Genomic DNA, 115,343 nt, shown 5'->3' with positions numbered 1-115,343 from the left:
CTGTTGATGGATCTCCTCTTTGGATTAATGTATTTTTAGCTCCTTCAAATAATTCAGAATTATGATAAGGTGAAATTAAGTTTGAAGGATATAATCCGTATAAATGTGATACATGACGATGCTTATCTTCTGGATCATCTAAATCATCCATCCATTCTTGGATTTGATTGTATTGACCAATTTGCATTGGTGGCAATTTAGATAATGTCTCATCTATCTTGTTTATTAATTCTGAATCTACATTTAATAATTTAGCTGCATTTTTGGTTTTCGTTAAAATATCAAAAACCAACTGATTATCCATAGTTGTACCAGATTCTATATTTACACTTTTTGGACGTCCTTTTGGTCCGTGTTCAGGAGAAATTGTAGGAGTTATTACCAACCAACCTTTATTTGGATCTTTAGTTAAAAAACTTAAACAAAATTCTGATGCTCCTTTCATTGCTGGATAAACGGATTTCAAATAATCTAAATCGCCATTAAACATAAATTTTTCCCATAAATGCTGACTTAACCAAGTTCCTCCTGTTGGCCACATTCCCCATGTAGCACCATCTACAGGACCTGTAATACGCCAAATATCAGTATTATGATGTGTTACCCATCCATCAGCTCCATACATTACTTTTGCTGTTTCTTTTCCTGTAACTGAAAGGTCTTTTACTAATTGAATTAAAGGTTCATGCATTTCTGATAAATTGGTTACTTCAGCTGGCCAATAATTCATTTGTGTATTTATATTTACGGTATATGCGCTTTTCCAAGGTGGTGTTAAGTCATTACACCACAAACCTTGTAAATTAGCAGCTTGTCCTCCTGGTTGAGAAGAAGAAATTAATAGATATCTACCATATTGAAAATATAACGCTGCTAAAGATGGATCATTTACTTTACTGAATTCTTTAATTCTAACATCTGTTGGTCTTTTTTCTAACTCAGATACTCCTAGATTTAATGAGACTCTCTTAAAATAATTTTGATAAATAGTAGTATGATTCTTTAATAATTCATCAAATTCTTTCTTTTCTGCATTCGCAATAAAATCTGTTGCTTTTTTATGTGGATCAGCACTTACATCTTTATAATTCACAAAATTAGTACCAATAGAAATGTAAAGTAAAACACTATTTGCCTTAGAAACTGTTAAACTATTTCCAGAAGAAATTATTTTACCTCCTTCTGGAACAATTTTTACACGAGCATCAAACTCAACTTTACCTTCAATAGCAGGGGTTTCTTTTGGTAATCGTTTATTTTTATTATCACTACCAAAACCTGTCATTACTAAAACATTGTTATTTTCAGTAAACACAGAAACTTTTGCTGGCTTTGGACGATCCATATTTGCAGAAAAACTAATTGCCCCTTTTTTATCTGCAGATAATTTCATCACAATAACATCGTCTGAAAAAGAAGTAAATATTTCACGTTTATACGTAACATCATCTACAGAATATTTGGTCGTATTTATAGCATTTTCAATATCTAGTTCTCTGTAATAATTGGTAACCTTATTTTCATTTAAAAAATTTAATCTTAAATTCCCAACAGTTTCATAAGGCATTCCGTGAGAAATTTTTGATAAAAATTTTTCATTAGCCAAATGATGTGCTTCATTATACTTTTCTTGAAACAGTAATTCTCTAACCTCAGAAAGAGTGTTCTTAGCATTTGGATTATCATTTCGATGTGGTCCTCCAGCCCAAAGTGTGTTTTCATTTAACTGAATATTTTCTTGCAATGGATTACCAAAAACCATAGCTCCTAAACGTCCATTTCCTAATGGAAGTGCTTCATTCCAATCAGTTGCAGGAGCATCGTACCAAAGTTTTAAATCTTTACTATCAGAAGAACAACTAACAAAAAAGCTTACAGTTATTAAACTTAAAAAAATAACTAAATATTTATTAAATATTTTTTTACAATTCATCTGAATTATTTTTTTGTTTTAACTTGTTATAATTTTATTTTATCTCATTTAAATGAGATAGAATAAAATTGGTTGCATATTCATTTAACTCCTCCATACTGGGTGATATGTTTGCCCCATTAAAACTATGTCCTGCATTTTTAATAATTAACAGTTCAACATCAGCATTTTTTTGTTTTGCAACCTCTATCATATATGTAGAATTTATTATAGGAAGTACCTTGTCATCCTCACCATGTAACAATAGTATTGGTGGACTATTTTTATTTAAAAGTTCGGTTGGACTCAATAATCTAGCTAATTTTGGTTTATTTCTCAAACTATCACCTAAAATTCTAGTATAAGATTGTTGTTTTTCAAAAAGAGATCCAGGTACTAAATCTGGGTTTATGAGAGATGTAGCAGGAAAATAAGATGCTATACATTTAAATTTAAGAGAAATATTAGACAATTCTTTGTCTCCAAGAAAATCTAAATCTTTTCCTAAAGCAGTAACCAAACTTAAGTGTCCGCCAGCAGAACCTCCCCAAATACCATATTTCACTTTATCTAACTTAAATTTTTCTGCGTTTTTTAACAAGAACCTTGCAGCATCTTTTGCATCTATAACAGCCTCATAAGCAGTTGAACCTCCTCTAGTACGCCTGTATTCTATAGTAGCGCATACAACGCCTTTATTAACGAGTGATTTTAAGGTTCCAAAAAACGACTTTCTAAACACCTTATATTTATCTCCTCCAGCCCAACCACCTCCGTGAACATGTAACATCCATGGGTTTTCACTCTTAATAATAGAATCATCTGGGTAAAAAATAATCATATCTAATTCTACACCATTTATTGTTTTATAAACTACACGCTCTTTATTTTTAAATGAATCAAGAATAGCTTGATTTTTTTTACTTTGTCCTAATACATTTGATTGACAACATAGTAATGTCATAAACAATATAAATAAGGTATATTTTTTATTTAATTTTTTTTTATCCATTTTGTATCTATTTTATTGTTAATTCTCTAAACTAAAAAATTCTATAGGTAGTTTACTAACAGACCTAATTTCAATATCCTTGTAATACACTTCTGCTCCTTCACTTTGAAGTTGAATTTTTCCTTTAGTTAAAGAAGTAGCAACATCATCTTTATCATAAACAACAGATCTTTCCAACACCATTGCCACATTTCCATTTACTATATGATAAGACTTATCTCCTATACAAACAAGATCAAGCTGATTCCATACTCCTGGGTTTTCATAATTAGTGTTTTTTCTACATCTGCCATCTTCACCTGATTTGAATCTTTTGTACTCACCTTTAGGATCGTAAATATAAATATTAAACTTAGCTCCAGGTTTCACTACTTTCCTAGAACGAATATCCATTCCTGTACCAGCAATAGTGTAATAATCACCACTATCTCCATTTTGAACTTGAAATTCTTGAGATTGCATCCAGCAGTTCCAAAAGGCTCCTTGTGGTTCTTGACAATGATATAAAATACCACTATCACTAGGAGCATCCGCTCGAGGTTCATATTTACCAGATCCCCATTTATACATCATCCGTAAGTGGTAATTTTCATATTCTTTTTTGGTACTGACTGCTCCATAAATCTGACCAGAAATTTTTAACACTGTTTCTCCATCCATCTCTACTGTTGAAAAAACGTTTAACGGATCATTATTTAAACCAAGTGGGGTTCCATTCGTACCATCACCTTTTTCATAACCATCTAGTTTAACGGAATAATGAGGTACACCTACGAATTTGTCCCATTTACTCAAATTCATATCTAATAGAGATTCCCATTTTTTACTCTTTGATGTTTTCGATCCGCAGGAAGTTAATATCGAAATGATTGCAATCAATACAACTAGAGTTAAGGTGTGTGCTTTTAGTTTCATTTATTTCTATTTAACAATCATTATTTATTTACTCAATTAATGAGCTTGACAGTTGCTTTTATCTCTTTAAGGTTATTTTACAATAAATACCTTTTAAATAAGCTTAAAATAAAACCCTGTTTTATCATCATTAATTCTCTATTCCTTTATAATTTTTATTAATAAAATTTTGGTCTAGTTCATGAGAGTCTTTATACTTTATTCTCAATTCTTTTAATTCCTTTCTTAATTTTACAACGGTCTCTGCATAAGCTGGATCGTTATAAACATTCTTCATTTCTTGTGGGTCTTTTTTAATATCATACAACTCCCACTCATCAACATCATAATAAAAATGAATTAATTTAAATTCTTTTGTCATCATTCCATAATGGCGTTTCACCATATGTACAGATGGATATTCATAAAAATGATAATAGACTGCTTCTCTATTCCATTCCTTGTCATTCTCTGTTAACAATGGCATTAAACTTTCTCCTTGCATATCGTTTGGAGCAACTACTTGTGCAGCTTCTAAGAATGTTTGTGCAAAGTCAAGGTTTTGAACCAATTCTTCATTGGTTGTTCCAGAATTAACTTTATTTGGCCAACGAATTAATAAAGGAGTTTTAAAAGATTCTGCATACATAAAACGCTTATCAAACCAACCATGTTCTCCAAGATAAAATCCTTGATCAGATGTATATACTACAATCGTATTATCTGCTAAACCACTTTCATTTAAATAATCTAATACTCTACCAACATTATCATCTACAGATGAAATACAAGCAAGATAATCTTGCATATATCTTTGATATTTCCATTGTATTTTTTCTTTATCATTCATCTTAGGCCAATGTGCTTCAAAATAATCTGATATTGAATCTAACACCTCTCCATATTCAGCTCTCTGCTCATCACTACCACGTGCCATCGTTTTATATCCCCAAGTTGTATTTCCAGGAACTACTGGTAAAACCTCTCCCATTCTATCCATTGTTTCAGGTCGTATTTTAGAATCACTACTATATTTCATATGATATAAAATATTCATTTCAGCAGTTTTTGCAGCTGTACCCCTACCTTCATAATCATCATATAAAGTTGCAGGTTCTGGAAAAGTTTTTTTCGAAAATTCCTTAAATTTATCCGGACGTGGCCACCAGTTTCTATGTGGAGCTTTATGCAAATACATCATCATAAATGGTTTTTCTGGATTTCGTTTTTCTTTGAACCAATTAAGCGTTAAATCTGTAATAATATCTGTAACATAACCTGTAATTGTAGTATCTCCTTTTTTGGTTATAAAATCAGGATTTAAATAATCTCCTTGTCCTGGTAAGATCATAAAATCATCTACACCTTTTGGACTATTTCCAAAATGTAATTTTCCGAACATTGCTGTTTGGTACCCTGCTTTCTTTAATAATTGAGGAAATGTTACCTGTGTTGTATCAAAATGAGATAAATTATCAATCTTACCATTGATATGTGTATGTTTTCCTGTTAATATTGTTGCTCTAGATGGTGCACAAATAGAATTTGTTACAGATGCATTATTAAAAAGCATTCCTTCATTTGCTATTCTATCTATATTTGGAGTTTTAATTAAAGTACTATCATATGCGCTTATTGCCTGATAAGCATGATCATCAGACATTATAAATAATATGTTTGGGCGTTTAGATTTTGACTTGTCTTTCTTTTCTGTATTACATGCAAAAAGCATTACGAAAACCACGATAAAAACTACCGATTGACTTAATTTATTCATTTTTATAAAATTTATATTTATTAAAAGGTCTTTACTTACCTTTTTACTATTTTAATATTCGTTCCTTTATTTCCTACAACCTCTCCATTAGTTTCAATCTCACAATCTCTTGCCATTTCTCCAATTTTGATGGGCATTCCTGTTTCGTTCTTAAATTGTAAACCAATCGTTTCTCCTTCACCATAAGGAGACATTGATTCTCCATGTTTGGGATGTGTATATCCTATAAGGATTGGAAGGTTCTTTTTCCTTTTTTTCCCTTCGAGAGATTTTAGTACTACTTTATTATTCTTTCCTTGAATAGTAATTAAAGCGTGTACCAAACGATCAGATTCTGCTGGATTTACAATTAATTCTACATTCACATTACTACCTTCTACGAATAATAATGGTCCATAATTGGCATCTCCCACACAGTTTTTAACAATAGCGTCATCTCCAACCCAATAAGCTCTTTCTGTACCAATGGTTCTACAGTTTTCAAGTCGTACACCGTTTGTACGAAGTTCAAAACCTGCTCTCGTATTTTTAGCTGTACAGTTTTTAAAGAATATATTTTTTGATGCACCATAAGTACGAAAACCATCCTCAGATAAGGATTTCATATAACCAGGAGTAACAACATACTCTCCTTCACGATTCTGAGTCCAGGTTCTAAAATTCACATCAAAAGCAGGTCCAGATGTTTCTGCAAGAATATCGTCTGTAGTTCGGATAGCTCCTTCCGCATAACAATCTTCAAAATATACATTTTCTGGATTTTTTTGAATAAAATAACAATGTCCAAAAGAGCTATTATATAATTTACATCTATACAGTTTAGTATTGCTTCCTGTAACTAACAATCCACTATGCTTTTTATGCTTAATAACTGTTTCCCTAGCTTTTCCTTTTCCAAATAAATCTCCATAACCATAAGGATACGAACCTGCAACATAGAGTGTCATTTCTTTAAGCACATTCCCTTCTCCTGCTACTTGCAACACAGTTCCTCCAGGTGAAATTCCTTCTCCTTTACATCTAATAGTAAGTCCTATAAAAGTATTTCCGCTTCCAGTTATCAGAAATTCATCACTATGAATTGGAGGATTTAAAGCTGTACGTAATTTAGTATCTACTGCAATTTCAACACCCTTTAGGTTAAATACATTATTATTTCCACTGAAAGTGATAAACTGAAACTCTTTACTTTCATGACGCTTAATCATTGAGTCAATAGAAAAATAATCTGTTAATTGATATACGCCTGGAGACATTGTAATTACATTTCCACTTTGTGATGCGTATTCTGCTAATTCTTTTATGCTGTTAATTTTCACCTCTTCAGCATTCAAACAGCTAACTACACCAATTAATAATATTACTAAAACAGACTGAAACAGATTCCTTTTCCTATTTCCCATTATTTTTTTATTTTAATATTTGTACCTGCATTACTTATAACATCTCCATTAGTTTTAACTGAACAACTATCAGCCATTTCACCTATAAGAATAGGTAAAGAAGTCTTGTTATTTATTTTTATATTTTCTGCCCTTTTTTCTGGAATTATTGCAGATATTTCTCCAGAACTAGACATACCATAACCTAACATTATCGGAATTACTTTTTTTCTTTTTTGTTTATCAAAGTTCTTGATAAAAACTTTATGACCTTTACCACAAATTGTTGCAACGGCATGAACTTTCATATTTGTTTCTCCTGGCATAAGCGTTAAATCTATCTTGGAAGGAGCATCTCCAACAAGATAAAGTAAGGGTCCGTATTTTGCATCTCCTCTACAATTTTTAGTAACCGCTTTATTTAAATAGTAACCACGTTCACAGTTAATCGCTTCACAATTCTTTAATGAAACCTTTGCTAAAGCAAATCCAACTCTCATGTTTTTTGCTACACAGTTAATTGCAGTGACTTTACCTGTACTGTAAGTTCTAAAACCACATTCATTTAACGATTTCATATAGTTCGATGGAATCTTCTTTTCACCATCATAATTCCTATATATAGAAGCAAAATTATTATCAAAAGCAGGACCTGATGTTTCTGCAAGCATCTCGTTAGTAGCTCTAATTTGTCCTTCTGCATAACAATCTTTAAAATAAGTATTGTCTCCTCCTTGAATAAAAAAAGCATGCCCCAATGATTTCATAAAAACTTTACATCCATACAATTTTGTATTTATTCCAGTAATTAAAATTCCACTATGCTTTTTATGTTTTACGATACTTTTTTTTCCTTTTCCAAGGTAATCTCCATAACCATAAGGGAAAGACCCATTAACATGAAGTTCTATATTTTTTAGTATATTATCTTCTCCTCCTGCTACAAATGCTGCTGCCCCTAATGCAATTCCATTACCTTTATACCTTATTGTAAGACCTTTTAAAACATTCTTATTACCTGTTATTAAAAATTCACTGTTGTGAAGAGGTGCATTTAATGACTCACGTAAACTATTATCAACTTCTAATTCTACACCTTCTAGGTTAAACACATTATTACTTCCACTGAATGTGATAAATTGAAATTCTTTACGTTCATGACGTTTTATCATTGAATCAAAAGACAAATAATCTGTTAATTGATAAACGCCTGGAGACATCGTAATTACATTTCCACTTTGTGATGCGTATTCTGCTAATTCTTTTACGCTGTTAATTTTTACCTCTGTCGCATTGATGAAGTTTGAAATAAATATCAAACCAAAAATCATTATTTTTTGAACTATTTGCATATTCCGTTTTTGTAGTATTATTTTGAATTTTGATTTGCGTTTACATAATTATAATACACAGATCCTTCCATTTCTCCCTTGGAATTATAAAACCAAGTCTGAATAAAAGCAGGGCCTTTTGGTAAGTTTTTTAAAGTAAAACGAACTCCATCTGCATTTGGATTAGCATCTTTTTTAGTATCAACATACACTTTGTCTCCATTCCATATTTTTATTCGGGCACTAGCTATCTTCAATGCTACTCCAGATCCAGCAGAAGTTAGCGTTGTTTCACCTTCAAGTTCTTTAGGCCAACGGCGTAGGTCGAAATTATAAGTTCCTTTTTTTTCAAATTCAATAGCGATGAAACCACTACCAGAAACTCCTTTTTTAACAGCAGCTTGTTCCCAAATTACGGTACCGTGAAAATCCATAGCATAAAGTTCTGATTCAGGTTCTTGTTCACTTCCTAGAACAATACGTGTATATTCATTAGAACGCTCATCAACTAATTGCCACCAAAGCTCATATTCTTCCTTAAGATCAGCAATAATACTATTGTTAGCAGCATTCCCAATAACATCATTTTGTTGTAATTCATCTACAAGCACATCGTAAAGTTCCCAATCAGATTCACTATTAGTACGAATTAAACGCCATTTATTAGTAATTATATCACCTTTCCATATATCTTTTCTTACGGAAAGTTTTTTATATTTCTGAGGCATTTCAGTCCACATATCGTTAATGGTAACCGATCTTTTTTTATAATCAATAGGATCGTTAGAGGTGTCTTCATCTAAAAAAGGCTTAAAACTTCTTCCTCTAATTTTTAATTTCTTAGACCTGTTTTCTACATCTTGAAAATCTAAAACATCCATAAAAGTAGGTAGCCAGTCGATGTGTGCAGTCAATGGTAAAACATCTCTACTTTTTCCTTTGCCTCCAAGATTTCCATTTGGCCAACGAATAAAACACGGTACTTTAGTTCCTCCATCGTAATTAGAACCTTTTCCACCTCGCAAATAAGTACCACCTCCATTATCAGTCGTAAATACAAGTATGGTATTATCGGCAATACCTTTATCATCTAGATATTTTAGTAATCGCCCCATATTCTTATCAATATTTTCAATTGTACCTGTCTTTGCATTTACTCCTTCGCGAGCATCTGGCGGCGAAACATGTGGTGCATGTGCGGTTCCTAAAGGAATGTAAGCGAAAAATGGTTTTTCTTTTTTGATGTTATCATCCATAAATTCGAATGCGCGATTGAAAAAGAAATTGGTGGTAAAAGCACCTTCAATTCCATCATCTTCATCAGTCATATCTATTAAAACATCATTCACCAAAATTTTTGCATGATTGTTCGTATTATCCCAATAATCTGGTAATTGACCTGTACCTCCACCTTTTATCCATGCTACATATTCGAAACCTCTATCTTTAGGACGAAATGGGTAGTTGTCTCCCAAGTGCCATTTAAAGAAAAGTCCTGTTGCATAGCCATTATCTTTAAAAACATCAGCCATGGTAATTTCATCAGCACGCATCATATTTCTACCATTAATAGTATGCCAAACTCCCACAACATCACTTGGTCTCCCTGTTAGTAAGGCTGCTCTTGTTGGAGAACAACTGGGTGAGACATGAAAATCTGTTAATCGAACACTCTCTTCTGCTAGTTCATTAATATTAGGGGTTTGTGGTCCATTTTTTTTGTAATAAGAAAAGGCATTATGGCTTATATCATCAGGCATCACAAAAATAACATTTGGTCGATCCTGTGAAAAAACAGGCAACATCATTAAGAATATTAATGATGCTACGGAAGTTTTTATAAAATTTCTATTTTTCATTTTTTATCAATTAAGCAGTAATCAATTATTTTTTATAGGGTTTTCCATAAAATTTTTAAGTAATTCCGGATTGGTTTTTTCAACTCCAGTTAACATATATAAAACCATTCCTGCATCCGAAGCATCAAAACTCCCTTTTTTTACACAGGTTTCCATTCTTGAATACAACCAACTCCAAGCACCTTTTTTATACGCTTTATTCTTTCGAGATTTTGAAGTTTTCATCCAATCGAACTTTGCCTTTGGAGCCTTTAACCCTAGATAATCTTTACCTCCATTTTGACTCGTTATTTTAATCGTTTTTAGAAGCCCTCCTTCTTTACTTGAAAATTCTTTTTTTATCTCTTTAAAAGTCCATCCTGAATGAATGTCCCAATATTGTTTGTGAGGTTTATCACTATGATTATCATTCCACCCAGAGTGAGAAACAAGCGTTACATATTGTCGTTTAGAGATATCTGATCTATTAATTGCTTCTCCAACAACCTGCATCGGACCAGCGGCAATTATAATTAACGGATCCTCAGCGGAAGACGCATTTATTACTTTGCATAAACTATTGTATGCAACTTCTGCGTTGTCTACAGCACAAATAAAATTCGTCTTATCAAACCCAAACCATTCTTTTCCTGCCAAAGCACTTTCTCGCATTTGCTCATATGCGGTTAAACCCGATTCTGATGTAGGATGATCTTGGTTACTCCCCCAAATATGGTCGCTATAAGTATAAATAACTAATTTATCTTGAAGCTTAGCAGCAGAAAGTAATGCTAGAGAAAGTGGTGTTGCTGCCCAATCATCATGATCATGTTCATTACCATCAGAACTAATAGCTATTCGTCCTCTTCCTTCCCAAACAGGTTTTTGTGCAAACATTCCATTTACACATACTATAAGCGTAAGAATACTACTCAGAAAAATAGACTTCATATTTTTCATAATCTTTTTATTTATCAAAACTAAAAGCTTCAATTGATGTTAATTCTGTACTTCCTCCACGTTTGCTACATCCCGAAGCTATGTATAACTTCTTTTTATGCCAAATTAGTTGTGTTCCGTGACGACCTTGAACAAGAGAAGGTAATTTACTCCAGGCACCCGTTTTTGTATCTAAAACATCTAATTCTCCGTTTGCTTTTTTCTCTTTTGATGTTTCTCCTCCAGTAAAAATTATTTTATTATCGATACATATAGAAGTACAACCTGCTCGTTGTCTAGGAATTGAAGTATCTAACGTACTCCAGGTTTCTGTTTTAAAATCATAAACATCAATCTCTGCAATTGTTAAATGAAAGACTTTTTTAATTTTTCCTGATGAAATTCGTCCACCCAATAAATACAATTTATCATTACAAATTACTGATGTAGCATGGTCTCTTGCTCGTGGAGCATCTGGAAGTTTTTTCCATTTACCAGTTTTAAAATCATATACATCAAACCATTTTACATGACCATCCCAATGACCATCTATAATACCACCTGCTATGTAAAGTTTATCTTTATATACATTGGCTGTTGTTGATGCTCGAACTCTATCCTTTGGTATTGCAAATCCTTTCATCCATAAATCTTTAGCGGGATCATAAACATAAGCTTGTGGCAATGGTGTTTCATAAGGATATTTTCCTGTATGAGCACCCACTATATAAATCTTCTTTTTATATGAAACTCCCTGAAAATGATGTATTTCTATTGGTGGTTTTGCTCCTGAAGTCCACAAATTATTATTTGGATCAAATACAGAAACCTCTTGAATACGACGACCTCCAAGAAGGTAGAACTTACTATCAACTTCTACAAAAGCTGCTTCATGCCTTGCTACTGGTTCTCCATTACAACTTAAAGTTTCCCATTTATAATCTTTAAAAGATTGAGAGAATATTTGTTGAACAGCAAAAAACAAGAAAACGAGAAAACTTTTTTTAATCATAATAACGAGTTTTTAACAATTTTGATCAATTCTTTTTTTATAATATTATACGGATATACAGCATTATCCGATTGTCTTTCTAAAACATAAAAACCTAAGCAAAGACTTGAAGTATCCATTTGATTATCCTTACCCTTGATCTTTTTTTATAATAATTATTTTATGTTCTTTTTTTTTGAATACAAAACGAAATTAATTCAATTTCAAATTAAAGTATATAATTTATAGTTCACTTCGTATAACTCATAGTTTTCTACTCATACTTGACACTCATTAACAATTCATTATATGCATTATTTTAATCTCAACAAGATTTCACAATAAAAAAGACGACACATATCTGTATCGCCTTTTTTGTATTAAAATGTAATTCGTTTATGATTCTACCAAAAATCATTATCTTTTTTAACCTGCATATTCTTATAGATATATTTAGGATTGTTAAAAACAATATTTAATTAGTTCATATTTTAATGAATTTTCTTTTAGAATTAATCGATCACAAAGTAAAACAACAATATCCAATAACTTAATCACAAAAACGGTTCAAAAGGATAAAGTAGATTAGATGCAACTATACTAATGAATTCTATATAATTACTAAACGAAAAAAAGTGCCTAAGAATATCTTAAGCACTTCTATTTTTCTTTTTACATTAATACAACTTTAATAAAATTGTATTTTATTATTTCTTTACAATTTTCTTTGTAAATTCTCCTGTTTGTGTTTTTATTTTTAAAAAATAAACACCTGTTGCCAAGGTAGAAATATTAACTTCAGGAGATATTTCAGTAATATTAGAACTCAATAACATCTTACCTCTAAAGTCATAAACACTAATATTAGCGTTATCCACGTCTTCACCTTTTATAAAAATAACATCATTTACAGGATTAGGGTAAACATTAAAGTTTAAATTTTGCTTAACATTACTTACACTTAATACATCTAGGCTTGCAAAATCTTCCCATACAGCAGCAGATCCATAAGCAGTTTCGGCCCCACTTGGAACCAATAATGGTATCGTAGTATAACCTGAACTTAAAAAAGCATTTGCATCTACTGTAGGAGGCGTTGGATTTAAGGAAGTTACCGTTTTAAATCCGGCATTTCTAAATGCCCATTTACCTATTGTAGTTACTTTACTAGGAATTGTAATTGATTCTAAACTTGTATTTTCATCAAACATACCTAAAGGTATATCTGTTAAAGATGGAGAAAGGGTTACATATGTCATATTAGTACACTTAACAAATGAATAATCTGATACAGATGTTAATACAGGAAGATTTAAAGATTTAAAACCATTACATCTATCAAAAGCACTTGGTCCAGTAGTAGTTAGGTTCGCTAAATTTGTATCTGTAGGTACTAAAACCTGACATTCTCTAAAACCTCTTTTATCAATTTGAACTAGGTTTTCTAAATTTGCAGAAGCTAAAATAGTACATCCGTGAAAAGCTGACTCTTTAATATGAGTAACTGAACTTGGTAGTATTACCTCAGTAATATTCACATTAGCTTGAAAAGCACTTTTACCGATAGCAGTAACATCATAAGTTACTCCATCAACAACCGTAGAAGGTATTGTTACACTACCACTCACAGTTCCATCATTAGAGACCTCCACTGTATTTGATGTTCCTAACTCCGTGATTTTATAGGTTAAGCCTTCAATTACAAATGTGTCTCCTACAGATTGAGCACTTAATAAAGAGAATGACAAAAAAGTAATAATAAAAAATAATTTTGTTTTCATAAGAAATAGTTTAAATAATTAATAATTATATACAAATTTATATTTTTAATAAAAAATCAACTATAATCTATAACTCAAAACCTATAAAATAATACCTTATTCATATAAATCAACGATATAACAAGCTTTATAAAAATAGATTATGAAGAAAACTTTATTTACTAACAATAATAATATTTCACAATTCTAAACCTAACTTCACAAACTAATAAGTTCTAATTAAATACCGCGGAGAATAATTTTTATATAGAAAATCTAATTTTAGATTTCTTTTTTTTATTTATACATCTTATGAAAAACCGTATTTTAATTTACAAATTCACAATGCTTTCTTAATAGCCTTTTGAACTAAAGGTTCCATAATATCATAACCTGCTGCATTAGGGTGTACTGTATCTCTCCCTAAATGTTTTATCAGCCCTTTATCTTCATTTACCATTGGTGTGTAGTAATCTAAATAAATAATATTATTGTCTTTTGCATATTTTTTAAGAAGCTTGTTCAGTTCAATAATCTTATCAGCTGGTTCTATAGATGGACACCAAGAATAACTAATTACTGGCAATACGGATGCTAAAACAACTTTAATTTTATTTTTTTTAGCTAATTCTACCATAGAAAATATATTTCCTGCAATACGTTTGATACTTATTGGACCTCTATTTTCTGCGATATCATTTGTTCCTGCAGAAATAATAACCACTTTAGGATTTAACTCAATAACATCTGGTCTAAAACGCAATAACATTTGAGCTGATGTTTGTCCGCTAATTCCTCTATTTACAAATGATGGATTTTTCTCGAAGAAAATACCATGATCTCTTGTCCAGTTATCTGTAATTGAATTACCAATAAATACTACTCTATTTTCTTTTTTAGAAGGTGCTTTTAGTGCTGCATTTGCTTTTCTATATCTTTTTAGATTTGCCCAATCTTCTGTAGGAATTAATTGTATTCTTACAACTGAAATTTGAGCATCGTCAACCTTTTTAGGTAATAATACCGTTAACTTACCATTAATTAATTTTATTTTTATTTTTTTACTTGGATTAGAAAGCAACCTTGCTTCTCTTGGTTTAATAGCTCTATCTATTACCAATTTACCATCCTCTGGCCAATGAATAACATGCGCTAACAAGAAACCATCTTCTACTTGAGTATACGCTCCCCATTCTGGTTTTTCAGAAGGAATTGTTTGAGAAAACCCAACACTAACATTTAAAATAATAGCAACTGCAACAATTATTATTTTCTTATAAATATTCATCTTGTTTTTATTTAATAATTTCTGATCAGTATAAACAGATATTTTGAAATAGAATTCTGTATTTTGAAAAGAATCTACAAATATCTTTTTAGATGTTTGTAGATTCTTTTCTTTTAAAATTTTATTAAAATTATTTTTTTAACTCAATTTTAATTACTGTTACAGTAGCATCTGGTGCTAACATTGGCACATCTACTAATACATTTCTTGAAGTTGCAGTTGTTGTTAATTTTGTTTTTGGGTTTGTTAAAACAGTTGCCTTTTTTACTTTAATTTCTTTATTTATTTTTAACAATCCGTCTTTAGGCCAATCAAAAACATGTGCATAAATCACATTATCTTTTTTAGTATAACGTCCCCATTTTGGTTTTTTATATGGACTTGCAGAAGCTCCGTAAACAGCTTCACCATTCTTTTTAGTCCATTCTCCCATTGCTTTTAAACGTCTAATACTTTCTGAAGGGAATCTTCCAAAACCATCAGGACCAATGTTTAATAAAAAGTTACCTCCTTTAGAAACAATATCAACCAATTTCTGAATTAAATCTTTACTACTTTTCCAATTATTATCAGATGGCTTATATCCCCATGAACCATTCATTGTCATACATGCTTCCCAATCAGTATCAATTCCTGTATCTGGAATTTCTTGTTCTGGTGTTCCAAAATCTCCAGCAAAGTTTCCTACTGCATCCATTCCTTCCATTCCTTTTCTTCCTTTATCAACTCTATTATTTACAATTGTATTTGGTTGAATATCACGAATGTATTTATAAAGATCTTTCCCCATTTCTGTTGTATAATCAGAAATCCAATCACCATCAAACCAAACTACACCAATATCTCCGTAATTCTTTAACAATTCACCTACTTGAGGTTTCATATATTTTTCATAATACTCAGGAAATTCTGGGTTTACTACAGATGGATCATCATGTTGAGAAATGTTATAATTTGGATATAAATTACCTTGTGCTTGTGGGTGATGCCAGTCTACGATAGAATAGTAAAAACAAAATACAATTCCTTGTTTTTTACAAGCTTCTGATAATTCTTTAATAATATCACGTTTAAACGGAGAAGTATCCATAACATCATAATCTGATACTTTAGAATCCCATAATCCAAAACCTTCGTGATGTTTAGAAGTAAGTACAATATACTTCATACCTGCATCTTTAGCCATTGTTACCCATGCATCTGCATCAAACATTGTTGGGTTAAACATTTTAGGAAATTTTTCATAATCTTCTATGGTATAATCTAATTTATCCATTGCCCATTCTGCACCACCTCCAGCAATTTTAGTTCCACGTTCTCCACCTATAATTGAATACGCTCCCCAATGAATAAACATTCCGAATTTAGAATCTCTCCACCATTCCATACGTTCATCATCAGACAAACGTTTTTTTGTTGATCTCTTTTGCCCAAAACTTGTTTGAAGCGTAAGTATTGCTACCAATACAACTAAAATAATTTTCTTGTAATCTTTCATTCTTTTCTTTATTTATATTATTTAGAAACTAATATTGTATTAATTGAAGTTGCTTTTAGTTTTGCTAAAACTGTTTTATTTCCAACTTTAATCTTAATTGTTTTATTTTCTTTATTAGGATTATTTACCAAAATAACTGTATTTCCATCTTTAGATTTATAAGCAAGATGGTTTTTACCTTTTGATGATTTTAATAAATTATCTCCTGGTTTTACAAAATGAGACAAGTGTTTAAACAGGTAAAACTCATCATTATAAATTACTTCTTTTGTGTTTTTATCAATAACAATCATTGAGTTTTGTGGCCATCCCCAAGAACTCATACCTGTTTCATCTAAAATCATATTCCAATACATATACGATCCACTACCACTATTTGTATAATGCACTAAAGTTTCCCATGAAACTTGTAATGACGACCAATTATTTTCTTGATTCCCACATTTATTCTCAGTTTGCATTAACTTATAAGATGGATATTCTTTTGTTATTGTTGGTATAGATTTTGAACCTCCCCATTGAAACCCTACTCCACTAAGGTATTTTGAAGCATCTTTATTATCTAATACTGTTCTTACATAATCTGGATTTCCTGCATTTATAGTTCCTAACCAAATTTCAGTTGATAATTTATCTTCTTTAAATTTAGGCCCCAAAAACTTCCCTATAAAATAAGCCATATCTTCTGGTCTCCAAGTGCAAGCTGGCCAGTTAGGTGCATAAGCAACTTCATTTTGTGGCATAATAGCCCATAATGGCACACCTGCTTCTTTGTATTGTTGTACAAATTTAGAGAAATACAAAGCATATGCTTTTAAGTATCTTTCTTGCATTTTAAAACCAGTTGCATTGTTAAAAATTTCTGCACCAGGGGTCATTCTATTTCCTTGAGGACGCCCATTCCAATCTCCACTTCGTGCTGAATAATGTTCATTTACTTTCATCCAAGCTGGAGGTGACCAAGGAGAAGCCCAAAGTTTTAAACTAGGTTGAATATTTAATGCTTGTTTGATATAAGGAATCATAATAAAGCGATCTCTATCAATATTAAAATCACGCATTCCAAAATCTTCAGGAACATCATTACTAGAATAGTAACTTAATGCATAATCACTAGCTCCCAATGGTAAACGACACATTGTAAAATCACATCCATCTTCAGAAAACAACGCTTCCATTACTTCTTTTCTACCCTTTTCTGGTAAAACTTGTAAAGCTGTATAACCTAATTCATTAAAAGAACCCCCAAAACCATCAACAACTTGTAAAATACTATCTGAATAAACAACAATATCTGCCTCTGCATTAGATTCAATAATTTTAATATCTCTTTTTGATTTCACCCATCGCTCTGTTTCTGTTGTAGAAACCATTTTAACTTTTTGAGCCATCATTACTTTACTTACAAAGAACATTAGTAAAGTAAAACTAAAGAGTAAGCTTTTGTTATTAATTTTCATATTCAGGTGTTTATATTTTAATTACTTAAATCTAATTTTAAGTGGTAGCTCAGACTGATTACGCATTACTACAATATCTATCAATTCAAGTTTGTTATTATTTCTTAAAACTGTAAAGAAATCTTTTACATTTTTAAGTTTTACACTATTTGCTTCTAGAATTACATCTCCTTTTTTAATTCCATTATTTTGTACTGCAGGACTAGGTTTCCATATTTTTAATACAATAACTCCTTCTGCTGTATTTAACCCATAAGCAGATTGCTCTTGCTCAGAAGATACACTTTTTAATGTATTTCTTAACCAAGCTACTTTAACATTTCTTTCTTTAGCACCAATTTTTGATACATCTCTTAATACTGGAATTTCAGGTGTTTTAGCTAACTTTTTTAAATTTGCTTTTTGAACTCCAAATTTATTCATTGGAAAATTTTTAAAACCGACTTTTAAAGCTGGTGAATTTTCTTTAACACTAAAATCTAAATGCTTCGGGTCTTTAAACATTGGATCTCCATAAAAACTATTCAAGTCTCTATTATACATTTGTGATTTCATCATTGCTTCTTCAGTAGGAAAAAAGTTATAATCTAATTCTTTTCCCCAACCTAATAAGCCAACATCTTGATAGGTATCACCCACAATGTTATGCTTAAATACATCTCTACTATTTGCGAACCATACATGTGGATGTAGCGAATTATTAACCATAATGTTATTTTCTGCTACTCGATTAAAGCCTTCTCTTAATTTTAATCCGTTATTTAATAACAGGTTATTGTAAATATGATAATTAGAAGAACCATCGTCTAAATCAATATCCCAACCATGATCACAACGAAAACGATTATTTCTAATGACAGTCGTTTTTACAGCATCCCAAGTATACATATCTGGTTTTTGAGTTGTTAACTCGTTCATCTTATTTCTCTTTGGAAGCCAAAAACGATCTCTTCCCCAAGAATTAAACGAACCATGATCACTAGTTTCTAAAACAGTATTAAATACATCATTAAATTCTAAAACATGACCTCCCCAAGTTCCATCACCAATATTAATTCCTGCTCTAGGCACGTCATAAATACTATTATGACTTATTTTAATGCTCATAGCCATCGCAATTTGAACTCCTGCTGTTTGCTTTTCTATACATCCAATTCTATGAATTAAATTATCTTTTACTAAACAAGCTCTAGGATATAATTCATTTTTAGGTCCAGAAATCGTATCCATTTCTGATAACGCTACAAATTGTCCGTAATTAAATGATGGGGAACGTACTGCAGAAGGATCTCCAATAAAAGAAATAGCACTTGCTCCATTATTATGAATATGGTTTCCCTTAATTTCTAAACCTTTATTATACTTGCTTGCCATCAAAACATTTCCTCCTAAGTAAGCAAATTCACTATCTTTTACCTCACAATTTTCTGTACCTTCAAAAAAGACAACACTTCCTCTATAAATAGACCAATCGCTTCGTAATAAAGGTTCAAACTTCTCTAAAAATGTACGTTTTGTGTATTTAAAAGAAATACCACTAATCGTTACATTTTTTACTGGTTTTTCTAAGGTACCAACTACCTGAATCAAATCTTTCAATACAGCAACTTCTACTTTAGAGTTTTCAATATTTACATTTTTAGTAGGCCAATAATACAATTGATGCGTTTCTTTATCTAAATACCATTCTCCTGGACCGTCTAATTCTTCAAACACATTTTCTACCATTCGATATTCTTTATGTGGTTTAGAACCTCTATTATTTTGCTGTCCTCCTTTTAAAATAGCATTTCCCTCTTTATCTACTCCCGTAATTTCAAAATGAAAACCTCCCCATTTACCACCATGTAAAGCGTTAAAATAAGCTACTTTAGGATTTTTCCATGTTGCAATACGTTCTTTTGATATTGCATCTGATGCAAATCCTTGCCAATAATGAGCTTTCTCATCATAATTTGGATAACGAGCTAAAATTTGAGGTGTATCATTCACTATAAGTTGATCAAAATCTAAATTTGAAGCAACCTTAGTTACATAAATATCATTATTGAATTTTTTCCAATTTGTGTTTAAGATTTTAGAACCTTTAATAGTTACATCTGAAGAATTTGTTCCTTTTATTGTTAATCCATTTAATAAAGGTGAAATAATAATTGGTTTCTCTAAATGATAATCTCCTGGAAGTACATTGATAATTACCTTTGCATTTTCTCTTTTTGATTTTATTGCTGTTGCCTTTTTTACAGCAGATTCTAATTTCAAAAATGGAGACTCTTTAGTCCCTTCATTTTTTACAGCACCTTTTTTTGATACAAAAAGCTCTATTGTTTTTGGTTTATTAAATGTTGGTTTTCCTTTTAAATATCCAAGAGACTCTAAAAAAATATCAGCCTCGTAAGTAGTTTTTAAATAATGTTCTACTCCTCCTTTTTTCCATTGATTAAAAAATCCATGAGGTTGGTTTTTATACACAAACAAATCACATCTACTTCCAACAGCTTCCATTTTAGCCTTGTAGTTTTTAGCAGTTGCAACAGGAATAAGTTTGTCTTTATCTCCTAAAAAAAAGATTGTTGGAGGAACTCCTTTTTTAATATTATGAAGTGGCGATATTTCTTTATACCGTTCACCAACTCTTTTATAACCATATCCGTTTTTACTATTGTCTATTACAGGATTATAAAGAATTAATGCATTGGCTTTAACGCTAATAGACAAATCTTCCTTTGGTTCATTTAATCCTTCTAAAGTAGCAGTTGCAGCAGCTAAATGACCTCCTGCAGAACCACCAGAAACAGCAATTTTCTTTGGATTTACATGTAATTCTTTTGCATGTTTTCTTATATATCTAATAGCAGATTTTGCATCTCTTACAGCATCAAAAGGAGTTGTTTTATGTCTATTTTTAACTCTATAATCTACCAAAATAGAAATCATACCTCTAGACGCAAAATATTTAGATTGATCTTCAAATTGTGTAATACTTCCTCCATTCCATCCTCCTCCAAAAAAGAAAACTATTGTTGGTGTTTTTCTTTTGATTTTCTTCGGATAAAAAAGCGTTAATTTTAACGTATCTCCATCTATAACTTTATAAATAAGTTCTTGTGGATTCGTTTGATTTCCATCAATTTTATGTTGACTATTAACCTTTGTAATTGTTAATAAGAAAAGTAAGGTTGCAATTAAATACTTTGTCATTATTTTTATTGTTTTAGTAAACGATTACTACTTTTTCATATCCTTTAGATAATCTAAATTCTAACTGCTCTGGATTATATCTATTGATTTGTCCTTTTCTTGTTGCTATTAATTTTCCATTTTCATAGACTCTTAATTCTGCTGATTTTTTTCCATTTAAAAAAGGAGCTTTTATCAATACAGGAGCATTATTTTCTATCACAAATGTATCTCCAGAACGTTCTATTGAAATGGTTACAGGCAAACTAGAAGCGATAACTCCCCATCCGTTTTTTTCGTATTTATACATTCCTGATAAAAACAAATAAGATAAAGATTCATTATTTTCTTCTTTTCTAGTGACAGATAATAATCCTTTTTGATAAAATCCTTTTTGTTCTACAACTTCTTCTTCACTACTATTTAGTACAATTTTATCAATTGTTTTTTTATCACTTAATAAAACATCAATTACTTGAGTGCTTGGATTTTCTTTAATTGTAGAATATTCTACATCCAAAATTGGATTTTCTTCTCCATTTATATAAGGATTGAATACGATTGCAAAAGGATTATCCCAAGCTGCACTTTCTCTTTTAATAACCAAAGTTTGAATAGGATCTCCAATAACATTTTTAGGAGCTGTACCAGAACCTTTTTTAAAGGAGTTCGCTTTTGGAGCCAATGCTGTGTATATACTTTGGTTTTTACTTCCTTTAATCCAAAGTTTCATTAAATTATCTGATACACCTTCACTTTTTAAAGTAAATAATGCCTGTACATCTTTGTTTGTAGTTACTTTCTTTTTATTCTTTAAATAATCATACCCTTTTATATCTCCATATTCACTTCCAAAATCTGTTGTCTCGTTTAAGTTTATTTCTTTAGCATTTGAATCTAAAATTTGAAGTGATTGTCCTAAATTATGATAAAAGTAATCGTGTCGTTGGGCGCCTTCTTCTTGTTTTTTTGATCTAAATACATCAACTATATATCCTTTTGATGTATTTGATTTTATCAATGCTGTAAATCTTTGTTGATTTGATTTTGTTTTAGGTTCAAAAAAAGAAACATCAGAAAATGTTAACTTATTAAAATTTGGCGTTTTATTTACTTCCGGAAAATTATTTTCTAATTTAAACGGATGATAACTACGCATTGCTTTATAATCTGACTTTCCATCAACAATAACAGTATTATGCGCAGGTAATTTAGAATAGTATTCATTATGATTTTCATGCCAATAACTAGATCCTTTTCCCATATCTGGACCCAAAACATATTTGTTTGCAAACAATTCTATAGAAACACCATTTGCATGTGCATGATTTCCAAAAGAACCTGTGGTAGAAACCATCATAGCATCATCTCCTTCTCCTATCCTTTGGTTAAACATACTTACGTTTGATGCATAAAATGTTGGAGACGTTAACTCCTTTAAAGCATTCGGATTCTTTTCTGTAGGTTTTAATGCATCAACATAAAAAAACAATTGAAACAAATTTTTTACTTTTCTTTTGTACTCACCTTTATCAATCATTTGCTGTAATAATCCAGAAATAATTGCTTCTTTTTCACCATTGTTATATTTACTATAATTCGAAATTAATAATTCGAAATTTTCTGGTGGAAGTGGTTTATGATTAGAATCTCCAAAACCAACAGTATAACCACTAGGAAACAAATATTGAAAAGAAGCTAATGCTGCTTTTTCAATAATAGGAAAACTAGAAAGTTCGTTGTTATTGGTCGCATTATCTAATAAGGTAAAAATATCTAACAAAGTTGTAATAACATGAACAGAATAAGAGGCACACTCTGGCCACATTCCTGTTTCATAATCATAAACCAATAAAGATTCTTTGATAGATAATTGTCTTTCTGTTGATGTGTTAAAAGTATAGTCTAAAAAATATTCTCTTCCTTTTCCATTCGCATAATTAGCATTACTATCTAACGTTAAAGCAACATAGGTTAAAAATCTTGCTTGAAAAAGATTCCAGTTATTATCTGGAATTCCTTTATTAATAATTTGATCTCCCCATTTTTGAAAAACAGCAACACTATTTTCTAAATTAACATTTTTTCTTTGAAAATAATTGTAGAGAAAATCATACGTAGTTAAAAGATTTAATAACACTTTTTCGTGAATCACTTCAAAAGTTGCTAAACCAGAAATACCTGCTTGATTCGAATTTAATAAATCAATTGGTGCATCTCTATAAAACATACCATCTATATATTTAAGATATATAGGTGCAGCAAATTCTGCATATTTTTTTTCACCTGTAAGCCAATATAAAAGAGCGGCATCTTCAACAAGACTCATAATATTTCTATTTATGCCTTCAATTGTATGTCCTATTTTAGATGGGGGGATCCACTCTTTTTTTCCTGTTTTTTTATGTTTAAGATAAAAACCTCTTTCATCATCAAAATAAGGTATAACATCTTCTAACTTCGGTTTTTTATAATCAGTAGCCCAATCTCTGGTTCCAGAAAAACGAACTGTTGCCACTGGTGCTTCACCAGTTGAATGAGAAAATTCGCCACCTTTTAAAAAGACTTTAGTATGTTTGGTTTTCCAATTCATTTGTAAACGAGAAACCATCCAAGTAGGATCTTCTTTACAATAATTAAGATACTTTTCTAGATTCTTAATTTTCTTATCAATCAAGCCTCTTTTCCATTCTAAATGCTCAATGCTTTTAAAAAATTTCTTCCCTGATTGTTGGTTTGTATAAATTCTAGGATGTGACTCTCTTTGTGCAATAACTGCAAAAGGAAGAATTAACAATCCATAAATTAGAATTTTCTTAAACATAAATACTAGTATTATCTTTTAAACTATTTTCAGTGTTATTTGCAACTTTAATGTGTTGCTTATTTAATTTCAACATTATAACCAGCAGGATATTGTTTGGACTTTCCTTTATTAATTGAAATTAAAATTGGTTTATCAGAAGAATAGTAATATGTACCATTTTCTAATTTTAATTCTGCTGTTACATTTTCATTTACAGCTTCAATTTTAATGCCGTTTTTTTGCAATAATTTCCCTTTACCTAAATACAAATACTCAAATTCTTTATTTTTTTCTGAAGCAATACCAAAAGTTCCTTGAAACTTAAAACCTCTCATTGGTTTATATATTTCATCATCGATTGCATTACAGATAAATTGTGTACTTTTTGTAGACTTTACAGCAATACTTACAAAATTATCTGAAGTTTTTATTTTAGATATTTTTTGAATAGATTTTTCTCCTTTTTCATAGGATTCAAAAACAGCTACAAAAGGTTTTTTTGCCCCATTAATGTTATTCTGACGAACAATTAAAGTTGGAGTAGTTTCTGGACTTCTATTTACTTGCCCTGGAGTAATATCGTTTCTAAGTGTAGTTGGTGGTGCATCTACAACATATAATTCTCTATGATCTTGTCCCATCATCCACATGTGTACATTTAATGATGGAGAAACATTTTTAATCATCCAAATTGAATTAAAATCGCACGTGTATTTTACTTTTCTTTGATTTTTAAAGAATTTATAATTTTTATCATATGCAACACCTAAATCATTCACACTTTCTAAATCTAAAGCTTTATATGAATCACTAGTAAGTTGCATTGTATTTCCTAAATTATGATGGATATAATCGTTATTTAATTGATTAGATCTAAACACATCTACATAATACCCAGTATTTTCTGAAGTACGAATCATAGCTACTACACGTCTTTTTTCATCTGCAGAAACATCAGAAAAAGAAACATTTTTTGATGTTTCAGTAGCATTATACAATCCAACTTTTGTATCCACTGAAGGATCCATCGCATTTATGGTAATATCACCATTTCTATACCCTGGCACAATTGTGTTGGAACCTGTTATTCCTCTGTGATAACCTGAATCTGCAGACCAATATGATTCATATCCAGAAGCATCTGGTGCTAAAGACCAACCTTTACCGTAAAATTGCATTGCCAATCCATTTTTACCTAAATGAGATCGGTGTTTACCTCCATATAACGTAAACATTAATCCATTCGTTTCATCATTTCCATTTTTCATAATGATATGTTTATGAAATGGTGAATATGCGGTTCTATGAAATGGTAAATTATTTCCTGACTTTGGTAATACTTGATTTAAAATGATTCCTTGCCAATTTGATTTATTTCTATCATACTGACCCGATGAAATATTTTTACGAATTACAGTCGCCATTTTTTTTGCAGTTTCTTTATCTCCTTCCCAAGTTGCATAGGTTAATAAAGATTCAAAACAAGAAATATTTGCAGGTCCTCCACGCATATCTCCAAAAAGCACTAAATTACCACGTGCATCTAACCAACCTAAATTGGCTAATGCTGCTTTGGTTATAATTGGATTTCCGGCTAAAGTATTTACACCAGATTTATACAATTTTACCCCCATATCTAATACCAAAGGAATCATACCAGAAGCATACCCTGGAGATTCTGGCCATAACCCCGTTGTTTTATTATAAAAATCCATTATTTCTGGTAAAGCAGAACAATAATCTGAAGATTTCTCTGTGTAAAGAGGAATATAATATTCTCTACCTTTTCCGTCTTTATAAAAATCGTTAGACTCTAAAACAAGCATACTGTTTAGAACATTTTTGTAACGATTTACATTCCAATTTCCTCTTCTACCACCTCTTATAAGTCCAATATCAATAAATCTTTTAAATACAACTCCAGCAACTTCTGTTGTTGTCTTATTGATTGTTTTTAAATGTTGATGTGGATGGGCATTCAAATAATTATGAAGAAAATCATATGCAACAGCCATAGGTATTTGGCGATCATCATGAATTACTTCATAATCATAATATCCTAAAATTCCTCCAGGAGCATAACCTCCAGGTCCTTTAGATGATTTCTCTGGATCTAAAGGTGGTTCCATATAATAGGTTCCTAATAACCAAGTCCATAAAATATCCGCAGAAAATTTAGCATATTTTTCATCTTGTGTAATATAATATGCAAAAGCAGCTTTTTCTGCCAACTTTAATATTTCCATATTATTCTGACGAACCATATGTCCTGTTTTTTTATAAGGAATTAAAACAGGTGTTTTGTCTGCACTAGATTTACTGACTCCTAACAAATCCCCAGATTCATTAAAAGGAATTCTATCTTTTAAAGGCACATTTTTAAAATCGTTCCAAGTACGCATACCTGGTAAACGAACAGTTGGTATAGGTGCATTTCCTTCACCATAATCCCAATTTTGTTTTTTGATATAGCATTGAGTAAAATGTTCTCCTTTTTTCCAATACATAGCCAACCTTGAAACAATCCACTCAGGGTCATTTACATGACGATTTACATAAGGATTTATTTCTTCTAATATAGAATTCCATGAATTATTAGCCCATTCCTGATTCTTTATTTTAATCAACAACTCCTGTCTATCTCCATTATCAGCAAATAACCTTGGATGTTTTTCAATATTTTGAGAAAACACATTAGCTGTTGCAAAAAAAGCTATCAATGAAAACAGTATTAATTTCTGAAAACTCATTTTTATTGTGCTATTTTAATTTTTAAAAAATTCATTAAAAAATTCATTAAAAAATACCATCTGATATTTTATAGAATTTTTCCAATACTTTTTTGTGTGTCCTCCTGGACGTTCTATATAATCATGTGGAATATTACGTTCTAATAATTTTTTATGAAGCCTAACATTTGCATCATAAAAAAAATCATCTACACCACAATCAAAAATAAATTTTAAGTTTTTACCTGTCAATAAATGAACAAGGTTAATAACTGTATTATTTTCCCAATTTTCAGGATATTCTGAATAAGAACCTAACCTTTCTGCAATGCTCCATCTTAATGGAAATGGTCTAATATCTACTCCACCACTCATACTACCAGCTGCACCAAAAACATCTGAATGTTTAAAAGCTAAAAATAATGCTCCATGACCTCCCATACTTAAACCAGAAATAGCTCTATGTTCTTTATTTGCAGATGTTTTATATGTGTTATCAATTTTAGAAACTAATTCTTTTGACACATATGTTTCATATTTCATTGTAGCATCTATAGGACTATCAAAATACCAACTTGTTTTAGATCCATCTGGGCAAACAATAATAATGTTGTAATCATCAGCATATTTTTTAATATCTGGCATTTTTTTAAGACAATCCTTAAAATTACCACCAGCACCATGCAATAAGTAAACTACAGAATAAGAATTTGCATTACTTAAATAAGAATCTGGTGTAATAACCAGATTCTTAATATTCTTTTTCATTGAAGGACTATAAACCTCTAATGTATCTATTTTTGATGCAAATGAAGTATATGATAAACTTATAAATACAAGAAAGAAACCTATAAATTTATTCATTTTATTTATTTATTTTTTAAAATAATATCTTCAAGTTCATCTAATGTTTTCCCTTTTGTTTCTGGCATCATAAACGCAACAAACAATAATTGAAGAACCATCATTCCTGCAAATACCATAAATATGATTCCACCACCTAATAAATCTAATAAATAAGGAAATATTGATGGGATAATTGCTGCCAATACCCAATGTGTAGAACTACCAAAAGCCTGACCTGATGCTCTTAAGTGATTTGGAAATATCTCTGAAATAAACACCCAAATTACTGCTCCTTGACCTATTGCATGTGCTGCAATAAATAAGAATATAAAAAAAGGAACTGCCATACCAGACCATTCTAATAAAAAAGCAGCAGACAGTAACCCTAATGCAATTATATACCCTATAGAACCATAATACATTAATGTTTTTCTACCTAATTTATCGATTAAGAAAACACCTAATAAAGTAAATATTAAATTAGTTACACCAATACCAATACTATTTAATAAAGCTGAACTTTCTCCTAAACCTGCAGATTCAAAAATACGAGGCGCATAAAATAAAACGGCATTAATACCTGAACATTGGTTAAAAAATGCGATTAAAAAAGCTAACATTAAAGGAAATCTATATTTCTTAATAAAGATTGTTTCAGATTTATTACTCTTTTCATTATGTGAATTAAACGCTTCAATTTCTGCTTCAACATCCGCATCAATATCAATAAGTTTTAAAACCTCTCTTGCTTCTGTTTCTCTAGATTTAGATAATAACCAAATTGGACTTTTAGGAAGTTTTAAAGCAAATAATATATACAAAACTGCAGGAATAGCTTCAACTCCCAACATCCATCTCCATGCGTTTTCACCAATACCACTTAATAGGTAATTAGAGAAAAATGCAATTAAAATACCAAAAACAATATTAAATTGATACATTGCCACCAATCTTCCTCTATGTTTAGCAGGTGCAATTTCAGAAATATAAGCAGGTGCAGCTATTGTAGATGCTCCAACTCCAACTCCTCCAATAAAACGAGCAAAAGCAAAGAAATATGGGTCATTTGCAAATGCAGAACCTATAGCGGAAACTGCAAATAAAACTCCAATGACTAATAATGTATTTTTTCTTCCGTATTTATTTGTTGGAAAACCTCCAAATATTGCTCCAAGAACTGTTCCCCATAAAGCCATTCCCATAACAACAGAACCATGAAAAGAATCTGAAGAACCCCATAAAACTTGTAACTTTTGATCTGCACCAGAAATAACTACTACATCAAAACCGAATAAAAACCCTGCCAAAGCAGCGGTAATTGACCACATTAATATTTTTTTATTACCCATAATACTTTATTAATTTAATTATTTGTCTTTATTATTATTTTATAGGAATCACCATATTCCATGTTTTTGTTCCATTTCCAAATCCTCCAGGACCGTTCATTGTTGCAAAAAACAAATGTGTTGGTTTTCCATTTTCAATTAAAACAAAAGGACGTTCTAACTGGCCTTGTTTAATTGTTTTTCCATTATTCCATTTTACAGTTTTGGTATATGCCTTTGGGTTATCGTCTATAGTCCAATTTATACCATCCGCAGAATGCGCTAATAATCCATCTCCAGCAAATCCTGTAATTTTACCACGTTGATCTTTTGCAATCATATGATATCCATTTTTGTCACTCCACATATGTGGGTCTTCAACTTCACCAAAATGTTCCATTGAAAATAATGGTTTATCGCCTACAACAGTATATTCGCCATCATATGAAGGCGCAGTAGCAACTCCTATACTCATATCACTATGCTTTATTCCATCTTCTTTATACTGCCTACCTTTAAAAAGTAAAACTACAGAACCATCTTTTTTAATTAATGGTGAAGGATTTGAAGTTAAAAAGCTATAATATGAATTCGGTTTCACATCAATAATGGGTTTATCTAACCTTTTCCAAGGTCCGTTTGGACTTTTAGAAGTTGCAATTCCAATTCGTTTTCCCCAACGAGCAGCAATACACCATTTACTAGATAAATCAAATGCTTTCACATTCTCTTTTGTAATATCTTCAAATGGATGAGTAGATCCCATATAATAAAGTATATAAGTGTCTTTGTATTTTACTATTTTAGGATTATGGCATGATTTACCATCCCAGAACTGTGTTCCTCTTGCTCCTAAAGCAACGTCTTTAAATTTATAAGGACCTTCTGGCGTTTTAGAAGTGGCATGCACAATTTCTGAACCCACCATCCAACCAGGATGAAATGGCAAAATTTTTGGCCAACGAGATGCGTACATATGATAAGTACCATCATCTCCTTTAATTACAGAACTTCCCCAAACCCAGTAATCTTCCATTTCTAAACCTCCATTAATTGGAGCTTCTTTTAAATTACTGATTATTGAATTTTGAGCAATAATACTTGTGCTAAATCCTATTAAAAAAAGAAAAAGATATCTCATTATTTTAAAGGAATCGTTTAATTCTTATTAACTTATTAAATCTTTTGATTTTAAAATGATCGCTATTTATTCTTTGCTTCCATTTTTTTCAATCTCAACAATGCTTCCATGTAATAGTAATCTGCGTAAATAATTGGAATATCTATTTCTGAATTATTAGGTAAGTGACCTGTTGAATGTAATAAAAGGGCTTTATTTTTATCCCCACTAAAATACTCTTTACTAGATAAAATCTCTAAAGATTTTTTCGCCGCATTAAAATACTTTTCTTTCAATACTTTATCTTCAACTAAACTAGATAACTCTAACAAACCACATGCTGCAACTCCTGCTGCAGATGCATCTTTTGGTGCATTAGGTATTTTAGGATCATCAAAATCCCAATATGGAACTCCATCTTCTGGCAATCTCTCTAAGAAATGATCTGCCAACCTAATAGATGTATTTAAAAAATCTTTATTACCTGTTTCTCTATAAGACATAGCAAAACCATAAATACCCCAGGTTTGACCACGAGCCCACATAGACTCATCTGACAACCCTTGGTGTGTGTGACCTTTTACAAATTCACCTGTTTCTTGATTAAAATCTGCTACGTGAAAAACAGCATTATCAGAACGTACAATATATTTCATTGTTACTTTCGCATGACTCTCTGCAATATTATACAATTCTTTATTCCCTCCATTTTTCGAAGCCCAAAAAAGCAACTCTAAATTCATCATATTATCAATAATTGTATTATGCCCCATTTCTTCTACCATAATAGGCCAAGATAAAATAGAACCAACTTTAGGATTGTAAAGCGTTGCCAAAGTATCTGCAGCTGCTAAAATTATTGTTTTATATTCTTCATTTCCTGTTAACCTGTAACCATTTCCATAACTACAAAAAACTTGAAATCCAATATCATGATCTAACGCAGGTGTATATGCTATTTCTTTAACAGGAGTTGTAAATCTTTCTGCCTCTGCTTTTAACTCTATATCTCCAGAAGCTTCATATGCATACCATAAAACTCCTGGCCAAAAACCACTACACCAATCTTTAACACCTACTACCTTCCAATCAACACTGTCTTTTGGAATATTTCTTAAAAATTCTTCAGAATTTGTTAACTCTAAAGAGGTTTTCTTAATTTTTTTTGCACTTATATCCAACATTTTTGATGGATTAAAAACGGTTTCTTTTTTTTGAGTCGAAGTACATGCAAACATTAATAATGAGATTGCAATAAGGAATAATCTTGTCATTTATTTTTTTTATATAGTTTTGATAATTGACTAAAAACCTAAAGAAAACATATATTTTACATCAAGTTTAAAGTTTCTTAATCATGACGCAATTTAACCAGACCATAAAAGAGCAAACATAAATTATGACTCAAAAACTATAAAATATTACCCTTTACCTCAACCATAACTATACTTCACTAATTATAAAACAACATCAACATTAATAACTTCTAAAAAACAGAAGTTAAAACCTTGTTTTTAAAAAATTGAATTAATTTTATACAATCAATAAAAAAACATTATAAATATTAATAAAACACTAATTCACACTACCATAATTCATACATATAATAAATATTAAAATTTTCAAACAAAACTCTTAACCTTTTAAAAACTTAAAAAGCTTCTCTTTTTCAGCTAAAAAAGACACAAAAAAAATCACAATTTTCTGTTTCACCTTAAAAAGACCCAAATAAATAGAGAAAAGAATCATAATTTATCATCATAAAACAATAATTTATAAAAACCAACTCCCAATCTTCTTAACATTGTCTTAACAATTTAACTATAACTAATAGTTTTTTAAAATTAACTTCATGAAAAAAATTAAACAAGATCAGTTTAGACTGAAAATTTTTGCAAGCCTTTTCTGGGTATTAGGTATTATGCTTTGTGGGTCACCAACCTCATTGTATGCAGCAGACCCTATTCCAAATTTAGGGCTTCAACAAACAAAAACAATTACTGGAACAGTTGTAAGTTCAGATGATAGCATGCCTATTCCTGGAGTATCAGTAATATTAAAGGGAACTTCAATAGGAGTTGCAACAGACTTTGACGGTAATTACTCAATTAAAGTACCTTCAAACGAAGCTGTATTAGTATTCTCTTACTTAGGATACGCTAGTCAAGAAATTACAGTAGGAACCAAAACAAATGTTAATGTTTCTTTAAAACCAGATGCTACAACATTAGATGAAATTGTAGTAGTAGGTTACGGAACACAAAAGAAAGCTGTAATAACAGGTTCAATAGATGTTGTAAAAAGTGAAGTTTTCGAAAACAGAGCGGTTACCAATCCTGTTTTAGCTTTACAAGGATCTACACCAGGCCTAATTGTAAGTAGAAGTAGCTCTAGACCAGGTGAGCAAGATGCTGGTTTTTTAATTAGGGGAAGTACATCTGTAAATGGTGGTTCTGCTTTAATTGTAGTTGATGGTATTCCTGGCGCAGATTTTAATCAAATTAACCCTGATGATATAGAAAGCATTTCTATTCTTAAAGATGCGTCTGCTGCTATATATGGTTCAAGAGGAGCGAATGGTGTTGTTTTAGTAACAACAAAGAAAGGAAAAGGAAAAATGAGTATTGAAATCAATTCTCAAGTTAGAATAAATACTATTGGTATAAAACCACAAAGCACTTCTGCTAAAGAATATTTTGATGTATACATTGACGCAATGGAATCAGATGATGCTGTAATGGGAGATTTTACAGCAAACCCATTTGGATGGATTAGTATAGACAATGCAAAATCTATTAGAGACATGCTTGCTGCTGGTGAAGAAGGATACGTAAATTCTTTTTGGGGTGCTCCTGCTAATAACCCAACTGATCTTTATATTACAAATAATAATATTTGGGATCAAGTATATGGTACTTCAATATCAAATCAACACAATTTAAGTATTTCTGGTTCTACTGATAAAATAAGTTATCGTTTATCAGGAATGTATCTAGAGGATGTTGGTGCTGTAACTGCAACTTATGATGGTGAGGTACAGTATAATTTTAGATCTGTAGTAAATGTTCAAGTAAGTGATCGTTTAAATATAGGAACTAACTTGGCATTAACTCAATTAAAAAGATCTCAGCCATCGGCTGGTTTAACAGGAAGTGTTTTTACTAATGACCCTGCTATCTACCCAACAGTAAACCCTTATGGCCAATGGGTATCTAACTTCAATTATTCTGGAGGAGCAAGACAACCTCTAGCCAACCTTGTTGATGGGGGTAGAAATTTTGAAGAAAGAGATAGACACAGTTTTGTATTTGATGCTACTTATAAAATAACAGATCATTTAGATTTTAAGGCTTCAGCTGCTTTTAAAACAACAAGTTTAGCTCAAAATACATATGTTTTAGAAGTACCTATTTATACATTTGACGGAATTAAACAAGTAAACACTGTAAACCAAGGTTCATCTTCTTTTTACACCAATCATGGTACTGGAAGAACTGATACATATGGGGCTTATTTAAATTATAAAAATACATTTAATGAAGATCATAACATTGGTTTTACAACAGGTATAAACACTGAAGCAAGTAGAACAAAAAGTGTAAACGCATTCAGACAAGGGTTTGAAGACCAAGGAGTTTACGACATAACATCGGCATCAGATGAAATTTTAGTTGAAAATGGCGGTAGTAATAGTCATGAAGGTCTATACGGTGTTTTAGCTAATTTAACCTATGATTATCAAGAAAAGTATTTAGTACAGGCAGCATTTAGAAGAGATGGTTCTTCTCGGTTTGCACCAGAAGAAAGATGGGATAATTTCTTATCAGGTTCTTTAGGGTGGATAATTACTAAAGAAAAATTTATGGAAAATCTAGGTTTTTTAAACTACCTAAAAGTAAGAACTAGTTATGGTGAAACTGCAAATGGTTTTCCTAACAATGGCCCTTTACAACTTTATGATTATATTTCTGGGGTAACTGAGGGTAATACATTATTTGGTTCAACACCTTCACTGCAAACCACTGGTTATTTATCTAGACTTACTAGTCGTGATAGAAATTGGGAACGTGTAGTACAATCTAATATTGGTTTAGATTTTAGAGCATTAAACAGCAGATTATCTGGTAGTTTTGATGTTTACAAAAAGCAAAATGTAGGTATGTTTATTAATGTACTTTTCCCAAGTCAATTAGGAGGTACAGCTCCTTTATCAAATGGAGGTGATTTTGAAAGTACAGGATGGGAAGCTTCTCTTACTTGGCAAGACAACGTAAATGACAATTTCAAATACAGTGTAAATGCGTTTGTATCAGACAATAATAGTCTTGTTGTAAACAAAGGAGGTATTGAAACTCCAAGTAATGGGTATAATACTAGTCTTCAAGGTTATTCACTAAATTCACTGTGGGTATATAAAACAGATGGTCTTTTTCAAACACAAGAAGAAGTAGATCAATATTATGCTGCTCATACAGAAATTCTTAATAGTAGTAATGCATCAATGGCAGATGGAGGTAACACTACTAAACTAACTCCTGGTGATGTAAGAAAAGTTGATGTAAATGAAGATGGAAGAATAGATTCAAATGATTTAGTACATGTTGGAAATGGTCAAACACATTATAATTTTGGTCTAAATTTATCTGCGAGTTATAAAGGTTTTGACTTTGGAGCATTGTTTCAAGGTGTTGGTAAACAAGACATTTTAAGAACAGGTGTTTTTGCATACCCTATCGTTGGGCGTTTTTCAAACCAAACAGATCAATTTCTTGGAGAAACTTGGACACCAACAAATACTGATGCGTCATTACCTAGAACTACTACACACACAACCAGATCTAACTGGAACTGGGCTTATAATGATTTTAGAGTACAAAATAACAGGTATGTACGTTTAAAAACCTTAACAGTAGGGTACACACTTCCAAAAATAAAATTAGGAGAAACTGAATTTAATAAAATTAGAGTGTACTTTAGTGGTAATGATCTATGGGAACATACTAGTTTAGATGACGGATATGACCCAGAGTATGGTTTTGAAACAGAAAAAACCTATCCTTATGCACGTAGTTGGGCATTTGGTGTTAATGTTAATTTTTAAAAAATTTGATAATGAAAAATAATAAATTTATATACATATTATTCTTAGCACTTATAATTAGTTCTTGCGTTGATGAAATTTTAGATAAAGAACCTATTTCAGGTGTTACAGAAGCTGAATATTTTGACTCACCAACAGAATTCAGACGAGCTACAAATACTTTATACACAGCATTAAACACTCCTAGAAACCCTGGAACTAGTGAAATGTTGGATCATGGTAGTGATTTACATGCAAATTTTTTAGCAGATAGTTATGGACGAGGTATTGTTTCTTTTCCTATTACAGATAGCCAATGGTCATCTCCATATAGTACAATAAGACAGGCTAATATAATACTTGAAAAAGCAGATGAGTATGAAGGTAATGCTACAGAAATAGCTGAATATGTGGCTGCAGCAAAGTTTTTTAGAGCTACACAATACTTCGAACTATTGCAACGCTATGGAGGTGTCCCAATAACTCTTGAGGTTTTAGATTTAACATCTGAAAATGTTTTTGCAGCACGAAGTAGTAGATATGAAGTTGTTGATGTTATTTTAGAAGACCTTACTGATGCAATTCCTAATTTACCAACACAAAACAATCTTCTTTCTGAGGATTATGGTAAAATTACCACAGAAGCAGCAAAAGCTTATAAAGCATGGGTTTTATTATATGCCGCTACATGGGAGAAGTATGTAGGTACAACTACAGATGGAGATGGTACATCTACTGGAGCTGGTTCTGCAGGAGCAAAAGATAATCAAACAGCTTATTTAACAGAAGCTATTTCTTTAAATAGAGAAGTTATAAGTTCTGGCGCTTTTGAACTATGGAATTATAATAGTGAACCAGATATGAGAAATAGAAGTAATTACTATCTATTTAATATAGAAGGATCGGCATCTAATCCATTAGGTTTAGATAAAACGTCTAATAAAGAGTTTATAATGTATAAAGTTTTTGATGAATTATTAGGAACTATTAATACAAGCCAAAATTCAGTAGGTAGAGTTGCGCCAAGTAGAAAAATGATGGACTTGTTTTTAGCTACAGATGGTTTACCAATAGCACAATCTGGTTCTTTTGCTGGATATGAAAGCCCACAAGATGAGTATCAAAACAGAGATTATAGAATGGAATGCTATTTTAGAAATATCAATACAAATGAAATACCTGTTGATGGAGAATTAACTCTAGAAGGAGTTATTGATAATACTGGAGGTACCGCTTACAGAAACAATAAGTTTGTTTCTACTGGATATTTACAAGATATAGAGAACCCAACAGATGGTCATAATTGGCCTATAATTAGATTAGCAACTGTTTATCTTAATTTAGCAGAGTCTTTATATGAACTTAATAGTTCTATTACAGACGCAGAATTAAATGAAACAATTAATTTAACTAAGGCAAGAGCAGGTTTACCAGCTCTTACAAATGCATTTGCTTCAACAAATAGCTTAGATATTTTAGATGAAATTAGAAGAGAACGTGCTGTAGAGCTTTTTGCAGAAAATTCTAGATTTCACGATTTAAAACGTTGGGGTATTGCAGAAGATACTTTAAACAAAAGTATTCTTGGACCAGTAGTTGAAGGTACAGATTATGAAGGTAATACTAATCTTTACAATTCAGCAGCATATCCAAATGGAGAGGAAGAAGTTACAACAGGAAAAGGAATATTAAAAGCAGTAGTACTAGACGCTTCAACATCTAGAAATTTTTCAAGAACTACTTATTTAAGACCAATTCCTTCACAAGAGATTGTACAGAATTCTAATATCCTTCAAAATCCTGGCTATTAAAATTAATAACCTAATTTAAATTATAAAATAGATGAAAAAATTTAATATAATAAAAAACATTGCATTGTTTAGTGTACTTATTAGTACACTATTAGTAGCATGTTATCCAGAACAATCAATAGATTATAACCCAGAGTTAACAACTTTTCCGAAAGCTACATTTACAAGTTTCAGTCCTTCTACAGGATATCCTGGTACACCAATTACTATAACAGGAACAAACTTTGGTGAGATTAAACAAGCCGCTAAAATTTCATTTAGTGAAGCAGATGTAGATATTGACACAGAAATAGTAAGCTATACAGATACTGAAATGGTGGTATTAGTACCACAATATGCTGGTAACGGCCCAATTAACCTTAGTGTTTGGACGAATGATGCACAAAGTGCTTCAAGTTTTACATACATCCCTGGTGTAGAAATTAGCGGTTTAAGTAATGATGAATCTATTATTGGAAATATAATATCAATTTTAGGTACTAACTTTGGTACGGATGCCAGTGCTATTTCTGTACTTTTTAATGGTGTTGAAGCAACCATTTTAAACATATCAAATACAGAAATTGAAGTTGAAGTACCAGATAGTACTTCAGGTAATGTTTCAATTCGTTATGATAATGGGAATAGAGAAACTGTAGGACCTTTATTTGTATACTTAAATCCATCTATAGTTTTCGATGATTTTCTTGAAGCTACAGATCAATTTGGAGGACCTTTTGATACAACTGGATCACAACCTAGTGGTTTTTGGCCATCAACACAACCTGTAAATGCTATTGGAGATAGAGAATGGAGATGTATTGGTGATGCAAGATCAAGTAGTGCTTATGGTGTAGTTGCATCAAATTCTGGAGAATTAACTATAGGAGCAGCTAGATTTTTTCTTTACGATATCTCTGACGAATCAAGTGTTGGTTATACCAAACCTACAGAAATAACACTAGAAGCTAATGTTAATTTAGGTTCATTCAATAATAACGCCACTCCAAGATGGCATAGAGGTATAGCACTTGGATTTCACGGATCAAGTCCTACTTTTGACGCAAATAGTAACCAACTTACAAATTTTAGAGGTATAATTTTAACTCCAGATAGTAATGAGATTTTCTTATGGGATGGTGCTGCTTCAAACAACAACTCTTTTGCAGGTTTAGAAAGGCAAGCAATAGCTGATTTTATTCCAGATTATGATAGAGATGCTAATCATCACTTAAAACTAATAATAAACACAGCAACAAGTAAATTAGTTGGTGTTGAGTTAGATGGAACACCGATCATTTTTAATTTATCAGCCAATTTTTCAGATGCTAACACACAATATATGGTTATTGGTGGAGGATCTAACGGAGGAGGATCTAGAGGAACTGTTTTTGATGTAAGTTTATATTAATAGAATAACTTAATTTAAATAGAAACTCCATGCATAATAATGCATGGAGTTTTTTGTATTAAAAATTTTGATATGAAATATTGTTATTCATAACAACTTTTTGTTTAAAACTAAAAGTTTAAAAATTATTTATACAAAAGTTACAAAATGAAATTTTTAACCGCTTTATCTAAAACGTAATAATAATAAATACAGATAAAAACAAACAATTATGTGTTATTTATAATAGTTCACTTATTACTGTCTCCTAAATAAGGTGCAATTAAAAAATATAATACCCCTAATTTAATAAAAAACATCTAAATCTCTAATTGTATTAGAATTAAGAAACATATTTTATATCAAATGAATATTATTTTATAGCCTTATAAGCATAATATTCTTTTATTTGTATAATACAGTAAACATAAATATATTATAAATTCAAATTATGAATAAAATAAAAATAACTAAATACTTCTTTATATTCTTATTAAGTTTTGGTGCTTTAAGTTGTGGTAGTGATGATCCAGTAATTGATGAACCAGTTATTGTTGATCCTGTTGATCCTGTTGATCCTATTGATCCTATTGAAGATATAATATATACAACAGTAAATACTATTGCCGAATTTAATACTTCATTAAATCAAAATGATGTTAATATAAAATTAGCAGCCGGCACCTACAGATTTGGTCCTGATGACGTGACTTCTGGTTTGATTCCACATTATGAAATGTTTGTCTTTAGAGGAAACAACTCAAATTATGACTTTACAGATGTAACATTTGAATTTGAAACGGAACTTTGGAGTTCTTACGGTAGTGAAGAAGTTGTTCAATTAAGACTTTATGGAGAAAATATTACAGTAAAAAACTTAACGGTAAAAGACATAGGTGATTCCGCCCCAACTTTTAGAGCTAGAAATATGCATTTAGATGGAGTAAACAATACGGTAGATGGATTTAATTTTTCTACTAGTGGATCGTACCCTTATGGATATGGCGATTTATTTGGTAAGGGGGGTACATACACAATTAAACATCGTAAACATTCTGGAATACTAATAAGAGGTGAAGGAAATACATTACAAAACACTAATATACAATCAAGAAGTTATGGACATGTTGTCTTTATACAAGGTGGTAAAGATGTGTTAATTGATAATGTATATGTTGAAGGAGATGCTATGCGTACAACAGATGATATATTAGCTGAAGAAGGTACAGGTACTCCTGCTGATAATGTAAACTTTCTAACTGTTTGGGGCTTCAAAGTTCCTGCTGGTTATATGATAAGCTCACAAGAAGCTGGTTTTAGATCTTATGCATCTGCAGAACATTATTCAGGTAATGGAACAACAAGTACTACAGAAAATGTAACAATAAAAAACTGTACAGCAAAGCATGTAAGATCTGGTTTTAATTTAGTTTTTGGAGGTGGTACAATGATCATGGAAAATTGCACTTCTATTGAAAATGAAAGTGGTTTTGCTATCCAAAAAGGAGGAAGTATTATAAATTGTAAAAGTGATGCTAAATATGGTTCTGTATATACAAATGCCTATGACAGTGATAGTAATATAACAGCAGATATTACAATAACAAATAGTGACGATAGTTATGGAACCCATCCTATAGCTTATATAGGAAGTGGTAATCAAAAAATTACATTTAATAGTGACGAAACAAGTGTTTCACAAGAAAGATCTATTCAATTAGGAGGAGACCAAGGAGATTTACGACATTTGGAAGGAGTTAATTCTGGTCAAAACAATCAATCTGCCACAACTTCTGTAATAATAAATAGAACAAAATATTCTGTAGAACTAACTGAACTTGCTTCTGGTAACGTCATTCATTCTTGTGGAACCGTAACAGATAATGGTTCTGGTAATAGTATATCAGAATTAAGTTGTGATTAATTTAACCTTTTTTATAAGTTGATCATTTTTATTAAAAATTACAAACTAAAAATAAAATCATGAAAAAAATAACTAGACTATTATCATTAGTTTTAATATGCTTTACTATTATTAATTGTAGTTCACCTGATAATGTAAAAGAAGAAGAAATCGAAATAATTATAGAAGAAGAAGAAGAAGTTGATATAATAGAATATACAACTGTAAATACCATAACTGATTTTATAGCAACACTTAGACAAAATGATATTAATATAAAACTAGCACCCGGAACATATAAATTTGGTCCAGATGATGTTACTTCTGGACTAATTCCAAATCATGAAATGTTTGTGTTTAGGGGGAATGATACCAATTATGATTTTACTGGAGTTACTTTTGAATTTGACACAGAATTACTTAGGTCATATGGTAGTGAAGATATTGTGCAAATAAGGTTATATGGTAATAATATTACAGTTAAAAATTTAACCATGATAGATACTGGTGATGCGTATCCTCTTTATAGAGCGACTAATATAAATCTTGATGGTTTAGACAATACAATAGAAGGTTTTAACCTAACTACAAGAGGCTCTTACCCTTATGGGTATGGTGATATATTTGGTAAGGGTGGAACATACGTAATAAAACACTTTAAGCACTCTTCAATTCTAATTAGAGGAGAAAGAAATCATCTTAAAGATTGTACTATAACTCAAAAATCTTATGGTCATGGAATTTTTGTTCAAGGTGGTATTGACACAGTTATTGAAGGCTGTGAATTATATGGTGAAGTTCGAACAAGTAATGATATGCTAGCAGAAGAAGGTACGGGTTCTCCTGCCGATAATGTGAATTTTATGAGTGTATGGGGGTACAAGCTTACTGCTGGTCATATGTTTAGTTTACAAGAAGATGGAATTAGAGCCTATAATACTGGAAATCACTACATTACAGGTGAATCTATAAACACATCTGGTATAAAGGTAATAGACTGTAAAGTTAATAAATTTAGAAGTGGTGTAACTATTGGTTGGGCAGATGGTGAAAAACTAATTCAAAACTGTGAAGCTACTGGTACTGAAACCGCTTTTTGGGTAGGCTCTTCTGGTACAATTAGAGACTCTAGAGGAGATTTTGCTTATGGAGCACTTTATGGTACTGACAGAGATAATGATGGAGATAGTCAAATAGAGCTAACTATTATTGACAGTGGTTATGAAAAACATGGATCCCATCAAGCATTATACCTCGGTGGAAAAAATCAACGTATAACCTTAAATACTACTGAAAATCAACCACAAGATAATATCGACATTGCAATATCAGGAGTTAAAGGGGGATTTCGTTTCTTAGATGGGATTAATTATGACGCACTATCTGTAACTTTAATAAATAACACAGGTTATAACGTTATATTAGGTGAAAAAAGCGCAGGTTGTGTAGTACAATCTTGTGGAACGATAACTGATAATGGATCCTCAAATTCTGTTACTGAAATTAAATGTGATTAGTCTAATCTCATTAAATATTCTCTTTGAATAACTGTTAATAGTCTATAGTCTATAGTTTATCGTTTTCGGACCATAAATTATAGACTATTTTTTTATTGTTATATATTTTTGAACACGTTCTTTAACTAAACGAAAACAAAATAATTAATTTTATATATCCGTAATTAATCATGTAATACTGGCAATAACAAGCCTGTCAAATATTTTCTCTCCAAAATACCTGCGATTTAGCTTGTAAACAAATTCATTAAGATATAACTGCAAGTATTTTCTCTTAATTTTATGGTAATTACCTGTAAAATTTCGTTTTGCATTACTAATTGCTATATGCACCCATTTCAGGGTTTCTTTAGTGGTTTTTTCATTAGATATTTCACTAATATGTAATTCTACATAGTCAGCTATATTAACATATGATGTGCTTTTTAGAACTTAGCCTAAAACAATAATCGCTTTAAAATAATTATATTAAATACTTTGTATTGTAAGAATAATACAGTATATTCTTATGAAAATTAAAAAACAGCACCAAGAATTTTCTTGATGCTATTTTTTTTTATACGTTAAACTAAATAAGATATTTAAGGAGATCATGGATCTTAACCTTTATTCATAAATGTTTTTTAAGGAAAAAAAAACAAAAATTGACAAAACTTTTGCTTAATTACAGAAAACATTTGAATTTAAGAATTATTATTTGAATCCTTAAACTCCGTTGGAGTTACTTTAAACAATTCTTTAAACGTTTTACTAAAATAAGCTGTAGAATTAAACCCAGTAAGGTAGGTTACCTCCTTAATAGAGTTGCTACTTTGCTTTAGCAACTGAGAAGCATACTTTAATCTTATTGATCTAATAAAATAACTTGGGTTTTGACCAGTAAGAGACGTTATTTTTCTATATAATTGTGATTTACCTATACCCATTTCTTCTAACAAGTTTTCTTGCTTAAAGTCAACATTACTAATATTATCCATTATAATTTTGGTTGCTTTATCTAAGAAAACCTCATCTATATTATTCGAAGTAACTTCACGTGAAGGTAAAACCCCTCCAATCTCTGAGAACTTTTTTCTAAGCCTAATCTTAGCTTCTAATAAGTTTCTAATTCGAGATTTTAAGACACTTGTAACAAATGGTTTTGAAATATAGCCGTCTGCTCCACTATCGTAGCCTAATATTTTATCATCTTCTAATGTTCTTGCTGTTAATAAAATAATAGGTATATGACAAGATTCAAATTCTGATTTCAACATTTTACACATGTCAAACCCATCCATAATTGGCATCATTACATCACTTACTATAATGTCTGGATAGTGCTTTTTAACCATTTTTAACCCCTCACTCCCATTTACAGCCTCCTTAACAATATAAGAATCTTTTAAATCGTTTTTAAGATGTAATCTTAACTCTTTATTATCTTCAACTAACAAGATCGTTGGCTTTTTAACATTGTCTCCAGACTCGTTATCAGAATCAGATTCATGGGTACTACTACCTATATCATCATTTGATGTTAACATATCATACTCAACAGATTTCATTGAGTTAATTAAAAATTCATTTTTAACATTCTCAACCACCTCAGGTTCTGCCTTTACATCTAATGGCAGTCTTACAACAAATTTACTTCCCCTAAGATGTTCACTCTCTACAAAAATTTCACCACCATGTAAATCTACTAATGCTTGTGTAAAGTTAAGCCCAATCCCTGTACCAGTTTTAGTAGAATCTACATTATAAAAACGAGAAAAAACATTTTTTATTTGTTCCTTACTTAATCCAATACCAGTATCTTCGACAATTATTTCAACATAATTCCCTAACTTTTGTTTCTTAAAAAAGAAAAATTTAGATTTATTTTTTTCTTCTAAAACCTTATTAACAGAAACAGTTATTTCTCCATCACTGTTGGTATATTTTATAGCGTTTGAAATTAAATTTGTTATAATCTTTTCTACTTTATCAAAATCAAATAAAAGGTTTATATTTTTATGATTCGTTTTAAATTGATAAATAATTTCCTTTTTTGCTGCCACCCCTTTAAAAAGTGAAAAAATATCTTCACTGAATTTTACAACATTTCCTTTTTCTAGTCTTAATGGTGCCATACCAGCATCCATTTTTCTATAATCTAATAATTGATTTACTAAATGTAATAGTCTTCTAGCACTTCTTTGTATAGATAATGCTGACTTTTTTGTGGTTTCTGGATCACCATTAAAATTCTTTAATATCTTATCTACAGGGTTTAATATAAGCGTTAAAGGTGTTCTAAACTCATGAGAAACGTTTACAAAAAATTGAAGTTTCATTTGATCTAAATCGCGTAACTGAACCTGCTTTATTTTTAATGTATAAAATCTAAGAATTAGATAAGAAAGCAATAAACCAGAAATAGTGTATAATAAATATGCCCACCAAGTTTTCCAAGGTGGTGGTAAAATTGTAAATTTTATACTAGTTGATTTTGCATTTTCTAATTGTCTATCTGTTGATGCTTTTACTTTAAAAACATAATCTCCAGGTAACATATTTGAATAGTTTACATCTCTTCTAGATGCTACTTCTATAAAATCTTGATCTAAGCCTTCCATTTTATAGGTGTATTGAACTTGGTCAGGATTTTCAAAATACAACGCCAAAAACTCAAAAGAAATATAATTCTCATCATGCTTGAAAATAATATTTTTATTATTTTCTATTGAATTCTTTAATAAAACTCTACCGTTAATTGTATCTCCAACAAATATCTTTTTGTTATTTAATTTAAGACTAGTTATTTTAGGAAATACAGAGTCTGGTTTTTTTAATAAAATATCATTCGGGTTAAAGATATTGAACCCATTTAATCCTCCAATGAGTATTTCTCCTTCTTTTGTTTTTTCGATTGATTTTCTATTATATTCTGTTCCTTGTAATCCATCATAAGTATTAAAGTTTTTAATTTTATGTGTCTTTGGATCAAGTAAAGAAAGACCTCCTTTAGAAGTTATCCATAAATTATTATTATTATCAGCCTTAACTCCAACTACAAGATCGTTAGGTAAACCATCTTGTAAGGTATAAGTCTTTACAAGATTTAATTCTTTATCTAATTTATACAATCCACTATCGGCACCTACCCAAATATTTCCAAAAGAATCTTCAGTTATATAATTAATTCCATAACCTTGAATCCCTATTTCTTTAACTTCATAAAAATCTATATTTTTTGGAATAAAAGCATCTAATTTATTTAACTCAACAAAATTTAATCCTAATGAAGTACCAATTAACAATCGTTGTTTAGAATCAATATATGTATAGATAATATCATTACTTACTAAACTATTTTCTTTTTTAAAATCACTCTTATAATTATAGAAGTTTTGAATTTTTCTATCAAAAAGACTTATTCCTTCTGTTCTTAAACCAAACCACAATCTATTTTTAGAATCTTCGACGCCAGTCCAAACTGAATTTTGACCAATAGAATTAGGGTCATTTACATCATGTAAATATCTTTTATTTTTTTTGGTCTCTGGATTAAATTTATTTACACCTCCATCTAGCGTACATACCCAAATATTACCATCCTTGGTTTCAAAAGTATACAACATCCTATTTGAACTCAGAGAATTATTGTCTTTATAGTTATGACTAAAATGTTGGAAAGTATTATTTTCTTTATTTAAAAGGTTAAGTCCTCCATCATAAGTACCAATCCAAATTCTTTGATTACTATCTTCTAAAATCGATTGCACTATTGTTTCACTCAACCCTTTTGGGTTATCTGGCTGATAATAATAATGACTAAAAGAATACTTAGGAGGATCTAATTTACTAATTCCTTTATCATAACTTCCTATCCAAAAAATACCATTTTCCCCTTCAAATATGTCTGTAGGCTTATTATTTGCTATTGAAAAAGGATCTGAATGATTTTTTACAATATGTTGCTGAATAATATTCCCTCCTTTTTTAAATATAAAAATACCATGACCATCTGTAGACACCCATAACAAACCTTTTTTATCTTGATAAAGGCTCCTAATAGGAACACTATAATCAACAATAGAAATATGTTTGAAACTATCTTCCTTTTTATCCCATAAAATTAGATTAGAAAGATCATTACCTATCCAAAAATCATTATCATTATCAATTAAAATCTGTTTAGGAATATGATCTAATTCATAAGGTTTTTTATTTGCAATAATTTTTCGCTCAAAAACATCTAACTTTGAATTGTATCTATTAAGATTAAGTCCACTTGTACCAATCCATATTGTGTTTTCTCGATCTCTTACAATAACACTTGCACTATTATTATCAATTGTAGATAAATTAGATTCACTATGTAAATAATATGAATAATTTAATTTATCAATATTATTATAAAAATCTTCTAGAACAATTTTTACAACTCCACTATTAGTAGCTACCCAAAGCGTATTATTAATTTCGTCATATAATAAATCGTTAATAATTTGTTTGTAATTGCTTAATAACGAAATTTTATTGTGAAGATTTATGTGTTTGAAAGCATTGTTTTTCTTATTAAATAAATTCAACCCATTATTAGTACCTATCCAAAGATTTCCGTTATTATCTTGGTCTATAGCGTTAATTCTATTATTACTAATTGAAGTATCATCATTTAATACTGACTTATAAACTTCAAATTCATAACCATTGTATTTATTTAATCCATCAATTGTTCCAAACCACAGAAACCCTTCTTTGTCTTGAAATATTTCTAAAATAGTACTGCTAGATAATCCATCAACAGTATCTAAATTTTCAAATTTTAAGCTATTAGATTGTCCCAAAATTGTAATTGACAAAAAACAACTAATAATTATTATTATACTTCTTTTAAAACTCATATTTATTCTTTGAAAAATTATTCAAAATAAACTCTTAGACCATTTCACTCTAAAAAAAATGAACATTAAAAAATAACGAACAATTGACATGCAAATTACGAAAGAAAATTGAAATGCAAGTTATAAAATATAGCATTGTAATATATACTTCTCTACATAAAAATCAACTTATTTATTTAAATACATCGTTACTAGATCGTCAAAACAAATGATGCCTGCTTTTTTTTGATGTAATCTTGGTTTACTGTATTTGTGTATTACATCGTAACCTTCTTTTATGAATTCGAAACTTATTTCTAATTTAAGTTAATTCAGACAAACATCTTAGAGGTGAAATCTTCATGAATAGTGTTTTTACTAGAAATTCAAGCTTACCACGTTTACCAAAACCTTATCACTAAAATAATCGCTGTAACGCCTATTATTGTTGAGTTTTACCAGCTTTACCACATTTACCATCCACTATAAGTATAAGTTTTTATTTGATTCAAAAAAGTTTGAACAAAAGTATTTTATGAGGAATAAAAAAAAATATAACAGGCAGTTAGAGTTATCATAAATCATTGCTCCATTAGTCATACCAGCTCTATCTTCAATAAATTTAGTTTTTTCTTTAACATTAATAATCTCGAAAAAAAAACCTTACAGCGACTCTCTGCGAATGACCTTATGTATACAAAATTGAGTGTACCATTATTAGACAACTCCTTGTTTTATAAATAATCAAGCGTCTTCTAGTATTGGTACATTAAGAAATATCATTTAATCAAATGATTCATTAAAAACAATATTAAATAATGTGTAAGAGTCACTATTACTTTTCAACTCACACAACTAATCTATCGATTTACAAACGGTTAGAAGCTTACAAGGAATCTAAAAATTTAAGCGAAGAAGGCTTAGAACTTCTCGGCCTATTTTTAAAAGAGTACCCAACAAGAAACAAAAATTTAAGTGTAAAAGATTTCTGTTCAACCTTCATAATGAAGTATAAAGAACAATTAAACGAACATGTAGTCCCTAAGGTACCCATCTTAAAAGATTTTCTATATAATTACTTAGGGTACTCTGAAAAATGGGGAGCTAGCACTAAATCTTATGGAAAAAACTCAAAAATACTTGCAGATCAAATCAATGAACAGGATCTTATTAAAGAGATGACAGACTCAAAGAAATCTCTTAAAAAGCTACTAAATGCTTCTGGAGGAGATCTTTCCGCTGTAAAACTTTTCTTACCCGCACTTATGATATCTCTAAAAACAAACACTAGAGATAAAAGTAAGATGAGATATAAACATACAGGTGAATTCTGTTTTGATTTCGACAAGTTTAAAGATACTGAAGAAGCAATATATTGGATGAAAAAAGTTTGGAAAGACTCCAGCTTAAATCCATATCTAAGCTTCATTTCTCCTAGAGGGAAGGGTTTTAAAATGTTCTGTAAAATAGATATTTCTGATACAGATTTTATAAATGACTTTCATTCAGAAGATCCTGATGTTGTAAAACAGCATCATAAAGTTTTTTATGAGGGAGCAGTAAAAGAATTGTTATCTAAATTCCCTGAACTAAAGAAAAAAATTGATACCTCTACAAATGACCCAACACGTTTAACTTACATACCTTTTGTTGCTGATAAAGATAATGGGTTTATATATGACCCAAATAGAATTTCTAACTATTCAAAAATTGTAAAGCAACAAAGAAAATTAATCCGTAAAGAGCTTTATAAAAATATTGCCAAACACCAAGTTGAGGTAAATCGAATTATGAAAGAGCAAGGTATTACCTCTCAAGAAGAAGCCTATTATATCTTTCAAAAAAAGAAAACCATTCCTTTTGATCTAGAATCAGAAACTGAAAAGTTTGAAAAAGTAATTGAATTTTTAGAGGAGCTTTCAAATAAAGATTCGGTTGTAGAACAATTTGTTTCTGAACATTTTGATAATTATGGAACACTTCAGAAATTGAGTTGGGTCTTATTCGGAGTTTTAGGAGAGCTAGCTGTTGAAAATTTGCTGAGACTAGTTCCTGAAGGTTCCAACAAAAAAGATGAAAATCATGGAGATTACAGATGGACTGTTCGTTCAAAAGACGACTATAGTAATGAAGTATTAAAATCATTGAAACCTGCTCCATTTTATGCTTTAGTCCGTAAGTTAGAAGAGGTTGATGATTTTATATATGAAAACTTCGGAATTTCCAATACTGATAAGACTGAAATAAAGCTCTTGAATGACTATTATGATACTTATGTAAGAAATATAAATCTCGAGGCTGAAGGAAATAATCAAGCGGATACTATGGAATTTCTAGATGATATAACGCAATATATGGATAAGAAAAAAATACGTCTTCCTCTTATTGAAGAACTTGAGAGTATCACTCCAGAATTTACATTAGAACCTAATGAGTATTTAGATAAAAATGTAATGCATGATCTATTTCAAAATAAATACCCTGATAAAAGAATATTCTTTTTGAGGAGCCAGTGCGGTAAGTAATAGTGCCGTCTTAAGGTGGAAACCTTAAGTAATAAAACCTTTGAATTCAGAGAAGGCTAAGGATGTAAATCTATGCTAATTCTGAGCTAAGTAAATCTTACAAAAACAGTTGTACCATTATTAGACAACCCCTTGTTTTATATATAATCAAGCGTCTTCTAATATCGGTACACGATAAAAAGATTAAAAAGTGCAGAGACTATCCCATTTTGGGAGTACGCCAGAAGTCTGGTGGAAGCGGAGGTTACCTATAGAAAAGGTAAAGATATAGTCCGATCTTACAGGAAACTGTAAGCAGAAAGTTATTTAATAATAATCTTTCGGAAATGAACTAACGACTCATTTTGAACATACATGACTGGCAAAAACAGTATTACAGGAAATCATCAATATAAAATGCCTGGAAGAATTTTACTTTGCTCACCTTATACAAGTATTATTAATCAGGCTGCATATGACGCTTGGCATTCAAATCATAAAGGACCTAAATTATTTTCACATTCTGACATAGGGTCTGTTATAGGAAATTTAAAAAAGTCAGACGACGAAACGATTCGTTTTGATTATGAGAAAACACTTAAAGGCAAAGACCTACCTATAGACGAGGAACTTGTTGTGTACACAACCTATAATCAAATACTAAACACACCATTTGAAGAACTTGCAACTCAAAAGTACATAGTAATTGATGAATCTCATTCATTATCTGATGGACTAGGTTATAGAGCAGATATTATTGCTGAGGTTATTCTTTATCTTATTGAATTTGTGAGAAGGAAAGCTAAAGCTAAAACAAAAATCATCTTTATGTCTGGTACTCCTAATGTTGAGACTCATGTGGTACAGGATCTCATGCAGGAATATAAATTAAATCACCTTTATCAACGTGTAATTATAAATAAGAAATATAAATTCAAACCTACCATACATTTAACACATCTTGATACTAATAATGGTGAACAAAGATCAACTGCTGTGATACGTCAAATACACAAGTATTACAAACAAGGAAGAAAAGTTGTTCATATTTTTAATTTTAAGGATAAAATGGACAATTACACTAAAGAAATCCAATCCAAGTTATCTTCAGATATTAAAGTAGGACTGTTTTATTCTGGTTCAAATGGAGAATGCACAAATAATATTTTGGAGGGGAAATTCGGAGATTATGATGTCATTTTAACAACCACCTATTTTATAAATGGAATTAACATCAACAGAGATGGAATAACTGAGGATGATTTTTTAGCAGAAAAATCTTCAACTCAAAAATACGGAGTTGTAATAGATTTAGGAAAAAGGCATACTACTATTAATGCAAGTGATGCAGTGCAAGCAATGAATAGATTCAGAAATCGAAAATGCCATACCACAGTTTTCTTTCCTAAGATGTTTAGAACTGATCAAAATAATATCTCTAGAAAGTTTGATTGTAATTACTCAGGAAGAGTGCTTTTAGGCATTAACAAATACAACAATCACCTTCTTTCTCAAGACAAAAGTTTAACAGCGGTTATAAAAAAGGACAAAGAAATTGAAGAACAAATGTGTCATTTAGATGAAATTAGAAATAATCCAGATGAAGTCAGATACAATGATATTGTTGAATATCGGAAAAAAAGTGAAAACAAACAGGATATTGTAAATCGTTTAGAAAAGAAAAAATGCATATACGAAGATTGGTTGTGTTCTTTAGATGGCTATCATTTTATGGCTAAAGATGCAGGTTTCTTATCTATAATTAAAAATTCTCATATATCAGAGCCTTTACCTGAAATGACAGAAGACCAAATAAGCTTAGAGAATGAAGTCATTAGAAGTTTTTTGAATAACGAAAAAGCATTGATGTATTTGCACAATCATTTAGATATAGATAAAAGATTTATTATGAAGGCATCAGGTGTAATTAAAAATCCTTTTAGCTCTAAGACAGAAAACTTTATAGTAACTGAATTTAAAAATAATAAATTCATTCTTGGTGGTGATTTTCACGTATCATACGAAAGAGCAATTAACAATTTAATTACGCATCACTTACAATTTACCTATTGGTATGGACCAGATAAGGCAATAGAAATTTTAAGGTACCTGATAAATCCTGAAGTGAAGCTTCTACCAATAAACACAAATAGTTATCTTAAGAAAATTACAAGTTATCTCAAATCATACAAGGCTTTTCAAAACTTTAATCGTTTAGATGGATTGAACTACCTGAAATTTTATGACTTTTTGGCGGATAAAAATTTGGGAATCAAGAAAGAAGTATTTCCTACTTATATCTCTTACACAAATACAAATCCTGAAATAGATATAAAAGAGATTTGGGCTTTAATGCTGAAGGAAAAGACATCGTACTTATTAGACAACTCATATAATTCAGACAAAGATAATCTTAAAGAACATACCAAAAATGAGGTACTGATGAAAAAAATAGATTTAGAAAATTTAGATAGTCAATTAGATCGATTATCAATCTACAAGCCTTTAAAATATTCTAAATCTGGAGATGTCAAATCCTATGAAAGTATTAAAATTCCAAGAATTCTAAGGAGTGATAAAATGATGTTGGCGCTAAATGATCATGAGTATAATAACAAAGAACCAGAGAATTGTACCTATGAGGAGAGTATGATAGAATTTGAGAGTGTTTGGAGTAAATTGAACGTAAAACTTAAAACCCACATCAATCCAAAATTACGTCTTAAGCATACTCACTTAATTGAAATCTATAACAATTTAAAGGAAGCTATAGATCAAAAAAAATTTCAAAAATTAAACGACTGTATCAATAGTTTATTAAATGATCCTAAAAAGAAATCTCTTCCGAAAGTAGCAGAGGTAATTCTAAAACTAAAGAAGGATCTAAAAACTATAAATACTTTTTTATTAGCTGCATGTAAAGCAGTTGATAACAATACCTATAAAAAATTAAATCAAAAAATACCTATGGAATTTATAACTCAAACCTTATTTTGTGAGGAAGATTTTCAATTAGCAACTATAAACAAAAGGTTTAAAGCTAATTTAAAAGAAATAAACCAATATGATGTTTATAACATCTTATTTAAAACATCTGAAATGTATAAAAAATCAATAAGATTAAGTGTTAACACTCCTAAAGGAAGAATTACAATTAATTCTTCTAATCCTGAAGCTGCAAAAATAACTAAACCTGCTTATTTGATTTTTGATCATGAAGTTAAACTTCTTTATGCTGATTTTTCTTCAGTAGAAACTTGTAGTTTTTTATGCACTTATGCGTATAGTAACAATAGTTTTGTGATGAAGGATGGTAGCATCCCTCCTAGGATTTACAACAAAGGAATATATAATCCTGGTACATTTCTGAATGACTATTTTGCAAATAGCTCTGATAGTAAAACTGTAAGCAATTATAGCATCAAAATTTATAATATAAACCTTCTAGATTATAGAAATTTTGCTGATGCTAAAAAGAGAAAAAAGAAGTAAGAAATTAACTTACTTGTAAACAAACCAACCCATATTGGGTTGGTTTCTCTTTTTGATGCTAAATGTTTTTCTTCTTAATCCAAAGAATAATTAAATTGCAACTATCCTTAATAATTTTAATAATTAAATCATTTGCATCCTTTTTTTGATCCATAATTTACAGGTTTTATGTTATATAAATAAGGAGTTTAGGATTAGAAAAAGATCTGTGCCATTTTCAATTATTAAGATCTAGAATTTAAAAGAAATAATAAATTTTAGTGTATACCATCTTCACCATTTGAGATACCATTCACAAAATCTTTAATGATATTCAATTCTCCTGCTAATTCTGATCCTTCAAAACCAGTTATATCATCATAAGAAATCTTTAAATTATAATATGATAAATATTCCTTCGCCAAAGGGATATAAGACCAATGCCACATCTCCATATTATAGCCAGTTCTTCCATTTTCTTTAGAAGTATAAACCTGATAAAACCCATACTTTTTAGCATTTTCTTTTAACCATTGATATTCTTTGGCACCCATCCCTCTTTGAAAATACGAATTGTTGAGGTTGTTTAAATCCATATCTGTTCCCCAATGGTGTCGTGAAGTTGATGGCATTGAGCTATATTCTAAAATCTTTAGTGCTCTTTTAATCGGTGATAAATCTTTGTACCTCTTCCACTTTCTCTCCCAGATCCTTTTCTGCTCATAAAAATTACGAGTACCAGAAATGATCTTTAAATTGATGTTTTCAGCTTTAGCTGCTTCGTGCATTTTGATAAACGCTATATAAACCTCTTTTTGTAAGTAAATTGTTTTTGAGGCATGTATAGCATCAACTTTAACAAAAGAAGTATCTTTTTGGTAGTTGAATTTTCCTAACACAAAATTCTTATCAATAGCTTTAACCTCAACAATTTCTTTAGCTTTCTTAATGGTGTCTATAGAAATTATTGGGTTTACCTTTTTGCTTGACTCTTTCGTCTTTTGATCTTTTTTACAAGATATAATCGTAAAGCTTATCAATACATATAGAAAGTACCTCATCTTACTTTTCTTCAAAGCAACAACCATGTATCCAACCAATATTTCCTGAGGGTGTTTTAATCTGATACCAATATTCATTAATCTCTTCTCCTTTAATAGTTACTTCAGTCTTATTGTCTGACTTTTTATTTAAAAACTCAACAACTGTATTCAAAGGTAAGTTTTCTATTTTTTCTGCATCCAAATCAGGGCTTGTTCTTACTCTTAAATTATCGACCGTAATTAATAATTTTTTAGAATTCGTTGTTTCTTCAATAGCTTCATCTTTAATTTTTTCTTCCTTTACAGTGACTTTTACTTTTTGAAAGTCTTCAATCGTTTTGATGTTTAAAATATTTGAGGATTTAATAAGGTCAGAAGTAGCATTAATATATTCATTCTCAAACTTTGCATCTTTATCTTTTTTTCTTCCTATAAAATCTCTATAGTAATTAGGTTTAGTAAAAGTTTTTATGGCTTTATTTAAAACACTTTTATCATCTAATCCTGGTGTATAGCTTAACGTCTTTTTAAAGTACTTACTGCTGTTATAATAATCTAAAAAGGGGTTAGTTTGACTTCTCTCGTAAGTCTGCGAAATGAAATCTACATCTTTTATTTGTTTTCCATTAAATAATAATTTGAGCTTAATCTTACTTACTGATAATTCAGCATACATTGAATTCATGTATCCATCCTTTCCTTTATCTGAATTAGAACTACTTGATATTACTTTCGTTTTACCTAAAGGTTTAGTTTCAAGAATTTCTATCCTGTATTCATAATTAAGAGGTAATCCATTTTCATCTGTAAGAGTTTGTGAAGATTTATTAAAATGATCTAAGACAAATGCAACCTCTTGATCCCTGACATTAGTCACCTTCTTTACTTTATTCTCTGTTTTATTCTTATTTACTTCTTCTACAACTTCTTTGGTAATCGCATTCAAAGCAGCATATTGTGAGTAGGCAATTCCACCTCCTAACAATGAACAAATCAGAGCTCCGATAATTAATCCTTTTTCATGATTGTGTTTTAAAGCAATTACAAGCCCTATTAGTGAAATAGAAACAGCGATGATTCCAAAGAAAATCGCAAACAAACCAAATAAAGGAATAAATGAAATTAACAAGGTAAGTATTCCTAGAACTAGTCCTGTGATGCCCAAGCCATTTGAAATGGATTGATACTTTTTTTTTGTATGTTTTCTGTTTTCATAGTATTTATAATAAGATTGTTTTAAATTTTTTCTTTTTCATTTTTTTTGACCTCAAAGTACAAAAATAATAAAATAGTTATGATATATCATAACCTTATCAAACTCTTTATTCAAGTAATTTACTTTATATGAATTATGATGATAAGGAATACTTAAAAAAGTTAGGAAAAAATATATCTAAAATTCGAAGAACTAATAAATTTAGTCAATTAGATATTTGCGCTATTATTTCTATGGAAAAGTCCAATTTGTCGGCTATAGAAAATGGAAGACAAAATCCTACAACTTTAACTTTAAAGAAAATTGCTGATGCAGTGGGAGTGGAGGTTCATGATTTTTTCAAATTTGATTAGTTTGATAAAAAAGGAGCAAACCTCAATTTGTTGTACCTATGTTGTACCTAATAAAAAACCTCAACTGTAAAAAGTTGAGGTTTTCCTTGAGTACTCAAGGAGGGAATCGAACCCTCACTCTCGAAAGAACTGGATTTTGAATCCAGCGCGTCTACCAATTCCGCCACTTGAGCAAGTAATAAATAGGATTGCAAATGTATTAAATTATTTTATTTTAAAGTCTATAAATAAATCTCAAAGTCAATAAATAATTTCTACTTTTGCTATCTAACAACAACACAACAAAAAATACATCTAAATGCCTACAAATCAATTAGCACCAAAACTTTTTGCTTGCAGACAAAGCACAGTTTTGGCAGAAAAAATTGCAAAAGAATACAACACTACTTTAGGAAAAGTTAAAACAACGTATTTTAGTGACGGAGAATTTCAGCCTGCCTTTGAAGAATCTGTAAGAGGTAGAAGAGTTTTTATTATTGGCTCTACATTTCCTAATGCAGATAACTTAATGGAAATGTTATTAATGTGTGATGCAGCAAAAAGAGCATCTGCAAGACATATTACAGCTGTAATGCCATATTTTGGTTGGGCAAGACAAGATAGAAAAGACCAACCAAGAGTTGCTATTGGAGCAAAATTAGTTGCAAAACTTTTAGAGTCTGCAGGGGCAACAAGAATTATGACGATGGACTTACATGCAGATCAAATTCAAGGTTTTTTCGAAAAACCAGTAGATCATCTGTTCGCTTCTACTATTTTTATGCCATATATTAATAGTTTAAAGTTAGACAACTTAACTATTGCCTCTCCAGATATGGGAGGTTCTAAAAGAGCTTATGCATATTCTAAACACTTACATTCTGATGTTGTAATTTGTTATAAACAACGTATAAAAGCGAATCAAATTGGCCATATGGAATTGATTGGAGATGTTCAAGGTAAGAATGTAATTTTAGTTGATGATATGATTGATACTGGAGGAACCCTAGCACATGCAGCAGATTTAATGATGGAAAGAGGAGCATTAAGTGTACGTGCAATTTGTACACATCCAATACTTTCTGGAGGTGCTTATGAAAAAATAGAAAATTCTGGTTTAACAGAGTTAATTGTTTCAGACACAATTCCTTTAAAAAAGACTACATCTAAAATAAAAGTAGTATCTTGCGCGCCATTATTTGCGGATGTTATGCATAAAGTACAAGATAATACCTCAATTAGTGGAAAATTTTTAATGTAAATAATTAATAAAAAAGTAATGAAATCAATTACAATTAAAGGATCAAAAAGAGAAAGCGTGGGTAAAGTAGCAACTAAAGCCTTACGTAATGCTGGTATGGTTCCTTGCGTTATATACGGAGGAGAAAACCCAATACACTTTTCAGCAGAAGAAAAAGCGTTTAAAAACTTGGTATACACTCCAAACGTTTATACAGCAAGTATTGATGTTGATGGACAAAAAATACCAGCAATTTTACAAGACATTCAGTTTCACCCTGTAACAGACAGAATTATTCACGTAGATTTTTATCAGTTATTTGATGATAAAGAAATTACAATGAAAATTCCTGTGAGATTAGTAGGTACATCTCCTGGAGTATTAAATGGTGGTTCTTTACGTTTTACAAATCGTAAATTAAGAGTAAAAGCATTACCAGCTAATTTGCCAGATTTTGTAACAGCAGATATTTCTGAATTAAAAATAGGTAGTAAATTAGTTGTAACATCATTATTTAATGATGATTATACATTTATGCACCCAGACAATACTGTAGTTGTTCAAGTAAGAACTTCTCGTAACGCAACTGAAGATGTTGAAGAAGAGGAAGGTACAGAAGAAGCAACTCCAGAAGCAGCAGCAGAATAAATTTTGCAAACATAATTTACAAAAAGCGTTACTTAACTGTAACGCTTTTTTCTTGTCTTGAATTTATTTCAGGAACTTATAGTATTTTTACCAAATGAATTTAAGAAGCTTTTTCTCTAAAATATTTGGTACAAAAGTTGAATCTAAAGAAGAATTGATGAAGAAATTTTTAATTGTTGGTTTAGGAAATATTGGTGATAAGTATACAAATACGCGCCATAATATTGGTTTTAAAATTCTTGATGAAGTTGCAGAAGAAAATAAGGTGACTTTTGAAACTGAAAAGCTTGGTGATGTTGCTAATTTTCGTTTTAAAGGAAGAACTTTTGTATTGTTAAAGCCAAGTACATTTATGAATTTAAGTGGAAAATCAGTTAAATATTGGATGGATAAAGAGAAAATATCCGTAGAAAATATTTTAATAGTTACAGATGATGTAAATATTGATTTTGGTACAATTCGTTTAAAAGCAAAAGGTTCTGCCGGTGGGCATAATGGATTAAAAGATATTCAAGAAAAACTAAATACCCAAAAATACGCACGTTTTAGATTTGGTGTTGGAGGAAATTATTCTAGAGGAAGACAAGTAGATTTTGTACTTGGAGAATGGAATAAAGAAGAAACAAGCCAATTAATTGAACGTTTACCAACATCAGCAAAAGTTATTACCAGTTTTGGAACTGCTGGATTAGCAAATACAATGAATACTTTTAATGGTAAATAAAAGTATTATCTACTTTAAAATATAAAAAAAAGCTGTCTTTTTAAAGACAGCTTTTTTTGTAATAATATTTTTTAATTCAATTATTGTCTTGCAAGAGTAAAGTTTCCAGAAGCATCAATTGTATTATTGCCTTCAATTACTTCTTCTTCTTTTTCTAAAACTATAGTTGTTTCATTAAAAGTAGCAACATTAAGTTTTCCTTCTAATAAATCTTCAGTTCCTGAGAAAGTAATACTACTGTCTGTTGCGTTAATAGTATAGTTTCCAGACCCATTAAGATTAATTATTTCTATATCTTCAAATTGATCTCCACTTATTAATTTAGTTTTAGTGATTACTCTATAAGCTCCAGAAGAAGTAAATGTTCCGTTAGAGTTCATTACCAAATCAACTTGAAAAGTATCTCCAACAACATCAATAGTTCCTACATCAAATGTAACACCATTTGTAGTTGTACTAATTGTAGAGTTTATGGTTAATTTACTAATATTATAAGTGCCAGCAATATTAGCGTTTGATAATGTAATTGTTGGTTCTTCAGAATCACTACTACAACTTGTAATTGAAACTGTAATAAATAGGATTAAAATAAATTTAAAGAATTTCATAATGATTATTTTTTGTCAAATATAACTTATAATTATAGATGATATTATTCTGTATTTCAATTTTTAAAAGAGAAATTAATTTTCACTTGCAAACCATTCTGCAAAACTAGAGTCTGTTTCTTGTAATTTTATAGAATGTAATTTAATTTTTTTTGGTAGTCTTTTTTTAATTTTTTCAGCAAAATCTATCACCATCATTTCACTTGTTGGTTGATAATCTACCAATAAAACATGATGACCTCTGTCTATTAATTCTTTTGCTAATTCAACATGAGGTGTATTTTTGTTAAATACAGTTGCATGATCAAAAATATCTACAATTTCTTCGTTTACTATTTTTTTTAAATCACCAAAATCAATCACCATACCAAATTTTACATTGGTACTGTCATTAATTGGTTTTCCAGAAACAGTTACAGAAAGCTTGTACGAATGTCCGTGAACGTTTTTACATTTTCCATCATAACCATATAAAGCATGACCTGTTTCAAAATTGAATTGTTTTGTAATTCTAATTGTACTCATTAACGTCTGTTTCTAAATTTGTTATAAAAATATACAATAACTAAAGCTATTGCCAATCCTATAAATAAAAAATCTCCTCCCATTTTGTTTGTATTTTGTTATTTTTCAACTAAAAAATTATGTAAAACATCAGCAATTTTTCTGTTATCAGATAATTGCGGAATCTTATTCTGTCCTCCAAATTTACCAATAGATTTCATATATTCATGAAAACCACCTTTTTTAACTTTTTTAATGATTAATGGGCGTAATACTTTTCCTTCAATTAAATCTAAATAGTAAATATTTTGAGCTTGCATAGAAGCATCTATTTTTGTTGCAAATTCTTCTAAGTTTTCTGGTTCATTTTCAAATTCTATAAACCATTCATGATAAGGTAAGCCACTTGTAGGGTTTACTTGTGGCGCCACAGTAAACTCACTTATATTTATGTTTGTTCCTAAAATTGAATCATTCAGTGCTTTTTCTACTTCTTTACCTATAACATGTTCGCCAAAGGCGGATATAAAATGTTTGATTCTTCCAGTAACTTTAATTCTACAGGGTTTTGTTGATGTAAATTCTACAGTATCTCCAATATTATAACCCCAAAGTCCTGCGGTTGTGTTTAAAATGATGGCATAATTCACACCAATTTTCACATCTTTTAAAGAAATTCTTGTCGGATTTTCATCAAAGAACTCAGTTGCAGGAATAAATTCATAGAAAATACCAGAATTTAATTGCAATAACATTCCTTTTTCTGTTTGAGAATCTTGATAGGCAATAAAACCTTCTGAAGCAGGATATAATTCGATGTAATCTATTTTTTTACCAATTAAACTTTCGAACTTATTTTTATAAGGTTCAAAATTTACACCTCCATAAATAAAGAAATTAAAATTAGGGAACAATTCTGAAACCGATTTTCCTGTTTTTTCAATCAATTTTTCAAAATACATTTGTACCCAAGAAGGAATTCCGCTAATTACAGACATATCTTCATTAATGGTTTCTTCTACAATGGCGTTTACTTTTGTGTCCCAATCTTCAATGCAGTTGGTTTCCCAACTTGGTAATCTGTTTTTTAATAAATATTGTGGCACGTAATGCGCTACAATTCCACTTAAACGACCCAATTTTACTCCGTTTTTATCACTCAAAACAGGACTTCCTTGTAAAAAAATCATTTTACCATTTACAAAACTTGCATCGTTTTTTTCTGCGATATAAAACAATAAAGCATTTCTTGCTGCTTTAATATGTGTTGGCATAGAATCTTTGGTGATGGGTATGTATTTTGCACCCGAAGTTGTACCCGAAGTTTTTGCAAAATAAAGTGGTTTTCCTGTCCAAAGAACATCAGATTCTCCTGCTACAATTCTATCTACATAAGGTCTTAAACCTTCGTAATCTGTAACTTTTACTTGTTTTTTAAAATCTTCATAAGTAGAAATAGTTGAAAAATTATGATCTTTTCCAAAAGCAGTTTTCTTCCCTTTAAAAATTAATTTTTTAAAAACTCTGTCTTGAGTTTTATGTGGGTTTTTAGCCCATTTTTTTACTTTTTTAGTTGCAATTTTAGCAAACGGAATTGCAAAAATAGATTTGATACTCATTATTTAAAATCTATAAAATTAGCTGGGTTTACAGGATATCCACCACTCCAAAGTTCAAAATGTAAATGCGGGCCAGTTGTTAACTCTCCTGTAGAGCCTACAGTAGCAATTACTTCACCAGATTTTACAAAATCTCCTTGTTCTTTTAGTAAATTTCCATTGTGTTTGTATACAGAAATATATTCTTTTGCATGCTTTAAAATGATTACATAACCTGTTTCTGTAGTCCATCCAGAAAAAATTACAGTACCATCTGCAGTTGCTTTTATTGGGTCGCCAGTTTTTGCAGCAATGTCTATTGCAAAGTGCTTAGATGTAGCGTCAAAATTTTGAGAAATGGTTCCGTTTAAAGGTGCAAAAAAGACAATTTTAACAGTGCTTTGGGCGTTGTTTTGTAAAGAAAAACGAGTTTCTCTTTCTACTTTTTCTCTAAAAATAGAATCTTCTTTTGTAGCATCTAATTTACTTTCATCAATTAAACGTTGTCTAGCTTCAGTTTGAATAGAGTCTATACTTTCTGGTTCAATTTCGCCAGTTAAAACAGGTTTTAAGGCTTTTGTGTAGTTTTCTAAAACTGCTAATTTTATTTTTAAAGAATCTGCTTCGAAAGTTAATTTTGCAGCTTTTCTTTTTAATGCTGAAGAAGAATAACCAGGAATATATTCTTTAATTGGTGTAAAAGCAATTAAAACAGTGGTAGCAGCAACAAGTAGAATAGAGAAAATCCCTCCAAAAACAAATACATTTAATCTTGATAGTTTTAATGAAAAACGCTCTTCAAAAGTGTTTTCATTTAAAACAACCAACCTGTATTTATCGGTTAGTTTTTGTTTAAGTTTCCCTTTTTTTTATCCTTTTTAGCCACTAAAGTTTATTTGATGTTTAACAAATATACAACGATTTTTAAGTGAAATTATTTTCTGTAAAAATTCATTTCATCTACATATTCCCAAACTTCTTTAGATAAGAGCGGTTGTATGTTTTTTTTGTATTTAATTCCGTTTCTAATCATGGTAGAAGAAATTTGCACAATTGGCGCATCTACTTTATGAATTTTAGAATGATTTTTAAATTGATGATCAATAGTACCTTCAGCAATTCTAGGGTATACATAAATGTGATGATGTTCTAAAATAGTTTCATAATTCTTCCATTTATGTAAACTTTTTAGATTGTCTTCACCCATAATTAAACAAAATTCTTTGTCTGGATACACTTCAGAAATATGTGCTAATGTGTAAACAGTATAATTTGGTTGCGGTAATTTAAATTCAATATCTGATGGTTTTATCTTCGGATAATTTTCTGTTGCTCTATAAACCATTTCAAAACGATGATAATTATCTAGCAAAGAACTTTTCTTTTTAAATGGATTATGAGGCGTAACAACCATCCATATTTCATCTAAATCAGAATATTCAACCATATGATTGGCAATAATTAAATGCCCAATATGAATAGGATTGAAAGTTCCAAAATATAATCCTACTTTCATTTTTATGCTTTATCTAATTCTAAAAAATTACTAACTAAATTTTCTGCTTCTTTTAGCGCAACTTCTAATTCGTAATTTTTAATAATTTTATCAAACTGTGGTGCTGTTGCTAATTCTACAGAAGCTTTTGCAATACGCATGTTTATTTTGTCTTCACTTTCTGTAGATCGTTTTTTTAAACGAATTTTTAGTTCATCTACACTTGGTGGTTTTACAAAAACAGCTAATGTTTGTTCTGGGTATTTCTTTTTAATTCTTAATCCTCCAACAACATCAATATCAAAAATAACATGTTTTTTTAAAGCCCAAATTCGCTCAACCTCACTTTTTAAAGTTCCGTAAAAGTTATCTCTATAAACTTCTTCCCACTCTAAAAAAGCATCACTCTTAATTTTATCTTTAAATTCTCTTAAATTGATAAAATAATAATCTTCTCCATCTTTTTCAAAACCTCTTGGTTCTCTAGAAGTTGCAGAGATAGAAAACTCTAGATTAAACCTTTCTTGCTTTAATAAATGACGAACAATTGTAGTTTTACCTGAACCAGAAGGCGCAGAAAAGACAAATAATTTTCCTTTAAAATCTGACATAAATTTTCTAATTTTTGTCATTCTGAATTTATTTCAGAATTTTTTATATTAATATTGAGAAGCTAAAACAAGTTCAGCTTGCTTTAAGTTTTATTTAAAGTACGTTTAAAATTTGTTCTTTAATTTGTTCTAATTCGTTTTTCATTTGAATAACAGCTTTTTGCATCGGTGCAAAATTGGCTTTAGAACCTGTGGTGTTTATTTCTCTTCCCATTTCTTGAATTACAAATCCTAATTTTTTACCATTAGAATCTGGTGTGGCAAGTGTTTCTAAGAAATAATCTAAATGATTAGCCAAACGAACTTTTTCTTCATTAATATCTAATTTTTCTAGATAATAAATCAATTCTTGTTCAAAACGATTTTCATCAGTATCAACTTTTAAATCATCAATAGCCTTTTTTAAACGGATTTTTACGTTTTCTACTCTATCTCCATCTAAAGCTTTTACTTCCTCAAGATATCTTTTAATATTTGCAATTCTTTCTTTAAAATCAATTTCTAAAGAAGCGGCTTCATCAATTCTATATTGTACAATTTCTTTTATAGCTTCATCTACGTTTTCGTTGATAAGATTCCACTCGTTTTCATCTAATTCTTCACGTTCCGTTTTTAATGCATCAGGCATTCTTACAGCCATTTTTAGCAATTCAACATCATCAGAACTTCCTGTTTGAACTACATTTCTAAGTTGTTGCATATATTCTTTTACAACTCCATGATTAATAGTTGTAGAAGTTTCATCAGCAGTCATTTCAACAAAAATTGAAAAATCTACTTTACCACGAACTAAAGCACTCGCTAACTTTTTACGAACAGCTAATTCTTTTCCTTTGTAATAAGAAGGAATACGAACGTTTAAATCGAGGTTTTTACTGTTTAAAGATTTAATTTCTATGGTTACTTTTTTTGTAGGTAATTGTAATACAGACTTCCCATAACCAGTCATAGATTGAATCATAAAATCAACATTTTAGATGAAAGGCAAATATAGTTTTTATTTAACAGAAACTTTTACTTGTTTTGTAACTAAATACACACCTAAAAAGATAATAATAGTAGCCAAAATTTTAACTAAGTTTAAAGAATCACTCCCTACAATTAAAGCATAAATTGTAGCAATTACAGGTTGTAAATAAATAAAAACACCTACCGAGGTTGGTTTTAGTTTTGTTAAGCCATAAAGATTAAAAAGATAAGTGATACAGGTTGTAAATACTACTACAAAACCTATTTTTAGATAAATTGAATTAGGCATTGTAGACCAAGAAATTTGATTAAACTCAAATATGCTAAATGGTAATACAAATAATAAACCAAATAAATAGAACCATTTAATGAAAACAAAAGGGTTGTATTTTGAAATTAAATTTTTAACTATAACTAAATACAATCCATAAGAAGTTGCATTAACAAAGACTAAAAAATTTCCTAAAGCTCTATTTCCTGAATCTTGTTCTGAACTATTTCCGTAAACAATAAGAATTACTGCGCCAAGTAATCCAATAAATATACCTAGAATTTTTCTTTTAATTATTTTTTCTTTTAGTAATAAACTTGAAAAAATTAACACCATAATTGGTGAAATTACCATAACAACAGAGGCGCTAATAGGAGTTGTTAAGCTTAATCCTTTAAAAAAAGAAAGCATGTTTAATGCAATTCCAAAAAATGAAGCTAAGATTATTTTTTTGTAATCTTCTTTTTCAATTTTTTGCGATTTCATAAAAAAACCTAAAATCCAAAAAACGATTGTTGCCCCAGCAACTCTTAATAAAATAAAAGCATATGGTTTAACAAAAATTGGCATTACATCTTTTGCTATCGTGTAGTTTAATCCATAAATTAAAGTTGCAATAGAAACTGCTATTAAGGCTAATGTTCTTTGATTCATCAGAAAAATAATGCTAAAAAATGAAATGCAAAGTTGATGATAAATTTTAAATTTATGGCACAAAAAAAGAGCTTCAATAAATTGAAACTCTTTTTACTTTGGTTGATTAACTTTTGATTAGTCCACTAAAGGTGGTATTCTTAAAACCTGACCAGGATAAATTTTATCTGGATGCGATAACATAGGCTTGTTTGCTTCGAAAATTACAGGATACTTCATTGCGTTACCATAATAGTTTTTTGCAATTTTACCTAAAGTATCTCCTCTTTCTACTGTATGAAATTGAGCCATTGCAGCTTCTTCAATTACTTCTACTTCTGCTACAGTTAAATTGTCTTCTACAGATGCAACACCATTTGTGTTACCAACAACTAAAACAACTTTTTCTTTTGTTGCTAAATCTGCAGCTTCTCCCCAAACTTTTACAGCATCATCATCTACTTCAATAGATAAGTCAGCAACTTCAAGTTCTAAAGCAGTAATTGCATTTCTTAATTGTCCAGATTTCTCTGCATTTTCTTCTTCTGTTGTTTTCCCAATGCCGAAAACTGATGCTCCAGCATTTTTAATGAATGAAAAAATTCCCATTTTTTTTAATTTTTGTTAATATTTTGATTTTTTGTACTTATGCAATATACAAATTTTAAGCAATTGCTTTACATTTGTTGATATAATTTATTCAAAAATGATAATTCACCACATACAAGAAAAGAATTCTATTCTTAATAAATTCATCTCAGAAATTAGAGATGTAAAGATTCAAAAAGACTCACTTCGATTTAGAAGAAATATAGAAAGAATTGGAGAAATTCTTGGTTATGAGTTAAGTAAGGAGTTATCGTATTCTAGTATTTCTGTAGAAACACCTTTAGGGAAAAAGAAAGAACAATTATCTAAGAATGATATTGTCTTATGTTCTATTTTAAGAGCAGGTTTGCCTTTACATCAAGGAATGTTGAACTATTTTGATGATGCAGAGAATGCTTTTATTTCTGCATATCGTCATCACCCAAATAATGATGCAAAATTTGAAATAGTTGTAGAGTATTTTGCAGCTCCTTCAATAGAAAACAAAACCTTGCTATTGGCAGACCCAATGTTAGCAACAGGGCAATCTTTAATTGCTGTTTTAGAGGCGATAAAAAAATACGGAACTCCAAAGGAAATTCATATTGCAGTAGTAATAGGTTCTAAAGATGGAATTGAATTTATAAAAGATAAGTTTCCAGAAAACACTCATTTATGGATAGCCGCAATTGATGATGAATTAAACAGTAAAGGATATATAGTTCCTGGTTTAGGAGATGCTGGTGATTTAGCTTTCGGTACTAAATTATAGCCAGAAAAAAGCTGTAATAGCACCTATAAACAATAATCCAAAAAGTATATTTTTCAGATAGTTTTTTTGAATAACTTCAAATCCGTTTGCAATAATTATGGATGCAGGTATTAGTAGAAAAATAATTTCGGATCCATTTTTTTTGGTAATAAACAAAGCAAAAACAATTGCAATAACTGAGTTTATTATTAAGAGAATCCAACTTTTCTTAAAAGAGTTATTTACAGAAAGTGCTTTTGGAGATTTTAAAATAGTGGAAAATAACGTTAAAAGTGAAACTAAACCAAAGATCCAAAGAATATATTTTTCTTCATAAAGAAAAATATTCTCTGCTATATTTAGGTCTAAAAGTTGTGTAAACACTTCCGTGGAATCATTCCACAATAAATAGGCGAAATAGATAATTAAAGGAGTAACGAACCCTATTACAGGAGTTATTAATGTATGAATTGTTATTTTTTGCTGCAATAAAATAGAAGCATAGATAATAACACTAAAAAGTATAGAAAAAGGTTCTAAAATACATAAAACACCTAGCCAAAAACCACTGTCAAATATTTTTTGAATTACTTTTTTAGAGGATCGTAAACTGTATATTTTTCTTAAAAAGAGAAGATGTATTAAGAGTAATGTCAATATTTTAAAATCAAGAATAATTGAAATAAGAGGTATTATTGCCAAAATAAAAAGAAAGAAAGCATAAGAATTATCAAATGTTAGCTTGTTTTTTGAAACAACAAAATTGTAAAAGAAAAAGATCGTTATAAAAATAAAAAAATAAGAAAAGCTTTCAAATACCTTGTACCACGTGAATTCATCTATAAAGATGGCAGAGAAATAAGTAATTAAAAAGAAACAAAAAAACAAGCCTAAATAGACTATAAAATTGATTGGTTTAGATTTCTCTAAAAAATTGGCTAGCATTGTTTCTTTTGTTATTTTTGCAGCGTAAAGATAATTAAGTTATGATAGCAAGCAATATTTTTAGACTGATTGGTAGTTTATTTACTGATTTATTATTCCTTCCTTTTAATTGGTTACGCACAAGTGTAGCACATGCAGATTTTGGTTGGTGGATTTCTAACACAGTAAATTGGGGGTTTCTAGTAGTTTTACTAGTTTTATTCGCATATTGGATGGGTCAATCTAGAAAGTTTGTAAAAGAGGGTACAGAAGACAGAGCTTAATTTTACACATTGGGAAGCAAAAACAAACTAAAACGTTTCAAAGAAAATGAAACGTTCAAAAATGTCATTCAGCCAACAAGAGAAGAAGTTGTAACTAACTTTTCTCATAAAGGTAAGTGGCATTCTTTTTTTGGGAACAACAATCCTATTGTTGTAGAACTTGGTTGTGGTAAAGGAGAATATACTATTGCTTTAGCCAGAAAGAATCCAAATAAAAACTATATTGGTATCGATATAAAAGGCGCTCGTTTTTGGAGAGGAGCAAAAACTGCCTTAGAAGAAAACTTAACAAATGTAGCTTTTGTAAGAACTCAAATAGAATTGGTAGATTTTATTTTTGCAGAGAATGAAGTTTCAGAAATCTGGATTACTTTCCCAGATCCACAAATAAAATTTCAGCGTACCAAGCATAGAATGACAAATTCTAGTTTTATGAAAAAATACCATCATATTTTAAATGATGAAGGTATTATGAATCTTAAAACAGATTCAGAATTTATGCATGGTTATACCTTAGGTTTGTTGCATGGAGAAGGTCATGAGATTTTATATGCAAACCATACTGTATATAAAAACGAAGGTGCACCTAAAGAAGTTACAGAAACACAAACTTTTTACGAAAACCAATATTTAGAGGTTGATAAACCTATTACTTATATAAAATTTAGATTAAAATATTAGAGGGTTTTTTATTGTTAAAAGAGTGATTGTTATTCTACTTTACTTTTTTAAAACTTCCAATTCTAGTTTTATTATTTAAAATGCAAGAGTAGAAATATTCATTTCCTTGTACTTTTACAATTCTAGAAGTAAGTTTGCTACCAATTTTTAAAGGAACTCCTCTTTTCTCTAAATCAACTATAGTAAGTTTATATTTATACTCTGTTAACCAGTCAATTTTTGCTTTAATATATTCTTTTTCTGAGTGATATTCGTAATAGTAACCATCTTTAATTTCTACTAACACCTTTTTTTCTTTAAAATCGTAGGTGTATTTTCCATCTTCTAATATGCCATTTTCTACAACAACTTTATTATATATTGCATAAGATTTAGTAGAAGGTTTTGCTATAATAGTTTGTGCTATACCTTGAGAAAATACTGTTTGATAATTAAAAAAAATTAATAAAAAGAATACTGTATAAATTAGGTGTGATGTGTATATCATGACTATAATAGTTTAAATTCACTGTAAAAATAAAACTAGAATCTCAGGCAATTTGTTGATTCTTGTTGAAAAGCAATTTTCTGTTGATGAGCTGTAAGGAGTTAGAGATTAACTATTTATCGATATTGAATATTATTGATATAAAGTAGTTGAAATCTTAGGAGGTAATTTTATTTTATAATTCGAAATTTTCTATCTTCACTTCGTGAAAGAAACCGACAATTTTTTTGATAAAGTATACATAGTAACACGTTTAATACCTTTTGGACGAGTTACTAGTTATGGAGCTATTGCAACTTATTTAGGTGCAGCAAGATCTGCAAGAATGGTGGGTTGGGCAATGAATAAAGCTCATAACTTAGAAGATGTTCCTGCTCATAGAGTTGTAAATAGAAAAGGTATTCTTACAGGAAAACATCATTTTGATGGTACTAACTTAATGCAACAACTACTAGAAAGTGAAGGCATTGTAGTTATTGAAAATCAAATTCAAGATTTAGAAAAAGTATTTTGGAATCCTTCCGAAGAATTATAGAAAAGTTTTATCAAAATTTTCTCCTTTCCAATAGTTAAAGCTCTTTTTATTAATAGCAACTTTCTTTAAAAATCTTTTTTCAACCAATTCTTCAATATCTGTTCTTGCAGTTTGATTTGTTACTGAATATGTGTTTTCAATCTCTTTAATTGTAAAATATTTTGATGAGTTTTTTTCTAATTTGTATAAAACCTCTGCTTGTCTTTCATTAATTCCTTCAAACTGTAAAAACTTTAATAAGTTAAGTTCTTCTTTTTTCTTTTTTGCAACATATTTTTTTAAGTCTTCAAAAGCTTTAGTCAACACTTTTACTTGATAATGAATAAAATAAGTAACATCCATATCATCAATTTCTGCATATAAATAAGCTTTTTCGTATTGAACTTTAGTTTCCATAATTACTCTAGAAATCGACAAATATTCAGTTAGCCAATATCCGTTTTTTAATAAATACCAATAGAAAATAGCTCTTGCCGTTCTTCCATTTCCATCTACAAAAGGATGGATATAGCCAATTAAAAAATGTAGAATACTAGCTTTTACAATTGGATGAATAAAATCTTCTTTTGGGTTGTAGTTAAAAAAATCTACAAATGAATTCATCAAGCCATTTAGGTTTTCAAATTTTGGTGGAGTATGAATAATATCTCCTGTAATTTCATTCACAACATTTACATCATTACTTTTTCTAAAAGCACCAATACTTTCTTCTTCTAAAGTGTTTTCAGTGACCAATCTGTGTAATTCGTAGAACTTTTGAATAGAAATATCCTCTTCTTTATGTTCACTTATATATTGAATAGTTTTATAATTATTCAATATCATTTGTTCAGAATGCGTCTTTGGTTTTTTGTTTTTACGCAACATGTCTTTCGCTTTTAAACGAGTTGTAGTTGCGCCTTCAATCATAGAAGAAAAAACAGCTTCTTCCATTAAAGCATTCTTTAAATATTGCTGCTTTTCTAATTCAGATAATAATTGTTCTTTTTGTAACCCAGCTCCAAAATTAAAATCTAAATAGTGCAGTTTTTGTTGGAGTGCAATATTTATATTGTGGTAATAAGTTATTAAATTGAATTCAGAGCTCCATAGACTCTTTCTAATTTGAATAGATTTTCTTCTTCTCTTGACTGTAGTCCAAATAATTTCTCCAGAATTTACTTCTTTAAAATGTTCTTTTATTCCTTTAAAATTTATAAAACCATTTAAGTCTTCATTTTTTATATATTTTATCTTATCCCAATATAAATATTCATCCTCAATTTTAAAGTTTGTATCTCCAATTATAAATGGTATTTGACTTAAATATCTATCTGAAAGGTTTTTAAACTTCTCATTTTTTTCTATATCAGGTGCTTTCTCAATCATGATTCAATTTATTTCCTAATTTTAGTGAAATTAGGAAATACTAGAATAAAAAAAATCTCACCAAATATTGATGAGATTTTTTTGCTAAATATTTAGAAAAGTAATTTACTTCATTTTTTTAAAACTACCTTTTCCTGTTTTATTATTTAAACGAAAAGTATAAAAATATTCGTCTTCTTTAATTTTTATAATTTGAGAGATAAGTTCACTACCAACTTTTAAAGGAGCATTTCTTTTTTCTATGTCTACTACTACAAGTTTGTATTTAAATTCAGTAATCCACTCAATTTTTGCTTTAATGTATTCTTTTTTAGGATGGTACTCATAGTAGAAACCATCTCTAATCTCTACTGAAATGTTTTTTTCTCTAAATTTGTAGGTATAACTTCCATCTTTTAAAACCGGATTTTCTACAATTACTCTATTATGTATTGAAAAAGATTTAGACGAAGGCCTTAGATAATTGTTTAAAGCTAGGTCTTGAGAAAAAGTTGTTTGGAAATTAAAAGATATCAATAATAATAAAGTTACATACGTTAGGGCGTTTGTATTTTTCATAATACTAGGGGTTAGTTTATTTTTGTAAATGTAATAAAAATATATTTAAGTCGATATAAAGTGCTGTTTTTAAACTTTTAAGAGTTTTTTAATAGTAGTATTGACTCCTAATATTTCCTTAAAAGTTTTTTTAAAAGTATCTTTGTAACTTACAATAAAACCTAATTAAAATCTCGAAAATGAGTTTTAAAAAACAAGACATATACAAAGCTTTAGAAACTATTACAGCTCCTGGAGAAGGTAAAAGTTTAATAGAAAATAATAATGTTACAAATGTAGTAACTTTTGGAAATGAAGTAATTGTAGATGTTACCATTAACAATCCAACGTTACAAGCAAAAAAGAAAATTGAAACTGAAATTACCAAGGCAATTAAAACAAATGTTGGCGAAAGTATTGATGTGAAAATTAATTTAAAAGTTGTAGCAGCTGCACCAAAAGAGAATCCCAATCAAATTAAAGGGAAAGCAATTCCTAATATTAAAAACATTATTGCCATTGCATCTGGAAAAGGAGGAGTTGGTAAGTCTACAATAACTTCAAATACCGCAATTTCTTTAGCTAAAATGGGTTTTAGTGTTGGGGTTTTAGATGCAGATGTTTATGGACCATCACAACATATTATGTTTGATGTAGAAAAAGCAAGACCTCTTTCAGTAAAAATTGATGGTCGTTCTAAGATGAAACCTGTAGAAAATTACGGAGTTAAATTATTGTCTTTAGGGTTTTTTACAAATCCAGATCAAGCAGTAATTTGGCGTGGACCAATGGCTTCAAAAGCATTAAACCAATTAATTTTTGATGCAGATTGGGGAGAATTAGATTTCTTACTAATCGATTTACCTCCAGGAACAGGAGATGTACATTTATCAATTGTACAAGCATTACCAATTAATGGAGCAGTTGTAGTAAGCACACCACAAAACATTGCATTAGCAGATGCTAAAAAAGGTGTAGCAATGTTTCAACAAGAAAATATTGATGTTCCTGTTTTAGGAATTATAGAAAACATGGCATATTTTACACCAGAAGAATTGCCTGATAATAAATATTATATCTTTGGAAAAGATGGAGCAAAAAATTTAGCAGAAGATATCAAAACTAAATTTTTGGGAGAAATTCCATTAGTACAAAGCATTCGCGAATCTGGAGATGTAGGTCACCCAGTAGCATTGCAAGAAGGAACAATTTTAGAAAAATCATTTAATGATATTACTAAAGAAATGGTTGCCGAATTATTAAAAAGAAATGCAAATTTACCACCAACAGAAGTAGTTAGAATTACAACTATGAGTGGTTGTAGTTCAGTTAAAAAATAAGATTATGACAGCAGAAGAAACATTAAATAATGTTGAAAAAGCATTAGATGAAATTCGTCCTTTTTTAATGAGTGATGGAGGCAATATAAAGCTACTATCTATAGAAGATACAATTGTAAAAGTTCAGTTAGAAGGTGCTTGTACAGGTTGTTCTGTAAATCAAATGACCTTAAAAAATGGAGTGGAAGCAACAATTAAAAAATATGCACCACAAATTGAAGAAGTCATTAATGTAGCTTAAGCTTATAAATAGCAGTATTTAAAGATTTAGAACAACATATTTTTGGGCGTTACCTAAAAAGGTCAGGCTTTTCGCACTCGCTTTTTTTACTTCCAAAAAAGTAAAAAAGAGCTCAAACAAATGCTTCAATCCTTAACGCGCTCATCAACATAGAAGAAGAAGACCTCATAAAATTAAACTTTGTGAGGTTTTTAAAAATAAAAAAAAGTGATTACTACAGATATCTTAATTATTGGTGCAGGACCAACAGGATTATTTACCGTTTTTGAAGCAGGTTTATTAAAATTACGTTGTCATTTAATTGATGCATTGCCACAAGCTGGTGGACAATGTTCAGAAATTTATCCTAAGAAACCTATTTATGATATTCCAGCGTATCCAGAAATTTTAGCGGGTGATTTAACCGATAAACTTATGGAGCAAATTAAACAATTTGAACCAGGTTTTACATTAGGAGAACGTGCAGAAACAATAGATAAACAAGAAGATGGTAGTTTTATTGTAACAACAAATAAAGGTACAAAACATCAAGCTCCAATTGTTGCAATTGCTGGTGGTTTAGGTTCTTTCGAGCCAAGAAAACCTCCGATTCCAAATATTTCAGATTTTGAAGATAAAGGTGTTGAATACATAATTCGTGATCCTGAATTTTATAGAGATAAAAAAGTAGTTATTTCTGGTGGAGGAGATTCGGCTTTAGATTGGTCAATATTCTTGACAGATGTAGCTTCTTCAGTCACTTTAATTCACAGAAGAAACGAATTTAGAGGAGCTTTAGATTCTGTAGATAAAGTACAAGAATTAAAAGATGCAGGTAAAATTACAATGATTACTCCTGCAGAAGTAAAAGGAATTATTGGTGCAGATAAAGTAACAGGTGTTTCTGTTGTTAAAAAAGGTGAAGAACCATTTACCGTTGAAACTGATCATTTTATTCCATTATTTGGCTTGTCACCAAAACTAGGTCCAATTGCAAATTGGGGATTAGAAATTGAGAAAAACGCTATTAAAGTTGATAACTCATTAGACTATCAAACAAACATTCCAGGTATTTATGCCATTGGAGATGTAAATACATATCCAGGAAAATTAAAGTTGATTTTATGTGGTTTTCATGAAGCAACATTAATGTGTCAAAGTGCTTATAAACGTATTTTTCCAGATAAAAAATATGTTATGAAATACACAACAGTTGGTGGAGTAGAAGGTTTTGATGGAACCAAAAAAGAAGCTCCAAAAGCGGTTATTAAAAAGATTGAATAATTAATACTATGGATTCCTGCGAAGACAGGAATCCATAGTATGTAAATAAAATATCTTATCTTAGGTAAAAATAGAGATATGAGTCAAGAAGATAATTTGTTAGGTTTATTAAGTTCGTGTTGGGGAGGTTATTATCCTACAATGGACTCTATTTATCACATAAGTTCAAATAAAATAATAATTTTAACTTTTTTATCAATTTTAATTTCAATTATTCTTCATAGCTTTTTTCGTAAAAAAGATTTTAAAATTTCAAATAATAATCAAATAGAGGTTATAGAAGTAAAGGAATATTCATTTGTAACTAAAACAGTTGTAATCTTTTTTATTTTGATATTATCTTCTACTCCAATTTTCAAATTTTTAAATACAGGTTATTTTTTATAATTTTCTTATCTTAGAGAAAAATTAAAACTATGATAAATAGTATAAACTTTTCCGTAATTAATTGTCTTGGTTATAAAAACGAACCAAATGCATTTGATTTTTTAATGTTTACTTTAGGTTCATTCGTAATTATTTCAATGCTACTTTTATATTACAATAGAATTCCAAAAAGCAACCATCCTATTAGTGAATTAGACAATCCAATTTATCAAACAAAAGATATCTTATTACAATCTAACAGTGCAGATGTTAGTTTTGTAATATCAGAAACAAAAACTTCTGTTTTAGTAAAAATTGTAACATTTATATTAATACTATTTTTAGCGTTAACACCTTTTCAAGAATTTCTAGCGCTTTAGTTTTAGTTGTTGAATAACAATCTTTTACTATATTTGTAAAATAACGAAATCGATTGCGATGTTTTCAGATTTACTTACATATTTAAAATTTTTAATAAAGCGAAAGCCTGAGTAACTGTTTAAATGAACTTAAAAATTATTCAATTTTTTAATCATTTAAAACATCAATAACATGCCTTTTTATCATAAATTAGGTGAAATTCCACCTAAAAGACACACACAGTTTCGTAAAAAAGACGGAAGTTTATATTACGAACAACTTTTTGGCACCATTGGTTTCGACGGAATGTCTACCAACTCGTATCACGAGCACAGACCAACAATGGTCAAACATATTGGTAAACAGTATTCGGTAAAACCAAAAATAGCGAAAGCAAACAATATTCAATCTTATCGGTTTAGAGGATTTCAAGTTCCGTCAGAAAACGATTACTTAGAAAGCCGAAAAATCATTTTAACAAATTCTGATTGTAATATTATTCTATCGGCACCTAAAAAATCGACTACAGATTATTTTTACAAAAACACTGATGCAGATGAGGTGATTTTTATCCATAAAGGAACAGGAAAACTAAGAACACATCTTGGAAACATCGATTTTAAATACGGAGATTATTTAGTAATTCCACGTGGAATTATCTATAAATTAGATTTTGATGATGAAAATAACAGATTGTTTATTGTAGAATCCTATTCGCCAGTTTATACGCCAAAACGTTACAGAAACTGGTTTGGTCAGTTATTAGAGCATTCACCTTTTTGTGAACGAGATTTAAGAAGACCACAAGAATTAGAAACCTATAATGAACTTGGAGATTTCCTTATCAAAGTAAAAAAACAAGGAGAAATTATAGAAATGGTATACGCTTCACATCCTTTTGATGTAGTTGGTTACGATGGTTATAATTTTCCTTACGCATTTTCAATTCACGATTTCGAACCAATAACTGGGAGAATTCATCAACCACCACCTGTGCATCAAACTTTCGAAACAAATGCCTTTGTAATTTGTAGTTTTGTGCCACGTTTGTACGATTATCATCCAAACGCAATTCCAGCTCCTTACAATCATAGTAACATAGATTCTGATGAGGTTTTGTATTATGTAGATGGTGATTTTATGAGCAGAAACGATATCGATCAAGGGCATATTTCTTTGCACCCAGCAGGAATTCCTCATGGTCCACATCCAGGAACTACAGAAAAAAGTATCGGAAAAACAAAAACCGAAGAATTAGCAGTTATGGTAGATACTTTTAAGCCTTTGATGGTTACAGAAGAAGCTATGAAAATTGCCGATGAAGATTATTATAAATCTTGGTTAGAGTAAAGAGGTTAGTAGCATATTAAACTATGTTCTCTATGTTGCTATGTGGTAAAAAATAAAAATTATTAGAAGCTATTTCCTGCTTTTCGTTATATCTTTTTTAAGAAAAATAAAAAAGGATGTCACTTCAATCAGGGCTAAACATATTTGCAAACAAATAGCATTTATAAAACACTAAAATCATCTAAAGATGTCAAAAGAAATAAAATCAGTAAACTACGGTTTAGAAAAAATATTTGAAGGAGCTCAAGATTTCCTTCCATTGTTAGGTACAGATTATGTAGAATTTTACGTAGGTAATGCAAAACAAGCAGCTCACTTTTATAAAACTGCATTTGGTTTTCAATCACACGCTTATCGTGGGTTAGAAACGGGTTCTACAGATGCTGTTAGTTATGTGTTAACACAAGATAAAATTAAGTTGATGCTAACAACTCCATTAAATAGTAAATCACCAATAAATGATCATATTGTAAAACATGGCGATGGTGTAAAAGTTGTGGCGCTTTGGGTAGAAGATGCAAGAAAAGCGTATGAAGAAACTACAAAACGTGGAGCAAAATCATACATGAAACCTACAGTAGAAAAAGATGAACATGGAGAAGTTGTAAAAGCAGGAATCTACACATATGGAGAAACTGTACACATGTTTGTAGAACGTAAAAACTATAATGGAGCATTTTTACCAGGTTTTCAAAAATGGGAATCAGATTATAATCCACCAATTGCAGGATTAAAATACATAGATCATATGGTGGGTAATGTTGGTTGGAATCAAATGGATGTTTGGGTAAAATGGTATGAAGATGTTATGGGTTTTGAAAACTTTTTATCTTTTGATGACAAACAAATTCATACAGAATATTCTGCATTAATGAGTAAAGTAATGTCTAATGGAAATGGAAGAATCAAGTTTCCAATTAACGAGCCAGCAGAAGGAAAAAAACGTTCTCAAATAGAAGAATATTTAGATTTTTATGAAGGTGCAGGAGTGCAACATATAGCAGTTGCTACTGATGATATTATTGCTACTGTTACTCAATTACGTCTTAATGGAGTGGAATTTTTATCAACTCCACCAGAAGAATATTACAAGTCTGTACCTGGAAGATTAGAAGAATTTAGTCACGAATTAAGAGAAGATATCGAAAATCTAAAAGAGTTAGGTATTATGATAGATGCTGATGAAGAAGGATATTTATTACAAATTTTCACAAAACCTGTAGAAGATAGACCAACCTTATTTTTTGAAATTATTCAAAGAATGGGAGCAAAAGGTTTTGGTGCAGGAAATTTCAAGGCACTTTTTGAATCTATAGAAAGAGAACAAGCAAAAAGAGGAACTCTTTAAAAAATAGCATAAAGATTTTAAGAATCAAGAAACAAGATTTAACTATCTTGCTTCTTGATTTTTTTATTTAATCAAAAGAAAATGAATAGAGACGAAATTTTAAAAGCAATAGAAGAAAAGTACGATAAATTAGGTGTTCCTGTAGATGCTATGTTAGAAGGTTTGTTGCATAGTACACCAATAACTTATTGGGATTATATTCAAACTGATGCACTTTTAGGTTTGCAAACACCAAGAACTACTCAACCAGATGAGATGGTTTTTATCATGTATCATCAGGTAAATGAGTTATTGTTTAAAATGGTTTTGTGGGAAATAGATCAAGTAGCAAAATCAATAGAAATTACTGCAGATAAATTTTCTATGCACTTAAATAGAATTAGCAGATATTTTGATATGTTGTGTAGTTCTTTTACAGTAATGGCAGATGGTATGGAACGTGAACAATATCTTAAGTTTAGAAATACATTAACACCTGCAAGTGGATTTCAATCAGCACAGTATAGAAAAATAGAATTTGCATCTACAGAACTCATAAATTTAATTGACGCTCGTTATAGAGATACAATTGATAGAAACTCATCATTTAAAAATGCATACAATCACTTGTATTGGCAAGCTGCTGGGAAAAATTATACAACTGGACAAAAATCAACTTTATTAAATCTTTTCGAAAAAAAATATATGGGAGATTTTATCGATTTTATGGAAGACTATAATGATATAAACTTGTCTTTAAAATTTAAACAACTGCCAAAAGAAGTTCAAGAAAATCAAGGATTAATAAAAGCAATGCGTCATTATGATTATACTGTAAATGTAAAGTGGGTAATGGCTCATTACAATGCTGCGGCAAAATATATTGGAGGGAATGACTCTGAATTAAAAGCTACAGGAGGAAGTAATTGGCGTAAATATATGCACCCAAAATATCAACGAAGAATATTTTACCCATATTTATGGAGTGAAGATGAATTAAAAAATTGGGGCACATTTTAAAGTCTTAAAATTATATTAAAAAGTTGTTTACAAATAGTTCGTAAATGGCTTTTTTTCATTTTGGAACGGTAATTGTCATTACTTTTTTATAAGTTTGGTTTTTTATGAAAAAGTATATCCTATTATTTATTACCCTTTTTTTCTTGACAACTACCAATAGTCAAGAAAATTCTACTGCATTTAAAAGTGGAGAGTGGCTTCGTTATAAAATGAGTTACAGTGGTTTTTTAAGAGCTGGAACAGCAATTTTAGAAGTTAAAGAAAAGGATTTTAATGGGAAAACAGTTTTTCATACTAAAGGTACTGGCTGGACTTCTGGTATGATTAAATGGTTTTTTAATGTTGATGATAAATATGAATCTTATTTTGATAAAGACACTGTTAAGCCCTATATGTTTAAAAGAAAAATAGACGAAGGTGGTTATAAGAAACATAGAATTACTTCATTTAATTACGATTCAAATAGAGCATATATACAAGACTTTACTTTGCAAAAAGATACTTCTGTAGCATTTTTTTAATGTGCAAGACATGCTTTCTTCTTTTTATTATTTAAGAAACAAAGATGTTAAAAACATGAAAAAGGGAGAAGAAATTGCAATAGACATGTTTATGGATTCTCAAATTTATCCTTTTAAATTACGTTTTTTAGGAAGAGAAACTTTAAAAACAAGTTTTGGTAAAGTAAAAACCATGATTTTTAGACCTTTAGTTCAATCGGGTAGAGTTTTTAAAGCGCAAGAAAGCGTTACTTTGTGGATTACTGATGATGCTAATAAAATTCCAATTAAAATGAAAGCAGATTTATCTGTAGGTTCTTTAAGAGCCGAATTAGAACATTATAAAGGATTAGCAAATCCTTTTTTGAAGTATTAGGAAATCTTTAACGAAACCGTTATAGGAACTTCATCAATATAGATACCTAATAAAACTTTTTTATTTGTACTTTTGAGAACTACATTAAACAGTACAATTTTTTTGAAAAAAACAATCCTCCTTTTAGTATTAATTATCTCGTTTTCTTCTTGTAATAAAAACAAGGAAAAGTCAACTTCAACAATCAAAAAAGAAAAACCTAAGCCAGTTTATAGGTATGGGTATAAATTAGATGATTTTAAAGTAATTCAAGATACTATTAAAAGCGGAGAGAGTTTTGGTGCTATTTTAGATAGACATCATGTTTTTTACCCAAAAATAAATCAAATTGCAGGTTCTATAAAAGAAACTTTTGACGTAAGAAGAGTTAGGGCTGGTAAGCCTTATACTATTTTAGCAAGTAAAGATTCTACAGAGAAAGCACAAATTTTTATTTATAAACACGATAAAATTAATGCAACAATTGTAGATTTTAAAGATTCAATAATTACTGCTACTCGTCATAAAAAACCTATTAAAACAGTTTTAAAAACGGCACAAGGAATAATAAACTCAAGTTTATCTGTTACTATTGATAGTTTAGGGTTGAAACCAAATTTAACTTGGACAATTGCAGATATTTATGCTTGGACTTTAGATTTCTATAAACTTCAAAAAGGAGACTCTTTTAAGTTTACTTATGAAGAAAAATTTATTAATGATACTATTTTTGCAGGTTATGGAGAGGTGAAATCTGCAGTTTTTAAACATAAAGGAACAAATTTGTTTGCTTTTAGGTTTGTAGCAGATTCTATTAAAGGAATTCCTGAATATTATGACGAAGAAGGAAATATGCTTCGAAGTCAGTTTTTAAAATCTCCAATAAAATTTCAATATAGAATTTCTTCGAGATATAATTTAAGAAGAAGAATTGCTTATTATGGTAACAGAATTAAACCTCATAGAGGTACAGATTTTGCAGCAAATATTGGCACTCCAATTATAGCAACAGCTAGTGGAACAGTAACTGAATCTACAAGAAGAGGTGGCAATGGTAAATTTGTAAAAATTAAACATAATGCTACGTATTCTACTCAGTATTTACATATGAAGAATCGTAAAGTTAAAAAAGGACAATACGTAAAACAAGGTGATGTAATTGGTTGGGTAGGAATGACAGGAAATACAGGTGGACCACATGTTTGTTATCGTTTTTGGAAAAACGGTAGAGAAGTAGATCCGTTTAAACAAAAATTACCAGCAGCAGAACCTTTAAAGAAAAGTATAAGACCAAGATATTTTGAGTTTATGAAACCACTCAAATATCAATTAGAAAATAAAATGCTTCCGGTTAAAGAACCAGAAATTATAGAAAGTATAGCGCAAAATTAAAATAATGGCTTTAAAAAACATCAACCCAACTAAAACAAATGCTTGGACAGCATTAACAAATCATTTTAATGATATTCAAAATATCAACATAAAAGATTTAGACAAACAAGTAAATAGAAAAGAAGATTTTTCATTAAAACTTGATGATTTATCTGTAGATTTTTCTAAAAATAGAATTACTAAAGAAACAATTAATTTATTAGTAGCATTAGCAAAAGAAGTTGATTTAAAAGATGCTATTGAAAAACAGTTTTCAGGAGAAGTTATAAACGTAACAGAAGGTAGAGAAGTTTTACATACAGCATTAAGAAGTACTTCTGATGAACCAATTTTAGTTGATGGAAAAAATATTAAGCCACAAATACAAGCAGCTTTAAGAAAAATTAAAAGTTTTTCTAACAAAGTTATTTCTGGTAAATGGAAAGGATATACAGGGAAATCTATTACAGATATTGTAAATATAGGTATTGGGGGTTCAGATTTAGGACCAGATATGGTTGTACAATCTTTAAAGTTTTATAAAAATCAGCTAACAACTCATTTTGTTTCAAATGTAGATGGAGATCATGTTTCAGAAGTTATAAAAACCTTAAATCCAGAAACAACATTATTTGTAATTGTATCAAAAACTTTTACAACACAAGAAACAATTTCGAATGCAGAAACCATTAAAAATTGGTTTTTAAAATCTGCAACTATTTTTGATATTCCTAAACACTTTGTGGCAGTTTCAACAAACCTAGAAGCAGTTGATAGTTTTGGAATTGATAAAGTAAACGTTTTTCCTATGTGGAATTGGGTTGGAGGTCGTTTTTCTTTATGGTCTGCTGTAGGTTTATCTATTAGTTTGTCTGTAGGTTATGATAATTACAAAGCACTTTTAGAAGGAGCTGAAGAAATGGATTTACATTATAGAAATGAAGATTTCGATAATAATATTCCTGTAATTTTAGCATTAATAAGTGTTTGGTACAATAATTTTTACGGTGCAGAAACAGAGGCCGTTTTACCTTATACCCAATATTTAGCTAAACTTCCAGATTATTTACAGCAAGCCACTATGGAAAGTAATGGTAAAGGTGTAGATAGAAATGGTGTTAAAGTAGATTATCAAACAGGTACCATTGTTTGGGGAAGTACAGGTACAAATATGCAACATGCTTTTATGCAGTTGGTACATCAAGGAACTAAATTAATTCCATGTGATTTTATTGGTTATAAAGAATCTTTATATGGTTTAACTGATCATCACAATAAATTAATGGCAAACTATTATGGTCAAATGGACGCATTAGCTTTTGGTAAAACAAAAGAAGAAGTTCATTTAGAATTAAAGTTTTCTGGTGATGAAGATAAAATAGCGAAACTTTTACCGTTTAAAGTTTTTGAAGGAAATAGACCAAGTAATGCTATACTTTTTGATAAATTAACTCCACGTTCTTTAGGAAAACTAATTGCACTTTATGAACATAAAATCTTTACACAAGGAATTTTATGGAATATTTATAGTTACGATCAATTTGGTGTGGAATTAGGTAAAGAATTGGCAAAAAAATTACTCAGTAAATCTTAAAAAATTCTGTTTCTAACGCCTTTTAATAAGCATTAACTATTTAATTAACTTTTGTTAACAAGTCTTTCAAAATTTAACAGATTGAAAACCAGTTAAGTTCAATAATTTTATATTTTTAAATCTCTTAATTTCCTGTTAAAAATTAACATTAAATTAACATTGCAGAAGTTCAAAAAGAGGATTTTTGTAAAACATTTAATAACATAAAATTAAACAATGAGAAATTTTAAAAACTTATTATTTGTAGCTTTATTTTTGGTAACAGCTACTGTTTTAGGACAAACTAAAATTACTGGTACGGTTGTAGATGATACAAACCAACCTTTACCAGGCGCAAGTGTTGTTGTAAAAGGAACAACAAACGGAACATCAACAGATTTTGATGGAAAATTTTCTTTAAATGCAAAGACCAACTCAGGTACTTTAGTAGTATCTTTTATTGGGTTTAAGTCTAAAGAAATTGCTTTTTCTTCTTCAAAAAAGAATTTAACAATTAAATTAGTAGAAGACGCTGGTGCTTTAGATGAAATTGTAATAACTGCAACTTCATTTGCTATTGATAGAAGAACACCAGTTGCTGTTTCTACTATTAAAGCAGCAGATATTGAAGCTAAATTAGGAACTCAAGAATTTCCTGAAATTTTAAAATCAACACCAGGTGTTTACGCAACTAAATCAGGTGGTGGTTATGGAGATGGTAGAATAAATTTACGTGGATTTAGATCAACTAATGTTGCGGTTATGATAAACGGTATTCCTGTTAATGATATGGAAAACGGAGCTGTATATTGGTCTAACTGGGCTGGATTATCAGATGTAACATCTGCAATGCAAGTGCAAAGAGGTTTAGGAGCTTCTAAAGTTGCAGTACCTTCTATTGGAGGTACAATTAATATTCTTTCTAAATCTACAGATGCAGAAAAAGGAGGAATAATAAGAATGCATACTGGTAACAATGGATATCAGAAATATGGTATGACATTATCAACTGGATTGATGGATAATGGTTTTGCTGTTACAGCTTCTGCTGCTAAAATTTCTGGAGAAGGTTATGTAAATGGTCTTCAGTTTGAAGGTTTTAATTACTTCTTAAATATTTCTAAACAAATTAATGATAATCATAAATTATCTTTCAATGCAATTGGAGCAATTCAAGAACACGGACAAAGATATAATAGAAGAACTATTGCTGAATATAGAGCAACAGAACAAGGTGGTAAAAGATTTAACCCAGATTGGGGTTATAGAAATGGTCAAGTAGAAAATACTTCTTTTAATTTTTATCACAAACCACAATTATCTTTAAATCATGATTGGATTATTTCTGATAAAACTTTCTTAACAACAAATATTTATGCTTCATTTGGCTCTGGAGGGGGTAGAAGAACTCAAGGAGATGGTAATAAATTTGTAAATGATGATTATAGATTAGGAGATATAGACCAACCAATTGATTTTGACAGAATTGTTGCAGAAAATGCAGCTAATGGAGCTAACGGTGCTACAGATATTTTTGCAGCTTCTAAGAATTCTCATGAATGGTATGGTGTTTTATCAACATTAAAAACTGAGTTAACTGAAACGATATCTTTATCAGGTGGTTTAGATGCTAGATCTTATGTAGGTTCTCACTGGTATGAAGTAACAGATCTTTTAGGTGGACAATACTACTTTAATGATGATCTTGATGAAAAAACAGGAGGTCAAGCATTAAAAGTAGGTGATCGTTTTAATAAAGATTATGATGGTAATGTTGCAAGGTATGGGATTTTTACACAGTTAGAATATAGCCAGAATGAATTATCTGTATTTTTATCTTCTTCATTATCAAATACTACATACAGTAAAGATGACTTTATGTCTTTTGGATCTGAAGATAGAGAATCTGATAAAGCAGACTTTTTAGGTTACAGTGTAAAAACAGGGGCAAATTACAACTTAGATAGCCAACAAAAAGTATTTGCAAACGTTGGGTACTTTTCAAGAGCACCATTTTGGGATGCTGTATTTGAAAATGACTTTGGTGTAGACTTACTTGAAGACCCTTTAAATGAAAAAGTGTTTAGTGCAGAACTTGGTTATGGTTTTAAATCGCAGGTATTTTCGGCAAATGTTAACTTATACCACACTACATGGTTAGATAGATCTATGTCGTTTAGTCTAGCAGACGCTAATGGTGATAATATTACATCTAACGTAACTGGTTTAGACGCTTTACATAAAGGAGTAGAGGTAGATTTCTTATTTAAACCAATTGATAAATTAACAATTACAGGTATGGCTTCTTTAGGAAATTGGAAATGGAAAGATGATGCTTCTGCAAATACATTTAATGATACTACTGGTGAGGTTATATCATCAGGTACAGTGTATGCAAAAGGTTTAAAAGTTTCTGATGCTGCGCAAACTACTTTTGCTTTTGGTGTTAAATATGATTTATTAGAAAAAACAAGTATTTCTTTAGATTATAATTACGCAGGAGACAATTATGCAACTATGAATGTTACTGGTAGAACAATAGAATTAGATGAAGGTGAAGTGCTAACTGAATCTGATTTAGAAAAAATTGAAGGATATAGACAAGATGCTTGGAAAATGCCTAATTATCATTTATTTGATTTAGGATTAAACCATGGTTTTGAAATTGGTGGTCTAGAGAGCACTTTAACAGCAAATATGAATAACATTTTTGATGTTGAATATATTTCTGATGCTAATAATGGAGATTCTTCAAATTATGATACAGCGTTAGTGTATTATGGAGCAGGAAGAACATTTAGTTTAGGGTTAAAAGTCAAATTTTAAAAAATAAAAGATGAAAAAAATATTTTTATTATTAACAATTTTTTCAATGGTATTTACTTCTTGTGATCCATTAGAAGATATTAATGAAGAGTTAGATGCAGAAGCATCTGCAATAGTTGGTGATGTAACCTATACACTTACTGATGAAGATTATGATGCATTAGATTTATCTTATGGTAGTTTTAGCTCAGAAGATGACGCAAAAGCTGCTTTACCAAGCTTTTTAGCAAATAAATACTCAGTTTGGGGCAAAGGTTCTTCTGCATTAATAGAATACCAATTATACATTGGTAATGCAGATGGTATTAGTGATTATACATATGTAGACACTATTTTTACATTTCAAAACAAAGATTATCCTGGATATATTAATAATGCATTTGCGCTTTATCCTGATGAAGATCCTTCAGATATTTTAGCAGTAAATTTTCCAAATGCTGAAGAAGGAGATATTATTTTAGCAAAATATAAACAATTTACTTCTGAACCAGTTGCTGGTATAACAAATTTATTAGAAGCTGATTTCAATGGAACTCTTAGTGGTTTTGATACTATAAGTGTTTTAGGTTCAAAAGGGTGGTATTCTAGTTCTTATCAAGAATATACTTATGCTAAAATGTCAGCGTATAATAATGGAGAAAATGAAGATTGGTTAATTTCACCAGAAATTGATTTAACAAATCAATCAAACCTTACTTTTCAAGTGAATCAAGCTGCTGCTTTTGTTTCAGATAGATGGGATTTAATTAATGTATTAATATCTTCTAATTATTCGGGAGATCAAGCAACTGCAGATTGGGATGTAATTGATATACAAACACTACCTACAGGTGATAATTATGATTATGATTATGTCTTGTCTGAAGAAATTGATCTTACTGTTTATGAAGGAAAAAAAATCCATATTGCATTTAAATATGAATCTACTGAATCTGTAGCTGCAACATGGCAAATAGATAATGTTGTAATAAAAACTCCAGGTGTTGAAGGAGAAACTATTAATTATGAAGGTTTCTATACTTTTATAGATGGATCTTGGGTAGCAACTGAAGGTGTGTATTTTATAAATGATGCTGATTTTAGTTCTATGGGACTAAATAATTTTGGGAGTTCAATTCCTGCAGATGATTATTTACCTACATTCTTAAAAACTAAATACCCTTACGCACAGGAAGAAGATGAATTAATTGTAATTTATGATTATATATCTAGTAGTTCAGGTGCTCAATTAAGAGGGAATTTATATACTTTTAGTAATGGTTCTTGGGTAGGATATGAATCTACTATTACTACAACTTTACAATTAGCTCATGACGGAGCAACATGGGTTCCAGATAATACAATTAAATACGAGTTTGTTGCATCTGATTACACGTTAATTGCTGATACATTTAGAGCAGACTATCCTTCATCAGTACTTAATTTAGAAACTTATGGAAACATTAGTACTTTTAATTGGACAGCAGCTCAAATTGATGAAGTAGTAAACGTTGTGATAAAAAATAGTTTTTCAGGAATGGAAGAGGATCAAAAATTTGCAGTTACTATATATATGTATAATGGTTCTTCACAAAATGTTACAATAAACTACATTTTAAAGAGTGGAGTTTATATAAGGAACTAATATTATAAAATATTAGTAGAAATAATTAAAACCACCTCAATCGAGGTGGTTTTTTTATTTATAAAATTAGTAACTTCGCAATAACAACAAAATTAACACAAATTATGAAAGACATACACTCATATTGGGCTTATATTGTACTAGCATTATTAATTATTACAGTTGTAAACGCTGTTATTGGTTTAAAACAAAAAAAAGAGTTTAAAGATAAAAATTTAAGAATAGGTTTATTTACACTTATTGTTTCTCATATACAGTTATTAATAGGTTTAGGCTGGTATTTTATGTCACCCTGGTATAAAGCATTAAAAGATAACGGAGGAGAAGTTATGGCTGATAAAACTGCCAGATTAATGGCAGTAGAACACCCAATAATGATGATTATTGCAATTGTATTAATTACAATTGGTTGGTCTAAACATAAAAAGAAAACAGAAGATGCTGCAAAATTTAAAACATTTGTAATCTTTTACGGTTTAGCATTAGTATTGATACTTTCAAGAATACCTTGGAATAACTGGTTTTAAAGATGAAACGAACATTAATAAATTTTAAACCTTTTTTTGAAAAGGCAAGTTTAAAAATTTTAATTAGAGAACGAAGTGGTTACACACGTTCTTAATTTTATAAATATTTTTTCTAATTCATAAAATTTAAACGTGTGAAAATTCTAAGTTACATATTATCACCAATCTTTGTATTGGTGTTTTTTTTATTTTTAATTATATTTCATCCTTTACAATGGCTGAGTTTAAATTTATTCGGTCAAAAAGCACATGGAAAAGTTGTTGCTACTTTAAACTTTTTTTTAGTAAAATCATTATTAATAATAGGTGTTCCAATTCGTGTAATTAATAAACAAAAAATACCAGAAAATACTTCAGTTATATTTGTTTCTAATCATCAATCTACTTTTGATATTCCTCCAATTGGTTGGTTTTTTAGAAAATATCATCCAAAATTTGTAGCAAAAATTGAGCTTGGCAAAGGAATACCAAGTGTTTCTTTTAATTTAAGAAATGGAGGCGCAGCTTTAATCAATAGAAAAGACCCTAAACAAGCAATAAGTGAACTTGTAAGTTTTTCTAAAAGAATAAATAAAAATAAATGGGGAGCAATTATCTTTCCTGAAGGAACAAGAAGTAGAAACGGAAAACCTAAAAAGTTTGCAACAAACGGATTGAAGGTAATAACAAAATACAATAAAGATGGATATATTGTACCTTTGACCATTAACAATTCTTGGAAAGTTTTTAAATATGGAAAATTTCCATTAGGTTTGGGAAGTCCTATAACAATAACTACTCATCAACCAATAAAAATAGATTCTTTACCTTTTAATGAATTGTTAGAAAAAACAGAATCAGTTATAAAAGAACACATAAAATAAAAACATGTCTATATACAATGTAAGAAAAGAAGTGATGCTTACTTTAGAAAAAAGTATGCAAACCTTTATGGATAAATATTTAATCCCTGCAGAAAAAATTTGGCAACCAACAGATTTCTTACCAAATTCTCAAAAAGATTCTTTTATTACAGAAGTAGAAGAAATTAGAGAATTATCTAAAGAATTACACGACGATTTTTGGGTAGTTTTAGTAGGTGATACTATTACAGAAGAAGCTTTACCAACATACGAATCTTGGTTATTAGATTTAGATGGAGTTTCTCAAGACCCAGATAATAGTTGGGCAAAATGGGTAAGAACCTGGACCGCAGAAGAAAACAGACATGGAGATGTTTTAAATAAATACTTGTATTTATCTGGTCGTGTAAATATGCGAGAAGTAGAAATTTCTACACAACATTTAATTGCAGATGGTTTTGATATTGGTACATCAACAGATCCATATAAAAACTTTGTGTATACAACTTTTCAAGAATTGGCAACCTATATTTCTCACAATAATGTAGCTAAAATTGCACGTAAAAAAGGACACAAAGCATTGGCAAAAATGTCTAAAATTATTGCTGGAGATGAAATGCGTCATCATCAAGCATATGCTCATTTTGTAAAAGAAATTTTTAAAATTGACCCAAGTGAAATGATGTTGGCTTTTCAACACATGATGAAATATAAAATTGTAATGCCTGCAATGCATTTAAGAGAATCTTTTGGCACTAAAGGAAGTCTTTTTGATGATTTCTCTACAGTAGCACAAAGAGTTGGTGTGTATACAGGTTTTGATTATGTAGATATTTTAAAAAAATTAAATAATATGTGGGAAATAGATAAGGTTACAAACCTTACACCAGAAGCAGAAAAAGCAAGAGATTATTTAATGAAATTACCAGACAGAATGTACAGAATTACAGAAAGAATTGTAGTTCCAGACACAAAATTTAATTTTAAATGGATGTTGCCAGCATAGTTTTAGAAGCTATTTCCAGCTTTTCGCACTCGCTTTTTTTGCAAGAAAAATGCAAAAAAGAGCTCAAACAAATGCTTCAATCTGGGCTAAACTTGTTTGTTAGCTTTCTGTCATCCTATGTTTGTAAAATATAATAATCTGTTTTAAAAAAGTTTAAATTAGATTTAATATTTAACAAGAAAAGTAAGGGTAAAGGAAAAGATTATAGTCCGTCATTTGTCATTAAAGACCGTTCGCAATGCTAATCACTTTACCTCTTACTACATAAACTTGAACAGATCATTAGACGTCTAAGTCTGTATTTAGGATTGATAAGTAAATGTAGTAATTTTTCTATAAAAACATTTGATATGAGTAAAATTATAGGAATTGATATTAGTAAGCAAACCTTTGATGTTTCTTATTTAGAAAAAGATAAATGGATACACAAAATTTTTAAAAATCAAAATAGAGGATTTGAGCAATTTACTAAATTGATTGGTACATCAGACTGGATTGTAATGGAGGCTAGTGGTCCTTATTATGTTCAGTTAGCAACTTTTTTACATGCATCTAATTTTAATGTATGTGTATTAAATCCATTGATAATTAGAAGATATAGTCAAACAAGATTATATAGAGCAAAAACGGATAAAAAAGACGCAAAGACAATTGCCGAATATGGTGCTCAATATGAGTTAAAAAGATGGTGCCCAGAGAGTAAACCTAGTATAGAGATTAAACAACTTTACACAGCTTTAGAATTACTAAAAAAACAAAAACATCAAACAAAAGACACTAGAATCCTTTGAAGTAACAGGTTTGTTGAGTCCTGATCTTAGAAAAGAATTAAAACAAGTACTAATATTATTAATAAGACGCATAGATAAGTTGAGAAAAAGATAGAGCAAATAGGGAAATTAGCCTATAAAGACACGGTCGAAAGAATAAAAACAATTCCAGGGATCGGGCTGAAAACGGCTATTATGATGAGTGTTATTACAGACAATTTTACAAAATTTGAAAATTATAAACAACTCACAGCTTTTGTAGGTTTTAGCCCAAGATTATATCAATCAGGAACAAGTGTAAAGGGAAAGGGACATATTTGTAAAATGGGAAAACCACAAATTAGAAAGTTATTATACTTGTGTTCTTGGTCTGCAAAAAGAGTGAATAAAACGTGTATGGAAATGTATAAGAGACTAAAAGAAAAAGGAAAACCCGAGAGAGTTATTAAAATCGCAATAGCAAATAAGTTAATAAAACAGATTTTTGCTATCGCAAAAAACAAAAAATATTACAATGAAAACCATCAAAGTTTATATTGCATAAATTAAAAAAAAAATAACTAAAAATAATAGTTTTTTAACACAGATCATTGCGAATCAAACTTTTTGTTTGATGTGGCAATCTTTCATTAGAATTAAAATATAGAAACCCTTTAGAATTATAACCTAAAGGGTTTTTATTTACATGAAATCTATATTTTCTATGTGTCTATGTGGTCAAAAAGATTAAAAATCAATTTCAAAAGAATCCATATCATTTAAAAAACCCAACTTCTTTCGAATTTTATTTTGTTCAGTTTTAACCAAAGTTGTTTTTACAATTCCAATTTCATTATTGTCTAAATTAGATAACTCTTCACCTAAATAATCTACAATTAAAGAATTTCCAGAATACTCATAACTATTTGCATCTTTACCCGTTCTATTTACACCAATAACATAACTCATATTTTCAATAGCACGTGCTTTTAAAAGAGTATCCCAAGCTTTAATTCTTTTTACAGGCCAATTTGCCATAAAAATTAAAAGATCGTAATTATTAGTGTTTCTAGCCCAAACAGGAAATCGTAAATCATAACAAATTAACGGACAAATTTTCCATCCTTTATAAGTAACAATTAACTTATCAGAACCAGAAGTGTACACTTTATCTTCACCAGCTAGCGTAAAAGAATGTCTTTTATCATAGGTTTCTATTTTACCAGAAGGATGTACAAAAATTAACCGATTATAATATTTGTTGTCACCTTGAGCGCAGTCGAAAGGTCTATCAACAATCACCAAACTTCCACAAAGAGCAATATCATTTTTAGTTGCCATTTTTTGCATCCAAGAAACCGATTTTCCAGTCATTTCTTCAGCAACATTTTTAGGTTTCATGGTAAAACCAGTAGTAAACATTTCTGGTAAAATAACAAGATCTGTGTCTTTAGAAAGCGCATTAATTTTCGTTTCAAAAAAAGCAATATTTTCAATAGGGTTTTCCCAAACTAAATCTGCCTGAATACCAACAACGTTTAATTCATTTTGCATTAAAAAATAATTGAATGTTTAAAGATGTATAAAAGTAAGTTTTTGTAATTTAGAAAACCAAAAAAAAGCTATGCAATCTTTTATTTCTAATACTTTAGACGAGATTTTAAAAACAACAAATTCGTTTAAAGATGTTGTTTTTATTTTACCATCTCAAAGAGCAAAAGTATTTGTAAAACAAACCTTTAAAGATAAAATTTCTGTAGGTTTTTTACCAGAAATTATAAATGTTGAGCAATTTATCAATCAAATTTCTGGAATAGAAAAAGCAGATAGTGTTCAATTATTATTTCATTTTTATACAATTTATAAAGGTTTAGAGAAAGAGCCTGTAGCTTTTGATGTTTTTGCCTCTTGGGCATTTACGGTAATTCAAGATTTTAATGAAATAGACCAGCATTTAATAGATACAAAAGACATTTTTGTTTATTTAAGAGATATTCAACGTTTAAAAAAATGGTCTGTAAAAGGTGAGTTTAAAGAAACAGAATTAATGAAAGATCATTATTCGTTTTTAGAAAAACTAAATATTTTTTACGATGCTTTTTATCAATTTTTATTAGAAAAAAACATTGGATATCAAGGTTTAATATATCGAGAATCTTGTAAAAAAATAGACGCTTTTTTACAGAAAAATTCAAATAAAAAATTCTTTATCATCGGTTTTAATGCTTTAAATACTGCAGAAGAATATCTGTTTCAGAAAGTTTTAGAAAACGAAAATTCAGATATTTATTGGGATATAGATCAAGCCTTTTTTTAAAGGAAATCATCAAGCAGGAAAGTTTATAAGAAGATATAAGAACGAGTGGAAATATTACGAGAAAAATGAAATTAAAACTTTAGGAAATTCTTTTTCTCAACCCAAACATATAGAAGTAATTGGAGCTTCAAAAAACACAACGCAAATAAAATACGCAGGAGAAATTTTAGAAAAAATCACTGATTTTAAAAATACAGCCTTGGTTTTGGCAGATGAAACTTTGTTACCGATAACATTGAACTCGTTGCCAAAAAACATCAATGCAATTAATATAACAATGGGATATCCTTTAAAAGATGTACCAACTACTAATTTGTTATTTGCTATTTTTCAGTTATTTGTATCACAAGATAAACTGCAAAAATCGATTGTAAACGAATTTTATTATAAAGACGTAATTCGGTTTTTAAAACATCAATCTATTTATAAATTAATACCAGAGATTGATGCTTTTTCAGCTGAAGTAGCAAAACAGAATCAAACATTTATCAATCAAACTCATATTAATAAATTATTAGAAAATTCCAATACAGAGTTTAAAGAAGTAATGATAGCAATCTTTAATTCTTATGATTCTATTGATGAGTTTTTAGACAGGATTTTAAACTTAATCAACTTTTTAAAAGAAGATGTAACTGAATTAGAAAAGGAATATTTATTTAGATTTTACACCACATTTACACAATTAAAAACATTGCAAAATGAGTTTAAATATTTTCCAGATTTAAAAACATTAGCACTTTTCTTTAGACAATTAATTTCTTCAGAAAGTTTATCATTTCAAGGAGAACCTTTAAGAGGTTTACAATTAATGGGAATGTTAGAAACGAGAGTTTTAGATTTCGAAAATATCATTTTAGTGTCTACTAATGAAGGTGTTTTACCAGCAAGTAGTCAGCAAAATTCTTTTATTCCTTTCGATGTAAAAATCGAATTTGGCTTGCCAACATATAGAGAAAAAGACGCTATTTTTTCATATCATTTTTTCAGATTAATGCAAAGAACAAAAAACGTTTTTATCATTTATAATACAGAACATGATGTTTTTGGTAGTGGAGAAAAAAGCCGTTTTGTAACCCAATTAGAAATGATGCGAACAGACGTTGTTCAGAAAATGATTTCTCCAAAAGTGGTGACACAAAAAGTGGAATTGAAAGTAGTTGAAAAAAATGAATCCGTTATAGAAAAGCTAAAAGAATTGGCTAAAAAAGGTATTTCACCATCTGCTTTAACCAATTATTTATACAATCCAATTTCGTTTTACAAACAGAAAATTTTGAAACTAAAAGAGTTTGAAGATGTAGAAGAAACTGTTGCTTATAATACTTTAGGAACTGTAGTACATGAAACTTTAGATGAGCTGTATACACCTTTTGTAAATAAATTTTTGTTATCTGAAGATATAGATGTAATGAAAACGAAATCTAAAGATTTGGTGATTAAACATTTTAAAGAATTCTTTAAAAACGGAGATATTTCAACAGGAAGGAATCGTTTAATTTTTGAAGTAGCAAATAGGTTTGTCAATAATTTTTTATCACAAGAAAAAGAGTTGTTAAAAAACAAAAACAATCAATTAAAAATTATTGCAACCGAAGAAAACTTAGCAACCGAAATAGCAATTGATGGAATCGATTTTCCGATCAAAATTCATGGTCAAGTAGATCGAGTAGATGAATTAAATGGTGTATTAAGAATTATAGATTACAAAACAGGAATGGTGAGTAGTGCTAATTTAAAAGTACTAGATTTCGAAAAATTAAGAGAAAAAGAGCAGCATAAAGCAATTCAAGTTCTCTTGTATGCATATTTATATACAAAAAGTAAAAAGTATAATTTTAAGCAACCTTTAGAAGCCGGAATTTATTCTTTTAAAAACCTAAATAGTGGTTTTTTATCTGTCAATTTTTCATCAAATTACAGAAAACCAGATTTAGAAATTACAGAAGAAAGATTAGAAGAGTTTATCGCAGAAATTAAAACCTACATTAAAGAGATTTACACGCTTAATGTAGATTTTATTGAACCTGCAGATTTAAAATATTAAGTAGTAATTTATTATATTTATGCCATGGAAGAAACTTTTGACCAGATTAACATCAAGTTTTCAAAAACTGATAGACAAACTCCTTCTGTAAGAATAGTATCTATCTTTCTTGTTTTAGTTTTTGCATTTATTCCACTAGCAGAAATAGTTACTGATTTGGATTATAATACGATCAATTACCAAGCTAAAATTTATTTCTGTGCTAATGATATAGATTTTACTGACAACGTTTTATCCTTTAAAGAAATAAAATAAGTTGTTTTTTTATTACTTCCCCTTCAAAATTAACAAAGGAATAGAAGTATGAAACTCTTTTTTAAGAACTGTATTTTTTTCCCATAATTTTTTAAAGAAACCTTTCTTACGTCTAAAAACACATAACATATCTGGGTTATGCGTTTTAAAGTGTTCTAAAACACCTTGAAAAGTAGTTGCGTTTTCTGTAGTAGTAAGACTAGTTTGTAATTCTTGTAATTCTTTGTCTAAAACTAAATCTTCGTCTTTATGACCAACCGTTTTAACTAATAAAGAATTTATTTCTGGATTAAATTTTTCTGCCAAAGTAACCAAAGGATTTAAAGCCGTTTTACATTTAATAACACCAGATTTAAACGCTAATAAAACCGATTTTATAGGTTTGTAAACATAACCTTCAGGAATCGTTAAAACGGGTAAACTCGATTTTTTAACCAAACTACCAGCTGTACTTCCAAGAAAAACACCATGTTTAATAGAATTACTTTTAGCACCAACAATAATTAAATCTACACCAATTTCATTATCAATAGATTCAACACTATCAATAACATTACCTCTAGAAGAAATTAATTTTACATCAACATTTTTTCTATCAACAGCACTAACCATTGTTTTTAAGTACAACTTGGTTTCACGCTCAATAATGGCAGTCATATTTACCATAGAACCTGCTTTAGATTTTGCTTTGTAAGCTCTAAAAACCAATACATTTGCATTTATTTCTGCTGCAAAATCAATCGCATATTGTAAAGTGTTAATTGCTTTTTCTGTAGATCCAATTGGGACTAAAATATTTTTCATAATGCTAAATTTAAAGCTGCAAAGTTACATATTTTTTTTGGGCGTTACCACAAGGGTCAGGCTTTCCGTTTCAAGTCCTCGTTCGTTCCTCACTGTGGGCTTTTCACTGCAATCCTTAACGCAAATCTAGTTACATTTGCAAAATATAGATATGAAAACAAATATTAGTTTAAAATCGATTAATAAGTTAGCAATTCCTGCTTTAATTGCAGGTATTGCAGAACCTTTATTGTCTATTACAGACACTGCAATTATTGGTAATATTAATGAAAATGCAACCGAAAGTTTAGCAGCAGTAGGTATTGTAGGTGCATTTATTTCGATGTTAATTTGGGTTTTTGGGCAAATAAGAAGTGCCATTTCTTCAATAATTTCACAATATGTTGGCGCCAATAAATTAGATGAAATTAAAACCTTACCAGCACAAGCAATTGCAATTGTAGTTTTAGGAAGTTTATTGGTTTTAGCAATTTCTTATCCGTTTGCAAAACAAATTTTTCAATTTTATAATGCTTCAGGAGAAGTTTTAGATTATTGTATTACTTATTTTGAAATACGAATTTTTGGATTCCCATTTTCACTCTTTGTATTTGCTGTTTTTGGAACATTTAGAGGTTTGCAAAACACTTTTTATCCAATGATAATTGCTATTATTGGAGCTTTGTTAAATGTAGTTTTAGATCTTGTTTTTGTCTATGGAATAGAAGGTTATATTCCTGCAATGAATATAGAAGGAGCTGCTTATGCAAGTGTAATTGCACAAATTACAATGGCAATTATTGCCCTGTTTTTGTTATTGAAAAAAACACCAATTACTTTAAAAATAAGTTATCCATTTCATAAAGAAGTTCCTCGTTTGTTAGGGATGATTGCAAACCTTTTTGTGAGAACAATTGCATTAAATACAGCTTTATATTTTGCAACTGCTTATGCCACAGATTATGGTAAAGAATACATTGCAGCTTATACAATTGGTATTAATATTTGGCTGTTAGGCGCTTTTATGATTGATGGATATTCTAGTGCAGGAAATATTTTATCAGGTAAATTTTTAGGTGCAAAAGATTATAAATCTTTGGTAGAATTAAGCAATAAACTTTTTAAATATGGTTTAACAACGGGAATAATTATTGCTTTGTTAGGTGCTATTTTTTATAATTTTATCGGACAAATCTTTACAAAAGACCCAGATGTTTTAGAACAATTTTATCATGTTTTTTGGATTGTTTTAATAACACAACCCATAAGTGCGATTACGTTTATTTTTGATGGAATGTTTAAAGGAATGGGAGAAATGAAATACTTAAGAAATCTTTTAATTCTTTCAACAGGCTTGGTTTTTATCCCAACTTTGTTGGTTTTTGATTATTATAATTTAAAATTAACTGCAATTTGGATTGCCTTTACACTTTGGATTATTGCAAGAGGATTGCCATTAATTATTAGATTTAGAAGTAAGTTTTTGCCACTTGTTGAACAATAAATTAGTTTAATTGTCTCCTCGAGCGCAGTCGAGAGGTTCGTAATTAGGTCTCGACTGCGCTCGACCAGACAGAGACTTCAAAAAACGAAGTGATAGATAAAAGATAAACCTTATTTTTACAAAAAGAAACATCTATGACAACCTCAAGACAAAACGGAAGTTTATATACCAACATTCAAAATAATATTGCAACTATAGAATTTGGTCACCCTGCAAGTAATTCTTTTCCAAGTGAATTATTAGACAGATTAACAAATGAGTTGAATTCAATTAAAAATAATGATTCAGTTTCTGTAATCATATTAAAATCTGAAGGAGAAAGAGCATTTTGCGCTGGTGCTTCTTTTGATGAATTGGTTGCAATTTCAAATTTAGAAGAAGGAAAACAATTTTTCTCTGGTTTTGCAAATGTGATAAATGCAATGAGAACTTGTGGAAAGTTAATTATAGGTAGAATTCAAGGAAAAGCTGTTGGAGGAGGAGTTGGTTTAGCAGCTGCCTGTGATTATGTTTTGGCTACAGAAAATGCTGCTATAAAATTATCTGAATTTACTATAGGAATAGGCCCTTTTGTAATAGAACCTGCTGTAACTCGTAAAATTGGAGTTGCAGGAACTGCAGAACTTACTTTAGATGCAACTAGTTGGAAAAATGCCTATTGGGCAAAAGAAAAAGGGTTGTTTGTAAAAGTCTATGAATCTGCAAAAGAGCTAGATGATGAAGTAGAAATCTTAGCAGAAAAATTAGCATCTTATGATCCTGAAGCTTTGGCTGAAATGAAAAAGGTTTTGTGGGAAGGAACAGAAAATTGGAACGATTTATTAGCTGAAAGAGCAACTATTTCTGGAAAATTAGTCTTGTCTGATTTTACAAAAAAAGCGTTGGCAAAATTTAAAAAGTAGAGTTATGAAAATAGTTTCTACAAATATTGGAGAACGAAAAGAAATTGATTGGAAAGGTGAATTAATAACTACAGGTATTTTTAAATATGCTGTTGATAAACCTATCTTTTTAGATACAGAAGATGTAAAAGGTGATACAATTTGTAATAGAGAAAATCATGGAGGAATTTTACAAGCAATTTATGGGTATTCATTAAACCATTACGACTTTTTTAAACCACATTATCCTAAATTAGATTTTGAAATGGGCATCTTTGGAGAAAACTTAACAATTGATGATTTAGATGAAACCAAAATTCACTCTGGAGACACTTTTAAAGTTGGCGAAACCATTTTAGAAGCAACTGTGCAAAGAAACCCTTGTTTAAAATTAGGAGTTCGTTTTAACGATATGAAAATTTTAAAACAATTCTGGAATACTACTTTTTGTGGTGTTTATTTTAAAGTGATTCAAACAGGTTTTGTAAAATCTGGTGATATTTTTGAGCAAATCAAATCATGTCCAGAAAACCCAACAATTGCAGATTTATATGTTGCTCAAAGACTTGTAAAAGAGATGTAATATTTTTTGTGTTTGTCATTTTGCCTTTACGTAAAATCTAAAACATAATTAGGTTTAGATTTCTCAATTCCACTGCGTTTCATTCGAAATGACATTCAGTTTGTCATTTCGACTTTATGGAGAAATCTGAAAATCAAAAAAAAAAGGAGTAAATTTTGAAAAATTAGCTAGCAAACAAGTTTAGCCCAGATTGAAACGGCATCCTTTTTTCTGTCAGTTCGAGTGAATTTTGAAGAATGAAAAATTTGTATCGAGAACAGAAGAAAAAAGATATAGTGAAAAGCTGGAAATAGCTTCAAAAAAAATTAAATCGTATCTTCTTTTTTATGTAAAAACCGAGTTAATTTCATTGATAGATCTAACAAAATAATTTTTGCATTTCCATTTCTTTCAATATGATAAATGGCTTCATTCAACTCTTTTTCAATCTCTAAAATATTTCCACCATGAACAAAAGGAGCAAATTTTGATAAATTAAAACCAGTTTTTGTTTCCATAAAAACCAAGTTTTCAGATTTGTAATTTAACAACATTGCTTGTCTAAAAAACTGCAAACAATAACCTAAAAAACGTTTTTGAGTTTCACGTCCGGTTTTTGCAATCGTATCAGACCATTCAATTAATTGCTTAACAACTGCTGCATTTCCTTTGGCTCTAAAAGCAGTTCTAATCCACGCTACAAACCATTCTTCAAAAATAAGATCAGAAGAATCGTTGTGTAATAAATGCAATGCTTTGTTAAAGTTACCTTCTGCTTGATGTGCTAATTTTGCAGCATCATTATCAGAAACTTGATGATTTACAATTAATGCATTAGAAATATCTTGTTCGCTCAATGCAGGGAAATGCAATGCCTGACAACGTGATTTTATAGTATTTATAAGCTGTTCTTCACTTTCAGTAATTAAAATGAACACCGTTTTTTCTGGTGGTTCTTCAATTAATTTTAAAAGTTTATTGGCAGCAGCAATGTTCATTTTTTCTGCCATCCAAATAATCATTACTTTAAAACCACCTTCGTAACTTTTAAGTCTCAGTTTTTTTACAACCTCTTCAGCTTCATCAACACCAATAATTCCTTGTTTATTTTCTACACCAATATGTTGTAGCCAATTAAATAAACTTCCATAAGGTTGTGTTTCAATAAATGTTCTCCAATCTTCTAAAAACAAACTACTAACAGGATGTTTTTTTACGTTTTCGTTAGAAGTAACAGGATATGCAAAATGCAAATCTGGATGCTGAAGCTTATCACACTTTAAATTACAGACATCAACATTATCAGAAAAATTACACAATAAAAACTGAGCGTAAGCAATTGCCATTGGCAAAGTTCCACTTCCTTCTTTACCCACAAATAATTGTGCGTGTGGAATTCTGCCGTTTTCAGCAGACACTTTTAAGTGTTTTTTAATGTGTTCTTGACCTATGATTTGGTTGAAAAGCATTAGCAAATATAAAATTTGTTTGTCATTAATTCATTAATTTTAGAAGGCAATCTTTTAAATTGTGAATTCGTTGCAACAGATAGATTTACCTTCGAAAACGTTGTATTGATTTTTAGGTTTTACTCATCAAAAAGAGCAAATAAAAAGGTATTTTTGTTGAAAATAGATTTAATAAAAGATGAAAACACTAAAAGATTTTAATTTCAAGAATAAGAAAGCGCTAATTCGTGTAGATTTTAATGTGCCTTTAAATGATAAATTTGAAGTAACAGATGCTACAAGAATTCAAGCTGCAAAATCTACAATTATAGATATTTTAGAGCAAGAAGGAAGCTGTATTTTAATGTCGCATTTAGGACGTCCAAAAGGATTTCAAGATCAATTTTCTTTAGGTCATATTGTTGAAAAAGCAACTGAAATTTTAGGAGTTCAAGTAAAATTTGTGTCAGATTGTATTGGTGATAAAGTAGAAGAAGCTGTTGCAAATTTAGAATCTGGAGAAATCTTATTATTAGAAAACTTACGTTTTTATGAAGAAGAGAAAAAAGGAGATGTTGCTTTTGCAGAAAAATTATCGAAACTTGGTGATATTTATGTAAACGATGCTTTTGGTACTGCACACAGAGCACACGCCTCAACAACTATAATTGCTCAGTTTTTTCCAGAAAACAAATGTTTTGGAAACTTATTAGCAAGAGAAATTGAAAGTATAGATAAGGTATTAAACAATTCTGAAAAACCAGTTTTAGCAATTTTAGGAGGTGCAAAAGTATCGTCTAAAATTACTGTAATTGAAAATATTTTAGATAAAGTAGATCACTTAATTCTTGGTGGTGGAATGAGCTTTACTTTTATAAAAGCACAAGGAGGAACTGTTGGAGATTCTATTTGTGAAGATGATAAAATGGAATTAGCTTTAGATATCTTAAAGCAAGCAAAAGCTAAAGGAGTTGAAGTTCATATTCCTGTAGATGTTATTGCTGCTGATGATTTTTCTAATGATGCTAATACTCAGATTTTAGACATTACTAGAATTCCTGATGGATGGCAAGGACTTGACGCAGGACCAAAATCTAGAGAAAATTTTGATGCTGTTGTAAATAAATGTAAAACTATTTTATGGAACGGACCTTTAGGTGTTTTTGAAATGGAAACTTTTGCAGGAGGAACAATTGCTTTAGGTCATTCTATTGATAAAGCAACTAAAAACGGAGCTTTCTCTTTAGTTGGAGGTGGAGATTCTGTTGCTGCTGTTAAACAATTTGGTTTTGCAGATAAAGTAAGTTATGTTTCTACTGGTGGTGGTGCTATGTTAGAAATGTTAGAAGGAAAAACGTTACCAGGAATTGAAGCTATATTAAAATAAAAAGCCCATCCTAACCTTCCCCAACGGGAAGGAACACTCAAGAGAAAATTAATTTTTTATCTTGTATATAATTTATTCTTATAAGCGTATAATTTTTAAAATTATACGCTTTTTGTTTTATTAAAGTTTAAGTTTTAATTTCGTGGTTCTTTTTACATTTACACAGTTAAAACGTTTACACATCAAAAAATGAAATACACCAAATTACCACATACAGATATAAAAGTTAGTAAAATTTGTTTAGGAACCATGACTTGGGGAAAACAAAACACACAAGAAGAAGGTTTTGAACAAATGAATTTTGCTCTTGAACAAGGTGTGAATTTCTTTGATACTGCAGAGTTGTATTCTGTTCCTGCAACTCCAGAAACGTATGGTTCTACCGAAAAAATTATTGGAAATTGGTTTAAAAAAACGGGTAATAGAGATAAAATTGTTTTAACCAGTAAAATTTGTGGTCCAGGACCTTATACTGCTCATATTAGAGAAAATGGTTTTGCTAAAGAAGCAATTATAGAAGCTGTTGAAGAAAGTTTAAAAAGATTGCAAACAGATTATATAGATTTGTATCAGTTGCATTGGCCAGAGCGTGGTGTAAATACTTTTGGTTTGAGAGATTATCCTTATAAAACTTCTAGAAAAGAAGCAGAAAATCATGTGGAGATTTTAGAAACTTTAGATGCTTTAATTAAACAAGGAAAAATAAGACAAGTTGGTTTGTCTAACGAAACTCCTTGGGGAACTTTACAATATTTACAAGCTGCAAAAGAATTGAGTTTACCAAGAATGATTACCATGCAAAATTCGTATTCTTTGGTTCATAGAAGTTATGAATACGGAATGTCTGAAGTTTCTATGAGAGAAAATATTGGTTTATTAGCCTATTCTCCTTTAGCACAAGGTGTATTAACTGGTAAATATTTAAGAGGACAAAAGCCTGCAGATGCAAGAGGAATTTTGTTTCCTAATTATATTTTAAGATACCAATCTGATTTGGTTCAACAAGCAGTTTTAAAGTATGAAGCAATTGCAAAAAACGCAGGAATTACCTTAACAGAATTATCTTTAGCTTACATAAATCAGTTGCCATTTGTAACTGCAAATATTATTGGAGCAACTAAAATAAGTCAGTTAAAAGAAAACATTGGAAGTATCAATATTGATTTATCTGAAGAAGTATTACAAGAAATTGAAGCTGTTCATAAATTGATTCCAAATCCTGCTCCATAATTTAGTTGACAGTTTATTAGCATTCAGTTTACAGTATAAAAAAATCCGATGAAATTATTTTCATCGGATTTTTTTAATTTTATTTATAAATTGATGTTATTCAACCAATTTTATAGAAGTTGCTTTAAATTTTCCATCTTCAACAACTCCAGCAATTTCTCCTTTTCGAATTACGTTACAAAAACCTTTTTTTAAATCGTGAGCATCACCAAAATCGTCAATTCCAAAACCATCAACATAATATGCTTGGTCATTAAAACGAACCGCTAAATTACAACCTCCTCCTTCTAATTCGAATTTACATTGTCCACAAGAAATTTCTGCAACTTGCTTAATTTCTACTTTTTTGTCTGCACAAGAAAGTCCAATAAATAAGATCGATAATAGAAGTAATTTTTTCATAATTTTAATTGTTCTCAACTGCGCTCGAACTGACAATTGGTTCTTATTTGGTTTCTGTCACTTTTAGTGATTTTTATTTTTAATCAAAATTGTATAGAGATGTTTTTTAATTCTATTTATTTAAAATAGTAAGACTGAAAAACTGCAACTGCCAACTGAACACTGCTCACTATTTCCCTCCCCAAGAATCACGTAATCCAACAGTTTTGTTGAATACTAGGTTTTCTTTGGTAGAATCATCATCAACATTAAAATACCCTAAACGTTGAAACTGAAAACGTTCTCCAATTTCTGCAGTTTGTAAACTAGGTTCTAAATAAGCTTCAATAATTTCTAAAGAATTTGGGTTAACAAACTCCATATAATCTTTGTCTTTATGAGCATCTGGTGCTTCGTCTAAAAACAATCTATCATAAGCTCTTACTTCTGCTTTAACAGCATGTTTTACAGAAACCCAATGCAAAGTACCTTTTACTTTACGTTTGCTTTCTGGTGTATCGCTTCCAGATTTTGTTAACGGATCATAAGTACATTGTATTTCTGTAATATTTCCATCAGCATCTTTTGTACAACTATTAGCTGTAATAAAATATGCGTTTTTTAAACGAACTTCTTTTCCTAATTTTAATCGGAAGAATTTTTTGTTAGCTTCTTCTCTAAAGTCTTCTCTTTCTATATAAATTTCTCTAGAAAAAGGAACAGCTCTACTTCCAAAACCTTCTTCATAATCATTATAATTAGCATCTAATAATTCCTCTTCACCTTCAGGATAATTAGTAATGACCACTTTAACAGGATCTAAAACTCCCATTACTCTTTTGGCAGTTTTGTTTAAATCTTCACGAATTTTAAATTCTAATAAAGCGACATCAATTACGTTTTCACGTTTAGAAACACCAACAGTTTCTACAAAACTTCTAATTGAAGCAGGCGTGTAACCACGTCTTCTTAAACCAGAAATGGTTGGCATTCTTGGGTCATCCCATCCAGATACTATACCTTCTTCTACCAACTTCAGCAACTTACGTTTACTCATTATGGTATAACTTAAGTTTAAACGAGAAAACTCACGTTGTTTTGGCGGATTTGGATATTCAGATTTGCTATATTCTAAGATATTATCTCTAAACCAATTGTATAACTTTCTGTGAGGTTTAAACTCTAAAGAACATAAAGAATGCGATATTTGTTCAATATAATCACTTTCACCATGTGTCCAATCATACATAGGGTAAATACACCAATCATCACCAGTTCTGTGGTGAGATTTGTACATAATTCTGTACATTAAAGGATCACGCATCAACATATTGTCATCAGCCATATCAATTTTTGCACGCAAAGTATGTTCACCTTCCTTAAATTTTCCATCTTTCATTCCTTGAAATATTTCCAAGTTTTCTTCAACAGATCTATCTCTAAAAGGACTATTGGTTCCAACTGAAGTTGGTGTGCCTTTTTGAGCACGCATTTCTTCAGAAGACTGAGAATCTACATATGCTTTTCCGTCTTTTATCAACAAAATTGCCCAGTCATATAATTGCTGAAAATAATCTGAAGAATAACATTCGTTTGCCCATTGGTAACCCAACCAAGAAATATCTTCCTTAATTGCATCTACATATTCTTGCTCTTCTTTAGCAGGATTTGTATCGTCAAAACGCAAGTTTACAGGCGCGTTGTAATGCAATCCTAAACCAAAACTAATACCTATTGCTTTTGTATGACCAATGTGCAAATAACCATTAGGTTCTGGTGGAAAACGAAAACGTAAATTTTCTTTAGGCATTCCATTCGCCAAATCATCTTCTATAATGTGCTCTAAAAAAATTGAGCGATTTATTCTCTTCAGACATAATTTATATGAAAAATTAAGCTGCAAAATTACGGAAAATACTTCGTTGTTATTGAGAGTTTTGTAACAAAATCAAAATTTTAGCAACTAATAAATAAACACTATTTACTATGAGTAATCAAATAAGAAATTATACATGTCCAAAATGTGATCATAAAACCTATAAAGTTGCAGAAATGAGAGCAACAGGAGGTACATTGTCAAAAATTTTCGATATTCAAAATCAGAAATTCACAAGCGTAACTTGTAATCGTTGTACTTACACAGAATTTTATAAAACAAAAACAAGCGCAATAAGTAATGTTTTCGACTTTTTTACAAGTTAGAATTAATATTGAGCTTTTCTAAATATGGGTGTTCCTTTATCCTGAAAGCAATCAGGATTAAAGTCGTGCTTTCCATTCCAATCTTTTTATTCATTCTTCATAAAAAGGATTTCTATTGCAATCACTAACACAAGAATCTTAATAAAATTCGGTTATTAGAAGTATATTTGTCTTTTTTAAGAAATAATGGGAATAATACAAGTTAACAACATAAAACTCTATGCATACCATGGATGTTTAGACGAAGAAGCCAAAATTGGCTCTGAATATAAAGTTGATATAGAGGTAAAAGCCAATTTAAAAAAATCTGCAAAATCAGATGAATTAGTAGATACTGTCGATTATGTTCATTTAAATCATATTGTAAAAGAAGAAATGGCAATTCGTTCTAAATTGTTAGAAGAAGTTGCGCAACGTATTCTAGATCGTTTTTTTAAAGAGTTAAAAATGATTAAAAAAGCAACTGTTTCTGTTGCAAAAATTAATCCACCAATTGGCGGAAACGTAGAAGAAGTTGTAATAATTCTAACAAAAAAACGATAATATTAAAAAACACTTGCAATACGTGTAAATTTGCTTAAATTTGCAATCCTTAAAACAGATTATCAATTTATTGAAAATTAGTTTTTAAGATAAAAAGGTGTCTTGGCCGAGTGGCTAGGCAATGGTTTGCAAAACCATGTACAGCGGTTCGAATCCGCTAGACACCTCTTCGAAAAGTAGTTTAATCCCTGACAGTTAATTTGTTAGGGATTTTTGTTTTGTCTAAATTCCAACCAGATTCCTGCAAACTAAAATTAGGTCAATTTTTATGATGGTTTGAGTACTTTTTGTGTTTCTCCATATTGACCATTTTTGGTTTTCAAATTCTAAATTTTATTTATGGAATTGATTAATATTTAACCTCTCTCTTTTTCAAAATTCTAACGAAAGTCAATAAGCTCTGATGTAGAAATTCCAAATGCATCTGCAATTCTCTTAAGCATAGAAATTTTCATTTCTTGTTTACCTAATTCATATTTTCTTAAATTTTGAGCATCCATCAAGTTTATACTTCTAAAGAAAATGGCAGAACTGGTTATAATATGGAAAAGTGGCATTGGTCTTATATACCGCTAGCAAAAAAATATTTAGAATATTATAATTCAAACTTTTCATATGAAAACATTACAGGTTTTAAAGGATCAGAATTAGCAGGAGAATTGAATATCATTAAAGATTTTGTAAATGGTATCTCAAATAGTGTAGATGACATGCGCTAAAATTTGTTACTCCAAAAACTCTAGATCCTAATAATTGAAAATGGTACAGATCTTTTTCAAACCTTAAACTCCTTATTATATAATAATAAAACTTATAAAATTATGGATCAAAAAAAAGATGCAAATGATTTAATTATTAAAATTATTAAGGATAGTTGCAATTTAATTATTCTTTGGATTAAGAAGAAGAAAAACATTTAGCATTAAAAAGAGAAACCAACCCAATATGGGTTGGTTTTTCTAAGTTTTGAAATTACTAAAACTATTTTTTTATTTCATAAAATAGATTGCATTATTCACACAGAGCATTATAAATGTCTGGAATAATTAAATTTATTTACACCAGAACAAGATCGAATCAAAAAAAATATCTATTAAAAAAACGATTATTCTATCGAAGAAAACTTATTAGAAACTCTTGTAACTTTAATATAAAAAGCTCCCCAATCTACATTTTTATCGTTTGTAAACCAAGCACTCATATTCGTTTTTCCTTTTGTAAAGTTACCTTTAAAGCTTAGAGTTTTTGCTTCTTTTTCTATTTTTAATGTTTTTTCCCAAGCACCAATTTTTACACCACCAGATTTAAAACTCATTGTTCTACCATCACTAATTGATTCTGTAGATAATGTTGCCTCTCTTCCTTTTACAGCATCATTAATTGCTAAACCAGATTCAAATGGCCATCTACTTAATTCTATTTGATAAGTACCAGATTGTTCAAATTCTACGGTAAATTCACCTCCTAAAGGATTCTTTTTAGCTTCTCTAATATAATTCTGATTCCAAGGAATTTTAGAATCATGAACGTGTGTATCATGACACGTTAATTCTATTGGATTTTGCTTATCAGATCCTAAAATAATTATTGGAAATTGGTTAAATTCTGCAGAAACAGAACTCCACCATTCATTATAATGACTTCGCATTTTTTTAACTTTGTCAGGAAACTGACTTGCTATGTCATTATCTTGACCTGGATCTTTAGATAAATCGTATAATTCTTTACCGTTAATCAATCTCATTTTGTTAGACATTACTGCACTTTTTCTCCATTTTATAGGACTTTGAACTCGTTGAGAATCTGTAATTAAATATTCTCTTCCAATAGTTTCTGCAGTTCCTAAAAGAAGTGATGAAATATCTGAACCATCAATTTCCTTTTGTCTCTCTGGTAAATCTAGATTACAAATATTTGCTAATGTTGGTAAAATATCTAAATGAGCAGTTAAATCTGTTACATCTTTTCCTCCATTAATATTTTTACCTGGGTATGATATAAAAAACGGCACTCTATGTCCACCTTCATATTCACTGTTTTTTGTACCCTTCATTCCTGCATTATAACCATATAATTTACCTCCAACTTTTTTATAACCAGAAGCTGTACCATTATCAGTCATAAAAATTACAATTGTGTTATCTGCAATTTTTAATTCTTTTAATTTTTTTTGAAGTTTTGCAAAATTTTCATCAACATTTGTAATCATTCCATAAAATATTTTTTGAAACTCCGGAATGTCTAAATCTTTATATTGGTTATAATATTCTTCTGGCACATTATAAGGTAAATGTGGTGCATTTGTAGATATGTAAGCAAAAAATGGTTCGTCTTTCTTTTCTTCTATATATTTTATAGCCTCATCAAACCAAACATCTGTACAATACCCTTCGTATTTTGTTGGAACTCCATTTTTAAAATATGTGTCATCAAAATAATCATTGTTCCAATAATCTGGAGTCTGACCAACTCCACCTCCACCATGAGAAACGGTATATTTAAAGCCTTTATCTTGTGGTCTAGAAGGGTAAGTATCTCCTAAATGCCATTTACCAAACATTGCTGTTTCATAACCATTTTCTTTAAAAACATCGGCCATAGTTACCTCATCTTTTCTTAAGATTGAAACCCCACCAATTGTATGCCAAACACCAACTCTATCTGCATATCTACCTGTCATTAAACCAGATCTAGAAGGTGCACAAGTTGGACCAACATGAAAATCTGTTAATCTAACAGATTCATCATGAAATTTATCTAAAGCAGGTGTTTTAACTAATGTATTACCATGAGCAGCAATATCTCCATAACCTTGATCATCTGTAATAACAATAATTACATTAGGCTTTTTTGTTTCTTTAGAACTTGCTGTTTTTTTTGCTTGAGAGGTACATGAAATTGTAATTCCTACCAAGGCAATTAAAAATACTATTTTTTTATTCATTTTGATTTTCTTTTTATAAATTATCTGAAATTATTTAGGTAGATCTTTTTTCCAATTTTTCCACAAACTTTTAAGTTCATTTACAATTTGAATATTATTTTCTGCTAAATTATTTTTTTCAAACGGATCTTTTGGGATATTATATAATTCTACTTTATTAATTTTATCATTAAACAACAATTTCCAATCGCCTTTTCTAACAGCTCCTTCTGCCCAATGATTTGTTTTTACTTTTGGAAAACGCCATTCCCAGAATAAAGGTTTTGTTCTTTCAAAACTTTTATTATCTAAAATTGATGCAATATTTTCTCCATCAACTCCATAGTTTTTAGGTAATTCTATCTGCGCTAAATTGGCAAATGTTGGTAATAAATCTACTGCAGAAAGTACACTTGTAGAATCTACCTTGTTTGCTGCTACACGGTTTTTCCATTTTACAATGAAAGGCACAACAACTCCTCCTTCATAAATATCAACCTTTCTACCTTTTAAACCTCCTGTAGATCCAGCTTTTAATGAAGCTCCATAAGCTGCAGGACCATTATCACTAGAAAAAATTACTAATGTATTTTCATCTAATCCCATTTCAGACAAAGATTCTAATAACCTTCCAACATGAAAATCTGCATCTTTTAAAACAGCATAATACGTTTCTTTACTAGGAGACAAACCTTTAAAATCTTTACGCTGTTCTTCTGAAGGCCAAAGTGGCGTATGTGGATCTTTTAACCAAAGATTTACATATATGGGTTGTTTACCTTTATTTTGTTTGATAAAATTAATAGTTTCATCTACAGCAATTTTACTAGAACTTTGTACCCATAAAGAATCTGTATCCATAAAACGTGTAGTGGGCCATTTTTGATCTCCTTTCCAAGTTGGGCCATTTCCATTCCAAACTCTAGCCTCATCATAACCATATGCTTTAGCTTCTGGTGCATTTGGATCGCCATTAGGCAAACCACCACCACCTAAGTGCCATTTACCAAAATGAGCTGTTTTATAACCTGCTTTTTGCATAGTTTTTGGTAAATAAACAGGTAAAGAATCATCTAAATAATCTGGCATATTTCTTTTTACATTCAAAGCATGTCCAGCTAAATGACCATGAACTCGATGTCTTGCAGGAAAATGACCTGTTAAAATTGATGCTCTACTTGGAGAACACACACCACTTGTAACATGAAACTGTGTATATCTTGTACCCTCGGCAGCCATTTTATCTAAATTTGGAGTAACCACTTCTTTGTTACCATAAACACCTAAATCTCCAAAACCCCAATCATCTGCAAAAATAAAAATGATATTAGGTTTTGAGTTTTGTTTTACAATTTTAGTTTCTTTTTTAATGATATTGCAAGAGAGTAATGAAATTACAACAAATAACAATGTAATAATTTTTGACAGGGACATTCTCATAATATTTTTAATTTTTAAAAGTTTCTGTTTTTTGTTGAAGACTTAATTCAAGCGCTAATTCTTTTACCAGATTTGGATATTTACTTGCTAAATTTGTAGTTTGACCAATATCTTTTTTTAAGTTGAAAAGTTGTACGCTGTCTTTTGCTGTTTCAAAGCTTTTGCCATCTTCAAACCACTTTGGTATTCTTGTATGATATCCGTCTTTATTATTTATATATAACCAATCACCTTTTCTAATTGCGTACTTTGATGTAAAAGTATTTTGAACAAGGACATCTCTTACTGGTTTACTTTTATCTGTTAACCAAACATCTGAAAAATTATAACTATCATGCTGAAACCCTTTTGGTAAATTACTTTTTGTAATAGAAGATAATGTTTTTAAGATATCTATTTGACTAAAAAGTTGATGATTTATTGTACCTGCTTTTATTTTGTTTGGCCATTTTACAATAAAAGGTACGTGATGTCCACCTTCGTAAACATCTCTTTTAACACCTCTAAATGGATTAGAACTGTTGTGTTTGTAATTTTTTATTCGATCATAAGCGTATTTTTCAGAGCCATTGTCTGAAGTAAAAATAACAATGGTATTTTCATCTGCATTTATCTTTTTTAAAGCTTCTAAAATTTGTCCAACAGCATCATCAGTTTGATACATAAAATCACCATAAGGTCCTGCTTTACTTTTTCTTCTAAACTCTTTATTTGGAATTATTGGAGCGTGAGGAGAAGGAAATGCCATGTATAAAAAGAAAGGTTTCTTTGCTTTTTCTTGTTTTTTTATAAACGTTACTGCAGATTTTGTTACAGTAGGTAAAACCTTATAAAAATCCCAATCTTTAACTGAAGGTCCAGGTCTTAATTCCCAATTTCCTTCTAATGCAAATTCTTTTTTTGGATGTTGTAAAGTAATCGTTGGTGCTTCTGTAACCTTGTCATTTTCTATCCACGTATAAGGCGGAAAATTAATAGTTCCATCACCAAAATAAGAATCAAAACCAATAGATAATGGTCCACTCGGAATTTTTTTAGCCCAATCATACGCTTGTGCTGGCCAAATTTCAAATTCCTTTTTTCTTCGTATAACTTTTTCTTTCTGAGTAAAATCTTTTTTTCTGATTGCTTCCCAGTCCCAACCTAAATGCCATTTACCAATTGCTGCTGTATGATAACCGTTTTTTTTAAGAACTTTAGGTAAAGTAACCTGGTTTTCTTTAAAAACAGTTGGCCCCATTGAATGTACAATATCATTAAAGTCTCTCCAATGATACCTACCAGTCAAAAGTGCATATCTACTTGGTGTACAAATACCAGAAGAACTGTGAGCGTCTGTCATTAGCATACCTTCTTTTGCTAATTGATCTAAATTTGGAGTAGGAATTTTAGATTGTGGATTTTGAATAGCCAAATCCCCATACCCCATATCATCAGCATAAAAAATGATAATATTTGGTTTCGTAATTTCTGTTGATAATTTTGTTTGCTTTTGGCAAGATGTTAGAACCAACATTATGAAAACATAAAAGTAGAAAGTTATTTTCATCGTTTAAGTTCTAATTTTTCCAATCAATTTTTGCTTTCTTATTTTCTAAATCTACCCAAATACTAGCATGTTCATAATTCCTGGTTAAAACCCAACCGTTTGTTTGCATATCATTTAAAGGTTTCCCTAAAGGCTTGTCTAATTCTGGATACCATAAAAGTGACCCCATACTTAAACGATAACCCCAATTATAAATAAAATAAGAATGTTTTTGTGCACCAGCTAAAAAAGAAGCTAAAGCAAAATCTAAATGCTGTTTAGAAATTTTCTCTTTTTGCTTTTCTGATTTAGCCATAAACTTTTTGTTTAACCAAACATTTTCTGGCCAAGTTTTAAAGACTACAATTTTTCCGGTTTTACCTGCTTTTTCCATTTCTTGAATGTCTTTTAGCATGCTTTCTTTCGTTCTGCTATTAAAGAATCCAAAATGCTCAATCATTATAGCATCTGTATTGTCTGGAAAATCATTTCCGGTATTTCTAAGGGGAGTAGAGCGTATTCCATTGTATACAATTATCTTATCATCTCCAATTTTACATCGAGTTTCTTTGATTAAATCTAACAACCCTTGTTGAATGGCATTGTATTTTTCATCTCCCCATATTCTTTTATTCCCTGGGCTAGTTACCTGGTTCAATGCATCAAAAAAGACACCATCAATATTCTTGTTTTTTAAATTTTGTTTTGCAATACTAATCCACCATTTTCTTAGTTTTTTATTAGATAGATCATAGCGTTTAATTTTATCATTTTTTAAATCTAATTTACCTTCCTTCGTTTTTAACCACCAATCTGGATGTTCTTGATACTCTTCATGAGCTTTATACATAGAATAATCTAAAAAAGCATTCCAGTAAAAAACAACTTTCATGTCTTTATTTAGCTTTTTTAATACAGCAGCATCAGCAGCAATAGATTCTTCAGAATATTTATATTTCGGAAAACCATGCGCTTTTTCTAATACTACAAAATTAGAATGTGAAGCTATAAATTTAGCTTCTTTCTTTGTTAAAAGATCTCCCTTTTTACCAAAATGAAAAGCTACAGGAACTTTATCCCAACTAAAAGTTGGAAAATGTTTATCATTTTGAGAAAATGCAGTTTGAACTAAAAACAAACCGATTAAAAATAAAGATTTATGTGAAAGAGGGAACTTCATTATTTATGTTTATTTTATTGGTGTAAGTTTAATCGATTTTAGGCTTGATGTTTTAACATCTCCTTCTACTAAAGTTGTTTTAATAGTATGATTACCCGCTGTTTTAAACTCTAAAATACCCATGTTTCTAAATGCATATTTATTTGTTGCAGCTTGCTGATTTTGAACTTTTACACCTTCATCTGTAGTCGTTTTCCAAACTAATCTTCCATCACCTTTATACTCTAAGTCTAAGTAATAATATCCTGGTTCTTGAACATTTACTTCCCAAGTTACACCTCCGTTTTCTGTCCAGTTACTAACTTGATTTGCGTGTTTCCACTCACCAAACTTCTCCATCCAACGAACATTTTTTTGCTCTGCTCCATCTGCTTTACCAAATTCAGTTAATAATCTAGTATCAACATTTGGATAAATACCTAAATTAGTTTCTACCTCTGCTTTTACATCTTTAAGTTCTACTTCGATTACAGAAATTAGTTTTTCTGGAGCTTCATGAGGAACATCTATAATTAACCAATCATTTTCTTTACAGAATTTTAATTTACTACTTTTTGATCCTTTTAATAGTGAAACTTTTTTCACTTTAGATTTTAATCCTGGTAAGTACAATTTACCATCTGTTGGCCATTTACCTACGGATAAGAAAAGAGAATTGTCTTTTGTAGTTACATCTCCCCAAGTTAAAGCACGACCCCAAGGTGAACTACCAGCATCATAAATTACTTGTGGATATTTTTTAATCCAACTTCCAGATTCTTGTAAAAACTCTATTCCAATATTTGGGATAGATCCACTACTATCTGGACCTACATTAAATAAATAAGTACCTCCTCTTGCAACAGTTTCTATTACTCTACCAATAATTTTTTTAGGACTTTTAAAGTTGTTATCGTACCAAGCATATGACCAAGAATCATTATTTGTATCACAAGTTTCCCATAATCCTTCAACATTTCTAGTAGGTACTTCCATATCACCAATACTGGCATAATCTCCCATACCATAACCAACTCTACTACACATCATAGCTTTAGGTTGTAATTCTCTAACCATATCTGCTAATTCTACTACATATTCTTTTGGCATATCACCAGGTGTATCAAACCAAACAAAATCAATTTGACCATAGTTAGTACATATTTCTTTTACTTGTGGCTTACATTTATTATAGAAATAATCTTTAAAATCTACTTTATTCCCTTTATCATCTACTTTTGGCCCTCTAGCACCTCCTGGAGCCGTCCAATCTTGATTGTGCGAATAATAGAACCCGAAACCAAGACCTAATTCTTTACATGCTGCAGATAATTCGTGCATTGGATCTCTACCAAAAGGGGTTGCTTTCACAATATTAAAGTCACTTACTTTAGAATCGAACATTGCAAAACCTTCGTGGTGCTTACTAGTAATGATAATATATTTCATTCCAGCATCCTTTGCTAACTGCGCAATCTTTTTTGCATCAAATTTGGTAGGATTAAAAGTTTTTGCAGTTTCCATATAGTCCTTCGGAGCAATATTTGCAACACGTTTACTCATTAACCATTCTCCAATTCCGTAATAGGTTTTATCTTTCCAAACACCACCAAGATTTGAAAATAAACCCCAATGAATGAACATTCCGTAATTTCCTTCATCAAATAATTTAGCTTTTCCACTTTTTAGGGCATCACTAGAAACGTTTGTTTCTCCCCACATTTCTTCCATTCCTTTACCTTTTTTATCTTGAGAGTTTATATCCAAGACACAGGCAAACATTAGCAAAACAGAAAAAATTAAGTATCCTTTTTTTAACATATATATGTATTCTTATTAAATTTACTTTTATTTTATATCAATTCTCTTATTCTTGAGAGGCAGTAAAGACTACTTCATTAATGACTCTCAAGAAAAAATAGTATTATTTTTGATTAAAACTTATATCTCATCGTTAATTTCCAAATAGGGTTTCTACTATAATAAGCTGAAAAATTTCGTTTATCACCTCCTTGATATCTACGAATATCCTCGCCTGTAAGGTTAGATACGCCTGCACTAATTTGTAATTTTTTATTTAATAAATTCTTTCTAGCTGTAAAACCAAGAGTAGTATTTCCTTCAGTATAGTGCGGTTCATCTGCACGTACAGCCCCTGTACTACCTGGTATAGCAGTTCCTAAATTACTCAAGTAATCACTTCTGTAAGCTGCCGTAAATCGTAAAGAAAAACCAGAACGCTCATAATATAAAGTTCCATTAGCATTGTGTTTTGATGATCCAGGAAAACCGTCTGCCGAGTTCCCTAAATTTTCGTCAAATTCACTATCTACAAAAGAATAATTAGCTTTTATACCAAAATCTTTTGCAAAACCAGGTAAAAAAGAAAGGTGTTGATTAAGCCCAACTTCAAAACCATAAATATCCCCATCAGTAATGTTTATTGACTTACTGGTTTCAAATATCAAACCAGTTAAATGATCAGGTAAAGCTATCCCTAATAATTCTTCTCCTGGATATTCACCTACTTCTATTGATCTTGTTATATAATTCTCTAATTGTTTGTAAAAAGCACTAAAAATAAAAGCACCTCCATTTTTAGTATAAAATTCAAATGTAGTATCATATGACCACGCTGAATAAGGCTTTAAGTCTGGATTACCTGATCTAATTTGCCCTCTTACTCCCGAATTAGGTAGGTCGGCTAACTGTGTAGCTGTAAGATTAGCAGGAAGAGAAATTGCATTGTTTGGAATTATAGCAACATATCTTGGTCTTGAAACTGCTTTAGCAGCACTTAACCTTAATTTCATATTCTTTTTTAATGAAAAATTAACGTTAAAGCTAGGTAATACATCCCATCTTGAAGTTTCTATTTCATAGTATTCAGATGGTAATGAAAATTGATTATTAAAATCTCTAAGATCAGCACCACTTAATTCATCATCTTGACCATCTTGTGCATCGAAATAAACTGCTTCACTAAACCCTGCTGCAAAATTATCTGTTCTTACAGCTCTAACTCCAAAATTAAATGCCGTAGGAATATCAAAAAGATCTGTTTTTAAATCTAGCTGTGTATAAAAATCAGTACTTGTTTCTTCTATTTTATAGGATTTTCTAGCATTTAAACCTAAATTACCCTCATCTCCCTCTACATCTTTCAAATCTACATCAAAATCAAAAACACTACCTCCGTCTATACCTGATAGACCTTCTACAAAGCCTAATGCAACCTTCCCTGGAACCCAAAGCCATCCTTGTTCTAAACCACCTACATTCCCTCCATTAAAACCTACACCTACCCTGTTTCCCTCTGCTATAAGCTCGTTAAAATCAGCATCTGCATTTGCAGCATCTTCTGCATTATTAAAAGCTGTTGCCGCGTCTCCAGTACTTGTTTCTCTAGCATCAATAGTATTATTGGAATATCTAACTCCAAAAGTTATTTTTTTATCTTTATCTAA

The 115,343-nt window shown here is 30.0% G+C and carries 88 protein-coding genes, 2 tRNA genes and 4 pseudogenes (2 of these 94 cut by a window edge); 45 read left to right on the top strand and 49 right to left on the bottom strand.

Annotation, left to right across the window (positions count from 1 at the left end):
• The 9 genes from PHEL85_RS10390 to PHEL85_RS10350 all read right to left on the bottom strand — a co-directional run.
• Positions 1-1,933: the 5' portion of a glycosyl hydrolase family 95 catalytic domain-containing protein gene (locus tag PHEL85_RS10390; protein ID WP_036824764.1), read on the bottom strand. It extends 587 nt beyond the left edge of the window; only the first 1,933 of its 2,520 coding nucleotides appear in the window; its start codon is at positions 1,931-1,933; its stop codon lies beyond the left edge, outside the window.
• 34 nt (positions 1,934-1,967) lie between these two features.
• The gene (locus PHEL85_RS10385; RefSeq protein ID WP_052108540.1) at positions 1,968-2,924 is read right to left on the bottom strand and encodes a prolyl oligopeptidase family serine peptidase; all 957 of its coding nucleotides are present in this window, start codon (positions 2,922-2,924) and stop codon (positions 1,968-1,970) included.
• Between the two features lie 18 nt (positions 2,925-2,942).
• Positions 2,943-3,839 (bottom strand): DUF1080 domain-containing protein, encoded by an 897-nt coding sequence (locus PHEL85_RS10380; RefSeq protein WP_036824762.1) that lies wholly within the window; start codon positions 3,837-3,839, stop codon positions 2,943-2,945.
• Between the two features lie 130 nt (positions 3,840-3,969).
• Complete coding sequence (locus PHEL85_RS10375) at positions 3,970-5,595, bottom strand: sulfatase (protein ID WP_036824758.1); 1,626 nt, start codon at positions 5,593-5,595, stop codon at positions 3,970-3,972.
• 35 nt (positions 5,596-5,630) lie between these two features.
• Positions 5,631-6,998 carry a hypothetical protein gene (locus PHEL85_RS10370; RefSeq protein ID WP_036824756.1) on the bottom strand — a complete coding sequence of 456 codons (1,368 nt, stop codon included), beginning with the start codon at positions 6,996-6,998 and terminating at the stop codon, positions 5,631-5,633.
• Positions 6,998-8,329, bottom strand: a complete 1,332-nt coding sequence (locus PHEL85_RS10365; RefSeq protein WP_036824753.1) for a hypothetical protein — start codon at positions 8,327-8,329, stop codon at positions 6,998-7,000. The genes PHEL85_RS10370 and PHEL85_RS10365 overlap by 1 nt, the downstream gene beginning before the upstream one ends.
• Positions 8,330-8,346: 17 nt before the next feature.
• Complete coding sequence (locus tag PHEL85_RS10360; protein ID WP_081965125.1) at positions 8,347-10,167, bottom strand: sulfatase-like hydrolase/transferase; 1,821 nt, start codon at positions 10,165-10,167, stop codon at positions 8,347-8,349.
• A 21-nt stretch (positions 10,168-10,188) separates the two neighbouring features.
• Positions 10,189-11,106, bottom strand: coding sequence for a hypothetical protein (locus PHEL85_RS10355; protein ID WP_156109181.1), 918 nt, complete (start codon positions 11,104-11,106; stop codon positions 10,189-10,191).
• 7 nt (positions 11,107-11,113) lie between these two features.
• Positions 11,114-12,097 carry a Kelch repeat-containing protein gene (locus tag PHEL85_RS10350; RefSeq protein WP_036824748.1) on the bottom strand — a complete coding sequence of 328 codons (984 nt, stop codon included), beginning with the start codon at positions 12,095-12,097 and terminating at the stop codon, positions 11,114-11,116.
• Between the two features lie 457 nt (positions 12,098-12,554).
• Here PHEL85_RS10350 and PHEL85_RS18140 point away from each other — a divergent pair.
• Positions 12,555-12,665 (top strand): annotated as a pseudogene (locus PHEL85_RS18140) (IS1595 family transposase); the annotation flags it as partial.
• 118 nt (positions 12,666-12,783) lie between these two features.
• On the opposite strand, the gene PHEL85_RS17375 reads toward PHEL85_RS18140, so the two are convergent.
• The 11 genes from PHEL85_RS17375 to PHEL85_RS10295 form a co-directional block, all read right to left on the bottom strand.
• A complete protein-coding gene (locus PHEL85_RS17375) occupies positions 12,784-13,857 on the bottom strand; it encodes a leucine-rich repeat domain-containing protein (RefSeq protein ID WP_052108539.1) in 1,074 nt (357 codons plus the stop codon).
• 319 nt (positions 13,858-14,176) lie between these two features.
• Positions 14,177-15,124: an SGNH/GDSL hydrolase family protein gene (locus tag PHEL85_RS10340; protein WP_081965124.1), complete on the bottom strand. Its 948-nt coding sequence runs from the start codon at positions 15,122-15,124 to the stop codon at positions 14,177-14,179.
• A gap of 130 nt (positions 15,125-15,254) precedes the next feature.
• Positions 15,255-16,622: an alpha-L-fucosidase gene (locus PHEL85_RS10335; protein WP_036824745.1), complete on the bottom strand. Its 1,368-nt coding sequence runs from the start codon at positions 16,620-16,622 to the stop codon at positions 15,255-15,257.
• A 17-nt stretch (positions 16,623-16,639) separates the two neighbouring features.
• Complete coding sequence (locus PHEL85_RS10330) at positions 16,640-18,082, bottom strand: glycoside hydrolase family 30 protein (RefSeq protein ID WP_052108538.1); 1,443 nt, start codon at positions 18,080-18,082, stop codon at positions 16,640-16,642.
• 21 nt (positions 18,083-18,103) lie between these two features.
• Positions 18,104-21,283, bottom strand: a complete 3,180-nt coding sequence (locus PHEL85_RS10325; RefSeq protein ID WP_081965123.1) for an alpha/beta hydrolase fold domain-containing protein — start codon at positions 21,281-21,283, stop codon at positions 18,104-18,106.
• 13 nt (positions 21,284-21,296) lie between these two features.
• Positions 21,297-24,086 carry a heparinase II/III family protein gene (locus PHEL85_RS10320; RefSeq protein WP_081965122.1) on the bottom strand — a complete coding sequence of 930 codons (2,790 nt, stop codon included), beginning with the start codon at positions 24,084-24,086 and terminating at the stop codon, positions 21,297-21,299.
• A 59-nt stretch (positions 24,087-24,145) separates the two neighbouring features.
• A complete protein-coding gene (locus PHEL85_RS10315; RefSeq protein WP_036824742.1) occupies positions 24,146-26,818 on the bottom strand; it encodes a hypothetical protein in 2,673 nt (890 codons plus the stop codon).
• A gap of 15 nt (positions 26,819-26,833) precedes the next feature.
• Positions 26,834-27,661, bottom strand: a complete 828-nt coding sequence (locus tag PHEL85_RS10310) for an alpha/beta hydrolase (RefSeq protein ID WP_036824739.1) — start codon at positions 27,659-27,661, stop codon at positions 26,834-26,836.
• Positions 27,662-27,666: 5 nt separating this feature from the next.
• Positions 27,667-28,971: a sugar porter family MFS transporter gene (locus PHEL85_RS10305; RefSeq protein WP_235318262.1), complete on the bottom strand. Its 1,305-nt coding sequence runs from the start codon at positions 28,969-28,971 to the stop codon at positions 27,667-27,669.
• A gap of 55 nt (positions 28,972-29,026) precedes the next feature.
• On the bottom strand, positions 29,027-30,112 hold the full coding sequence (locus PHEL85_RS10300; protein ID WP_036824734.1) for a glycoside hydrolase family protein: 1,086 nt from the start codon (positions 30,110-30,112) through the stop codon (positions 29,027-29,029).
• Between the two features lie 62 nt (positions 30,113-30,174).
• A complete protein-coding gene (locus PHEL85_RS10295; RefSeq protein ID WP_036824731.1) occupies positions 30,175-31,365 on the bottom strand; it encodes a glycoside hydrolase family 88 protein in 1,191 nt (396 codons plus the stop codon).
• A gap of 578 nt (positions 31,366-31,943) precedes the next feature.
• Between PHEL85_RS10295 and PHEL85_RS10290 the strand changes: the two genes are divergently transcribed.
• The 5 genes from PHEL85_RS10290 to PHEL85_RS10270 all read left to right on the top strand — a co-directional run bounded on the left by PHEL85_RS10290 (position 31,944) and on the right by PHEL85_RS10270 (position 41,771).
• Complete coding sequence (locus tag PHEL85_RS10290) at positions 31,944-35,192, top strand: SusC/RagA family TonB-linked outer membrane protein (protein ID WP_052108536.1); 3,249 nt, start codon at positions 31,944-31,946, stop codon at positions 35,190-35,192.
• An 11-nt stretch (positions 35,193-35,203) separates the two neighbouring features.
• Entirely contained in the window at positions 35,204-36,982 is a 1,779-nt protein-coding gene (locus PHEL85_RS10285; protein WP_036824730.1) for a RagB/SusD family nutrient uptake outer membrane protein, read from the top strand.
• Between the two features lie 31 nt (positions 36,983-37,013).
• Entirely contained in the window at positions 37,014-38,372 is a 1,359-nt protein-coding gene (locus tag PHEL85_RS10280; RefSeq protein ID WP_036824728.1) for an IPT/TIG domain-containing protein, read from the top strand.
• Positions 38,373-38,802: 430 nt separating this feature from the next.
• Positions 38,803-40,275 carry a hypothetical protein gene (locus tag PHEL85_RS10275; RefSeq protein ID WP_036824725.1) on the top strand — a complete coding sequence of 491 codons (1,473 nt, stop codon included), beginning with the start codon at positions 38,803-38,805 and terminating at the stop codon, positions 40,273-40,275.
• Positions 40,276-40,334: 59 nt separating this feature from the next.
• A complete protein-coding gene (locus PHEL85_RS10270) occupies positions 40,335-41,771 on the top strand; it encodes a hypothetical protein (protein ID WP_036824722.1) in 1,437 nt (478 codons plus the stop codon).
• A 168-nt stretch (positions 41,772-41,939) separates the two neighbouring features.
• Here the strand turns inward: PHEL85_RS10270 and PHEL85_RS17655 are convergent.
• Both PHEL85_RS17655 and PHEL85_RS10265 read right to left on the bottom strand, forming a co-directional pair.
• Positions 41,940-42,197 (bottom strand): annotated as a pseudogene (locus PHEL85_RS17655) (transposase); the annotation flags it as partial.
• Positions 42,198-42,454: 257 nt separating this feature from the next.
• Positions 42,455-46,645, bottom strand: coding sequence for a two-component regulator propeller domain-containing protein (locus tag PHEL85_RS10265; RefSeq protein WP_081965120.1), 4,191 nt, complete (start codon positions 46,643-46,645; stop codon positions 42,455-42,457).
• Between the two features lie 797 nt (positions 46,646-47,442).
• On the opposite strand from PHEL85_RS10265, the gene PHEL85_RS10260 reads away from it, so the two are divergent.
• Positions 47,443-49,149 carry a BT4734/BF3469 family protein gene (locus PHEL85_RS10260; RefSeq protein ID WP_081965119.1) on the top strand — a complete coding sequence of 569 codons (1,707 nt, stop codon included), beginning with the start codon at positions 47,443-47,445 and terminating at the stop codon, positions 49,147-49,149.
• Between the two features lie 354 nt (positions 49,150-49,503).
• On the top strand, positions 49,504-52,620 hold the full coding sequence (locus PHEL85_RS10255; RefSeq protein WP_036824717.1) for a DEAD/DEAH box helicase family protein: 3,117 nt from the start codon (positions 49,504-49,506) through the stop codon (positions 52,618-52,620).
• A gap of 257 nt (positions 52,621-52,877) precedes the next feature.
• Here the strand turns inward: PHEL85_RS10255 and PHEL85_RS10250 are convergent, their stop codons facing one another.
• Positions 52,878-53,660 carry a M15 family metallopeptidase gene (locus tag PHEL85_RS10250; RefSeq protein WP_036826181.1) on the bottom strand — a complete coding sequence of 261 codons (783 nt, stop codon included), beginning with the start codon at positions 53,658-53,660 and terminating at the stop codon, positions 52,878-52,880.
• A gap of 1 nt (position 53,661) precedes the next feature.
• Positions 53,662-54,807 carry an SH3 domain-containing protein gene (locus tag PHEL85_RS10245; protein WP_156109179.1) on the bottom strand — a complete coding sequence of 382 codons (1,146 nt, stop codon included), beginning with the start codon at positions 54,805-54,807 and terminating at the stop codon, positions 53,662-53,664.
• A 179-nt stretch (positions 54,808-54,986) separates the two neighbouring features.
• On the opposite strand from PHEL85_RS10245, the gene PHEL85_RS10240 reads away from it, so the two are divergent.
• Complete coding sequence (locus tag PHEL85_RS10240) at positions 54,987-55,211, top strand: helix-turn-helix domain-containing protein (protein WP_036824712.1); 225 nt, start codon at positions 54,987-54,989, stop codon at positions 55,209-55,211.
• 91 nt (positions 55,212-55,302) lie between these two features.
• Here the strand turns inward: PHEL85_RS10240 and PHEL85_RS10235 are convergent.
• Positions 55,303-55,384 (bottom strand) — tRNA-Leu (locus PHEL85_RS10235).
• Between the two features lie 125 nt (positions 55,385-55,509).
• On the opposite strand from PHEL85_RS10235, the gene PHEL85_RS10230 reads away from it, so the two are divergent.
• The 3 genes from PHEL85_RS10230 (at position 55,510) to pth (ending at position 57,802) form a co-directional block, all read left to right on the top strand.
• A complete protein-coding gene (locus tag PHEL85_RS10230; RefSeq protein WP_036824710.1) occupies positions 55,510-56,451 on the top strand; it encodes a ribose-phosphate pyrophosphokinase in 942 nt (313 codons plus the stop codon).
• A gap of 18 nt (positions 56,452-56,469) precedes the next feature.
• Complete coding sequence (locus PHEL85_RS10225; RefSeq protein ID WP_036824708.1) at positions 56,470-57,078, top strand: 50S ribosomal protein L25/general stress protein Ctc; 609 nt, start codon at positions 56,470-56,472, stop codon at positions 57,076-57,078.
• A gap of 94 nt (positions 57,079-57,172) precedes the next feature.
• Positions 57,173-57,802, top strand: coding sequence for an aminoacyl-tRNA hydrolase (pth, locus tag PHEL85_RS10220; RefSeq protein ID WP_052108535.1), 630 nt, complete (start codon positions 57,173-57,175; stop codon positions 57,800-57,802).
• A gap of 80 nt (positions 57,803-57,882) precedes the next feature.
• Here pth and PHEL85_RS10215 read toward each other — a convergent pair whose 3' ends face one another.
• From PHEL85_RS10215 to lysM, 9 genes are all read right to left on the bottom strand, one after another.
• The gene (locus tag PHEL85_RS10215; RefSeq protein ID WP_036824705.1) at positions 57,883-58,410 is read right to left on the bottom strand and encodes a hypothetical protein; all 528 of its coding nucleotides are present in this window, start codon (positions 58,408-58,410) and stop codon (positions 57,883-57,885) included.
• Positions 58,411-58,485: 75 nt separating this feature from the next.
• Complete coding sequence (locus tag PHEL85_RS10210) at positions 58,486-58,935, bottom strand: 6-pyruvoyl trahydropterin synthase family protein (RefSeq protein ID WP_036824703.1); 450 nt, start codon at positions 58,933-58,935, stop codon at positions 58,486-58,488.
• 98 nt (positions 58,936-59,033) lie between these two features.
• Complete coding sequence (locus PHEL85_RS10205) at positions 59,034-60,533, bottom strand: GH3 auxin-responsive promoter family protein (RefSeq protein WP_036824702.1); 1,500 nt, start codon at positions 60,531-60,533, stop codon at positions 59,034-59,036.
• Complete coding sequence (locus PHEL85_RS10200) at positions 60,533-61,339, bottom strand: M23 family metallopeptidase (protein ID WP_052108534.1); 807 nt, start codon at positions 61,337-61,339, stop codon at positions 60,533-60,535. The genes PHEL85_RS10205 and PHEL85_RS10200 overlap by 1 nt, the downstream gene beginning before the upstream one ends.
• Positions 61,340-61,446: 107 nt before the next feature.
• Complete coding sequence (nadD, locus tag PHEL85_RS10195; protein WP_036824699.1) at positions 61,447-62,028, bottom strand: nicotinate (nicotinamide) nucleotide adenylyltransferase; 582 nt, start codon at positions 62,026-62,028, stop codon at positions 61,447-61,449.
• Between the two features lie 2 nt (positions 62,029-62,030).
• Complete coding sequence (gene gmk / locus PHEL85_RS10190; RefSeq protein WP_235318261.1) at positions 62,031-62,639, bottom strand: guanylate kinase; 609 nt, start codon at positions 62,637-62,639, stop codon at positions 62,031-62,033.
• Positions 62,640-62,712: 73 nt separating this feature from the next.
• Positions 62,713-63,567 (bottom strand): YicC family protein, encoded by an 855-nt coding sequence (locus PHEL85_RS10185; protein ID WP_036826172.1) that lies wholly within the window; start codon positions 63,565-63,567, stop codon positions 62,713-62,715.
• 48 nt (positions 63,568-63,615) lie between these two features.
• Positions 63,616-64,512: a DMT family transporter gene (locus tag PHEL85_RS10180; RefSeq protein WP_036824697.1), complete on the bottom strand. Its 897-nt coding sequence runs from the start codon at positions 64,510-64,512 to the stop codon at positions 63,616-63,618.
• A gap of 117 nt (positions 64,513-64,629) precedes the next feature.
• Positions 64,630-65,100 (bottom strand): peptidoglycan-binding protein LysM, encoded by a 471-nt coding sequence (gene lysM, locus PHEL85_RS10175; protein WP_036824694.1) that lies wholly within the window; start codon positions 65,098-65,100, stop codon positions 64,630-64,632.
• 97 nt (positions 65,101-65,197) lie between these two features.
• Between lysM and upp the strand changes: the two genes are divergently transcribed.
• Complete coding sequence (gene upp / locus PHEL85_RS10170) at positions 65,198-65,851, top strand: uracil phosphoribosyltransferase (RefSeq protein WP_036824691.1); 654 nt, start codon at positions 65,198-65,200, stop codon at positions 65,849-65,851.
• On the opposite strand, the gene PHEL85_RS10165 is transcribed toward upp, so the two are convergent.
• Positions 65,846-66,775, bottom strand: coding sequence for a DUF6427 family protein (locus PHEL85_RS10165; RefSeq protein WP_036824688.1), 930 nt, complete (start codon positions 66,773-66,775; stop codon positions 65,846-65,848). The two genes, upp and PHEL85_RS10165, sit on opposite strands and share 6 nt — an antisense overlap.
• Before the next feature lie 41 nt (positions 66,776-66,816).
• Here PHEL85_RS10165 and PHEL85_RS10160 point away from each other — a divergent pair, with 41 nt between their 5' ends.
• Entirely contained in the window at positions 66,817-67,038 is a 222-nt protein-coding gene (locus PHEL85_RS10160) for a DUF6341 family protein (RefSeq protein ID WP_036824686.1), read from the top strand.
• A 9-nt stretch (positions 67,039-67,047) separates the two neighbouring features.
• Complete coding sequence (gene trmB, locus PHEL85_RS10155) at positions 67,048-67,719, top strand: tRNA (guanosine(46)-N7)-methyltransferase TrmB (RefSeq protein ID WP_036824683.1); 672 nt, start codon at positions 67,048-67,050, stop codon at positions 67,717-67,719.
• Between the two features lie 34 nt (positions 67,720-67,753).
• Here the strand turns inward: trmB and PHEL85_RS10150 are convergent, their stop codons facing one another.
• Positions 67,754-68,206 (bottom strand): hypothetical protein, encoded by a 453-nt coding sequence (locus PHEL85_RS10150; RefSeq protein ID WP_036824680.1) that lies wholly within the window; start codon positions 68,204-68,206, stop codon positions 67,754-67,756.
• A gap of 205 nt (positions 68,207-68,411) precedes the next feature.
• Between PHEL85_RS10150 and PHEL85_RS10145 the strand changes: the two genes are divergently transcribed.
• Entirely contained in the window at positions 68,412-68,741 is a 330-nt protein-coding gene (locus tag PHEL85_RS10145) for an MGMT family protein (RefSeq protein ID WP_036824678.1), read from the top strand.
• Here PHEL85_RS10145 and PHEL85_RS10140 read toward each other — a convergent pair.
• Positions 68,736-70,109, bottom strand: a complete 1,374-nt coding sequence (locus tag PHEL85_RS10140) for a Fic family protein (RefSeq protein ID WP_036824677.1) — start codon at positions 70,107-70,109, stop codon at positions 68,736-68,738. The genes PHEL85_RS10145 and PHEL85_RS10140 overlap by 6 nt on opposite strands.
• Positions 70,110-70,214: 105 nt before the next feature.
• Entirely contained in the window at positions 70,215-70,667 is a 453-nt protein-coding gene (locus PHEL85_RS10135; RefSeq protein WP_036824674.1) for a hypothetical protein, read from the bottom strand.
• Between the two features lie 179 nt (positions 70,668-70,846).
• On the opposite strand from PHEL85_RS10135, the gene PHEL85_RS10130 reads away from it, so the two are divergent.
• The 18 genes and pseudogenes from PHEL85_RS10130 to PHEL85_RS10045 all read left to right on the top strand — a co-directional run bounded on the left by PHEL85_RS10130 (position 70,847) and on the right by PHEL85_RS10045 (position 89,856).
• The gene (locus PHEL85_RS10130) at positions 70,847-71,986 is read left to right on the top strand and encodes an Mrp/NBP35 family ATP-binding protein (protein ID WP_036824671.1); all 1,140 of its coding nucleotides are present in this window, start codon (positions 70,847-70,849) and stop codon (positions 71,984-71,986) included.
• Between the two features lie 4 nt (positions 71,987-71,990).
• A complete protein-coding gene (locus tag PHEL85_RS10125; RefSeq protein ID WP_036824669.1) occupies positions 71,991-72,227 on the top strand; it encodes a NifU family protein in 237 nt (78 codons plus the stop codon).
• 207 nt (positions 72,228-72,434) lie between these two features.
• Positions 72,435-73,490: an NAD(P)/FAD-dependent oxidoreductase gene (locus PHEL85_RS10120; RefSeq protein ID WP_036824667.1), complete on the top strand. Its 1,056-nt coding sequence runs from the start codon at positions 72,435-72,437 to the stop codon at positions 73,488-73,490.
• Positions 73,491-73,568: 78 nt separating this feature from the next.
• Positions 73,569-73,877 carry a hypothetical protein gene (locus PHEL85_RS10115; protein WP_036824664.1) on the top strand — a complete coding sequence of 103 codons (309 nt, stop codon included), beginning with the start codon at positions 73,569-73,571 and terminating at the stop codon, positions 73,875-73,877.
• A gap of 29 nt (positions 73,878-73,906) precedes the next feature.
• Positions 73,907-74,236, top strand: a complete 330-nt coding sequence (locus PHEL85_RS10110) for a hypothetical protein (RefSeq protein ID WP_036824662.1) — start codon at positions 73,907-73,909, stop codon at positions 74,234-74,236.
• 172 nt (positions 74,237-74,408) lie between these two features.
• Positions 74,409-75,566, top strand: coding sequence for a homogentisate 1,2-dioxygenase (locus tag PHEL85_RS10105; protein WP_036824660.1), 1,158 nt, complete (start codon positions 74,409-74,411; stop codon positions 75,564-75,566).
• Between the two features lie 187 nt (positions 75,567-75,753).
• Positions 75,754-76,914 (top strand): 4-hydroxyphenylpyruvate dioxygenase, encoded by a 1,161-nt coding sequence (gene hppD / locus PHEL85_RS10100; protein WP_036824657.1) that lies wholly within the window; start codon positions 75,754-75,756, stop codon positions 76,912-76,914.
• An 81-nt stretch (positions 76,915-76,995) separates the two neighbouring features.
• Positions 76,996-77,913 carry a tryptophan 2,3-dioxygenase family protein gene (locus PHEL85_RS10095; RefSeq protein WP_036824655.1) on the top strand — a complete coding sequence of 306 codons (918 nt, stop codon included), beginning with the start codon at positions 76,996-76,998 and terminating at the stop codon, positions 77,911-77,913.
• Between the two features lie 104 nt (positions 77,914-78,017).
• Positions 78,018-78,789: pseudogene (locus PHEL85_RS10090) on the top strand (DUF3108 domain-containing protein).
• 102 nt (positions 78,790-78,891) lie between these two features.
• Positions 78,892-80,160 (top strand): peptidoglycan DD-metalloendopeptidase family protein, encoded by a 1,269-nt coding sequence (locus tag PHEL85_RS10085; protein WP_036826170.1) that lies wholly within the window; start codon positions 78,892-78,894, stop codon positions 80,158-80,160.
• 4 nt (positions 80,161-80,164) lie between these two features.
• Complete coding sequence (pgi, locus tag PHEL85_RS10080; protein WP_036824653.1) at positions 80,165-81,733, top strand: glucose-6-phosphate isomerase; 1,569 nt, start codon at positions 80,165-80,167, stop codon at positions 81,731-81,733.
• Between the two features lie 216 nt (positions 81,734-81,949).
• Positions 81,950-84,538, top strand: a complete 2,589-nt coding sequence (locus PHEL85_RS10075) for a TonB-dependent receptor (RefSeq protein WP_036824650.1) — start codon at positions 81,950-81,952, stop codon at positions 84,536-84,538.
• Positions 84,539-84,548: 10 nt separating this feature from the next.
• On the top strand, positions 84,549-86,162 hold the full coding sequence (locus PHEL85_RS10070; RefSeq protein ID WP_052108533.1) for a choice-of-anchor J domain-containing protein: 1,614 nt from the start codon (positions 84,549-84,551) through the stop codon (positions 86,160-86,162).
• Between the two features lie 104 nt (positions 86,163-86,266).
• Positions 86,267-86,689 (top strand): hypothetical protein, encoded by a 423-nt coding sequence (locus PHEL85_RS10065; protein WP_036824647.1) that lies wholly within the window; start codon positions 86,267-86,269, stop codon positions 86,687-86,689.
• Between the two features lie 134 nt (positions 86,690-86,823).
• The gene (locus PHEL85_RS10060) at positions 86,824-87,552 is read left to right on the top strand and encodes a lysophospholipid acyltransferase family protein (protein ID WP_036824644.1); all 729 of its coding nucleotides are present in this window, start codon (positions 86,824-86,826) and stop codon (positions 87,550-87,552) included.
• A 4-nt stretch (positions 87,553-87,556) separates the two neighbouring features.
• Positions 87,557-88,537: an acyl-ACP desaturase gene (locus PHEL85_RS10055; protein WP_036824641.1), complete on the top strand. Its 981-nt coding sequence runs from the start codon at positions 87,557-87,559 to the stop codon at positions 88,535-88,537.
• Positions 88,538-88,887: 350 nt separating this feature from the next.
• Positions 88,888-89,328: an IS110 family transposase gene (locus PHEL85_RS10050; RefSeq protein WP_036824639.1), complete on the top strand. Its 441-nt coding sequence runs from the start codon at positions 88,888-88,890 to the stop codon at positions 89,326-89,328.
• Between the two features lie 90 nt (positions 89,329-89,418).
• On the top strand, positions 89,419-89,856 hold the full coding sequence (locus tag PHEL85_RS10045) for a transposase (protein ID WP_316931386.1): 438 nt from the start codon (positions 89,419-89,421) through the stop codon (positions 89,854-89,856).
• A gap of 177 nt (positions 89,857-90,033) precedes the next feature.
• On the opposite strand, the gene PHEL85_RS10040 is transcribed toward PHEL85_RS10045, so the two are convergent.
• Positions 90,034-90,840 carry a nitrilase family protein gene (locus tag PHEL85_RS10040; RefSeq protein ID WP_036824633.1) on the bottom strand — a complete coding sequence of 269 codons (807 nt, stop codon included), beginning with the start codon at positions 90,838-90,840 and terminating at the stop codon, positions 90,034-90,036.
• 70 nt (positions 90,841-90,910) lie between these two features.
• On the opposite strand from PHEL85_RS10040, the gene PHEL85_RS18135 reads away from it, so the two are divergent.
• The gene (locus PHEL85_RS18135) at positions 90,911-91,603 is read left to right on the top strand and encodes a hypothetical protein (protein ID WP_235318260.1); all 693 of its coding nucleotides are present in this window, start codon (positions 90,911-90,913) and stop codon (positions 91,601-91,603) included.
• 205 nt (positions 91,604-91,808) lie between these two features.
• Entirely contained in the window at positions 91,809-93,650 is a 1,842-nt protein-coding gene (locus PHEL85_RS10035; protein ID WP_235318259.1) for a PD-(D/E)XK nuclease family protein, read from the top strand.
• A gap of 267 nt (positions 93,651-93,917) precedes the next feature.
• Here PHEL85_RS10035 and PHEL85_RS10025 read toward each other — a convergent pair whose 3' ends face one another.
• Entirely contained in the window at positions 93,918-94,709 is a 792-nt protein-coding gene (locus PHEL85_RS10025) for a universal stress protein (protein WP_036824628.1), read from the bottom strand.
• Between the two features lie 151 nt (positions 94,710-94,860).
• Between PHEL85_RS10025 and PHEL85_RS10020 the strand changes: the two genes are divergently transcribed.
• The 3 genes from PHEL85_RS10020 (at position 94,861) to PHEL85_RS10010 (ending at position 97,656) form a co-directional block, all read left to right on the top strand.
• The gene (locus tag PHEL85_RS10020; protein ID WP_036824626.1) at positions 94,861-96,192 is read left to right on the top strand and encodes an MATE family efflux transporter; all 1,332 of its coding nucleotides are present in this window, start codon (positions 94,861-94,863) and stop codon (positions 96,190-96,192) included.
• A gap of 134 nt (positions 96,193-96,326) precedes the next feature.
• Complete coding sequence (locus tag PHEL85_RS10015; protein ID WP_036824623.1) at positions 96,327-97,094, top strand: enoyl-CoA hydratase/isomerase family protein; 768 nt, start codon at positions 96,327-96,329, stop codon at positions 97,092-97,094.
• A gap of 4 nt (positions 97,095-97,098) precedes the next feature.
• Positions 97,099-97,656 carry an MOSC domain-containing protein gene (locus PHEL85_RS10010; RefSeq protein ID WP_036824620.1) on the top strand — a complete coding sequence of 186 codons (558 nt, stop codon included), beginning with the start codon at positions 97,099-97,101 and terminating at the stop codon, positions 97,654-97,656.
• Between the two features lie 305 nt (positions 97,657-97,961).
• On the opposite strand, the gene PHEL85_RS10005 is transcribed toward PHEL85_RS10010, so the two are convergent.
• A complete protein-coding gene (locus PHEL85_RS10005; protein WP_036824619.1) occupies positions 97,962-99,104 on the bottom strand; it encodes an ATP-binding protein in 1,143 nt (380 codons plus the stop codon).
• Positions 99,105-99,282: 178 nt separating this feature from the next.
• On the opposite strand from PHEL85_RS10005, the gene PHEL85_RS09995 reads away from it, so the two are divergent.
• Positions 99,283-100,470 (top strand): phosphoglycerate kinase, encoded by a 1,188-nt coding sequence (locus tag PHEL85_RS09995; protein WP_036824614.1) that lies wholly within the window; start codon positions 99,283-99,285, stop codon positions 100,468-100,470.
• A 189-nt stretch (positions 100,471-100,659) separates the two neighbouring features.
• Positions 100,660-101,700 carry an aldo/keto reductase gene (locus tag PHEL85_RS09990; RefSeq protein ID WP_036824611.1) on the top strand — a complete coding sequence of 347 codons (1,041 nt, stop codon included), beginning with the start codon at positions 100,660-100,662 and terminating at the stop codon, positions 101,698-101,700.
• A gap of 96 nt (positions 101,701-101,796) precedes the next feature.
• Here the strand turns inward: PHEL85_RS09990 and PHEL85_RS09985 are convergent, their stop codons facing one another.
• Together PHEL85_RS09985 and PHEL85_RS09980 are read right to left on the bottom strand one after the other, a co-directional pair.
• Complete coding sequence (locus PHEL85_RS09985) at positions 101,797-102,102, bottom strand: DUF6370 family protein (RefSeq protein ID WP_036824609.1); 306 nt, start codon at positions 102,100-102,102, stop codon at positions 101,797-101,799.
• Between the two features lie 169 nt (positions 102,103-102,271).
• Positions 102,272-103,958, bottom strand: a pseudogene (locus PHEL85_RS09980) (glutamine--tRNA ligase/YqeY domain fusion protein).
• A gap of 109 nt (positions 103,959-104,067) precedes the next feature.
• Here PHEL85_RS09980 and PHEL85_RS09975 point away from each other — a divergent pair.
• From PHEL85_RS09975 to PHEL85_RS09960, 4 genes are all read left to right on the top strand, one after another.
• On the top strand, positions 104,068-104,283 hold the full coding sequence (locus tag PHEL85_RS09975; RefSeq protein WP_036824606.1) for a zinc ribbon domain-containing protein: 216 nt from the start codon (positions 104,068-104,070) through the stop codon (positions 104,281-104,283).
• Between the two features lie 186 nt (positions 104,284-104,469).
• Entirely contained in the window at positions 104,470-104,826 is a 357-nt protein-coding gene (gene folB / locus PHEL85_RS09970; protein WP_036824602.1) for a dihydroneopterin aldolase, read from the top strand.
• A 96-nt stretch (positions 104,827-104,922) separates the two neighbouring features.
• A tRNA-Cys gene (locus tag PHEL85_RS09965) sits at positions 104,923-104,993 on the top strand.
• A 321-nt stretch (positions 104,994-105,314) separates the two neighbouring features.
• The gene (locus PHEL85_RS09960) at positions 105,315-105,545 is read left to right on the top strand and encodes a hypothetical protein (protein WP_036824599.1); all 231 of its coding nucleotides are present in this window, start codon (positions 105,315-105,317) and stop codon (positions 105,543-105,545) included.
• 386 nt (positions 105,546-105,931) lie between these two features.
• Here PHEL85_RS09960 and PHEL85_RS09955 read toward each other — a convergent pair whose 3' ends face one another.
• The 6 genes from PHEL85_RS09955 to PHEL85_RS09930 form a co-directional block, all read right to left on the bottom strand.
• Positions 105,932-107,770 (bottom strand): arylsulfatase, encoded by a 1,839-nt coding sequence (locus PHEL85_RS09955; protein WP_036824597.1) that lies wholly within the window; start codon positions 107,768-107,770, stop codon positions 105,932-105,934.
• 30 nt (positions 107,771-107,800) lie between these two features.
• The gene (locus tag PHEL85_RS09950; RefSeq protein ID WP_036826160.1) at positions 107,801-109,183 is read right to left on the bottom strand and encodes a sulfatase; all 1,383 of its coding nucleotides are present in this window, start codon (positions 109,181-109,183) and stop codon (positions 107,801-107,803) included.
• Positions 109,184-109,196: 13 nt separating this feature from the next.
• Positions 109,197-110,738 carry a sulfatase family protein gene (locus tag PHEL85_RS09945; protein WP_036824595.1) on the bottom strand — a complete coding sequence of 514 codons (1,542 nt, stop codon included), beginning with the start codon at positions 110,736-110,738 and terminating at the stop codon, positions 109,197-109,199.
• 10 nt (positions 110,739-110,748) lie between these two features.
• Positions 110,749-111,897 carry a putative glycoside hydrolase gene (locus PHEL85_RS09940; RefSeq protein ID WP_036824594.1) on the bottom strand — a complete coding sequence of 383 codons (1,149 nt, stop codon included), beginning with the start codon at positions 111,895-111,897 and terminating at the stop codon, positions 110,749-110,751.
• Positions 111,898-111,906: 9 nt separating this feature from the next.
• A complete protein-coding gene (locus PHEL85_RS09935; protein WP_036824592.1) occupies positions 111,907-113,697 on the bottom strand; it encodes an alpha-L-fucosidase in 1,791 nt (596 codons plus the stop codon).
• Positions 113,698-113,810: 113 nt separating this feature from the next.
• Positions 113,811-115,343 carry the 3' portion of a TonB-dependent receptor gene (locus PHEL85_RS09930; protein ID WP_036824590.1) on the bottom strand. 1,614 nt of this gene lie beyond the right edge of the window, so the window shows 1,533 of its 3,147 coding nt (coding positions 1,615-3,147); its start codon lies off the right edge, out of view — the gene reads right to left on this strand; the stop codon is at positions 113,811-113,813.

This window comes from Polaribacter sp. Hel1_85 (assembly GCF_000766795.1).
Taxonomy (GTDB): domain Bacteria; phylum Bacteroidota; class Bacteroidia; order Flavobacteriales; family Flavobacteriaceae; genus Polaribacter.
This window is presented reverse-complemented; position numbering and strand designations above follow the sequence as displayed.

Excerpts from the sequence above, each read along its gene's own strand:
- PHEL85_RS10380 (WP_036824762.1), bottom strand. The coding sequence starts at position 3,839 with ATGAAACTAAAAGCACACACCTTAACTCTAGTTGTATTGATTGCAATC.
- PHEL85_RS09990 (WP_036824611.1), top strand. The coding sequence starts at position 100,660 with ATGAAATACACCAAATTACCACATACAGATATAAAAGTTAGTAAAATT.
- PHEL85_RS10375 (WP_036824758.1), bottom strand. The coding sequence starts at position 5,595 with ATGAATAAATTAAGTCAATCGGTAGTTTTTATCGTGGTTTTCGTAATG.
- PHEL85_RS10005 (WP_036824619.1), bottom strand. The coding sequence starts at position 99,104 with ATGCTTTTCAACCAAATCATAGGTCAAGAACACATTAAAAAACACTTA.
- PHEL85_RS10205 (WP_036824702.1), bottom strand. The coding sequence starts at position 60,533 with ATGAGTATCAAATCTATTTTTGCAATTCCGTTTGCTAAAATTGCAACT.
- PHEL85_RS10225 (WP_036824708.1), top strand. The coding sequence starts at position 56,470 with ATGAAATCAATTACAATTAAAGGATCAAAAAGAGAAAGCGTGGGTAAA.
- PHEL85_RS10280 (WP_036824728.1), top strand. The coding sequence starts at position 37,014 with ATGAAAAAATTTAATATAATAAAAAACATTGCATTGTTTAGTGTACTT.
- PHEL85_RS10295 (WP_036824731.1), bottom strand. The coding sequence starts at position 31,365 with ATGACAAGATTATTCCTTATTGCAATCTCATTATTAATGTTTGCATGT.
- PHEL85_RS10330 (WP_052108538.1), bottom strand. The coding sequence starts at position 18,082 with ATGAAAATTAATAACAAAAGCTTACTCTTTAGTTTTACTTTACTAATG.
- PHEL85_RS10105 (WP_036824660.1), top strand. The coding sequence starts at position 74,409 with ATGCCTTTTTATCATAAATTAGGTGAAATTCCACCTAAAAGACACACA.
- PHEL85_RS10310 (WP_036824739.1), bottom strand. The coding sequence starts at position 27,661 with ATGAATAAATTTATAGGTTTCTTTCTTGTATTTATAAGTTTATCATAT.
- PHEL85_RS10115 (WP_036824664.1), top strand. The coding sequence starts at position 73,569 with ATGAGTCAAGAAGATAATTTGTTAGGTTTATTAAGTTCGTGTTGGGGA.
- PHEL85_RS10250 (WP_036826181.1), bottom strand. The coding sequence starts at position 53,660 with ATGAGGTACTTTCTATATGTATTGATAAGCTTTACGATTATATCTTGT.
- PHEL85_RS10040 (WP_036824633.1), bottom strand. The coding sequence starts at position 90,840 with ATGCAAAATGAATTAAACGTTGTTGGTATTCAGGCAGATTTAGTTTGG.
- PHEL85_RS17375 (WP_052108539.1), bottom strand. The coding sequence starts at position 13,857 with ATGAAAACAAAATTATTTTTTATTATTACTTTTTTGTCATTCTCTTTA.
- gmk (WP_235318261.1), bottom strand. The coding sequence starts at position 62,639 with ATGACAAAAATTAGAAAATTTATGTCAGATTTTAAAGGAAAATTATTT.
- PHEL85_RS10240 (WP_036824712.1), top strand. The coding sequence starts at position 54,987 with ATGAATTATGATGATAAGGAATACTTAAAAAAGTTAGGAAAAAATATA.
- PHEL85_RS10355 (WP_156109181.1), bottom strand. The coding sequence starts at position 11,106 with ATGAAAAATATGAAGTCTATTTTTCTGAGTAGTATTCTTACGCTTATA.
- PHEL85_RS10135 (WP_036824674.1), bottom strand. The coding sequence starts at position 70,667 with ATGAAAAATACAAACGCCCTAACGTATGTAACTTTATTATTATTGATA.
- PHEL85_RS10290 (WP_052108536.1), top strand. The coding sequence starts at position 31,944 with ATGAAAAAAATTAAACAAGATCAGTTTAGACTGAAAATTTTTGCAAGC.
- PHEL85_RS10275 (WP_036824725.1), top strand. The coding sequence starts at position 38,803 with ATGAATAAAATAAAAATAACTAAATACTTCTTTATATTCTTATTAAGT.
- upp (WP_036824691.1), top strand. The coding sequence starts at position 65,198 with ATGATAATTCACCACATACAAGAAAAGAATTCTATTCTTAATAAATTC.
- pgi (WP_036824653.1), top strand. The coding sequence starts at position 80,165 with ATGGCTTTAAAAAACATCAACCCAACTAAAACAAATGCTTGGACAGCA.
- PHEL85_RS10160 (WP_036824686.1), top strand. The coding sequence starts at position 66,817 with ATGATAGCAAGCAATATTTTTAGACTGATTGGTAGTTTATTTACTGAT.
- PHEL85_RS09940 (WP_036824594.1), bottom strand. The coding sequence starts at position 111,897 with ATGAAGTTCCCTCTTTCACATAAATCTTTATTTTTAATCGGTTTGTTT.
- PHEL85_RS10335 (WP_036824745.1), bottom strand. The coding sequence starts at position 16,622 with ATGAAAGATTACAAGAAAATTATTTTAGTTGTATTGGTAGCAATACTT.
- nadD (WP_036824699.1), bottom strand. The coding sequence starts at position 62,028 with ATGAAAGTAGGATTATATTTTGGAACTTTCAATCCTATTCATATTGGG.
- PHEL85_RS10130 (WP_036824671.1), top strand. The coding sequence starts at position 70,847 with ATGAGTTTTAAAAAACAAGACATATACAAAGCTTTAGAAACTATTACA.
- PHEL85_RS09955 (WP_036824597.1), bottom strand. The coding sequence starts at position 107,770 with ATGAATAAAAAAATAGTATTTTTAATTGCCTTGGTAGGAATTACAATT.
- PHEL85_RS10150 (WP_036824680.1), bottom strand. The coding sequence starts at position 68,206 with ATGATATACACATCACACCTAATTTATACAGTATTCTTTTTATTAATT.
- hppD (WP_036824657.1), top strand. The coding sequence starts at position 75,754 with ATGTCAAAAGAAATAAAATCAGTAAACTACGGTTTAGAAAAAATATTT.
- PHEL85_RS10070 (WP_052108533.1), top strand. The coding sequence starts at position 84,549 with ATGAAAAAAATATTTTTATTATTAACAATTTTTTCAATGGTATTTACT.
- PHEL85_RS10270 (WP_036824722.1), top strand. The coding sequence starts at position 40,335 with ATGAAAAAAATAACTAGACTATTATCATTAGTTTTAATATGCTTTACT.
- PHEL85_RS10305 (WP_235318262.1), bottom strand. The coding sequence starts at position 28,971 with ATGTGGTCAATTACCGCTGCTTTGGCAGGGTTTTTATTCGGTTTTGAT.
- PHEL85_RS10370 (WP_036824756.1), bottom strand. The coding sequence starts at position 6,998 with ATGGGAAATAGGAAAAGGAATCTGTTTCAGTCTGTTTTAGTAATATTA.
- PHEL85_RS09945 (WP_036824595.1), bottom strand. The coding sequence starts at position 110,738 with ATGAAAATAACTTTCTACTTTTATGTTTTCATAATGTTGGTTCTAACA.
- PHEL85_RS10285 (WP_036824730.1), top strand. The coding sequence starts at position 35,204 with ATGAAAAATAATAAATTTATATACATATTATTCTTAGCACTTATAATT.
- PHEL85_RS10095 (WP_036824655.1), top strand. The coding sequence starts at position 76,996 with ATGAATAGAGACGAAATTTTAAAAGCAATAGAAGAAAAGTACGATAAA.
- PHEL85_RS10360 (WP_081965125.1), bottom strand. The coding sequence starts at position 10,167 with ATGAAAAATAGAAATTTTATAAAAACTTCCGTAGCATCATTAATATTC.
- PHEL85_RS10215 (WP_036824705.1), bottom strand. The coding sequence starts at position 58,410 with ATGAAATTCTTTAAATTTATTTTAATCCTATTTATTACAGTTTCAATT.
- pth (WP_052108535.1), top strand. The coding sequence starts at position 57,173 with ATGAATTTAAGAAGCTTTTTCTCTAAAATATTTGGTACAAAAGTTGAA.
- PHEL85_RS10385 (WP_052108540.1), bottom strand. The coding sequence starts at position 2,924 with ATGGATAAAAAAAAATTAAATAAAAAATATACCTTATTTATATTGTTT.
- PHEL85_RS10165 (WP_036824688.1), bottom strand. The coding sequence starts at position 66,775 with ATGCTAGCCAATTTTTTAGAGAAATCTAAACCAATCAATTTTATAGTC.
- PHEL85_RS10075 (WP_036824650.1), top strand. The coding sequence starts at position 81,950 with ATGAGAAATTTTAAAAACTTATTATTTGTAGCTTTATTTTTGGTAACA.
- PHEL85_RS10065 (WP_036824647.1), top strand. The coding sequence starts at position 86,267 with ATGAAAGACATACACTCATATTGGGCTTATATTGTACTAGCATTATTA.
- PHEL85_RS10315 (WP_036824742.1), bottom strand. The coding sequence starts at position 26,818 with ATGAGTTTTCAGAAATTAATACTGTTTTCATTGATAGCTTTTTTTGCA.
- PHEL85_RS10365 (WP_036824753.1), bottom strand. The coding sequence starts at position 8,329 with ATGCAAATAGTTCAAAAAATAATGATTTTTGGTTTGATATTTATTTCA.
- PHEL85_RS10110 (WP_036824662.1), top strand. The coding sequence starts at position 73,907 with ATGATAAATAGTATAAACTTTTCCGTAATTAATTGTCTTGGTTATAAA.
- PHEL85_RS09950 (WP_036826160.1), bottom strand. The coding sequence starts at position 109,183 with ATGTCCCTGTCAAAAATTATTACATTGTTATTTGTTGTAATTTCATTA.
- PHEL85_RS10230 (WP_036824710.1), top strand. The coding sequence starts at position 55,510 with ATGCCTACAAATCAATTAGCACCAAAACTTTTTGCTTGCAGACAAAGC.
- PHEL85_RS09995 (WP_036824614.1), top strand. The coding sequence starts at position 99,283 with ATGAAAACACTAAAAGATTTTAATTTCAAGAATAAGAAAGCGCTAATT.
- PHEL85_RS10050 (WP_036824639.1), top strand. The coding sequence starts at position 88,888 with ATGAGTAAAATTATAGGAATTGATATTAGTAAGCAAACCTTTGATGTT.
- PHEL85_RS10320 (WP_081965122.1), bottom strand. The coding sequence starts at position 24,086 with ATGTTTAAGAAAATTCTAATTTATGGATTGTTAATTCTTCCTTTTGCA.
- PHEL85_RS10140 (WP_036824677.1), bottom strand. The coding sequence starts at position 70,109 with ATGATTGAGAAAGCACCTGATATAGAAAAAAATGAGAAGTTTAAAAAC.
- PHEL85_RS10025 (WP_036824628.1), bottom strand. The coding sequence starts at position 94,709 with ATGAAAAATATTTTAGTCCCAATTGGATCTACAGAAAAAGCAATTAAC.
- PHEL85_RS10255 (WP_036824717.1), top strand. The coding sequence starts at position 49,504 with ATGACTGGCAAAAACAGTATTACAGGAAATCATCAATATAAAATGCCT.
- PHEL85_RS10325 (WP_081965123.1), bottom strand. The coding sequence starts at position 21,283 with ATGACAAAGTATTTAATTGCAACCTTACTTTTCTTATTAACAATTACA.
- PHEL85_RS10055 (WP_036824641.1), top strand. The coding sequence starts at position 87,557 with ATGTCTATATACAATGTAAGAAAAGAAGTGATGCTTACTTTAGAAAAA.
- PHEL85_RS09975 (WP_036824606.1), top strand. The coding sequence starts at position 104,068 with ATGAGTAATCAAATAAGAAATTATACATGTCCAAAATGTGATCATAAA.
- PHEL85_RS09985 (WP_036824609.1), bottom strand. The coding sequence starts at position 102,102 with ATGAAAAAATTACTTCTATTATCGATCTTATTTATTGGACTTTCTTGT.
- lysM (WP_036824694.1), bottom strand. The coding sequence starts at position 65,100 with ATGGGAATTTTTTCATTCATTAAAAATGCTGGAGCATCAGTTTTCGGC.
- PHEL85_RS10010 (WP_036824620.1), top strand. The coding sequence starts at position 97,099 with ATGAAAATAGTTTCTACAAATATTGGAGAACGAAAAGAAATTGATTGG.
- PHEL85_RS10185 (WP_036826172.1), bottom strand. The coding sequence starts at position 63,567 with ATGACTGGTTATGGGAAGTCTGTATTACAATTACCTACAAAAAAAGTA.
- folB (WP_036824602.1), top strand. The coding sequence starts at position 104,470 with ATGGGAATAATACAAGTTAACAACATAAAACTCTATGCATACCATGGA.
- PHEL85_RS09935 (WP_036824592.1), bottom strand. The coding sequence starts at position 113,697 with ATGTTAAAAAAAGGATACTTAATTTTTTCTGTTTTGCTAATGTTTGCC.
- PHEL85_RS10015 (WP_036824623.1), top strand. The coding sequence starts at position 96,327 with ATGACAACCTCAAGACAAAACGGAAGTTTATATACCAACATTCAAAAT.
- PHEL85_RS10300 (WP_036824734.1), bottom strand. The coding sequence starts at position 30,112 with ATGAGATATCTTTTTCTTTTTTTAATAGGATTTAGCACAAGTATTATT.
- PHEL85_RS10210 (WP_036824703.1), bottom strand. The coding sequence starts at position 58,935 with ATGAGTACAATTAGAATTACAAAACAATTCAATTTTGAAACAGGTCAT.
- PHEL85_RS10125 (WP_036824669.1), top strand. The coding sequence starts at position 71,991 with ATGACAGCAGAAGAAACATTAAATAATGTTGAAAAAGCATTAGATGAA.
- PHEL85_RS10180 (WP_036824697.1), bottom strand. The coding sequence starts at position 64,512 with ATGAATCAAAGAACATTAGCCTTAATAGCAGTTTCTATTGCAACTTTA.
- PHEL85_RS10340 (WP_081965124.1), bottom strand. The coding sequence starts at position 15,124 with ATGAATATTTATAAGAAAATAATAATTGTTGCAGTTGCTATTATTTTA.
- PHEL85_RS10265 (WP_081965120.1), bottom strand. The coding sequence starts at position 46,645 with ATGAGTTTTAAAAGAAGTATAATAATAATTATTAGTTGTTTTTTGTCA.
- PHEL85_RS10020 (WP_036824626.1), top strand. The coding sequence starts at position 94,861 with ATGAAAACAAATATTAGTTTAAAATCGATTAATAAGTTAGCAATTCCT.
- PHEL85_RS10350 (WP_036824748.1), bottom strand. The coding sequence starts at position 12,097 with ATGATTAAAAAAAGTTTTCTCGTTTTCTTGTTTTTTGCTGTTCAACAA.
- PHEL85_RS10260 (WP_081965119.1), top strand. The coding sequence starts at position 47,443 with ATGTGTAAGAGTCACTATTACTTTTCAACTCACACAACTAATCTATCG.
- PHEL85_RS18135 (WP_235318260.1), top strand. The coding sequence starts at position 90,911 with ATGCAATCTTTTATTTCTAATACTTTAGACGAGATTTTAAAAACAACA.